Source organism: Bartonella sp. AU18XJBT (genome assembly GCF_028618595.1).
Lineage (GTDB): Bacteria > Pseudomonadota > Alphaproteobacteria > Rhizobiales > Rhizobiaceae > Bartonella.
In genome coordinates, this window is the sequence record NZ_JAQITE010000003.1 from 1 (window position 1) to 115,343 (window position 115,343).

99 protein-coding genes, 5 tRNA genes and 5 pseudogenes (1 of these 109 running past the window's edge) are annotated in these 115,343 nt (G+C 35.7%); 55 read left to right on the top strand and 54 right to left on the bottom strand.

Features of this window, described 5'->3' with window-relative positions; translation table 11 throughout:
- From PVV60_RS01510 to PVV60_RS01520, 3 genes and pseudogenes are all read left to right on the top strand, one after another.
- A partial coding sequence (locus PVV60_RS01510; RefSeq protein ID WP_273722621.1) for a phage antirepressor KilAC domain-containing protein occupies positions 1–520 on the top strand: 520 nt, incomplete at its 5' end.
- A gap of 891 nt (positions 521–1,411) precedes the next feature.
- A pseudogene (locus PVV60_RS01515) lies at positions 1,412–2,866 on the top strand (replicative DNA helicase).
- A 756-nt stretch (positions 2,867–3,622) separates the two neighbouring features.
- Positions 3,623–3,904 carry an HrgA protein gene (locus PVV60_RS01520; protein ID WP_273722623.1) on the top strand — a complete coding sequence of 94 codons (282 nt, stop codon included), beginning with the start codon at positions 3,623–3,625 and terminating at the stop codon, positions 3,902–3,904.
- Positions 3,905–4,534: 630 nt separating this feature from the next.
- Here PVV60_RS01520 and sodC read toward each other — a convergent pair.
- From sodC to PVV60_RS01540, 4 genes are all read right to left on the bottom strand, one after another.
- Positions 4,535–5,059, bottom strand: a complete 525-nt coding sequence (gene sodC, locus PVV60_RS01525; protein ID WP_273722624.1) for a superoxide dismutase [Cu-Zn] SodC — start codon at positions 5,057–5,059, stop codon at positions 4,535–4,537.
- A gap of 389 nt (positions 5,060–5,448) precedes the next feature.
- Positions 5,449–5,805 carry a hypothetical protein gene (locus PVV60_RS01530; RefSeq protein WP_273722625.1) on the bottom strand — a complete coding sequence of 119 codons (357 nt, stop codon included), beginning with the start codon at positions 5,803–5,805 and terminating at the stop codon, positions 5,449–5,451.
- Entirely contained in the window at positions 5,783–6,127 is a 345-nt protein-coding gene (locus tag PVV60_RS01535) for a hypothetical protein (protein ID WP_273722627.1), read from the bottom strand. Before PVV60_RS01535 ends, PVV60_RS01530 begins: the two co-directional genes overlap by 23 nt.
- A gap of 1,074 nt (positions 6,128–7,201) precedes the next feature.
- Positions 7,202–8,428, bottom strand: coding sequence for a UbiH/UbiF family hydroxylase (locus tag PVV60_RS01540; RefSeq protein WP_273722628.1), 1,227 nt, complete (start codon positions 8,426–8,428; stop codon positions 7,202–7,204).
- A gap of 183 nt (positions 8,429–8,611) precedes the next feature.
- On the opposite strand from PVV60_RS01540, the gene pcsA reads away from it, so the two are divergent.
- The 3 genes from pcsA to PVV60_RS01555 are packed head-to-tail and all read left to right on the top strand — an operon-like array spanning position 8,612 to position 10,906.
- Positions 8,612–9,436, top strand: a complete 825-nt coding sequence (gene pcsA / locus PVV60_RS01545; RefSeq protein ID WP_273722630.1) for a phosphatidylcholine synthase — start codon at positions 8,612–8,614, stop codon at positions 9,434–9,436.
- A gap of 13 nt (positions 9,437–9,449) precedes the next feature.
- Positions 9,450–10,496, top strand: a complete 1,047-nt coding sequence (locus PVV60_RS01550; protein WP_273722632.1) for an enoyl-CoA hydratase/isomerase family protein — start codon at positions 9,450–9,452, stop codon at positions 10,494–10,496.
- The gene (locus tag PVV60_RS01555) at positions 10,493–10,906 is read left to right on the top strand and encodes a DUF6163 family protein (RefSeq protein ID WP_273722633.1); all 414 of its coding nucleotides are present in this window, start codon (positions 10,493–10,495) and stop codon (positions 10,904–10,906) included. The genes PVV60_RS01550 and PVV60_RS01555 overlap by 4 nt, the downstream gene beginning before the upstream one ends.
- A gap of 375 nt (positions 10,907–11,281) precedes the next feature.
- Here the strand turns inward: PVV60_RS01555 and PVV60_RS01560 are convergent, their stop codons facing one another.
- The 8 genes from PVV60_RS01560 to PVV60_RS01595 form a co-directional block, all read right to left on the bottom strand.
- Positions 11,282–11,641, bottom strand: coding sequence for a hypothetical protein (locus tag PVV60_RS01560; RefSeq protein ID WP_273722635.1), 360 nt, complete (start codon positions 11,639–11,641; stop codon positions 11,282–11,284).
- 110 nt (positions 11,642–11,751) lie between these two features.
- Entirely contained in the window at positions 11,752–12,561 is an 810-nt protein-coding gene (locus PVV60_RS01565; protein WP_273722637.1) for an MBL fold metallo-hydrolase, read from the bottom strand.
- 10 nt (positions 12,562–12,571) lie between these two features.
- Entirely contained in the window at positions 12,572–13,345 is a 774-nt protein-coding gene (locus tag PVV60_RS01570; protein ID WP_273722638.1) for a TatD family hydrolase, read from the bottom strand.
- Complete coding sequence (metG, locus tag PVV60_RS01575; protein WP_273722640.1) at positions 13,335–14,894, bottom strand: methionine--tRNA ligase; 1,560 nt, start codon at positions 14,892–14,894, stop codon at positions 13,335–13,337. The genes PVV60_RS01570 and metG overlap by 11 nt, the downstream gene beginning before the upstream one ends.
- A 76-nt stretch (positions 14,895–14,970) precedes the next feature.
- Positions 14,971–16,014 carry a DNA polymerase III subunit delta' gene (locus tag PVV60_RS01580; RefSeq protein ID WP_273722641.1) on the bottom strand — a complete coding sequence of 348 codons (1,044 nt, stop codon included), beginning with the start codon at positions 16,012–16,014 and terminating at the stop codon, positions 14,971–14,973.
- Complete coding sequence (tmk, locus tag PVV60_RS01585) at positions 16,011–16,655, bottom strand: dTMP kinase (RefSeq protein WP_273722643.1); 645 nt, start codon at positions 16,653–16,655, stop codon at positions 16,011–16,013. Before tmk ends, PVV60_RS01580 begins: the two co-directional genes overlap by 4 nt.
- Positions 16,656–16,683: 28 nt before the next feature.
- Entirely contained in the window at positions 16,684–17,847 is a 1,164-nt protein-coding gene (locus PVV60_RS01590) for a D-alanyl-D-alanine carboxypeptidase family protein (protein WP_273722644.1), read from the bottom strand.
- 953 nt (positions 17,848–18,800) lie between these two features.
- Positions 18,801–19,700, bottom strand: a complete 900-nt coding sequence (locus PVV60_RS01595) for a septal ring lytic transglycosylase RlpA family protein (protein ID WP_273722646.1) — start codon at positions 19,698–19,700, stop codon at positions 18,801–18,803.
- Positions 19,701–19,981: 281 nt separating this feature from the next.
- On the opposite strand from PVV60_RS01595, the pseudogene PVV60_RS01600 reads away from it, so the two are divergent.
- A pseudogene (locus tag PVV60_RS01600) lies at positions 19,982–20,186 on the top strand (integrase); the annotation flags it as partial.
- 65 nt (positions 20,187–20,251) lie between these two features.
- Here the strand turns inward: PVV60_RS01600 and PVV60_RS01605 are convergent.
- Together PVV60_RS01605 and PVV60_RS10820 are read right to left on the bottom strand one after the other, a co-directional pair.
- Positions 20,252–20,327, bottom strand: a tRNA-Lys gene (locus tag PVV60_RS01605).
- Between the two features lie 633 nt (positions 20,328–20,960).
- Positions 20,961–21,046, bottom strand: a pseudogene (locus tag PVV60_RS10820) (DUF4102 domain-containing protein); the annotation flags it as partial.
- Between the two features lie 758 nt (positions 21,047–21,804).
- Here PVV60_RS10820 and lexA point away from each other — a divergent pair.
- On the top strand, positions 21,805–22,518 hold the full coding sequence (lexA, locus tag PVV60_RS01610) for a transcriptional repressor LexA (protein WP_273722647.1): 714 nt from the start codon (positions 21,805–21,807) through the stop codon (positions 22,516–22,518).
- Between the two features lie 459 nt (positions 22,519–22,977).
- Positions 22,978–24,291: a 30S ribosomal protein S12 methylthiotransferase RimO gene (rimO, locus tag PVV60_RS01615; protein ID WP_273722649.1), complete on the top strand. Its 1,314-nt coding sequence runs from the start codon at positions 22,978–22,980 to the stop codon at positions 24,289–24,291.
- Positions 24,292–24,825: 534 nt separating this feature from the next.
- Here rimO and ttcA read toward each other — a convergent pair.
- From ttcA to PVV60_RS01635, 4 genes and pseudogenes are all read right to left on the bottom strand, one after another.
- Positions 24,826–25,701 (bottom strand): tRNA 2-thiocytidine(32) synthetase TtcA, encoded by an 876-nt coding sequence (ttcA, locus tag PVV60_RS01620; RefSeq protein WP_273722650.1) that lies wholly within the window; start codon positions 25,699–25,701, stop codon positions 24,826–24,828.
- Between the two features lie 267 nt (positions 25,702–25,968).
- The gene (gene rpsD, locus PVV60_RS01625; RefSeq protein WP_273722651.1) at positions 25,969–26,586 is read right to left on the bottom strand and encodes a 30S ribosomal protein S4; all 618 of its coding nucleotides are present in this window, start codon (positions 26,584–26,586) and stop codon (positions 25,969–25,971) included.
- Between the two features lie 170 nt (positions 26,587–26,756).
- Positions 26,757–27,584, bottom strand: coding sequence for a glutamate racemase (gene murI, locus PVV60_RS01630; RefSeq protein WP_273722653.1), 828 nt, complete (start codon positions 27,582–27,584; stop codon positions 26,757–26,759).
- A pseudogene (locus PVV60_RS01635) lies at positions 27,577–28,414 on the bottom strand (RNA methyltransferase). Before PVV60_RS01635 ends, murI begins: the two are co-directional and overlap by 8 nt.
- Positions 28,415–28,695: 281 nt before the next feature.
- On the opposite strand from PVV60_RS01635, the gene sfsA reads away from it, so the two are divergent.
- From sfsA to radC, 3 genes are read left to right on the top strand one after another with little or no spacing between them, the layout of a single operon-like run.
- Positions 28,696–29,412, top strand: coding sequence for a DNA/RNA nuclease SfsA (sfsA, locus tag PVV60_RS01640; RefSeq protein ID WP_273722655.1), 717 nt, complete (start codon positions 28,696–28,698; stop codon positions 29,410–29,412).
- A complete protein-coding gene (gene map / locus PVV60_RS01645) occupies positions 29,405–30,235 on the top strand; it encodes a type I methionyl aminopeptidase (RefSeq protein ID WP_273722657.1) in 831 nt (276 codons plus the stop codon). The genes sfsA and map overlap by 8 nt, the downstream gene beginning before the upstream one ends.
- A gap of 17 nt (positions 30,236–30,252) precedes the next feature.
- The gene (gene radC / locus PVV60_RS01650) at positions 30,253–31,047 is read left to right on the top strand and encodes a DNA repair protein RadC (RefSeq protein WP_273722658.1); all 795 of its coding nucleotides are present in this window, start codon (positions 30,253–30,255) and stop codon (positions 31,045–31,047) included.
- Positions 31,048–31,091: 44 nt separating this feature from the next.
- Here the strand turns inward: radC and PVV60_RS01655 are convergent, their stop codons facing one another.
- The 4 genes from PVV60_RS01655 to PVV60_RS01670 all read right to left on the bottom strand — a co-directional run bounded on the left by PVV60_RS01655 (position 31,092) and on the right by PVV60_RS01670 (position 33,991).
- Positions 31,092–31,304 carry a DUF3126 family protein gene (locus PVV60_RS01655; RefSeq protein ID WP_015856411.1) on the bottom strand — a complete coding sequence of 71 codons (213 nt, stop codon included), beginning with the start codon at positions 31,302–31,304 and terminating at the stop codon, positions 31,092–31,094.
- A 578-nt stretch (positions 31,305–31,882) separates the two neighbouring features.
- A complete protein-coding gene (locus PVV60_RS01660; protein ID WP_273722660.1) occupies positions 31,883–32,656 on the bottom strand; it encodes an alpha/beta fold hydrolase in 774 nt (257 codons plus the stop codon).
- Positions 32,646–33,164: a DUF192 domain-containing protein gene (locus PVV60_RS01665; RefSeq protein WP_273722662.1), complete on the bottom strand. Its 519-nt coding sequence runs from the start codon at positions 33,162–33,164 to the stop codon at positions 32,646–32,648. The genes PVV60_RS01660 and PVV60_RS01665 overlap by 11 nt, the downstream gene beginning before the upstream one ends.
- 251 nt (positions 33,165–33,415) lie before the next feature.
- Entirely contained in the window at positions 33,416–33,991 is a 576-nt protein-coding gene (locus PVV60_RS01670) for a cold-shock protein (RefSeq protein ID WP_273722664.1), read from the bottom strand.
- A 322-nt stretch (positions 33,992–34,313) separates the two neighbouring features.
- Here PVV60_RS01670 and PVV60_RS01675 point away from each other — a divergent pair, with 322 nt between their 5' ends.
- From PVV60_RS01675 to PVV60_RS01695, 5 genes are all read left to right on the top strand, one after another.
- Complete coding sequence (locus tag PVV60_RS01675) at positions 34,314–35,447, top strand: ABC transporter substrate-binding protein (RefSeq protein ID WP_273722665.1); 1,134 nt, start codon at positions 34,314–34,316, stop codon at positions 35,445–35,447.
- 114 nt (positions 35,448–35,561) lie between these two features.
- Positions 35,562–36,638: a branched-chain amino acid ABC transporter permease gene (locus PVV60_RS01680; protein ID WP_273722666.1), complete on the top strand. Its 1,077-nt coding sequence runs from the start codon at positions 35,562–35,564 to the stop codon at positions 36,636–36,638.
- Entirely contained in the window at positions 36,638–37,696 is a 1,059-nt protein-coding gene (locus PVV60_RS01685) for a branched-chain amino acid ABC transporter permease (protein ID WP_273722667.1), read from the top strand. Before PVV60_RS01680 ends, PVV60_RS01685 begins: the two co-directional genes overlap by 1 nt.
- A complete protein-coding gene (locus PVV60_RS01690; protein ID WP_273722668.1) occupies positions 37,693–38,475 on the top strand; it encodes an ABC transporter ATP-binding protein in 783 nt (260 codons plus the stop codon). Before PVV60_RS01685 ends, PVV60_RS01690 begins: the two co-directional genes overlap by 4 nt.
- Entirely contained in the window at positions 38,462–39,172 is a 711-nt protein-coding gene (locus PVV60_RS01695) for an ABC transporter ATP-binding protein (protein ID WP_273722669.1), read from the top strand. Before PVV60_RS01690 ends, PVV60_RS01695 begins: the two co-directional genes overlap by 14 nt.
- Positions 39,173–39,264: 92 nt before the next feature.
- On the opposite strand, the gene gatA is transcribed toward PVV60_RS01695, so the two are convergent.
- Positions 39,265–40,749 carry an Asp-tRNA(Asn)/Glu-tRNA(Gln) amidotransferase subunit GatA gene (gatA, locus tag PVV60_RS01700; protein ID WP_273722671.1) on the bottom strand — a complete coding sequence of 495 codons (1,485 nt, stop codon included), beginning with the start codon at positions 40,747–40,749 and terminating at the stop codon, positions 39,265–39,267.
- Between the two features lie 31 nt (positions 40,750–40,780).
- A complete protein-coding gene (gene gatC, locus PVV60_RS01705) occupies positions 40,781–41,068 on the bottom strand; it encodes an Asp-tRNA(Asn)/Glu-tRNA(Gln) amidotransferase subunit GatC (protein ID WP_273722673.1) in 288 nt (95 codons plus the stop codon).
- Positions 41,069–41,215: 147 nt separating this feature from the next.
- Here gatC and ruvX point away from each other — a divergent pair, with 147 nt between their 5' ends.
- Entirely contained in the window at positions 41,216–41,695 is a 480-nt protein-coding gene (gene ruvX / locus PVV60_RS01710; RefSeq protein WP_273722674.1) for a Holliday junction resolvase RuvX, read from the top strand.
- On the opposite strand, the gene PVV60_RS01715 is transcribed toward ruvX, so the two are convergent.
- On the bottom strand, positions 41,680–43,299 hold the full coding sequence (locus tag PVV60_RS01715; protein ID WP_273722675.1) for an acyl-CoA dehydrogenase family protein: 1,620 nt from the start codon (positions 43,297–43,299) through the stop codon (positions 41,680–41,682). The genes ruvX and PVV60_RS01715 overlap by 16 nt on opposite strands.
- Positions 43,300–43,424: 125 nt before the next feature.
- On the opposite strand from PVV60_RS01715, the gene PVV60_RS01720 reads away from it, so the two are divergent.
- Genes PVV60_RS01720 through dprA form a run of 4 tightly spaced genes read left to right on the top strand, consistent with a single transcriptional unit; the run spans position 43,425 to position 47,521 of the window.
- Positions 43,425–44,390 carry an aspartate carbamoyltransferase catalytic subunit gene (locus tag PVV60_RS01720; RefSeq protein WP_273722676.1) on the top strand — a complete coding sequence of 322 codons (966 nt, stop codon included), beginning with the start codon at positions 43,425–43,427 and terminating at the stop codon, positions 44,388–44,390.
- The gene (locus PVV60_RS01725) at positions 44,387–45,688 is read left to right on the top strand and encodes a dihydroorotase (protein ID WP_273722677.1); all 1,302 of its coding nucleotides are present in this window, start codon (positions 44,387–44,389) and stop codon (positions 45,686–45,688) included. The genes PVV60_RS01720 and PVV60_RS01725 overlap by 4 nt, the downstream gene beginning before the upstream one ends.
- Positions 45,689–45,699: 11 nt before the next feature.
- Complete coding sequence (gene plsY, locus PVV60_RS01730) at positions 45,700–46,332, top strand: glycerol-3-phosphate 1-O-acyltransferase PlsY (protein ID WP_273722679.1); 633 nt, start codon at positions 45,700–45,702, stop codon at positions 46,330–46,332.
- Positions 46,289–47,521, top strand: coding sequence for a DNA-processing protein DprA (dprA, locus tag PVV60_RS01735; RefSeq protein ID WP_404977290.1), 1,233 nt, complete (start codon positions 46,289–46,291; stop codon positions 47,519–47,521). The genes plsY and dprA overlap by 44 nt, the downstream gene beginning before the upstream one ends.
- Here the strand turns inward: dprA and PVV60_RS01740 are convergent.
- Positions 47,451–47,657: a hypothetical protein gene (locus PVV60_RS01740; RefSeq protein WP_005773510.1), complete on the bottom strand. Its 207-nt coding sequence runs from the start codon at positions 47,655–47,657 to the stop codon at positions 47,451–47,453. The genes dprA and PVV60_RS01740 overlap by 71 nt on opposite strands.
- Before the next feature lie 264 nt (positions 47,658–47,921).
- Between PVV60_RS01740 and topA the strand changes: the two genes are divergently transcribed.
- The 8 genes from topA to PVV60_RS01780 all read left to right on the top strand — a co-directional run bounded on the left by topA (position 47,922) and on the right by PVV60_RS01780 (position 56,652).
- Positions 47,922–50,495, top strand: a complete 2,574-nt coding sequence (gene topA, locus PVV60_RS01745; RefSeq protein WP_273722683.1) for a type I DNA topoisomerase — start codon at positions 47,922–47,924, stop codon at positions 50,493–50,495.
- Positions 50,496–50,498: 3 nt separating this feature from the next.
- Positions 50,499–52,775, top strand: a complete 2,277-nt coding sequence (gene rnr, locus PVV60_RS01750) for a ribonuclease R (RefSeq protein WP_273722684.1) — start codon at positions 50,499–50,501, stop codon at positions 52,773–52,775.
- Between the two features lie 407 nt (positions 52,776–53,182).
- Entirely contained in the window at positions 53,183–53,668 is a 486-nt protein-coding gene (locus PVV60_RS01755; protein ID WP_273722685.1) for a hypothetical protein, read from the top strand.
- A gap of 348 nt (positions 53,669–54,016) precedes the next feature.
- Complete coding sequence (locus PVV60_RS01760) at positions 54,017–54,226, top strand: hypothetical protein (RefSeq protein ID WP_273722687.1); 210 nt, start codon at positions 54,017–54,019, stop codon at positions 54,224–54,226.
- A 198-nt stretch (positions 54,227–54,424) separates the two neighbouring features.
- Positions 54,425–54,592 carry a 50S ribosomal protein L33 gene (gene rpmG / locus PVV60_RS01765; protein ID WP_004864083.1) on the top strand — a complete coding sequence of 56 codons (168 nt, stop codon included), beginning with the start codon at positions 54,425–54,427 and terminating at the stop codon, positions 54,590–54,592.
- Positions 54,593–54,920: 328 nt separating this feature from the next.
- Positions 54,921–55,481, top strand: a complete 561-nt coding sequence (locus tag PVV60_RS01770) for a thermonuclease family protein (RefSeq protein WP_273722688.1) — start codon at positions 54,921–54,923, stop codon at positions 55,479–55,481.
- A 28-nt stretch (positions 55,482–55,509) separates the two neighbouring features.
- Positions 55,510–56,139, top strand: coding sequence for a uracil-DNA glycosylase family protein (locus PVV60_RS01775; protein ID WP_273722690.1), 630 nt, complete (start codon positions 55,510–55,512; stop codon positions 56,137–56,139).
- Between the two features lie 21 nt (positions 56,140–56,160).
- Positions 56,161–56,652 carry an Lrp/AsnC family transcriptional regulator gene (locus PVV60_RS01780; RefSeq protein ID WP_273722692.1) on the top strand — a complete coding sequence of 164 codons (492 nt, stop codon included), beginning with the start codon at positions 56,161–56,163 and terminating at the stop codon, positions 56,650–56,652.
- A gap of 48 nt (positions 56,653–56,700) precedes the next feature.
- Here the strand turns inward: PVV60_RS01780 and cobT are convergent, their stop codons facing one another.
- From cobT to glpD, 3 genes are all read right to left on the bottom strand, one after another.
- Positions 56,701–57,687 carry a nicotinate-nucleotide--dimethylbenzimidazole phosphoribosyltransferase gene (gene cobT, locus PVV60_RS01785; protein WP_273722693.1) on the bottom strand — a complete coding sequence of 329 codons (987 nt, stop codon included), beginning with the start codon at positions 57,685–57,687 and terminating at the stop codon, positions 56,701–56,703.
- Between the two features lie 384 nt (positions 57,688–58,071).
- Positions 58,072–59,052: a tRNA dihydrouridine(20/20a) synthase DusA gene (gene dusA / locus PVV60_RS01790; protein ID WP_273722695.1), complete on the bottom strand. Its 981-nt coding sequence runs from the start codon at positions 59,050–59,052 to the stop codon at positions 58,072–58,074.
- Between the two features lie 700 nt (positions 59,053–59,752).
- Entirely contained in the window at positions 59,753–61,285 is a 1,533-nt protein-coding gene (gene glpD, locus PVV60_RS01795; RefSeq protein WP_273722774.1) for a glycerol-3-phosphate dehydrogenase, read from the bottom strand.
- 341 nt (positions 61,286–61,626) lie between these two features.
- Here glpD and PVV60_RS01800 point away from each other — a divergent pair, with 341 nt between their 5' ends.
- The 4 genes from PVV60_RS01800 (at position 61,627) to PVV60_RS01815 (ending at position 64,895) form a co-directional block, all read left to right on the top strand.
- Complete coding sequence (locus PVV60_RS01800; RefSeq protein WP_273722696.1) at positions 61,627–62,499, top strand: DsbA family protein; 873 nt, start codon at positions 61,627–61,629, stop codon at positions 62,497–62,499.
- Positions 62,500–62,741: 242 nt separating this feature from the next.
- The gene (accB, locus tag PVV60_RS01805) at positions 62,742–63,239 is read left to right on the top strand and encodes an acetyl-CoA carboxylase biotin carboxyl carrier protein (RefSeq protein WP_273722698.1); all 498 of its coding nucleotides are present in this window, start codon (positions 62,742–62,744) and stop codon (positions 63,237–63,239) included.
- A gap of 15 nt (positions 63,240–63,254) precedes the next feature.
- Entirely contained in the window at positions 63,255–64,613 is a 1,359-nt protein-coding gene (gene accC / locus PVV60_RS01810; RefSeq protein ID WP_273722700.1) for an acetyl-CoA carboxylase biotin carboxylase subunit, read from the top strand.
- A 206-nt stretch (positions 64,614–64,819) separates the two neighbouring features.
- A tRNA-Thr gene (locus PVV60_RS01815) sits at positions 64,820–64,895 on the top strand.
- Between the two features lie 483 nt (positions 64,896–65,378).
- On the opposite strand, the gene PVV60_RS01820 is transcribed toward PVV60_RS01815, so the two are convergent.
- The 4 genes from PVV60_RS01820 to folE all read right to left on the bottom strand — a co-directional run bounded on the left by PVV60_RS01820 (position 65,379) and on the right by folE (position 68,219).
- Positions 65,379–65,885 (bottom strand): hypothetical protein, encoded by a 507-nt coding sequence (locus PVV60_RS01820; protein WP_273722702.1) that lies wholly within the window; start codon positions 65,883–65,885, stop codon positions 65,379–65,381.
- A gap of 136 nt (positions 65,886–66,021) precedes the next feature.
- Complete coding sequence (locus PVV60_RS01825; RefSeq protein ID WP_273722703.1) at positions 66,022–67,194, bottom strand: alpha/beta hydrolase; 1,173 nt, start codon at positions 67,192–67,194, stop codon at positions 66,022–66,024.
- A gap of 191 nt (positions 67,195–67,385) precedes the next feature.
- Positions 67,386–67,470 (bottom strand) — tRNA-Leu (locus PVV60_RS01830).
- A gap of 137 nt (positions 67,471–67,607) precedes the next feature.
- Positions 67,608–68,219, bottom strand: a complete 612-nt coding sequence (gene folE, locus PVV60_RS01835; RefSeq protein WP_273722704.1) for a GTP cyclohydrolase I FolE — start codon at positions 68,217–68,219, stop codon at positions 67,608–67,610.
- Between the two features lie 125 nt (positions 68,220–68,344).
- Here folE and PVV60_RS01840 point away from each other — a divergent pair, with 125 nt between their 5' ends.
- The 3 genes from PVV60_RS01840 (at position 68,345) to thrS (ending at position 71,212) form a co-directional block, all read left to right on the top strand.
- On the top strand, positions 68,345–68,773 hold the full coding sequence (locus tag PVV60_RS01840) for an iron-sulfur cluster assembly scaffold protein (protein ID WP_273722705.1): 429 nt from the start codon (positions 68,345–68,347) through the stop codon (positions 68,771–68,773).
- Complete coding sequence (gene yidD, locus PVV60_RS01845) at positions 68,774–69,124, top strand: membrane protein insertion efficiency factor YidD (RefSeq protein WP_273722706.1); 351 nt, start codon at positions 68,774–68,776, stop codon at positions 69,122–69,124.
- A gap of 111 nt (positions 69,125–69,235) precedes the next feature.
- On the top strand, positions 69,236–71,212 hold the full coding sequence (gene thrS, locus PVV60_RS01850) for a threonine--tRNA ligase (RefSeq protein ID WP_273722707.1): 1,977 nt from the start codon (positions 69,236–69,238) through the stop codon (positions 71,210–71,212).
- 1,121 nt (positions 71,213–72,333) lie between these two features.
- On the opposite strand, the gene PVV60_RS01855 is transcribed toward thrS, so the two are convergent.
- The 5 genes from PVV60_RS01855 to PVV60_RS01875 all read right to left on the bottom strand — a co-directional run bounded on the left by PVV60_RS01855 (position 72,334) and on the right by PVV60_RS01875 (position 76,226).
- Positions 72,334–72,837, bottom strand: a complete 504-nt coding sequence (locus PVV60_RS01855; protein ID WP_273722708.1) for a MerR family transcriptional regulator — start codon at positions 72,835–72,837, stop codon at positions 72,334–72,336.
- Between the two features lie 195 nt (positions 72,838–73,032).
- Positions 73,033–73,347, bottom strand: coding sequence for an integration host factor subunit alpha (locus PVV60_RS01860; RefSeq protein ID WP_273722709.1), 315 nt, complete (start codon positions 73,345–73,347; stop codon positions 73,033–73,035).
- A gap of 77 nt (positions 73,348–73,424) precedes the next feature.
- On the bottom strand, positions 73,425–74,399 hold the full coding sequence (locus PVV60_RS01865) for a beta-ketoacyl-ACP synthase III (RefSeq protein WP_273722710.1): 975 nt from the start codon (positions 74,397–74,399) through the stop codon (positions 73,425–73,427).
- Positions 74,400–74,448: 49 nt separating this feature from the next.
- Positions 74,449–75,519 carry a phosphate acyltransferase PlsX gene (gene plsX, locus PVV60_RS01870; protein WP_273722712.1) on the bottom strand — a complete coding sequence of 357 codons (1,071 nt, stop codon included), beginning with the start codon at positions 75,517–75,519 and terminating at the stop codon, positions 74,449–74,451.
- 149 nt (positions 75,520–75,668) lie between these two features.
- Positions 75,669–76,226, bottom strand: coding sequence for a DUF177 domain-containing protein (locus PVV60_RS01875; protein WP_273722713.1), 558 nt, complete (start codon positions 76,224–76,226; stop codon positions 75,669–75,671).
- A gap of 220 nt (positions 76,227–76,446) precedes the next feature.
- Between PVV60_RS01875 and PVV60_RS01880 the strand changes: the two genes are divergently transcribed.
- Entirely contained in the window at positions 76,447–76,926 is a 480-nt protein-coding gene (locus tag PVV60_RS01880) for an outer membrane protein assembly factor BamE (protein ID WP_273722776.1), read from the top strand.
- 77 nt (positions 76,927–77,003) lie between these two features.
- Here the strand turns inward: PVV60_RS01880 and nusB are convergent, their stop codons facing one another.
- The 6 genes from nusB to glyA all read right to left on the bottom strand — a co-directional run bounded on the left by nusB (position 77,004) and on the right by glyA (position 81,540).
- A complete protein-coding gene (nusB, locus tag PVV60_RS01885; RefSeq protein ID WP_273722714.1) occupies positions 77,004–77,474 on the bottom strand; it encodes a transcription antitermination factor NusB in 471 nt (156 codons plus the stop codon).
- Between the two features lie 2 nt (positions 77,475–77,476).
- A complete protein-coding gene (locus tag PVV60_RS01890) occupies positions 77,477–77,932 on the bottom strand; it encodes a 6,7-dimethyl-8-ribityllumazine synthase (RefSeq protein WP_273722715.1) in 456 nt (151 codons plus the stop codon).
- An 81-nt stretch (positions 77,933–78,013) separates the two neighbouring features.
- Positions 78,014–78,631 carry a riboflavin synthase gene (locus tag PVV60_RS01895; protein ID WP_273722716.1) on the bottom strand — a complete coding sequence of 206 codons (618 nt, stop codon included), beginning with the start codon at positions 78,629–78,631 and terminating at the stop codon, positions 78,014–78,016.
- Positions 78,613–79,740 carry a bifunctional diaminohydroxyphosphoribosylaminopyrimidine deaminase/5-amino-6-(5-phosphoribosylamino)uracil reductase RibD gene (gene ribD / locus PVV60_RS01900; RefSeq protein ID WP_273722717.1) on the bottom strand — a complete coding sequence of 376 codons (1,128 nt, stop codon included), beginning with the start codon at positions 79,738–79,740 and terminating at the stop codon, positions 78,613–78,615. Before ribD ends, PVV60_RS01895 begins: the two co-directional genes overlap by 19 nt.
- A complete protein-coding gene (gene nrdR, locus PVV60_RS01905; protein WP_273722718.1) occupies positions 79,733–80,215 on the bottom strand; it encodes a transcriptional regulator NrdR in 483 nt (160 codons plus the stop codon). Before nrdR ends, ribD begins: the two co-directional genes overlap by 8 nt.
- 11 nt (positions 80,216–80,226) lie before the next feature.
- Positions 80,227–81,540 carry a serine hydroxymethyltransferase gene (gene glyA, locus PVV60_RS01910; protein ID WP_273722720.1) on the bottom strand — a complete coding sequence of 438 codons (1,314 nt, stop codon included), beginning with the start codon at positions 81,538–81,540 and terminating at the stop codon, positions 80,227–80,229.
- 320 nt (positions 81,541–81,860) lie between these two features.
- Between glyA and argC the strand changes: the two genes are divergently transcribed.
- Positions 81,861–82,793, top strand: coding sequence for an N-acetyl-gamma-glutamyl-phosphate reductase (gene argC, locus PVV60_RS01915; RefSeq protein ID WP_273722721.1), 933 nt, complete (start codon positions 81,861–81,863; stop codon positions 82,791–82,793).
- Positions 82,794–82,813: 20 nt separating this feature from the next.
- On the opposite strand, the gene PVV60_RS01920 is transcribed toward argC, so the two are convergent.
- The 4 genes from PVV60_RS01920 to hfq all read right to left on the bottom strand — a co-directional run bounded on the left by PVV60_RS01920 (position 82,814) and on the right by hfq (position 87,645).
- On the bottom strand, positions 82,814–83,890 hold the full coding sequence (locus tag PVV60_RS01920; protein WP_273722778.1) for a COX15/CtaA family protein: 1,077 nt from the start codon (positions 83,888–83,890) through the stop codon (positions 82,814–82,816).
- 146 nt (positions 83,891–84,036) lie between these two features.
- Positions 84,037–85,863 carry a hypothetical protein gene (locus PVV60_RS01925; protein WP_273722723.1) on the bottom strand — a complete coding sequence of 609 codons (1,827 nt, stop codon included), beginning with the start codon at positions 85,861–85,863 and terminating at the stop codon, positions 84,037–84,039.
- 144 nt (positions 85,864–86,007) lie between these two features.
- Positions 86,008–87,351: a GTPase HflX gene (hflX, locus tag PVV60_RS01930; RefSeq protein WP_273722724.1), complete on the bottom strand. Its 1,344-nt coding sequence runs from the start codon at positions 87,349–87,351 to the stop codon at positions 86,008–86,010.
- A gap of 54 nt (positions 87,352–87,405) precedes the next feature.
- The gene (gene hfq, locus PVV60_RS01935) at positions 87,406–87,645 is read right to left on the bottom strand and encodes an RNA chaperone Hfq (RefSeq protein WP_005773461.1); all 240 of its coding nucleotides are present in this window, start codon (positions 87,643–87,645) and stop codon (positions 87,406–87,408) included.
- 653 nt (positions 87,646–88,298) lie between these two features.
- On the opposite strand from hfq, the gene PVV60_RS01940 reads away from it, so the two are divergent.
- The 8 genes from PVV60_RS01940 to mazG all read left to right on the top strand — a co-directional run bounded on the left by PVV60_RS01940 (position 88,299) and on the right by mazG (position 102,054).
- Positions 88,299–92,858 carry a hypothetical protein gene (locus PVV60_RS01940; RefSeq protein WP_273722726.1) on the top strand — a complete coding sequence of 1,520 codons (4,560 nt, stop codon included), beginning with the start codon at positions 88,299–88,301 and terminating at the stop codon, positions 92,856–92,858.
- A gap of 1,055 nt (positions 92,859–93,913) precedes the next feature.
- Complete coding sequence (locus PVV60_RS01945; RefSeq protein WP_273722728.1) at positions 93,914–96,232, top strand: NADP-dependent malic enzyme; 2,319 nt, start codon at positions 93,914–93,916, stop codon at positions 96,230–96,232.
- A gap of 188 nt (positions 96,233–96,420) precedes the next feature.
- Positions 96,421–96,705, top strand: a complete 285-nt coding sequence (locus PVV60_RS01950; RefSeq protein ID WP_183194441.1) for an acyl carrier protein — start codon at positions 96,421–96,423, stop codon at positions 96,703–96,705.
- A gap of 11 nt (positions 96,706–96,716) precedes the next feature.
- On the top strand, positions 96,717–97,892 hold the full coding sequence (locus tag PVV60_RS01955; protein WP_273722730.1) for a beta-ketoacyl-ACP synthase: 1,176 nt from the start codon (positions 96,717–96,719) through the stop codon (positions 97,890–97,892).
- Between the two features lie 15 nt (positions 97,893–97,907).
- Positions 97,908–99,182 (top strand): beta-ketoacyl-ACP synthase, encoded by a 1,275-nt coding sequence (locus PVV60_RS01960; protein WP_273722732.1) that lies wholly within the window; start codon positions 97,908–97,910, stop codon positions 99,180–99,182.
- Between the two features lie 58 nt (positions 99,183–99,240).
- On the top strand, positions 99,241–100,269 hold the full coding sequence (locus PVV60_RS01965) for a zinc-binding dehydrogenase (RefSeq protein WP_273722733.1): 1,029 nt from the start codon (positions 99,241–99,243) through the stop codon (positions 100,267–100,269).
- A 6-nt stretch (positions 100,270–100,275) separates the two neighbouring features.
- Positions 100,276–101,205 carry a lipid A biosynthesis lauroyl acyltransferase gene (locus tag PVV60_RS01970; protein WP_273722780.1) on the top strand — a complete coding sequence of 310 codons (930 nt, stop codon included), beginning with the start codon at positions 100,276–100,278 and terminating at the stop codon, positions 101,203–101,205.
- 33 nt (positions 101,206–101,238) lie between these two features.
- Positions 101,239–102,054 carry a nucleoside triphosphate pyrophosphohydrolase gene (mazG, locus tag PVV60_RS01975; RefSeq protein WP_273722734.1) on the top strand — a complete coding sequence of 272 codons (816 nt, stop codon included), beginning with the start codon at positions 101,239–101,241 and terminating at the stop codon, positions 102,052–102,054.
- Positions 102,055–102,122: 68 nt separating this feature from the next.
- On the opposite strand, the gene PVV60_RS01980 is transcribed toward mazG, so the two are convergent.
- Positions 102,123–102,488: an iron-sulfur cluster assembly accessory protein gene (locus PVV60_RS01980; RefSeq protein WP_273722735.1), complete on the bottom strand. Its 366-nt coding sequence runs from the start codon at positions 102,486–102,488 to the stop codon at positions 102,123–102,125.
- 620 nt (positions 102,489–103,108) lie between these two features.
- Here PVV60_RS01980 and PVV60_RS01985 point away from each other — a divergent pair.
- A tRNA-Pro gene (locus tag PVV60_RS01985) sits at positions 103,109–103,185 on the top strand.
- Positions 103,186–103,445: 260 nt separating this feature from the next.
- On the opposite strand, the gene PVV60_RS01990 is transcribed toward PVV60_RS01985, so the two are convergent.
- Entirely contained in the window at positions 103,446–103,913 is a 468-nt protein-coding gene (locus PVV60_RS01990; protein ID WP_273722736.1) for an Hsp20 family protein, read from the bottom strand.
- A 280-nt stretch (positions 103,914–104,193) separates the two neighbouring features.
- Here PVV60_RS01990 and PVV60_RS01995 point away from each other — a divergent pair, with 280 nt between their 5' ends.
- The 3 genes from PVV60_RS01995 to PVV60_RS02005 all read left to right on the top strand — a co-directional run bounded on the left by PVV60_RS01995 (position 104,194) and on the right by PVV60_RS02005 (position 106,474).
- Positions 104,194–105,111, top strand: coding sequence for a serine aminopeptidase domain-containing protein (locus PVV60_RS01995; RefSeq protein WP_273722737.1), 918 nt, complete (start codon positions 104,194–104,196; stop codon positions 105,109–105,111).
- Between the two features lie 828 nt (positions 105,112–105,939).
- Positions 105,940–106,302, top strand: coding sequence for a cell cycle two-component system response regulator CpdR (gene cpdR, locus PVV60_RS02000; protein WP_005773448.1), 363 nt, complete (start codon positions 105,940–105,942; stop codon positions 106,300–106,302).
- A gap of 97 nt (positions 106,303–106,399) precedes the next feature.
- A tRNA-Val gene (locus PVV60_RS02005) sits at positions 106,400–106,474 on the top strand.
- 100 nt (positions 106,475–106,574) lie between these two features.
- Here the strand turns inward: PVV60_RS02005 and PVV60_RS02010 are convergent.
- Positions 106,575–108,281, bottom strand: coding sequence for a YfjI family protein (locus PVV60_RS02010; protein WP_273722782.1), 1,707 nt, complete (start codon positions 108,279–108,281; stop codon positions 106,575–106,577).
- On the opposite strand from PVV60_RS02010, the pseudogene PVV60_RS02015 reads away from it, so the two are divergent.
- Positions 108,274–108,591 (top strand): annotated as a pseudogene (locus PVV60_RS02015) (tyrosine-type recombinase/integrase); the annotation flags it as partial. The gene PVV60_RS02010 and the pseudogene PVV60_RS02015 sit on opposite strands and share 8 nt — an antisense overlap.
- 207 nt (positions 108,592–108,798) lie before the next feature.
- Entirely contained in the window at positions 108,799–108,999 is a 201-nt protein-coding gene (locus tag PVV60_RS02020) for an AlpA family transcriptional regulator (RefSeq protein ID WP_273722740.1), read from the top strand.
- Positions 109,000–109,264: 265 nt separating this feature from the next.
- Here PVV60_RS02020 and ppx read toward each other — a convergent pair whose 3' ends face one another.
- Both ppx and PVV60_RS02035 read right to left on the bottom strand, forming a co-directional pair.
- On the bottom strand, positions 109,265–110,782 hold the full coding sequence (gene ppx, locus PVV60_RS02030; protein ID WP_273722742.1) for an exopolyphosphatase: 1,518 nt from the start codon (positions 110,780–110,782) through the stop codon (positions 109,265–109,267).
- Between the two features lie 6 nt (positions 110,783–110,788).
- Positions 110,789–112,969 (bottom strand): RNA degradosome polyphosphate kinase, encoded by a 2,181-nt coding sequence (locus tag PVV60_RS02035; protein WP_273722743.1) that lies wholly within the window; start codon positions 112,967–112,969, stop codon positions 110,789–110,791.
- Positions 112,970–113,294: 325 nt separating this feature from the next.
- On the opposite strand from PVV60_RS02035, the gene PVV60_RS02040 reads away from it, so the two are divergent.
- The gene (locus PVV60_RS02040; protein WP_273722745.1) at positions 113,295–113,543 is read left to right on the top strand and encodes a zinc-finger domain-containing protein; all 249 of its coding nucleotides are present in this window, start codon (positions 113,295–113,297) and stop codon (positions 113,541–113,543) included.
- A gap of 49 nt (positions 113,544–113,592) precedes the next feature.
- Positions 113,593–114,840: an FAD-binding protein gene (locus PVV60_RS02045; protein ID WP_273722747.1), complete on the top strand. Its 1,248-nt coding sequence runs from the start codon at positions 113,593–113,595 to the stop codon at positions 114,838–114,840.
- Between the two features lie 192 nt (positions 114,841–115,032).
- Here PVV60_RS02045 and dnaE read toward each other — a convergent pair whose 3' ends face one another.
- Positions 115,033–115,343: the 3' portion of a DNA polymerase III subunit alpha gene (gene dnaE, locus PVV60_RS02050; RefSeq protein ID WP_275064986.1), read on the bottom strand. 3,157 nt of this gene lie beyond the right edge of the window; the window shows 311 of its 3,468 coding nt (coding positions 3,158–3,468); its start codon lies beyond the right edge, outside the window; the stop codon is at positions 115,033–115,035.

Below are 115,343 nucleotides of genomic sequence, written 5' to 3' on the forward strand. Positions count from 1 at the left end.
CCCTTGTTACAACCTTCCCAAGCGTGAATGCTTAATTCTCGTATCTGGTTATAGCACCGCTTTGCGTGCAAAAATTATAGACCGTTGGCAAGAATTAGAAAAGAAAACAGATTTAGCAAGTGCTTTAGAAAATCCCCTTACAGTTAAAAAACTTCTCTTAGAGAGCATCAATCAATTAGAAACTTTAAAAAATGAAGTGAATACTCTTAAACCAAAAGCAATAGCTCTTGATGGTCTAAAGCGCTCGGATGGCTTGTTTGGTATTATAGAGGCAGCAAAAATATTGGAAGTAAGGCCTAAGGATTTAACAGATTATTTGCGAAGATATGGTTGGGTTTACAGAAGAATGCCAAGCAGTCCTTTATTACCATATCAAGATAAAATCCAAAAGGGATTAATGGATTGCACAGCCATTACTATTCAAAAAAATGATGGTACAGAAAAAACCGTACCGTCAACAAAGATTACATCTAAAGGATTGGCATATTTAAGAGAAGAAATCTACGGAAATATGCAATAATTAAAAAAAGCCGTGTTTTAATCAACGCGGCTTTTTGAAATGGATTTTAACAACTTTACTTTACGAAAAGAAAGAATGCCTCTTTATTACACAAAACGTGTAAAAACGCAAGCCTTAATACAAAAAAGCCGCGTCCTTTAAGACACGGCTTTTAAAATCAAAACAACTAGCGACCCAAATAAACGATTAAAATAACCAACCTAAATATAAGAGAACATCTCTTTATTGCACAAAACGTATCAAAACACAAGCTTTGATACATAAAAACCGTATCAAAATGAATTGATACGGCTTTTATATTCCACAACTAATTATAGATCAGGAGACTTAGTTATAAAAAAACCAAATAAAAAATTACATATTTTGTGTATAAATGCAAGTATATTTTTTTTCAAATTGCATCTTAAAATACATCATGCTATTCTTAACCCGCAGCGTTATTCTAGCGTTGCATTTCCGCCGTTCTTTAGGTTGAGAATACTCTTTAAAAATCGCTATAAAACAAAGCCGTGTCAGTTAATTTTGACACGGTTTTTGTATATTAATGCTTGTAACTTGATACATAATGTGCTATATCCTATGTGAAACTTGAGAAATTGTGAAAGCCTTGTTATGTATTTACGTAACGGGGCTTTCTTTTATGATAGGGGTTGGTTTTCTCTATTCCATTTGAAGGTAAATGCATTAAAGCCGTGCCAATTATCTTGACACGGCTTCTGTTTTGCAATGCATGACTGTTGTATTCTTATTCAAAAGTATACGAACGTCTCTTTATTGCACAAAACGTATCAAAACGCAAGCTGTTAAATAAAATAAAAATGGGATTCACACTGTAGATTCAGTGATTTATAATTATCATTTATCAAATCAATTTAAATCATAATGAATAAAATGAACGCTGTTAAATTACCTTCTTTTCAAACAGAAGAACAATCTTCTTTTCGTCAACCACCCCATAATATTGAAGCAGAGAAAGCTTTGCTTGGTGCTATCATTATCAATAATGATGCTCTTGATAGCGTTTCTGATTTTTTAAAAGCAGAGCATTTTTTTGAACCGTTGCATCAAAAGCTTTTTGATATCATTTCAAAAATTATCCAAAATGGAAAAGTTGCAGATCCCATTACTATTAAGCCCTTTGTTGACAATGATGAGAAAATTGCAGACATCACTGTATATAATTACGTGGTGCGTTTAGCTACAGAGGCAGTCACAATCATTAATACTAAAGATTATGGAAGCGTCATTTATGATTTGTTTATCCGCCGCTCTTTAATTAACCTTGGCACTCAAGTTGTGAATAGAGCTTATGATGCTTCTGTAGAACTTACAACATCACAACAAATTGAAACTGTTGAAAATCAGTTGTTTGAATTGGCAGAGAAAGGAAAATATGGGGGTGGGTTTGAAAACTTTAATACAGCCATTACAAAAGCACTTAACATGGCAAGCGTTGCGAAAAAGCGTTCTTCAAAGCTCTCAGGGATCGCTACCCATATCAAAACCCTTGATGAGAAAATGGGGGGATTACAAGCATCTGACTTAATTATCCTTGCGGGGCGCCCTGCTATGGGGAAAACCTCTCTGGCTACCAATATTGCTTTTAATATTGCCAATGCTTGCAAGCGTGATAACAAAACACAAGAAAATGAAGGGGGTATTGTTGGTTTCTTTTCACTTGAGATGTCATCTGAACAGCTTGCAACTCGCATTATCTCAGAGCAAATAAAGGTTTCGTCTTCTGATATGCGTCGTGGTAATATCTCAGAAGAGCAATTTGCAAAAATTATTCACGCAATGCGTTCCTTACAAACAATCCCTCTTTATATTGATCAAACGGGTGGTGTATCCCTTGCACAATTGTCCGCCCGTGCAAGGCGCCTTAAACGACAACATGGTCTAGATGTCTTGATTATCGATTATATCCAACTCATGACAAGCGGTTCAAAGCGTTCATTAGAAAATCGCGTTCAAGAAATTACAGCCATTACCACTGGATTAAAAGCACTTGCAAAAGAACTCAATATTCCCATTATCGCTCTGTCACAACTTTCACGTCAAGTTGAAAACCGAACAGATAAACGTCCACAACTCTCAGATTTACGTGAATCTGGTTCAATTGAGCAAGATGCCGACATTGTGCTGTTTGTTTATCGTGAAGAATATTATCTCAAAAATGAAGAACCCAAAGAAGGCACCGCCGAGTATAGCAAATGGCAAGATGCAATGGAGTAAGCCAAGGGTAAAGCCGAGGTTATTATAGCAAAACAACGCCATGGTCCGACAGGAATCGTCCCCCTTGCATTTCAATCCGATTTTACACGCTTTAGTGATTTAGAAAAATAGGAGCAGAAAAATGCGTTAAAGAGAGCTTTAAATACCCTTTGAAAAGCATTTGAAGACCCTTTGAGAACACCTTAAAAACTCTTTAAAAAAAATAAATTGATACAAAACATACTGGCAAAATATACAAAACCCGCTGGCAAGCTACAACCCGACAACAAAATTTACAGCTCGAGAAATTGCTCAATGGATATTTGAAAATTATCCAGATAAATGCCGTCAAAAACAAAAGCATTCAACGGCAATAATTACTCCTCTTAATAGTGATGCAGCCCTTATTCAGCAAATTGTTGCTGAAATAGGAGCAAAACGCCATCAGTTACAAAAGCGTTATTCAGAAATTAAAACCACTGAAGGACGACCACGGCAATATTATTTTACTAAACAAACAGATAGTGCTGAAATTGATGCAGTAGAGGACAATGCAAAGAGTAGAACAGAAGATGGCTCTGTTAAAGAGCATGATCTTTATCCGTTATTATCTAAATTTTTATGGTCAGAGCTTGCAGTTTACAGCAAGCGCATTAATGAGAAATGTTCTCGTAATAAACATGGTGCAGGCGGAAATAAATGGCTTTATCCAGATCTCGTAGGGATACAAGATTTAAGCAGTGAATGGAATCGTGAAATCAAAGATTGTGTTTTGCAATATTTTGATAAAAAAACGAAGCTTTGGTCTTTTGAAGTAAAAATTCTCATCAATCGTTCAAATTTACGAAAGCATTTTTTCAAACAGTTAGTAATTCTTCATGGGCTAATTTGAGTTATTTAGTTGCTAGTGAAATTGAAGGGGTTGATACATTAAAAGAGCTTCGAATGCTTTCAAGTTTGCATGGAATTGGGTTTATAAGACTCAATAAGGAAAACTCTTCCGAGAGTGAGATCTTAATTCCTGCCAAAGAACGTAGTGATATTGACTGGGATACTGCTAATAGATTAGTGGAAGAAAACAAAGATTTTCTTGATTATATTAAGCTCATTCGTCAATTTTATCAAACTGGCGAGATGCGTCCACTAGATTGGGATCATATGTATCCATGAGGGGTATTTTTAAAAAGACTCTATTGGTTAAAAGCTCTTTTTCAGAGTGATAAAAAACTACTCTAACTATTTTATTTGACTTATTATATTTATATAATATATTGATTTATAATGATAATTAGTATTTTTTTAAACTTAAATGAGGGGGCTATCCTTTCAAACGATCTTATATTGATATTTTATCAATCAAAATTGTTTGCGTGCATCTCATGATTGGGATTGAGTAGGGGAGAAAAGTAAAAGTTCTATTTTAGACCCATTCTATTTTGTGTGTGAGACATAATTCCATTAGATACTAGCTTTAATGATTATAATTTATTAAAAATTTTCTATTGTGGAGAGTGAAATTCAATTTTTTCTTTGCTTACATAAAGCATTGAAAATATTACTTCCTCATATTGAAGTCTTCTTACGGAGGATTTATACAACTATTTCTTTAATTTCCATTGCTGTTCGCTTTGGTTATTATTAAGCTTTTTATTATCCGAAGTGAACATTCAAAAAACATTAATTTTATAAAATACCCACACAGTTTACTCAATTTCTTGCAATAGATTTAAAAAAATAAATTTCTCTCACATCTTATTGTAAAGGGAGTGGGTATTGTCACTGTTTGCCATAATACTCTCTTTATTTATCAATAATACCGCACGCCAAACGCGCACCACCTCCGCCAAGCGGTAATGGTTTATCTGATTGATTATCTGCCCCTAAATGAATGACTAAAGAGCGCCCTTTAATTTCAGAGATTTTTTTTAATCGTGGAGCAAGAACGCTCATCGTGGCATATCCTTGCTTATCAACATAGAGTGCTGGCAAATCACCAAGATGACCATTGACATTATAAGGTCCTAAATGTTTTCCGGTATGTTCCGGATCATAATGTCCACCTGCACTTCCACCAATGATACCATCTTTTGTATCACATGAAGGATTTACATGCACATGAAAACCATGCATCCCTTCTGATAAAGTAGATAAATTAGGGATGAAAATCAAACCGTATGTGGTTTCTTCAATTTTAATGCTACCAATAGCCTTTTTTGAATTATTATCTTCTAGTTTATAAATATTTACTTGTGTTGATAGTGCTAATGCAGAATTTTTATGAATTAAAAATGCCATAAAAACCAATAATGATAATATTTTTTTCATAAAATACCTTTATACTTATCTTTAAATAAATTTTATCTATAAAAATATTTATAAGTTTCTTAAATTTAAGTAAAATAATTTACATAGAAATATTAGTTCTTAGAAAGAGAAAATAAATTAAATTACATTACATTACATATAAATATATGTTCTGAACATAACTCTCATTTTTTGATCTATAAAAAATATAGCTTTCATATATTGATAATTATATCTCGCTTCCATTTCTTCAAGAGATGCTTTAAAAAAGCTACTTTTTGAGGTGTAATAAAGCAATTTTAATAAGTTAGATATTATTTCATTTATAATAGATCATTATTTTATCAAAAACAGAATATATAATTTGTTGATGATTTAATTGTTTTTCATAGAAAAAATGATAAAAATTTCTATTCATTATGAAATTTATAAGAGAAAGAATTATTATGATTCATATAAATTTCCCATAAAATACAGCATATGCCAACACTTCCTCCCATTCCTGATCCTATCAGTGCTCCTATTATCATTCCAGCAGAAAGTGCTACTCCTATACCCATTGCGATAACTGGACCAAATCCTGGAAGAGCAATATAACCATAAGCTGCAAGAGTTGCTGCGATAGCTCCTGATATGCTACCATTTAAACCGCCAATAAAAGCGAATTCTTTCATAGAATGGCAGTACTTTTTTAATTTTTTTTTCTTACAGCTATGAAAAGAAACGTTGCTGTAAGTTTTAAAATCAATCATATTTTTTTCTTTCATTTTGAATGCTAACTGTTCCTGAATAGTCAACAGATACGAAAAAATGTGACTTTTTAAATTTTACTAAAGCACGCCAGATGCCTTTGTCATCTAGACGTAATCGTTTAATATTCTCAAAACCGTTTTGCATAAGACAATTTTTAACTTGTGAAGCAGTAAATGAGTTCTGACCTATTTTAGTGACATTTTGATTAGAGCTATAGGTAAAGGTTTGACAATAAGGAAGATGAAAAACTTCACTGATTGAAGTAGTGACTGTCAACGAGACACATAAAATCATTATAAAAAAAATACTTAATTTCAAAAAATTATTTATTTTCATCTTGTCACCATTTGTTAAAACAACACCTCATTAACCTCTGTGTTACTAACAAGTTCCCAAGATGATTTTATTTTTGTTATTATACTTAACGATAAAAAATTTTGAAAATCCATTGATTAAATAAAAATGTTTTTTATTATTTATTTTCTTGTTAAAATTAATGTTATAAATAACTATTTCAAAACATTATTATTTTTTATTTGCTTTATAGTGCAAAATTTAACAGATATGATTTAGCAAGATATCGTTACAATTTCATCTGTAGTCTATAATTAAGTTTTCTCTTATTTCATATCAGTATGCTAAATATATATAATAATTTTTAATAAAAAAATGATTTATATTAATATTACTTATACATTTTTTATTAAAAATAACAAAAATATTTTCCACATCAGTAATAGATATGATTCAAAATGCAATATTAAACGATAGAGCGATTATATTGCTTATTATTGCTCATTGATAACACATAGATTTATAATGGTGACTCATTGTTTTATATATTAAATAAGCATCGCAAAAATCGTATAACTTTCATTTCAAATCTGTTTTATTCTGAATCAGTTAAGATCATTCATACATCATAAAAGGAGCTGGCTTATGATAAAAGGAATAAATAATACCTCTTAGAAAGACTCCTAAATATAAGGGGTGTTAAACATTAGAGGATGATAAATATAATAATGGCGCCAGCTTATCTCTTTATAAGCATAAAAATGATAATATTTAATAGTTTTCCAGTTATACTACTAACGGGGTGTCATTGTGAAACAAGTTTAGGTTCAAGATGTTACCTTAAAAAATGAATACTCTATTATAAGTTTTTTTTACAAAAACTGTTAAAGATAATCTGAATTATATTATCTTAAAAACATTCATTTTAGTTATGCATAAGATAAAATTCTAAAACATTCTTAAATATTTATATAATAAAATGTATATTAGAATATTGTGTTTTTACTGAATAAATTTACTTTCAAAACACATCATTAAAAATAATTATTTCTTTGGTTATTGATACCTTATGAACTTATTATTATTTGTTTAGTTTACGTTATTATCCATTATTGCTCAGTAGAGCTGTTTAGATGATTTTGTTGGAAATATTTGCATAATTTCCTTGAATCCATAACCGGGATACATTCCTTCGCGCATAAATAAATTACGTAATGGTGAGAAACTATGTAACAAACCAAGCCCAACGCTTCGTATCATATGAACAGGTAACATGTGAGAAAGTAGAGCAGAGTTAAGTGTATGAACAGCTCCACTGCGGATTAATATATCTGGTTTGCGGCACTTGTTATAATGTGCAACAATCATTTCAGAGTTAGAATTGGATATTTTATTGGGTAAAATATCAATCAAAGTTTGGACATCACGGAATCCTAAATTCAATCCCTGTGCCCCAATAGGGGGGAAAACATGGGCGGCTTCACCCACTAAAATTGTTCGATTAGCAGCAAAATGATGAGAAAGAAGTCCAGAAAGCGGCCATGCTTGAATTGATGTTTCTAAACTTAGCTTTCCAAGCATTGATTGCATTTGGTTTTCGATCATTTTTGCAATTTCTTTTGGTTCTATATTCAATAATTCCTCAGCACGAGAAGGATGAACAACCCATACAAGACTAGATCTTCGGCCTGGTAGAGGAACCTGTGTAAATGGACCATGTTCTGTATGAAATTCAGTTGATGTATTTTGATGAGAAAACTCATGAGAAAAGTTTAGAACAAGTGCTTTTTGTGGATAATTCCACTGTTTGACACTTATGCCTGCTGTGGCACGTGTAAGAGAGTGACGCCCATCAGCTGCAACAACAAGTGGTGCTTGAATGACTCTACGATCAGCAAGCGTAATACATACATGGTCTTTTGTGTGATGAAACGATTTAGCTGCAGAAAAAAATCTTGTAATATTAGGTGTATGTGCAACAGCATCGACTAAAGCACTGTTCAATTTTACATTAGGTATATTATAGCCAAAAGCTTTTTCACCAATTTCAGCAGAAGAAAAATGCACCGTAGGAGCATGCACAATTCTAGAAGTTATATCTATAATTCTCATATAAGATAAAGCAGCAGCATGTTTTTGAATATTATTCCAAATATTGAGTTTTTGAAGCGTGCGTATTGCAGGCATCATAAGAGCAGTTGTCCGCAACTCATCTGTGTGAGCAGGGGGGCCAACAAGAAAAACAGAAAGCCCCTCATGTGCAAGACTCAGTGCGGCTAACATTCCGACAGGACCTGCACCAATAACAGCAATATCTTTATGTTCTTTCTTTTCAAATATCACAACAATTTGAACCTTTATCCATTGAAAAAATATTTTAATATTTCCAAATAATCACTCTCTTTTTATTATATGAACCTCTCCTATTATAGTATGTAATAAATAACGCGATATAAAAAAGTAACCTTTTTATGATTTTTTTTAAATGCTGAGTTATATCATCGGTAAGAAATGGCGTATTGATAGATGGTTGAAGACTTTAAAAACGAGGATAAGAAAACCTTGAAACGTAAACTAACAAAGAAAATCAAAACAAATGCAAACTTATTACGCCATAAAAAAGTAACAATGCCACAAGCAAAGGCTTTTTCTGTTCATTTACTAACAGCTTCGGGATCATTCTTAGCGTTTCTTTCTCTTATATCAGCCTCTCGAAAAGAATGGACAGCTATGTTCTGTTGGCTTGGGCTTGCACTTCTCGTTGATGGTATAGATGGACCAATTGCACGCAAACTTGATGTTAAATACGTTCTTCCAACATGGTCTGGAGAGCTGTTAGATAATATTATTGATTACGTGACTTATGTCTTAATTCCTGCCTTTGCACTCTATCAAAGTGGTTTTATGGGGGTAGGGTTATCATTTTCATTGAGTGCAATTATTGTTATTTCATCTGCTATTTATTATGCAGATACTCGTATGAAAACCAAAGAAAACTTTTTTAAAGGATTTCCTGTTGTTTGGAATATGATGATTTTTACGCTTTTTGTCGTAAGACCAGGAGAGTGGATTACTTTTATCATTATTGTTTTATCGGCGATTATATCTTTTTTGCCAATTTATTTTATCCATCCAGTAAGAGTACTTCGTTTACGTAGAATTAATTTTTCAATTTTTCTCTTATGGTGTTTTTTTGGTGTTTCTGCATTCTTTTATCAACTAGAGGCTCCCTATTGGGTTAAAATAGGAATTTCAGTAACAGGAATTTATATATATTGTATTGGCGCAATCATGCAAATATTTCCTCAGCTTGGGGCAAAAAATAAAAAAAACAATAAAATAGTTGTTTGAAGAAGGGTGTAAGATGCAAATTGATTTTGGAGCAGATGATGATATTTCTTTTACGAAAGAAGGGCGTGCCGGTATTATAAAGCTCACACGCCCTTCAGCATTAAACGCTCTTAATCAACGAATGGTTTCAGCTTTAAAAAAAGCTCTCATGACATGGGAAACAGATGATGATGTTTCTTGTGTCTTAATTGAAGGGGAGGGGCACGCTTTTTGTGCTGGTGGAGATGTTGTAGAAATCTATCATATGGGAAAAAGTGCCACTGCTTGTCAATATTTTAGTGATGAATATAGTTTAAATGCTTATATCAAACGTTTTTCAAAGCCCTACATTTCTTTCTTAAACGGTATTTGGATGGGAGGAGGGGTAGGTATTTCTCTCTATGGTTCGCATCGAATTGTTACAGAAAATACTGTTTTTGCTATGCCAGAAGGTGCAATTGGATTTTTTCCAGATGTAGGTGCAAGTTTTTTCTTACCATCTCTTCCTAATCATTTTGGCATCTATCTTGCATTAACGGGCGCACGCATAAAGTGGGGAGATTGCTTAAATTTAGGATTAGCAACACACGCTGTTGCTGAAATTGAATTCGATATGATTAGAAAAGCTGTTATTGAGCAAGGAGATCCTACTTTAGCTTTAAACGAGCGAGCAATTACAAAAGATTATGAAACGAGTCATGAAATACGTTGTATTATTAACACTTGTTTTAGTGCCCATACCTTAGAAGAATGTCTTGAGTTGCTACATAAAAAAGGTAATGAAGGTGTTCTATTTGCTAAAGAATGTTATGATATTTTACTATCACGTTCTCCGATAAGTTTAAAAGTTATCTGGAAACAAATGAAACAAAATTCATCTCGGACGTTGGAAGATTGTATGAAAATTGAAAACCGTATTGCACATCATATGATTAATTCACATGATTTTCATGAAGGTATACGTGCTATGTTAATCGATAAGGATAAAAAACCTCAATGGCAGCTAGATAAACTTTCAAATGTGACAGATGAAATGGTAGATTCTTACTTCCAACCTGTTGAGCAAGAGTTATTATTGTGAAAAATAATTCTCACAAACGGATTTCAAAAATCAATTTAATCTATAACTGTTATTTACGGTTTTTGGCACTTATTTGCTTAGCCCTAGGTATTTGTTATTGGATACGTCTTGTTGGTGTTTTTCCAGGTATTCTATGGCGTTTTGATCTTATGCCTTGGCAGTGGCAATTTGCATCAGCTATATTGGCTATTCTCTATCCTATTGCCTTAGTTGGACTTTGGATGCATTCACTATGGGGTATCATTGTGTGGTGTATTGCAGCATTGATTGAAGCAATAACAATATATTATTCCGATTTTATTTATCAGCCATTTGTACCATTATTTCATGGAATATTATTTTTAGTTTTTATAATACTACAAATTGTGATGATTTTTTTTAAAAGAGTAAAAAATAAAAAAACATCGTGATTGAAATTTTCGAGCCAAGATAACAGGATCAATTTTCAATCTTACTTAACTTAAAAGGTCATAAGGTCATAAAGTTTTTCAAAGTAGCTCACCACAGTTTTCCAACATACGTTCCTCAAAGCGCTAATGCTAGATATACTCTTTCCGTTTCCGTAAAGTTCCATAATATATATTATGCGATAATAGGATGCAGAAAAACAAAGCAACCCCTATTTTAAAACATAAATCATGTTTATAATCGTACATTCACTTTTAAAACTAAATTATAGAAATGGCGATAATAATTGAACAGCACACCAAAACATTTGGTCTTTGAGGAATATCCTTAAAGACCAAAATAGTTGTAATGAAATTACACCGTATAAATAATAAAAATTACTGTACTATTTTACAACGTTTAATACGTGCAAGATCACTCAAAACAGCATTACGATTATTTAACGCTGAAATTTCATTACTTTCACTGGATTTAGGATCTATAAAAAACAAAGCAGGAAAAAATACAACACTTGTTGCTGCTAAAGCCACGTTTTTATTTCTTGCTTTAGAACGCTCTGCAATTGTATCATTAATCTGACGTTTATTAGCAAAAAACTCCCGTTGAATATCGGCACAACTCATTGATCCGTCATGTATTGTTGTCGTTGAAATGTTTTTTTCTAAACGCCCTCCACATGCTGTCAAGGAAACCGCTAAAACCACAATACATAGACCCCGCTTAAAATTCTTATACATAAAAGCCTCATTTTCTACATAAAAAAGAACTAAATATGTCAAAACTGAAATAAAATAAAGGATAAATTTAAAAGTATTTTATTTAACTTAAAATATTGCGCATAATAAGCTTACGTATCTGTTTGAAAAGTAAGACCTTGATATGCAGGTTTTACATAGGATGGAACATAATTTACAACCTTGTTGTAATCCAGCGATCTGTCCATATGTGTAAGTATTGCTTGTTTTGGCTTTAAATATTCTATCCATTGTAATGCTTGATCAACAGAGAAATGACTCGGATGAGGTTTAAATTGAAGAGCTTCAATGATGAGAACATCCAAATCCATTAATTTGGATAAAGTTTTTTCAGGAAATTCACTAACATCCGTACAATAGGCAACATTCCTAATCCGAAAACCTAAGGAATGAATGTTTCCATGGTGTTGTAAATGTGTATTGACGCTTATTGCTCCGCCCTGCCCCTGAATAATAAATTGGCTATCTTCATTGATAAGATGCTCTTTTAAAATGGGAGAATAAGATGAATCTTTTGGTGTTTGAAAACAATATCCGAAAGCACTTTTGAGATGCTCTAGTGTAAATCTGTCGGCATAGATATCTATTAAACATTTTTGTGCAAGTGCATAGCTGCGTAAATCATCAATACCGTGGATATGGTCTGCATGAGAATGTGTGTAAAGAGCAGCATCAAGATGGCTTACATGCGCATCAATCATTTGTGAGCGAAAATCTGGACCTGTATCAATAACGATCGTTGTTTTGTCTCCTGAAAGTTTAATACGTTCAACTAATAAAGAACTTCTGTAGCGTTTATTTTTAGGGTTATTCGGATCACATGTTCCCCAATCACCATTGGGTCGTGGTACTCCTGGAGAAGGACCACAACCTAATATTGTAAATCGGTATTGATCACACATATCTTTTGCCTTATTTCATTTTACTAAATAAACGAAAAGCATTACGCGTTGTTATTTGAGCTGTTTCTTCAATGCTTAAGCCAATTGTTTCAGCCAAAACAGCTGCTGTATAGCATACAAAAGATGGTTCATTTGTTTTTCCCCTATGGGGAATAGGTGCTAAGAATGGAGCATCTGTTTCTACTAACAAATGCTCATGGGGCACAATTTTTGCTATTTCACGGATTTCAAGTGCATTTTTAAAAGTAAGAATACCTGAAAAAGAAATATATCCACCAAGTTCAATTCCAGCACGAGCAAGTTGCATTCCAGACGAATAACAATGAAGGATAAAAGGAAAAGCTCCTTCTTTTATCTGTTCACGTAATATTTTCTCCATATCGATATCGGCATTGCGTGAATGTATAACAAGAGGAAGCTGTGTTTCTCGAGAAGCAATGATATGTTCTTGAAAAACTTTCTTTTGCTCTTCTGGTGTAGAATAATCATAATGGTAATCAAGCCCCCCTTCCCCAAACGCAACAATTTTAGGGTGATTCGAGAGCTGTACAAGCTCTTCCGCTGTAATATTTTGTTCTTCATGCGCATGATTGGGGTGTGTTCCAACGGAACAAAAGACTTGATCATAGCTTTGTGCAATGGCTAACAGCTTATCTAACTTATGAACATGGGTTGAAATTGTTATCATACGTTTAACGTCAGCATCTAAAGCCCGTTGGATAACATTATCCAAATCTTGTGAAAAATCTTCAAAATCAAGATGACAATGTGTATCAATCAACATGAGGAGTGTCTTCTTTCTTCAAGATATAACGAGGAAAAATTGGTTCTGGTGGTGGAAGATCAAGCCCTTCTTGAATTTCTGAATGACTTATATGATACAATAACCGATCATTTTCAGCAACCGCAAGGCTATCAAGAAGTTTCGCTGCTGATTGGGGTATGAAAGGCAAAAGCATAATTCCTATTCTCCGCAAGATTTCTACAGTTACATAAAGAACTGTAGAAAATCTCTCTCGATCATTTTTACGTAAACTCCAAGGTTGTTCGTTGGCAAAATAGCGATTGGCATCTGCTACAATTGAAAAAATAGCTGAAAGTGCTAAATGCATACTATAAGAAGACATAGCTTGGTGTACAGTTTCAAGCACTTGAAGAGATTGTTCTAAAAGTTGTTTATCTTGAGCTAAAAATGAAGTTGGTCTAGGGACTTTTGCATCACAATTTTTGGCAATCATAGACAAGGAGCGCTGTGCTAAATTACCAAGATCATTAGCAAGATCAGCATTAATACGGTTTACAAGGCTTTCATGGCTATAACTACCATCTTGTCCAAATGGTACTTCACGGAGAAGAAAATAACGGACCTGATCAAGACCATAGTGATCAACCATTTCAAAAGGATCAACGACATTTCCAACAGATTTTGACATTTTTGCACCACGATTAAGTAAAAAACCATGTGCGAAAATATTTTTAGGCAATTCAATTCCAGCAGACATTAAAAATGCCGGCCAATAGACTGCATGAAAACGAATAATATCCTTACCAATAATATGCGTATTTGCAGGCCAAAAATCACGTTTTTTTGAATTTTCATTGAAAAAACCAATTGCTGATAGATAATTTGTAAGCGCATCAACCCAAACATACATCACGTGCTTTGGATTCTCTGGAACAGTAATTCCCCAATTAAAACTTGCGCGTGAAATAGAGATATCTTTTAAACCTGATTTGATAAAACTTATAATTTCATTACGCCGCTCAAATGGAGCAATAAAATTAGGATGTTTTTCATAATATTCAAGAAGAGGCTTTTCATAATGAGAAAGTCTAAAAAAATAACTTTCTTCTTCATTCCATTCAACTGGAGAGCCTAATTCCTTCTCTCGACGGATATTGTCTGGTCCAATTTCCGTATCTTTTTCTTCATAATAGGCTTCTTGGCGAACCGAATACCACCCCGTATAACGACCGAGATAAATATCGCCATTTGCTTCCATCTTTTTCCAAATTTCCTGACAAGCTTGATAATGGCGTTCTTCTGTCGTACGGATAAAATCATCGTTAGAACAATTTAATACTGCAAGCATTTTTTGAAACACAGCACTATTACGATCTGCAAGTTGCTGAGGCGTCATGCCTAATGCTGCTGCGGTTTGTTGCATCTTTAGACCATGCTCATCTGTACCAGAAAGAAAAAATACATTTTTTCCGTTTAACCGTTGAAAGCGGGCTAAAACATCGCTTGCAATTGCACTATAGGCATGTCCAATATGTGGAGCACCATTAGGATAAAAAATGGGAGTCGTTATGTAATATGTGTCACGCATGTCATACTCGTTTTAAAACGCCATCAATAAAAGATATAATGACATAACGTCTGTTCATCATATTGTCACGGAAAAACTAATCCTCATGAATAATCTTATGAACTTTAAAAAGTAAGTTAATAACAAACTGCTTTTTATCGAGATTAAACAGTTGTATTTCCTCTATTTCTTGATGAATCTCCTGCCATTTTTCTGCATATTTTTTTGAGAGAAACAAGTCTCCCTTTTCAACAAGCATGATAGCTTTTGTTTGAATTTTATTAAGAATTTCATCACAAAACTGTTGAAATTGGAATGTAGAAGAAACAGATGAAAGGGTTTGTGCAAGAGTATGTACAATCGTTGCGTTACAAATAGGTTTCTCTAGGAGAGCATCAATTGTTTTAATAATTTCAAGACCGCCATGGAAAATAAGTAAAGCAGCTTTTCGAGGACTTCCTTTAGATTTTTTAATAATCATTTCAATTGTTTTCTTATCAGGTAAATCCTGAGGAGTGAAAATGTGTGTAATAACTTTTTCCATTTCATCGTTATTCAATGGACGAAAAGAAATTTTTTGACACCGTGAATGGATTGTTGGAAGCAATTTTCCTGAAGAATGGGCGATAATAACAAATAACGTTTTTTTAGGTGGTTCTTCAAGTATTTTGAGAATTGCATTTGCTGCATTTCTATTCATATCATCTGCAGAATCAACAATAACAATACGCCATCCATTATCTTGCGATGTTCGGCTTAAAAAATGCATAATATCACGAATATCGTCAACGAGTATTCCGGTTTTAAACTTTTGCGTTTTTACATCAAATCGGCGTGAAATATACAAAAGACCAGGGTGACTTCCTTGTGTAATTTGGCGCCATGGAGTAGAATAAGGATCGGGTTTCAAGAAAGCACTTTGTTGAGAACTTAAAATGTTCCAAGCAAGATGAAAGGCTAATGTAGCTTTTCCGATCCCATATTCTCCTTCAAATAATAATGCATGATGCAAACGCTCTTCTTTAAGCATTTGTGTCAAAAAATGACGAACATCCTCATGACCAAAGACAACATCATTCTGGGATGGTGATAAAATTGTATCAATATCATCATATTGGCGTAAGATATTTACATTACTCATGAAAGCTTATCCAACAATACCTGATGACAAATATTTTTTATTTGATGTGAAACGGCTTCCACTGAGCTAGTGGCATCAATGACTCGAAATCTATGGGGTTCCTGTTTGGCCAATTGAAGAAAAGCTTGACGCCTTTGTTCTTGAATTTCCAACTGATCTTTTTCAAAATAATCAATTTCTTCTGTTCTTTTTCTTCGTAAATTTGCACGCTTCATACCACAGATTGCTGGCATATCTAATAAAAATGTTAAATGAGGCAAGACACCATTGAGCGCAATACATTCTAAAACATAAAGAAGAGAAGAGCTGACTGTATCATTGAGTCCTTGATAAACGCGTGTAGAATCAATAAAGCGGTCACATAAAACGATTTTACCTTTTTGCAAAGAAGGCACGATAACCTCGGTCACATGATCGACACGTGCGGCTGTAAATAAAACAGCTTCAATCAACGGTCCATACTGTTGCGCCTGCCCCGACAACAAAATATGTCGGATTGCTTCTGCTCCTGGCGTTCCTCCTGGCTCTCGTGTTGTGACAACATCATAACCTTGGTGAGAGAGAGACTCAGCAAGTAAAGAAATCTGCACCGTTTTTCCTACCCCATCCCCTCCTTCAAATGTAATAAAATAACCTGACACGTATGACCTTAACCTTATTAGTACGTAACTACAAATATTTCCGTAACCATCCAATTGTTATTTCATAGAATGCATTTTTTACTTTTGCAAAGAAACTTCCTTCCTGAACATTCATTTCGGCAAAGACTGGTTTTTCCAGGATAACCTTTTTATCTTCTAAAATTTGAATAACGCCAACTGATTTCCCAGACACGATGGGAGCTTTCAATGGACCATGATATTTAATTTTTGCTTTAACATTTACTTTTTTTTCATTAGAAAGCATAAAACTTATTGGTTTTTTCACAATGAGTGGAACAAAATTTTGCTTACCACCATAAACAGAAGCACGACCAACCGTTTCTTCTTTTGTGAAAATCGTTTTGAGATCAAATGCCGTCATTCCCCATTGAAGAATGCGTTCTATTTCTTTTGTATATTTTTTACCATCTTGCAAACCATTGATTGCTAAAAAAAGACGTCGATGATTTTTAGAAATGGTGGAAACCATTGAAAAACCTTCTTTTTCACTGTAGCCAAAACCAAATCCTTCTACACCAATTTCCTTAGAAACAAGAGGGTTTTTATTACGTTGAAAAATATTATTCCACGTAAAATGAGGCTCACGATAAAGTGCATAATAATCCGGATATTCCTGAACAATATGACGTGCTAATATAATCATATCACGCACGGTTACAAACTGTCCCTCTTCGGGTAGCCCTGTTGCATTAACAAAATGACTCTGAGATAATCCGATTATTTTTGCGCGCTGATTCATCAGTCTTGCAAAATGAGCCTCATCTCCTGATATTCCTTCAGCAAGAATTATAGCAGCATCATTTCCATTCACAATAATTAATCCACGTAAAAGATCAGAAACACTGACTTCTGTCTTTATCTTTGCAAACATAGTGGTTGTACCGGAAGGTGCTCCACCTTTGCGCCAAGCATTTTCACTGACCTTGAATTTCTGCGTACTCTTTAATAATCCCTCCTTTAAGTGATGAAATACGACTTCTGCTGTCATCAATTTTGCTAATGAAGCAGGAAAAAAAGGAATGTCACTTTGTTTTTCATAAAGTATTGTCCCTGTATCATCATCAAGTAACAACAATTGTGATGCAGAAATTTGAAAAGCTTCTGCTCTCCCCCACGTGTCAAATGCCAACATCCCCCATAAAGTCAATAAGATCCTTAATGTTATATACATAGCTGCTCCTCCCATCCCAAAGATCAACATAAAGAATCTTATATAGGAAAAAACTTTTTTATTTCCGCAAATTGAGGAATTATTGATAATCAAGAAAAGATTTTATTTTTATTATGATGCACTTTTTACCTTCCACCTAGGTTAAGTTTAATATTTTAAATTATGAGAGACAAAAAGATTTTTCATTTGTTGTTTTATATTGGTAGTAGATTGATTTATTATCATAAATTATAATATTCCATGTCTGATTCAAAATACTGAAGATTATTTCGTTATATTTCTTCTCATATTGAATTCAATCAAATCGCTTGCTTACGCGTGTCATAAGGAGGATTCGTATATGGATAAAATTTATTAAAAAAAGAGAGTAAAAATACTTCTTATCAACCTCTCAAGTGTTAAGAATTATCGCACAAAATATGGGAGGCTTGCAAAGCGTATGATGGTGTCGGTTTATATCTTCATGAGTGTAACGATAGTGATGTCAAAGACGTTACAGTCATACCACTCACAGGGCGCTATCGTAAATAGGCTTGTAGTGTGTTGAAGTATGTTTCTTTTAAATAAGTACGTGAATTAGCAATGTAAGTGTATTTTGTTTGAGAGGATCTGTTTTTCGTGAAGGGACTTACTCCATTAAAGAACATGATAAACAAAAGCATGAGGGCACGCATAATCTCTTCATCAGATATTACCGTGGATACTTCAGAAAGATGCAAAGACGAATCAAAAGAAAATATTTTTCTACTTGTTAAGTTTTTTATTCCTCTCAAATTGATTGTACAGTTTTTTGGGATATTACATAAAAGACCGATACAATAATCTACCCTCGCCTAGCAAAAGCTATTACAGCAGAAAAGTCGCGTTTTAAGACGAAAAACCTACACTGAATCCGTAAGTTCTTATCTTTTTTTCTAGAAAATTGTATAGATAAAAAATCAACACATTTTTTCTTAAAACAGTTGTAGCCAATTGACCTTTGTTTTTTTGTTTAGCTTATTTATAGAAGCAACTTGATCGAATGGTATCGGCTTAACAACCATGATAGGACCAATTTCTGGCAATTTAACTGCAACAGTTTTATTACGTTGTTCCTGTTCAACAGCAGTTACTTTAGCTAATTCTTCTTTGTTTCCTGTATTGCGCTGATCTTTTAACAAAACAGTTTCTCTTTTTTTCGAAATATTTTCCGACGCTAATGAATATGGGGCAGCATTTCCAGGAGTATAAGAGGCCATTAAATATGCACCATCGTAGTAGCCAACGGGTGCTTCAGCAATATATTCTACTTTAACATCGGCGACTCCCCTATCTACATACCCCAGTATTGCCGCAGCTTGCCTTGATAAATCAATGATTCTGTCTTTCATAAAAGGTCCGCGATCATTCACTCTAACAATGATTGAAGATCCATTTTTCAAATTAGTAACACGAGCATAACTGGGTAAAGGCATTGTAGGATGAGCAGCAGTCAAAAGATTCATGTCATAAATTTCACCGTTGGCAGTTAAACGTCCATGAAAATCTGAACCATACCATGATGCTTCGCCAACACGTTTATAAGTTGGATCACTTTGAGGATAATACCACTTTCCTTTTATTTGATAAGGTTTACCAACAATAGCTCGTCCACGCTTTTTTTCATCCGATTGATTCTTCTTATTGGATACTTGTTGAGGTAGTACAGAAGTGTTTACGTTAATTGGTTTATTATGATAGGAATCTTTTATTGAAAAATTCATAGTTTGGCTTGCGCAACAAGATACCAGTGACTGAGAAATAACGATCATAGAAAACAATTGAAGTGTTGGTTTAATCATAAAAGTAAAATTCTTTTTTCTATTTGAAGGCATCTATTCAGTCCACTTATTTCTGTTAAGTATTACTGTAAAAACCACGTCACGCTTTTTGTACGCGACGGAAGAATTTACGTTTTTTAATGATTCCCCTCACGCATATACCACTCTTGAATTGTCCCCTCTTATCAAGAAATTAACACATTGTTAACCATTTTGTGATTTTCGTGAGAAATAAATGTACGATACTCGATGTTGAAAAGAATAAAAATTAAATAAATCAATGTCTTATAGAAGAGTCATTTCATAATATTAAAGTGTGAATAAGTGGTGATTTGAGCAACTTGTTTTGCGAATCATGTAATGCAGTGGGTATTAAAAAATCAACCTACGGATTGAGAAAATTAGCAATCACATGTGCTGCCAATGCAGGTACAACACGTATCGTGAGCTTAAAGCTCTTTTTTGTTGGACAAGAGACAACTAGCATCGCTCTATTCCAAAAAAGCTGATAGAAAATGGCTGGCTATAGAATCAAGAAAAACAAAAAGAATCACAACAAGAAAGATTCTTAAATTTTTGTATAGTCTATTGATATTATTTAAATTTGGTGAGCGCGCAGGGATTCGAACCCTGGACCTACTGATTAAAAGTCAGTTGCTCTACCAGCTGAGCTACGCGCTCTCACACAAGTTATCTAGTTTGTAGACTATCTAATTTGCAGAAAGTGAAGGGAACATACGGTTGACTTTCCATTTGGTCAACACCTTTTGGAGAAAAATATTATTATTTTCTTCAGTTATCAATAATTTTCCGTTTTTGTCCCTTTTTTTATCATTGTATAGGTACTCTTTGTCTGCTTTTTGAAATTTCGATAAAAAAATTTCACTGTAAAATATTGCATAGACTCGAAGCATTAAAATTATAAGAAATCGCCCCCTTCCCCTCACATGGGTTTCTGAGCATAATGGATAGAGAAAAAAATACCTTTTACTATAATATTATTTTTGTATCTTTATATTTTAGTTTTCAAATATGAATACAGCTTTATAAGACAACATATTGATTTATAATAACTTATCATTTTCTTACTTGAGTGAGAAATCTCAAATACTCTAAGCTTTTCTCGTTTCAAATCTTTTTTATATTGAAACAACAAAAAGCATTTTCTTGACCAATACAAGTGAGGGAATAAAAATACCTTTTATGTCTCCTTTTAAGAACCAAAAATTATTGTAACATTAGGGGGCAGGAAAATAGTATATAGCGTTGGCACATTAGACCTGAAAATGGGACAATGAGAAACAATGGCATTTTGAGAAGCAAGCCGGCACCATCATTATATTTTCCAGCCCCCAATGTTGCGACAGCCCTTGGCACTTAAGACGATTCATAAGAGCCATTTTTAGTCCTTTCTTATACAAATTTGATCCACAGATTCATCTCGCTTTTGACGTGCAAGGAAATGATTTTGATTGATTCAAGATAAACAGACTTGAAATGAGAGAATCTTACGTTATTCGAGACACTCATTCAATATACAAAACAGTAAATTATCATTATAAATCAATATATTGTATAAGGTATGATGTTTATTTATGCATAATAAATATATAACAAAAGCTAATTTTTCCGATAGAATAAAGTAAACATGAAGCAAAAATTTAGTCTCATTGAAAATATCTCGAATGATTATAAATTATGCTCACGATTATAGCTGTAGATAATTTTACTAAGAAAAACGCAGAAATAATATGAAATGCGCAAAATGATTTTAAATATCCATAGAGTATTCTAAATATATAGAATGCCTATCCTTCCTGCTATTGATAAATTGCCTTCTAATTAACTTTTTTATATCAGAAATTACAAAATACGTAGATATATTTTAGAGGAAAAGGATAACACTGGTCATAAAATTTAGTGTTGGATAATTCAGCCAGAGCTATAAAGTATTTTTATACATTATTTAATATTAATGTATCTATATAGTATATAAATAATAATTTAAATATATCTATAAATAAACAGATTTCTTCATTAACTGATAAGATAAAAAATAAAGAAAATAAATTTGATTTGGCGAGAAAAAATTGTAAAAGTGTTATATATACATGTATTTTTATTTTAATCCTTTTTATTGTTTTGATTGGAATATTGAATGCTAACATGTAAACAATATGAGCTACTCTTGTTTATTCATAACCATATAAAAGAAACTGGTGTTCCTCCTTCTTTTGAAGAAATGAAAAATGCATTAGAACTTTCTTCAAAGTCTGGTATTCATAAGCTCATTATAGCCTTAGAACAACGAGGTTTTATACGTCGTTTGCCCAATCGCGCTCGTGCAGTGGAAGTGATTCGACTCCCTGAGAAAATAACATTTAGCCTTTCTTTAGCACGTAAAATTTCTCCTAGTATAATAGAAAGAAATAAAAGGGAAATATCAAAAAGCTTGAGTAACCTTGATAACTTGGATGAAGAAGAAAAAAAAAATATCACCATTCCTATTATGGGACGTATTTCTGCGAGCGTGCCTGCCTCTGCTATACTGCAACAAATAAACACCCTTTCTCTTCCACAAGATATGGTTAATATAGGTGAGCACTACGCATTAGAAGTTAAAGATGATTCTATGATGGAGGCTGGTATCCTTGATAAAGATACGATCATTGTGAAACGTCAAAATACAGCAATAACAGGTGAAATTATTGTTGCGTTTATTGATAAAAAAGAAGCTACATTAAAACGTTATCGACGCAAAGGAGCTTCTATTGCATTAGAAGCCGCAAATCCTCATTATGAAGTACGAACATACGAATCCGAGCGTATAGAAATACAAGGAAAACTTACCGGACTTATTCGCAAATATTAAAAAATAAACCTTATAGTACGCGATAAATATCGCAATAAGAATCTGTTGAGTATTTTTATTGTGCCACACGCAATTGACTTCCTCTCTACAGCCAAAGGATGCTCCCAATTCGGTTCATAAAAAATCCAGATCCTTATAGAGCAGGTTTCACTTTCCCTTCCCTCTCCATATCCTTTACTTACACAAAGCGTAACAAGTAAGCTTTAAAATATTCACCACGTTCTTTATAAAATAACTTGAATGCTTTGAAGGAAGCAACCTTATATCATCGTCCTCAAAGACTGAATTTTACGATATAATAAGACACAATTGTATGCATGCATATAAACACATAAAATTTTGTAGAAAAAAATCAAATAACTTTGTAACAGATTGTATGGCATAGGTATAAAAATAAAGAATATTATTTTTAAGTTAATAAAAATGTAACTCAATCTTTCATAGTAATGTAGGATCATCATGGTAGCACCTCGTATTAGTTTTGTCTCCCTCGGATGCCCAAAGGCACTCGTAGATTCTGAGCGAATTATTACAAGCCTTCGCTCTGAAGGGTATGAAATTTCACGTCAACATCAAGGAGCTGATGTCGTTATTGTAAATACCTGTGGTTTTCTTGACTCGGCAAGGAGAGAATCATTAGCCAATATTGATGAAGCTCTCAAAAAAAATGGAAAAGTTATTGTAACAGGGTGTCTTGGTGCTGATCCTGATGTCATTCGCCAAACATATCCTAATGTATTGGCTATTACAGGACCACAAGCTTATGAAAGTGTTATAGAAGCTGTTCATACAGCAATTCCTCCTGTTCATGATCCTTTTCTTGATTTAGTTCCTCCCCAAGGTATTCGTTTAACTCCTCGCCATTACGCCTACTTAAAGATTTCTGAAGGATGCTCTAACCGGTGTAGTTTTTGTATCATCCCTACTCTGCGTGGTGATCTCACTTCACGTCCCATCAGCGATGTTCTTCGTGAAGCTGAAAAACTCGTGCAAGCGGGTGTAAAAGAACTTTTGGTTATTTCACAAGATACGAGTGCTTATGGTATTGATCTTAAATATCTCGAAAATTCTTGGAAAGATCGTACAATCAAAACGAAATTCTTTGATCTTTGTCGCGAATTAGGTGATATGGGTATTTGGGTACGTATGCATTACGTTTATCCTTATCCTCATGTTGATGAAGTTATTGAACTTATGGCTGCCAAAAAAATTCTTCCTTATCTGGATATCCCTTTTCAGCATGCATCACCAGTTGTTTTGCGTCACATGATGCGTCCCGCACTTATGGAAAAAACAAACCGTAGAATTGAAAAATGGCGAAAAATATGTCCAGATCTTGCTTTGCGATCAACATTTATTGTTGGTTTTCCTGGTGAAACGAATGAAGATTTTAATATACTCCTAGAATGGCTAGAAGAAGCAAAAATTGAACGCGCTGGGTGCTTTAAATATGAAGAAGTAAAAGGAGCTGCAGCAAATGATTTGGGATTAGAAAATGTTCCTAAAGAGGTGAAAGAAAACCGCTGGCATCGTTTTATGGCAAAACAACAACAAATTTCTACACATCTTTTAAAGAAAAAAATTGGAAAAAGACTCCAAGTGCTTATCGATGAAAGTCAAGGAAAAGTTGCCAAAGGACGTAGTCAGTACGATGCTCCAGAAATAGATGGTGTTGTCCATATATCATCACGACGCCCATTGCGTGTTGGTGAATTTGTCACCGTTAAAATCGAAAAGTCGGACGCCTATGATCTTTATGGTGTAGCAGTTTGAAAATTTAACTTCTTCTCTGTCCTCAATGATGAAGATTTCTATCAGCATTGGTTTATAAAAATATCGGCTACTCACAATCGAACTTGATCCCTTATGTAACTCATTTCATGAGAATTTACGAGCAATCCTTACCCTGAATGTTTTCTATACATTCCTAAAATATCAAGCGGTTACATATTCTCTTAGTTTAATGCCTTAAATGACGGTGATGGTGGTGCAACAGAATAAAATAAAATCCACAAGGTTAACCATTTTTACTTAACAAAAGAGCAAATCGACAACCATACTATTTTCCCATTTTTCATATTGCGACAGTCATTGGTTAGTGAAAGAAAACTTTTTTCAAGAGTGTTTGATGCATACAAGGATTTCTTTTGTGATATGCAGGCAGATGTGTTTTATGGATGCAATATAAGAAAATTTGAAACAAAACAATTTTGCGGTATTTAAATTAAAAAACAATAAATTATCATTATAAATAAGTATCTTATCTTAAACTCTTTGAGTTTATTTTTAAATATTATCTAATTTTTATTAACACGTTTTAAAATCAAAGAATCTCTTATCAAGCAAATGACTTGGGCGTATATTTGTTAAAGCGCGAATCATCGTATCTTTACGTCCTGGCATTTGTCTTTCGATATTTTTCAGCATTTCTTTCATTGCATTACGTTGTAAACCATCTTGACTACCGCAAAGATTACAAGGAATAATTGGAAATTGCATTGCTTGGGAAAATTTTTCCATATCTTCCTCAGCAGCATAAACAAGAGGACGTAATACAAAAAGATCTCCTTCATCATTTTTAAGTTTTCCAGGCATGGCAGCTAATCTGCCACCGTGAAACAAGTTCATAAAAAATGTTTCTAAAACATCATCACGATGATGACCTAAAACTAATGCAGAGCATCCCTCTTCACGTGCAATACGATAGAGATTACCACGTCGTAATCGAGAACAAAGTGAACAATATGTCTGCGACTCTGCCAATTTATCTGTAACAATGGAATAAGTATCTTGATATTCAATACGATATGGAATTTTATAAGAACTTAAAAAGTCTGGAAGAATATGCTTAGGGAATCCTGGTTGCCCTTGATCAAGATTACAGGCAAGAATTTCAACGGATAAAAGACCTCGCCACTTTAAGTCTAAAAGAAGCGCTAATAAACCATAAGAGTCTTTTCCACCCGATAAAGCAACAAGCCATTTTTTTCCTGTAGAGAGCATAGAAAAATCATCCAAAGCTTGTCGCACATGACGTAAAAGTCGTTTGCGCAATTTATTAAATTCTACGCTTGAAGGAGCAACACGAAACATTGAATGACAATTATCTGCTTCGCTTATTAAAGGATCATCTCTCCCTTCGTTTTTTTCTATTGCCTGATATTCAATGGAAGCATCATTCATAATACCATATCCTGCATAAGTAACAGCGCGTCTTGCAAAGATAAAAACAAATAGTAAAGCAAGCTTACATTTATGTTTTTTGAATTTATAAATTAGATACACAAAAAAGAAATGGAACTATACAAGTTTATGACTATAAAATATAGTAATAAACTTAATATAGAACCATTCACAAAAAGCATTTATTAACTTCAAAGATTGTAAAAATAACACAATATTTTGAAGTTATAATGATAGAAAAGAGAAACAATTTCTCTTACAGAAAAATTATCGAGAATAAAATTCAACAACCAAATTAGGTTCCATTTGCACAGCATAGGGAACATCTGCAAAAGCAGGAATACGTGTAAAGGTTGCTTTCATCTGTTTATGATCTGCTTCAATATAGTCAGGGACATCACGTTCTGCCAATTGCACGGATTCTAAAACTAAAACAAGTTGTTTTGATTTTTCCCGAACCTCAATAACATCACCTGGTTTACAACGATAAGATTGAATATTTGTGCGCCGCCCATTTACATTAACATGACCGTGATTGATAAATTGGCGAGAAGCGAAAATCGTAGGTACGAATTTTGCACGATAAACAACGGCATCTAAACGGGATTCTAACAAACCGATAAGATTTTCACCAGTATCGCCCCGTCGACGAGCAGCCTCTTCATAGGTTTTATGAAATTGTTTTTCTGAGATATCTCCATAAAACCCTTTCAATTTCTGTTTAGCGCGCAACTGCACCCCATAGTCAGAAAGTTTTCCTTTACGGCGTTGTCCATGCTGACCTGGACCATAATCACGACGATTAACAGGAGATTTTGGACGACCCCAAATATTTTCCCCCATACGACGGTCAATTTTATACTTTGTTGTTTCGCGTTTACTCATCGCATTTCCTTATAAAATAAAACACGAGATCTTAAGATCCCAAGGAAACGCGCCCTCCTCTGCCTTTAAATACTAAAGACTGACAGAATACCTTAACATATCAACATGCAAAGTTATCCACGGGACACGTCAATTAATGCTATTTTCTTAAAAAAACAGCTAGATCATCATTATTGATCTCGTAATCCAAAGTCAACTCCTTTCATGAGTTTTAAGCCAAATCCTTTAAACAAATTTTCCGTTAAAGAAGTGATATTTTTCGATGTCAACAACGCAAAATCTTGATATTTCTTTATATATTGATGCTGTATTTTTCCTGATAATGGTAATAATGATCTGATATGCTTGGCGATGGCTTTCGCTGGATCAATCCACTCAACGGACCATAAAGCATGTTTACGAAAGAAGTTAATCAAAAAAGGATAATGTGTGCAGGCTAAAACAATAACATCAGTATATTGTCCATTTTTTTCCACAAAACATGGCAGGATTTCTTTTTTTAACTCTTCTGCATCGATAGATTTTCCCCGTAAAAAATCTTCAGCAAATCCAGCCAGCTTTTTACTTCCCACAAGCTGAACATGACACTGTCCAGCAAAAGAGTTAATTAATTCGTTTGTATAGGCACGTTTAACTGTTCCAGGAGTAGCTAATACGGAAATAAAACCAGATTTTGTTTGTTCAGCAGCTGATTTAATTGCAGGAACTGTTCCGACAAAAGGGACATGAGGAAAATTCTGTCGTAAATCTTCCATCATCAGTGTAGAAACGGTGTTGCAAGCAATCACACATAAGGTTGGATTGTAGCATGTTAAAAGATTTGTAAAAATCTTCAAAATGCGCTCTTTCAAAATATTTTCTTTCCAATTTCCATAAGGAAATCCTGCATCATCAGCAACATAGATAAATTGCATTTCAGGGATAAGAATACGCGCTTCCCTGAACACTGTTAAACCACCAATACCGCTATCAAAAAAAAGAACAGGTCGTTCATCCATTAGTTTTCACACTTATTTTTATTTTTTTTACGATCACGTTCTTCAGGTGCTCTACTCCCCCGTGGATATTGTGGCGAAAAATGATCCAAAGAAGATATAATGCCTCGCAATAAACGAACCTCAGGTTCACTAAAGTTAGCGCGCGTAAAAACAGAGCGCAAATTTGCAAGCATGACTTCTTTGCGCTCAAGGGGTCTAAAATACCCACGAATATTCAAAGCCTCTTCTAACTGAGATAAAAAACCATGTAATACTGTTTTATTTGCAGGTTCCATCTCTGCAGCACGAAATGCCGTATCGCTGACATTCTCTAGACCTGTTTTCATCCATTCGTAAGACATTAAAAGAACCGCTTGCGCAATATTAAGCGACGCAAAAGCAGGATTAACTGGAAAAGTAATAATTTCATCAACAAGGCTGATTTCATCATTTTCTAATCCCCATCTCTCTCTTCCAAAGACAATACCTGTCTTATGTCCAATACTTTCACGCTGACGTAATACGCTTGCTGCTTCAACAGCACTTTTTACAGTTTTAAATCCACATCTTTCACGTGCTGTTGTGGCAAAAACATAGTGTAAATCTGCAATTGAATCACGCAATGTATTAAAAATCACAGTGTTGTTAATGACATGATCAGCTTTACTTGCAGCAGCTCTAGCTTTTTCATTTGGAAATATTTCTCGAGGTTTGATTAACCGAAGCTTAGAAAGCCCAAAATTCGCCATTGCCCTTGCGACCATACCAATGTTTTCAGGAAGCTGTGGTTCAACTAAAATAATAATGGGACCATTTGTTAAATTTTCACGATTCTTATTCGTTCCAGCCATCAATCTTACCTAGTTTCACTTAAACTATCTCCATCTCCACTATTTTTACGAAACCTTCTTCACAGTATTCTAATGCTGTTTAATAATAAATTATAGATAATCTATCTTTTCTCTCAAAGATAATAAATTTTAAAAGCCATTAAAGTGAACAATGGAATTTATAACAATTTATATAAGATATCGTGGCGTTTTTTACACCAATTTTATCTTTTTAATAGGGAATAGTCCCTACAAATCGTAATCTCAGTTGAATTATGAAATCATAAATCCTAAAAAGAGATATGCACTTTATTCCCAAACTTTTTCCTGCAAAGCTTATCCGTCGTTATAAACGTTTCCTTGCGGATGTTCAACAAGATGATCAGCGTGTCCTCACCGTATCTGTACCTAACACAGGATCAATGCTTGGATTAACAGCTTTCAATTCCAATATTTGGCTTTCATATCATAACAACATCAAACGAAAATATGCCTATCAATTAGAAATTATTGAAGCCGATAATACTTTGGTTGGCATTAATACTGCCTTACCCAATAAACTTGCGTTAGAAGCAATTCAAAACGGATTACTACCAGAATTAAGTGGATATAAAACAGTTTTAAAAGAACAACGCTATGGGACACAATCACGAATTGACTTTATTTTACGTGATGACATTCTTCCTGATTGTTACCTAGAAGTCAAAAATGTTCATTTTATTCGTCAAAAAGGATTAGCAGAATTTCCTGATAGCGAAACAAAACGTGGTGCACGTCACCTTGATGAGCTCATAGGAGTTGTACAACAAGGAAAACGAGCTGCTATGCTTTATATTATTCAACGAGAAGATTGCGCAGCTTTTGCAATCTGTCATGACCTTGATCCACTCTATGGACGTAAGTTTGATTTAGCATTAAAATCAGGAGTAGAATGTTATGCTGTAAAGTGTCATGTAAGTGTAGAAGGCATTTTTCCGATTCAGAGAGTAACAATAGAAAATAGAAGAAACAATGACTGAGTATATCGAATATAATAAAATCCCTTTAAAGTTTAATGGAAAAATCCGCATTTTCGATGATTATGCTTTTGCTAAAATGCGTGAAGTTGGTCGTATTGCTGCAGAATGCCTTGATGCGCTTACGGATATTATTAAGCCGGGTGTTACTACGCAAGAAATTGATGATTTTGTATTCATTTTTGGTGCTAAGAAAGGAGCACTTCCTGCTGATCTAAATTATCATGGATACAGCCATTCATGCTGCACATCTATCAATCACGTTGTCTGTCATGGTATCCCCAATAAAAGACCTTTGCAAGAAGGCGATATTGTAAATGTTGATGTAACTTTTATCCTTGATGGTTGGCATGGAGATTCAAGCCGAATGTATCCTGTTGGAAAAATTAGACGTGCAGCAGAACGCTTGCTAAAAATAACCTATGAAAGTCTTATGAAAGGAATCGCTGCCGTTAAGCCTGGAGCAACGACAGGTGATATTGGGGCAGCCATTCAACAGTATGCAGAATCTGAGCGCTGTTCAATTGTGAGAGACTTTTGTGGACATGGTATCGGCCAGCTTTTTCATGATGCTCCCAATATCCTCCATTATGGAAACCCTGGAGAAGGAATAGAATTAAAACAAGGTATGATGTTTACAATTGAGCCTATGATTAACCTTGGTAAACCACAAGTTAAGGTTTTATCTGACGGTTGGACTGCTGTTACCCGTGACCGCTCTCTGACAGCACAATATGAACATACAATTGGTGTCACAAATGAAGGATATGAAATATTTACACAATCTCCTAAAAATATTTTTTATATTCCAAATTCGCATACCTAACGCAATGTAGAGATGTTATGGCTAAAAAACTAAATCAAAAGGAAGATACTCAACGTAATCACTTTGCATTAACATCGAGTTCTCCACTCACCCCAGTATCAGAAAGAAAAAGTGAAGAGCCTCAGAAAAACGCACAGCTTCATAAACATTATCAAGGACATCGTGAGCGTCTTCGGAAGCGCTATTTAAAGTCAAAAGGAAATGCAATCGAAGATTATGAGTATCTTGAATTATTGCTTTTTCGCACAATACCCCGTGCAAACACAAAACCCATAGCTAAAAATTTGATAGCACGCTTTGGTTCATTAGCTGATGTGTTGGGAGCGGATATTCACCGACTTCAAGAAATTCCAGGATGTGGTCCCGCCACTGCAATTGATTTAAAAATTATTTCAGATGTTGCTGGACGTCTTGCTCGTGCGCAATTGTTTAAACGCGATATTTTTTCATCATGGGATAAAGTGTTAGCTTATTGTAAAGCTGTTATGGCTCACGAAACACGTGAACAATTTCGTATTTTGTTTCTTGATAAGAAAAACGGCTTACTTGCTGATGAGGTGCAACAAACTGGAACCATTGATCATACCCCTGTTTATCCTCGTGAAGTTATTTCTCGAGCTTTAGAGTTATCTGCATCAGGACTTATCTTAGTCCACAATCACCCTTCTGGTGATTCCACTCCCTCTGATGCAGATATAACAATGACATATCGATTAAAGGATGCAGCAAATGCATTAGGTATTATTATCCATGACCACCTTATTATTGCACGAAATAACCATACGAGCTTTAAAGCGTTAAAACTTATATAAATCTTATGGGATAAAAAAGACTTCATTCAACTGTGAATAACGAATCAATTTTCTAAATCAATATCTAATATAGCCATTGAGAAATTATAGGAAAGCTCATCTTCATCTTCATCTCGATAGATAATGCCTAAAAACTCATCTCCCATATAAACCTCACAAGAATCACTCTTTTTAGGCCGCGCTCTGACTTGCAATGCTGAGTTTTGGAATATATTTTTTAAATAATTATCAAGTTTTTTTATTTCATCAGCATTCACTATGCTCTCCTGTTTTTTTGAAACGATTAAAATAATTGCGTGTCGCGCAAATAAGACATTCTTATGATTCTGTAAAGTCAGTAAAAAAGCATAATCTGAATATTTACTTAATGTTACATATATTTACAACGTTCTTTATATATTTATAAAGAACTTTTACAAAAGTAATATATCATTATTAAATATACCCGTATAGATTAAAAAATGGCAAAAAACTGTATATTTTTAATAATTTTACTTTATCTTCAATTTTAGCATCTGTATTTAGAATGCATATTCGTAAGAATAAATTGATCAATAAGTTATAATTTTATTATTTTTATAAAAAATATAAATAACAATATTTATTACAGCATTCAAAAATAATTTTTTTAATAACTTTTAAAGTATAATTATCTAACCTTAGAAGAATTACATCTCTAAAAAATATACAAAATAGGCTAATAAGAGTTTAGCTTTCTTCCCATTTTTTATAAAAATTATGTCACAACAGAAAAATTTTTAAATAAGCGTTTTTCAATTTATACGAGATAAAAATACTGAGTATTTTTGTGAATGCTAGAACCTATGAAGAATGCTTATCTTATAGGATAACGAGAAAGAAAATCTATAACGCCTTTTTTATAAACTTTATCGCCTACAGCAAGCATATGATCTCGACCAGGAATTGATAAAGCTTCACCACAAGGCAATAAAGCTGCTAATGGCTCTGCAGCACCGCCGATTTCATCTAATGAACCAACGGCAACAAGTGCAGGTTGTTCAATTTTGTAAACTTCAGATGCCGTTAACTCCTGTTTTGATGTAATAATACAAGCAGCAAGAGCACGCCTATCGCTTTTCGTTTGATCTGCAAATTTACGGAACATTAAACCGCGCGTATTAGTAATAGTAGAAATATCTTCTGCTAAAAGTGCCTCAGCGACAGGCTCCCAATTTCCCGCTCCCGTTACCATACCAATACCTAAACCACCAAAAATAACACTGTGTACATATGTTGGATGCAAAAGAGCCATGAACGCACTAATACGAGCCCCCATAGAATATCCCATAACATGGGCTTTAGATAACTCTAAATGCTGTAGTAACTTTATTGCGTCGCCAGCCATAGCTTGGGGCGTATAAAAGACAGGATCATAACTTTTAACTGAATCTCCGTGACCGCGATTATCAAGAGCAATAACACGATATCCTGCTTCAGTGAGAATACGAAACCAACCCGTTGCATACCAATTCACCTGTGCAGAAGATCCAAAACCATGGATCAACAAAATAGGTGCGCCCTGCCCTTCTTCTCGATAAGCAAATCGCAAACCATTATATTCAAAAAAACGAATATCTTCAGCGGTCATTTTTATTGCACTTTCCACAAAGTACAGGATGAATAACACGTTGCCCTTTTTGTATCTTTTTTTCAGAAACTTCACCAGCATTAATTTCAAGTGCAAAAGCTGCAGGAACTTCTGATGAAATGGCATTTGTTGAAAATGGAGAGGTGTTTTCAACAATCGATACAATAATTCCCTCAGAGTTTAAGAAAATCATATCTAAAGGTAAAGGCGTATTTGCCATCCACATAAAAATTTTCTGCTCATCTCTCGATTGAAAACTTTTTAGCTGCTTAAAGAGCATTGCACGATCGCGTGGAAAATCAGTTCGATACATCAACCCAGCCGCTGCTTGAGATGGCGTAAAAGCAATCTCTACCTTATAAAAAACCGTACCTTGCTTTGTATGTATTTCTAAAGGAATCGGATGAACAGGAATCTCTATGGGCTTTTTTGCTACAACAACACACGTTTCTAACATAAAAAGCATCACCAATAAAACAATATGCTCCTTTTTAAAAGGCTTTAACATTCCTGTCTCCACCACAGAAAAATTTTAAATTTTGTTTCTAAAACAAAAAGTACCAGAGTTTAAAAGTCAAAAAAATAAGAGAATTTCTTCTTGTTGTTTTCTAGTTTCTTTCAGCGCAATATGCGAAACTTTCTCCATTTGGTTTATGGGTTCACTAGAGCCATATTTTCTTTAAAAATCTACCTCTATAGCAATTTACGGAATAACCATCTTTAAAAACATAGAAAACATACTGATTTCATTCGTGAAATTCAATGCGTAGCAAAAGGAATGCCGATATCCGGATAAATCTCTGCTGTCATTAAACCTTTTTCTCCTTTACCAAAACGTACAAGAACAACCTGGCCAGAACGAAGCTCTGCTAAACCAAAACGGCGCAACGTTTCCATATGAATAAAAATATCTTCTGTTCCCTGCCCACGGCTAAGAAAACCGAAACCTTTGTCACGATTAAACCATTTAACAATTGCACGTTCTAGTCCACTTTCTGGAGTAACAACAACATGAGTACGCGCTGGAACTTCTGATGGATGAATTGCTGAAGAACAATCTATGGATTTCACCTGAACGCACTTTAACCCTCGTTCAGTCTTTTCCACAGCACAAATAACTTTAGCTCCCTCCAAAGCTGTTTGAAAACCATCCCTTCGCATTACCGTAACATGCAATAATATATCGGGGAAATGAGGTAAATCAGGTACAATAAATCCATACCCCTTACTACCATCAAACCACTTAATGACACCACTGATTTCGATAATCTCCCCACAAGCACCTATACTGTCTTCAGATAGGGGAAAATCTTTTAATGCATCCTTACTCGTCATAATAACGTGATCCTGTAGCTTATAAATTGTACGATATTGATTCTCTACGTTTAAGTAAACATTGCTCTTGTATCAACACGCAAGCCCCAAGATAAGATTTCCCCATATTGTCGTATCTTCTATGTTAATGTCAGAGAATATCAGCATGAATATTATAAAACTATTTGATTGTACACTTTACATACCTTACAAGGAGTGCCCTACAAAAGAGGTCATATAAAAGTTTTTTTACATAATGATATTTTGATTAATGTGTAACTTGCATGATGAAGAAGTTCAATATAAGGTGAAAAAACGACAATTCAATTAAGGAAAATGCGCAATGCAATTGAAGAAAATCCTTACGACAATCGCAGCATTTATGGCATTTACAGCAAATGTTTATGCGAGTGAACCTATTAAGATTGGTGTTTATCTTCCATTAAGTGGTCAAAATGCATTTGGAGGTCAGCTTGAAATTAGAGGTATAGAATTAGCCCACAAAAAAGTTCCAGAAATTTTAGGACGTAAAGTGGAACTTGTTATTATTGATAATAAGTCTGATAAAGTAGAAGCAGCTAATGCTGTTATGCGTTTAACAGCAAGTGAAAAAGTGAGCGGAATCATTGGTAGCTATGGTTCTTCGCTTTCGTTGGCAGGTGGTGAAATATCTGAAAAAGCAAAGACTCCAACCATTGCAACGTCCTCAACAAGCCCCCTTGTTACACAGGGTAAAAAATATTATTTCCGTGCTTGTTTTATTGATTCCTATCAAGGGGTAGGAATCGCAACTTATGTAAGCCAAACTTTACACGCAAAAAAAGCAGCTATCCTCAAAGATATTTCAAATGATTATGCTATTGGTCTTGCAAGCTATTTTATGCGTGCTTTCAAAAAATTAGGTGGTGAAGTTGTCTCAAATTTAAACTATAATTCTGGGGATCAGGATTTTTCAGCTGTTCTCACGCAAATTATCGCTCAGAAACCTGACATCTTATTCATCCCATCTTACTTTTCTGAAGGTGCTATCATCATGAAACAAGCACGAGAATTAGGAGCAAAGTTTCAAATTATGGGTGGAGATGCTATGGATAATCCAGAAACCATTACGATTGCAGGAAAAGCTTCAGAAGGTTTCTTACATACGACACTTCCCTATAGTGAGGATATGCCAAATATGTCAGTAGCTGCGCAAGAATTCACAGCAGAATGGAAAAAAGCGTATCCTGACAAAGAGCCGAATATCAATTCTGTTTTGGGATATACGAGTTATATGATGTTCATGAAGGCTATTGAAAATGCTGGTAGTGCTGATCGTGAAAAAATTACTATCGCTCTTAGCAAATTAAAAGATTTTCAAACCCCCTTCGGTGATATGTCAATGGATGAAAATCATAACCCTAAAATTCCTATTGGTATCATTAAAATACAGGATGGAAAACGTGTTTATTTAGAAGAAGTTAAACCTGCTTTTTAATTAAAAAGTTTTACTTATTAAAATACAAGAATTGGTTGAGGATCTTTTTCTCAACCAAAAACTTAAAAAATTCTTGTTATCCTATGTAAATTAACAAATGTGGAAGGATGAGAGATGAGCACTGAAATGTTCATCCAGTATTTTTTTAATGCGCTGGCATTGGGATCTCTTTATGGGCTTATCGCTATTGGTTATACCATGGTCTACGGTATATTGAGACTCATTAATTTTGCTCACGGTGATATTTTTATGCTGGGAGCATATTTTGTTTTCTTTTCCACAATCAGCTTTATGCCTGCTTGGGCAGCACTTCTTCTTTTGTTTCTCGCGACTCTTATTTATTATTCGGTCTTTATAGGGTTTAAAAAGCGTCCTTCAATTTATTGGATTGCTGTTTTTTTAATTCTTACGTTAGGTTTTGTTTATTATTTTAAAATTTCTCCACAAGATTTTACCCCGATTTGGGTTTTAGCTCTTTGTTTTTCCATTTTTATTACAAGTGCAGTGGGTATTATTGTTGATCAACTTGCCTATAAACCTCTGCGCCATGCTCCACGCATCTCAGCACTTATCGGTGCAATTGGTGTTTCTTTTTTTATTGAAAATCTTGCTACTGTACTCTTTAGTGGTGTTCCGAAAGGTGTAAAACAACCAGATTTTCTTGTAACACCATTTCTATGGCATTTAGGATCAGGAGCAGATGGTATCATTAGAATTGCTCCCATGTCTTTAATTGTTCCCATTGTGTCATTGATTCTTATTGTTTTACTGTTATGGATTATCCATAAAACAAAACCGGGTCTTGCTATGCGTGCAATCTCCCATGATATTGAAACAACACGTTTGATGGGTGTGTCTGTCAATAAAGTTATTGCATTTACATTTGGAATAGGCTCAGCTCTTGCCGCTATAGCGGGTATTATGTGGTCTTTACGTTATCCTCAAATTCAGCCTTATATGGGCGTTCTTCCTGGTCTCAAAGCATTTATCGCTGCTGTTATCGGAGGTATTGGTTCAATACCAGGAGCAATGTTGGGAGGATTGTTGTTAGGGTTTATTGAAATTATGATTATCGCATTTTTCCCCGCGCTATCTGGATATCGAGATGCCTTTGCTTTCATTTTATTGATTCTGATTTTATTGATATTGCCCACAGGATTAATGGGTAAAAAAAGTCAGGAGAAAATCTAATGACAAAGTCAGTGACAACAGTTTTATCGTGTATAAGTGTTTTAGTTCTCATAGGTTTTTTATTTTATGCTGATAGCCATTTTAATGACTATACGCTTCGTATCATAAATCTGATTGCGATTAATGCGATATTGGCAATTTCGCTTAATTTGATTTACGGTTTCACAGGTATGTTTTCTCTTGGACATGCTGGATTTATGGCTATTGGTGCTTATGTTTGCGCAATTTTACTTCTTTCCCCTGAACAAAAAGAAATGATGTGGATTCTGGAGCCTATCGCTGAACCATTGTATCATCTGCAATACCCTTTTTTTGTTGCTGTTGTTATAAGTGGTATATGTGCTGCAGTTGTAGGTTTATTGATTGCTTTGCCAATATTGCGTCTTGGTGGCGATTATCTTGGAATTGCAACATTAGGTTTTGCTGAAATTATTCGCATTGTCATTACAAACGCAACATCGCTCACAAATGGCTCGTTAGGAATCAAGGGAATCCCTCAAAATGCAACATTATGGTGGAACTATGGTTGGTTAGCATTTACAGTTTTCTTTATTGTCCTTTTACTGCAAAGTAATACTGGTAACGTATTACGTGCTATTCGTGATGATGAAATTGCTGCGAAAACTATGGGAATTAACGCTTTTTTCTACCGTAGTTTTTCTTTTACTGTTGGAGCGTTTTTTGCAGGTATAGGTGGAGCATTAATGGCTGCTCTTATTTCAACCATTGATCCAAAAATGTTTAATTTTCTTTTAACTTTTAATATTTTGATGATTGTAGTTGCTGGTGGTCTCGGTTCAATTACAGGAAGCATTATTGGCAGCATTATTATTACAGTTATGCTTGAATGGCTTCGTATTATTGAAAGTCCGTTTGACTTAGGTTTTATACATATTCCAGAAACACCAGGACTTCGCATGGTTGTTTTTTCTCTTTTATTGCTGGTAATTATCTTGTTTTGGAGAAAAGGGTTGATGGGACAACGAGAATTTTCATGGAATGGAATTTATAGCTTTTTGACACGCAAAAAGCTTTCTAATACTGAGGGAAAGCTATGAACAACACCATCCTTTCACTCAATAATATTGTAATGCGTTTTGGCGGATTAGTTGCTGTAAATAATGTTAATATGGCAATTAAACGAGGAAGTATTACTGGATTAATTGGTCCCAATGGTGCTGGAAAAACAACAGTTTTCAATATGATTTCTGGTTTTTATGCTCCTACAAGCGGCATCATTCTTTTTGATGAGCAAAAAATTTCTGGAGCGCCCCCTTATATTATCTGTAGACGCCATATTGCCAGAACATTTCAAAATATTCGTCTTTTCTCAGGGTTAACGGTTTTGCAGAATGTTATGGTAGGAGCGCATGTTCGACAAAAATATCCTTGGTTTTCTTCAGCTCTATTTTTTTCAAAAGCAATGAAAGAAAAGAAGGAGATTTATAAAAATTCCTTAGAGCTCCTTGAACAGCTACAACTTGATCACCTTGCCCATCAGTCGGCAACAGCTTTACCTTATGGTGTACAGCGACGTTTAGAAATTGCACGCGCGTTAGCCACAAAGCCAAAATTGCTTCTTCTTGATGAACCTGTTGCTGGCATGAATCCACAAGAAAGTGAAGATCTTAGAAAATTCATAGCAAAAGTGCAAAAAGACTTTGATCTTACAATTCTTCTTATTGAGCACGATATGAAAGTGGTTATGGGACTTTGCCAACATATTTTGGTTATGGAATATGGCTGTTGCATTGCCAATGGTACACCAGATGAAATTCGTAATAACCCTAAAGTTATTGAAGCTTATCTTGGCGGAGATGTTTATGGATATTCTTAAAATAAAAAATCTTAACGTTCATTATGGCGCCATTAAAGCTGTTCAAAATCTTTCTATGTCCATAAAGCGGGGCAGTATTGTCACTTTAATTGGAGCCAATGGTGCAGGAAAAAGCAGTATTGTACGTTCTATTACAGGACTTAATCGCTCTGTTTATGGAAAAATTACCTATAATGGTGAATCAATTATTAAAAAAACACCAGAAGAGATTTTGCGATTAGGAATTGCTCTAAGTCCTGAAGGACGACGTATTATGCCCCATCTCACTGTTTTAGAGAATCTTCATCTAGGCGCTTATATTCGTCACGATAAGCAGGGAATTTCCCGTGATATTGAATGGATATTTGATCTTTTTCCGCGCCTACGTGAAAGAGCAAAACAGTTGGGAGGAACAATGTCAGGTGGTGAACAACAGATGGTTGCTGTGGGCCGTGCACTCATGAGCAATCCTGATATGGTCATATTAGATGAACCCTCATTGGGGTTAGCACCACTTCTCGTTCGAGAAATTTTTTCGATTATTCGAAAAATTAATGATATGGGAAAAACTGTTCTTCTTATTGAACAAAATGCATTTGCTGCACTTTCCATAGCTGACTATGCTTATATTTTAGAGGTAGGACATATTTTATTTCACGGTGAAGGAAAAACTATGCTCTCTGATTCGCGTGTTAAAGAAGCCTATCTTGGTGGATAAGACCACGAATTAAGGAAATAGAGCCATGCCTCCACTTTTTTAAAAGCATTTCTCATTAAGAATGAGAAATGCTCTTTTGTGAAGTTTAACTATTACATCCACCATTTTTCTGCACTGAATATTCCTGCTTCTTGTTCAATAATGTGTGCTATCTTAAAAATGACTTCTTCCGAAAAAGGTTTACCAATCAATTGCAATCCTAAAGGTAAACCATTTGATGATAGACCAGCAGGAACAGAAATTCCTGGTAAACCAGCCATATTAACTGGCACAGTAAAAATATCATTAAGATACATTGCTACAGCATCATTTTTTATTTTTTCATCAGCAATACCAAAAGCAGGTGTTGGTGTTGCTGGTGTCAAAATAGCATCAATGCCTGAAGCAAAACATTGATCAAAATCACGTTTTACGAGTGTTCTTACTTTTTGAGCTCTTAAATAACAGGCATCATAATAACCAGACGAAAGGACATAAGTCCCAACCAAAATACGCCGCTTAACTTCATTACCAAAGCCAACAGAACGCGTATTTTCATACATCTCAATGATATCTTTTCCAGGCACGCGCAAACCAAAACGTACACCATCATAACGCGCTAAATTAGAAGAGGCTTCTGCAGGAGCTATAATGTAATAAGAAGGTAGAGCATATTTTGTATGGGGCAAAGAAATATCCTTAATCTCAGCACCTGCTTCTTTTAACCAATTTATTCCTTTTTGCCAAAGCTCAATAATTTCTGGAGACATTCCATCCATATGATATTCTTTTGGAATACCGATTTTCATTCCTTTGATTGATTGACCAAGATAACTTTCATAATCAGGAACTGGCAAATTCACAGAAGTAGAATCTTTTTCATCAAAAGAGGCCATTGATCTTAGTAAGATAGCGCAATCACGAACATCTCTGGCAACAGGCCCAGCTTGATCAAGGGATGAAGCAAATGCAACAATACCCCACCGTGAACAACGTCCATAGGTTGGCTTTATTCCTACAGTTCCAGTAAAAGCTGCTGGTTGACGTATTGAGCCACCTGTATCAGTTGCAGTTGCACCAGCACAAATTTGTGCAGCAACAGCGGCAGCAGACCCGCCCGAAGAACCACCGGGTACGAGTTTTTCATTCGAGCCTTTTTTTCTCCATGGATTAATAACGGGACCATAATATGATGTTTCGTTGGATGAGCCCATAGCAAACTCATCCATATTAAGTTTTCCTAACATCACAGCACCGTCTTGCCATAAATTAGTTGTAACAGTTGATTCATAGTGCGGTTTAAAACCATCAAGGATATGTGAACAGGCTTGAGTATGAACACCATGGGTTGCAAAAAGATCTTTAACCCCCAAGGGGATTCCCTCTAAAAACCCTCCCTGCCCTTTCGCTAAGCGACACTCTGATTCAGCAGCCATTTTCATTGCTTGTTCTGCTGTTATTGTTACATAAGCATTCAAAATTGGATTAGCTGATTCTATTGCTTGTAAATAAGCTTCCGTTAATTCTGTTGCTTTGAGATTTTTCTTTGTTAGAGCATCACGAGCTTGCGCAATTGTGAGAGTTGTTAAATCAGTCATATTGGTTCTCAAATTTTAAAAATATAAAAAATTACTCAACAATTTTTGAGACAAGAAAAAAATTTTCTTCTGTAACAGGGGCATTGGCTACAATATCTGCTGCTTTATCGCCATCTGTAACACTATCTTCACGCATTCGTAAAGTCATCGGCATCACAGATGTTAATGGCTCAACTCCACTGATATCAACTTCATTCAATTGCTCTACAAAACCTAAAATAGCATTAAATTTTTTTGTTACAGGTTCTATCTCATCATCGTGGATAGCAATCCGCGCTAAATGTGCGATCCGCTTGACTGTCTCTTGATCAACAGACATACTCTTTACGCCTTTCTGCTTTTTTGTTTATTTATTGATCTTTATTCTGGCTATACAAGGCTGCACTTGTAAGTGCAAGAATATTAGATAACATGAATGAAGAATATAACTATAGATCTGAAACATTAAAAAACGTATTATACCCTTATGACTGTTATTAATATAGATGAAGTTATAACACATCTTTTGCCTAGACAAACAATAGCAGGCTTAGATTTAGGGACAAAAACTATCGGAATTGCGATTTCTGATATGGGGCTGACTGTCTCAAATCCGCGTCCTGTACTACAGAGAAAAAAATTTACAGAAGATGCTTACACACTTATTAAAATTTTTGACCGTGAAAATGTAGGCGTTATTATCATTGGCTTACCCCTTAACATGAATGGAAGCAGCGGCTCTCGTGTTCAAGCAACCAGAGCTTTTGTGAGCAATATGAAAGCTTATACAAAAATTCCATTTGTTTTTTGGGACGAACGTTTATCAACAATTGCTGCAGAACGTTCTCTTCTAGAAATGAATGTATCGCGCGCTAAAAGAGCAAGCCGAATTGATTCGGCAGCCGCTGCTTTTATATTGCAAGGTGCTCTCAATAGAATTCAAAACTTTCATCATATGGAAGGATAGAGGACATTGAGCAAATGCCCTGCATTATATCGTGCAATAAGCATCCCATAAGAAGATCTCCATTGTCCCCCAAGGCGGCTTTCCATATAGGCATTTGCAACATGTTCTATGTCTGTAGAACGTAATGCTGCTGCTGCTGCTGCATAGGCTACCTGTTCAACAAAAAACCTTCCTGCACCTTCATTTGCTGATGCCATATCACCTGCTGACTTAATAATTTCAATTGCTCGTGGTCCCGCTGGTCCAATATCAAGAGCAATTTTTTCTAACAATTTCTGAAATAATCCCGGTGCTTTTTCAGCAATAAGAATGGCATCCTTTACCAATTGATTGGCAGAACTATTTCTCACAATTCGTGCAGGCCCATTATGCAACATTTGTGATAATGGATTATTCGCTATAAAACTTTCAATACCAAGTTGTGCAATAATTTCGCCAATAATAGGTACAACCAATTGACTTACATGATAAGCAATAATAGGTGTCATAATGCGGGCAAAGGCTGCTTCAGAACGGTCATTTGCGGCATTGTCAAATGCTCTCGCTAAACGCAAAACCAATGCTTGTGAAGCAGCTATATCTAATGCAATATCTGCAAAAATACGTTCTGTCAGTGGTGGTAAAGGTTGATTGGGCATTTTTTTCCGGAAAAAATCTATGCCAAATTGAAGAGCCGCTCGCAAAACACCTGCCGATATGACCGATTGATCGAAACGCATCATCGTCTCGATATCTTTAATAACTTTAAGCCCTTCTCCAGCATTTCCTAAAAGCCAACCATAACTGCCTTGGAAATCAACAACCCCCTCTGGTGTTAAAAGTTCTCCAGAACGCTGAATTAAATGACGAATTGATATAGACCCATTTAATGCGCCATTTTCTTGTATACGTGGAATAAAAAAACAACTTAAATGACCATTTAAATCTGCACTAACAAGATATCCGTCAGCGGTAGGATTAATAACATTGGTTTTTACAACATTTAAATGATATAGATCACGTTCCATACTTTCATCGAAAGAAATTTTCTTAACACTTGGAAAATTAAAAGCGTATTTTTCAATATCGTCAAATGCATAAGTTAAAGAAGCGGACTTTTTATGATGAATAGGCTTTGATGAGGAATCATATTGGCGTGATAAAAGTACATTTTGCCATTTTTTGAAGAGCTCAATATCACTAATTAAAACAGCAATAGCTGCACTCGTTATGGTAACTTCATTCAAATGTCCTGTTTCTAAACCAGCAGATAAAGCTAAACGAATCGCACGCGCTTGATAGCGGACTCCATTTTCTGAGCTCGTATTTTCCCAAAGCGAGGTAACCAAACCTGCTTGCCTAGAATATTGTTGAAGAGCTTGATAGGAAGAATGGATCTCTAATTTTTCCGTTGGCTGCCCCCATTCATCATTATAGCATAATAAAGGCTTATAATGATTCGCTAAGCAAGAAAGTTTCCATGCTTCTCGACTCGCCGCAAAATCTCCTATTTCTTCAAAACTCGCTAACAAAAACTTAGGCAAAGTAGAGGCAATGCGAAACATAAGCGTATCGCTAAGAAATGTATTTTTTCGACGGTTATTTTGCGCAGATACAGCACTCATAGGTATATTCCTACATTCAAATCATTCATATCGTAGACTATTTGTCTTTTTAGAGTTAAGAAACATTTATCATATTCAAACAAATGCTTGTTTAATCTGTTTAGAGAGAGATAAAGAAGAATGCTATGATTCAAGATAATTTTTTTCCACTTTTCCCTCATCAACATCTTTTAGCTATTAAAGATCTGAGTGTACAAGATCTTAATACATTGCTTAATCGTGCAGAAGCAAATGTTATCCTTTCTAACAAAATTGATAAAATAAAATCTACTTTGCGTGGACGGACTCAAATTAATCTCTTTTTTGAAGCCTCTACGCGAACACAATCTTCTTTTGAATTAGCGGGTAAAAGGCTAGGTGCACACGTGATGAGTCTTGCGATCGGCAACTCATCTGTAAAAAAAGGGGAAACATTACTTGATACAGCTACAACTCTCAATGCGATGAAGCCAGATATACTGGTTTTTCGCCATAACAGCGCAGGAGCGGCAGCTTTCTTAGCGCAAAAAGTTGATTGTTGTGTCATTAATGCAGGTGATGGTGCTCATGAACATCCAACCCAAGCTTTATTAGATGCTCTAACCATTAAAAGGGCAAAAGGTCGTATTGAAGGATTAACTGTTGCAATTTGTGGAGATATTTTACACTCACGTGTTGCCCGTTCCAATATCCTAAGTCTCAATGCTTTGGGTGCTCGTGTTCGTGCTGTTGCTCCCTCAACACTCTTACCCGCAGAAATCGCTCATATGAGTGTTGAGGTTTTTAACACGATGAAAGAAGGTCTTAAAAATGCTGATGTTATCATGATGTTGCGCTTACAACATGAACGGATGACAGGCTCTTTTATTCCCTCTACGCGTGAATATTTCCATTATTTTGGCCTACATAAAGAAAATTTAGCCTATGCCAAAAACGATTCCATTATTCTGCATCCTGGCCCAATAAACCGTGGTGTAGAAATTGCATCCAACGTAGCAGATGGACCACAAAGTATGATTCATACACAAGTAGAAATGGGAATTGCAGTGCGTATGGCTGTCATGGAGGCTTTATTAGATTCACGCGCAAAGATCAGTGGAGAAAAAAAATGATAAAACCAATTGTTTTTGAAAATGCTCGTATTATTGATCCTTCGCGCGCAATCGATGAAATTGGTACAGTTATTGTTGAAAATGGACAGATTATAGCCGCTGGAAAAGAAGCCTTAAATCAAGGAATCCCAGAAGAAGCAGAAGTTATTAATGCACAAAACAAAGCAATTCTCCCCGGGCTTGTTGATGCCCGCGTCTTTGTTCGAGAATTAGGCAATGAACACTGTGAAACAATCGCATCAACAAGTCAATCCGCAGCAGCAGGTGGTATTACTTCCTTTCTTATGATGCCAAACACGCATCTAGTTATTGATAATGTAGCACTTGTTGAATTTATTAGGCACACAGTACAAGAAAAGTCATCGGTCAATATTTATCCCGTTGCTTCAATCACACAAGGTTTCAACGGACAAGAAATAACGGAATTCGGCTTACTAAAAGATGCAGGAGCTGTTGCCTTTTGTGAAGGAAAAAAAACGCTTCAAAGTTCATCTGTTATGCGGCGTGCAATGACTTATGCACGCGATTTTGATGTTCTATTGATGCATGAAACGCAAGATAAAGATCTTACAGGCCAAGGTGTGATGAATGAAGGACTGCTCGCCAGTTGGCTTGGTCTTTCTGGCATTCCCCGCGAAGCAGAAGTTATCCCACTCGAAAGAGATCTGCGATTAGCAGTATTAACGCAAACACGCTATCATGCTGCTCAAATATCAACAGCACTGTCTGCTGATGCACTTCGTTTAGGTAAAAAACGCAGTGAGAAAATTTCAGCGGGTGTATCTATTAATCATTTATCTTTTAATGAAAATGACATTGGTGAATATCGCACCTCTTTTCGCTTAATTCCCCCATTGCGTACAGAAGAAGACCGTATAGCAATGATTGAGGCAATAAAGGATGGGACGATAGATGTTATTGTCTCTTCTCATGATCCTCAGAGTAACGACACAAAACATTTACCATTTAATGACGCGGCAGTTGGCGCTATTGGTATGGAGACCTTATTGAGCGCAGCCTTACGCCTTTATCATGATGAGAGCCTATCTCTTCTACGGATAACGGAACTTTTGTCAACGGCGCCTGCAAAGCTCTTTGGACTCAATGCAGGAACACTCAAAAAAGGTGCTCATGCAGATCTTATTGTAGTTGATCTTGAAGAACCATGGGTTGTTTCGACAGAGAAGCTCTATTCCCGTTCAAAAAATACCCCTTTTGAGAATGCGCGTTTTCAAGGACGCGTGCTCCAGACCTTTGTGAAAGGGAAACCCGTTTTTAAACTTGATCAACAAACTTAATGAGATTTTTAATGAATGAAGCAGAAATATTTTTTCAGTCCACTCCATGGTTTATTTTCCTCATATCTTATCTCATTGGCTCGATTCCATTTGGTTTTCTTTTTACAAGATTGTCCAAAATTGGTGATATAAGAACAATCGGTTCCGGCAATATTGGAGCAACAAATGTTTTACGAACAGGAAATAAAAAGCTTGCTGTTCTAACACTTCTTTGTGATATGTTGAAAGGAACTATTGTTGTTTTCGTTATAAAGTTTTTTAGTGATCCGCTAGGCAATAGTATCCTTGTTTCTCTAGCGGGTTTTTTTGTTTTCTTAGGACATCTTTTCCCCGTATGGCTTAAATTTAAAGGTGGTAAAGGTGTTGCTACCTATCTAGGGATCTGCTTAGGAATTTATTGGCCTGCAGCAATTATTTTTATTATTGTATGGATAACGATTTTTCGCCTCATGCGTTATTCTTCATTATCTGCGCTTGTTGCTGTTACGATCACACCAATATTTGTTTTTTATTTTTCCGCTTCTTATTTCTATTGTATGCTGATTGTGATGAGCGTATTTGTGTTTATAAAACATTCTGCCAATATCGGTAGATTATTAATTGGGGAAGAAAGTAAGATTGGTACGCAACACGGAGATAAATAAAGGAATCCTACTTACTGATCGTCAACGTCTAAGCTGGTTACGGTTATTGCGCAGTGAAAATATTGGAGCTGTTAGTTTTCGCAATCTCATTGATCATTATAAAACAGCAGAAAATGCCCTAGCCGCGCTGCCAGAGCTTAGTAGAAAAGGTGGTGGTTCTGTATCTATTAAAATAGCAAGCTTAGAAGATGCAGAAAAAGAAATACAAAAAGCTAAAAGATTAGGTGTTCGGTTGATCGGTATGGGCGAACCAGATTACCCAGCTTTTCTTAAGGTTACAGAAGCCCCTCCGCCGCTTATTGCTATCAAAGGTAATGTTTCAATTTTTCAAAAAACTTCTATTGGAATTATAGGTTCTCGAAATGCTTCAGCTGCTGGAAAAAAGCTTACGGCTCAATTTGCGCGTTTTCTCGGAGACGCAGACTTTGTAACAATTTCTGGGCTCGCTCGTGGAATTGATAGCGTTGCGCATCAAGCAAGTTTAAAAACAGGAACTGTTGCAGTCATGGCTGGGGGAATTGATCATATCTATCCTCCTGAAAATAAAAGGTTGCATGAAGATATTATCGCCAACGGTGGAGCCATCATCAGCGAAATGCCCATTTCTTGGAAGCCGCGCGCTATCGATTTTCCAAGAAGAAACCGTATTATTGCAGCTCTATCACTTGGTCTCTTGGTTGTAGAGGCAGCCTTGCGCTCAGGGTCCTTAATTACCGCACGTCAAGCAGCTGAAATGGGACGGTTAATTTTTGCCATTCCCGGTTCTCCACTTGATCCAAGATCTGTTGGTACAAACAATCTTATCAAGGACGGAGCTCTACTCACCACACATCCTTCTGACATTATAGAAACACTTACGCCATTAATTTCACCGCTTCCAAATTCCCAACTCAATTTTTTTGAGGAACCACCCTCTTTACAACTTGAAAAGGAGAATTTCAACTTAGCAGATGAAAAAAACAGCAACCCCTCTTTAGCAGGTGATGATGCAGCACGTGCAGCAGTTCTCTCCGCTCTTTCAACAACGCCAATCGATTTAGACACACTCAGTATCCACTCAGGTGTTTCGCTCCCAACTCTCTACCTCTTATTGGTAGAACTCGACCTTGCTGGAAAGCTTATTCGACACTCTGGTGGTTGTGTGTCATTGTCGAATCTTGATCTTCCCCAAGAGCCTCAGCACTATTAATAATGCTTTGCCCTTCTTTGGCAACCATATCCAAAAGCAATGCTAAAAGCGGACTATGCGCCTGACGCGCCATCTGATTCATTTGCTTAGACATATCTGTAATATATTGGATAACTTTTAAATGATTTATAAACATAATCCTCTATCCTTGAGCATTTCCCCTCCTACCTCTCAATAGACGTTATCTTAGTATTTCGCCGTATGTTTTTGTAATAACAGTGGAAAATAAATCGTGTAATTCTATATAGGGTGTATTCTAATAATAACAATTATAAGTTGTACAATATTCATGTTTTTTATATGGCTAATATTTTTTTATGTGCTCTTAAGCAATTGTCATTAGCTATTCGCGTAAAAGGCGTTTATAAAAAAATTTTTATTTCAATATTTGGGTAAAATTATGAATATCGTTATCGTTGAATCTCCAGCAAAGGCAAAAACAATTAATAAATATCTTGGGTCTCAATACAAAGTTGTCGCATCATTTGGACATGTTCGTGATTTACCTGCAAAAGATGGTTCTGTTTTACCAGATCAAGATTTTTCTATGAAATGGGATATAGATTCTGCTGCCGCTAAACGCTTAAATGAAATAGCAAAAGCCGTTAAAGAAGCCGATAGCCTTATATTAGCAACAGACCCTGATCGTGAAGGGGAAGCTATTTCTTGGCATATTCTGGATGTTCTTCGTCAAAAAAAAGTTTTAAAAGATAAACCTATCAAAAGAGTTGTCTTCAATGCCATCACCAAAGAGTCTGTGCTTGATGCTATGAACAATCCACGTGATATTGATACATCACTTGTAGATGCTTATCTTGCACGTCGCGCTCTTGATTATCTCGTTGGTTTTACACTTTCACCTGTTTTATGGCGAAAACTCCCTGGTGCACGTTCAGCTGGACGCGTTCAATCGGTTGCTTTGCGCATTATTTGTGATCGTGAATCAGAAATAGAACATTTTATCAAAGAAGATTATTGGTCCATTACAACACAGTTAAAAACCCTCCGAAATGATAGTTTCCAAGCAAGATTGACAATGTTCAATCAAAGAAAAATATGCAAGCTTGATATTCAATCTCAAGAACAAGCAGACCAAATTCGCTTTATGTTGGAGAAAGCCCAATATCATACCCTCAGTGTTGAAGCAAAACCTACAAAGAGAAATCCTTTTCCTCCATTTACAACCTCCACACTACAACAAGCAGCTTCTTCAAAATTAGGATTTTCAGCTTCTCGCACTATGCAAATTGCCCAAAAGCTTTATGAAGGCATTGAAATTAATGGTGAAACAGCAGGGCTTATTACTTATATGCGTACCGATGGTGTGCAAATAGCACCAGAGGCTATTGATTCAGCACGAAAAGTTATTCATGAAACTTTCGGTAAAGACTATATTCCTGAAAAGCCACGTTTTTATTCAACAAAGGCAAAAAATGCACAGGAAGCACACGAAGCGATCCGCCCAACAGATTTTCAACGCAATCCTAGTCAAGTCCGTAATTTTCTCGATAGCGATCAAGCAAAGCTCTATGAGCTGATATGGAAGCGTGCTATTGCCAGCCAAATGCGTTCTGCTGAAATTGAACGTACAACTGTTGAAATTGAAGCACAGCAAGGAGAAAACCGTGCAAATCTACGAGCAACAGGATCTGTTATTCGCTTTGATGGCTTTATTTCCGTCTACACCGATCAACGAGACGAAGAAAATAATGAAGAAAATGAAACAACACGTTTACCACAAATAAACACTGGTGAAGCACTTACAAAAGAAAAAGTTGAATCTGTACAACATACCACAGAGCCCCCTTCTCGCTATTCTGAAGCTTCATTAATTAAAAAGCTTGAGGAGTTAGGAATTGGTCGTCCTTCAACTTATGCCTCCACATTGGCGACATTGTGTGACCGTGGATATATTGTAATTGATAAACGAAAGCTTATTCCCAATGCTAAGGGACGTATTGTTACAGCCTTTCTTGAAAATTTTTTTAATCGCTATGTAGAATATGGTTTCACAGCAGATCTTGAAGAAAAGCTGGATCTTATCTCTGATGGAAAACTTTCTTGGAAAGATGTATTGCGAGATTTTTGGGATGGATTTAATGCATCTATTTGCAATATCCAAGAGCTCCGTATAACCAATGTCCTTGATGTTTTAAATGTAACATTAGCACCTATCGCCTTTCCTGAACGCGAAGATGGAAGTGATGTGCGTTCCTGTCCTCTTTGTAAAAGTGGTCAATTATCATTAAAACTCGGTCGTTATGGTGCTTTTGTTGGCTGTTCCAATTATCCCGAATGTAAGTACACACGCCAACTTGGTACAGATATTGGAGAAGAGAATGAAGCTGTACGCAATGATGAACCTGTTATACTTGGTATTGACCCTGAAACAGGGAAAGATATCTCTCTTCGCAGTGGCCGGTTTGGTCCCTATATTCAACTTGGTGAAAGCAAAGAAGTTAAGCGTGCAGGACTACCAAAAGAATGGCAGGCAGAAAATGTAACCCTTGATAAAGCCTTGGCTTTACTATCCCTTCCCCGTGAAATTGGCATTCATCCCGAAACTGGAAAAATAATCACGGCTACGATTGGACGATATGGTCCCTATCTTAGCCATAACGGAAAATCTGCGCGCCTTCTTCATGCAGATGAAGTTTTTGATATTGGTATCAATCGCGCTGTTACAGTATTGGCAGAACAACAAGAAAACAAAACCAAGCAAAGCAGAACAACAGCTGCAGCATTGGCAACATTAGGAGAGCATCCCGAAGGAGGAACTATTACCGTGCGCAACGGGCGTTATGGTCCTTATGTCAATTGGGGTAAAATTAATGCAACATTGCCAAAAGATAAAGAGCCCATTAATGTAACATTGCCAGAGGCATTAGAACTTATATCAGCTAAAGTATCGAGTAAAAAAACAACTTCAAAAAGAGCTTCTTCTAAAACAAAAGCAAAAATAAAAGAGACATAAATTTTGGCTAAAGGTGAAAAAAACATAAAATATCTCTCCTCATTCAAAGGGAAAAAAAATCTCAATAAGGAAGAAATCCTTTCTTTTATAAATGAGAATCCTAACCACTCAAGTAAACGAGAAATCGCCAAAGCTTTTAACTTAAAAGGCGATTCTCGTATTTGGCTTAGAGATATATTACGTGAGTTGAAGGATCAAAATCTTATATCTAAACAGCGCAAAAGAGCAATAAACAAAGGAAAATTACCTCCTGTTACTTTAGTAAAAATTATCGGACATGATAAAGATGGAAGTTTTATTGCACAACCTCTTGAATGGGACGATTCTCCAAAGCCCAAGATTGAAATACACTCTTTTCATCACATAAAAGGAAGTAGTATTGGTGTTGGAGATCATATTCTTGTAAAAGTTTTTCGAAATAAAAATTCTGAAAGCTCAAGCCCCCCTTATACGGGACGAATTATTCGTAAAATTGATGTATCTCCCAAAAGCGCATTTGCTGTTGTACGAAAATTGGAAAATAATCAATGGCGCCTTGATCCTATAGACCGCAAAACCAATGAACTCATTGTTGAAATGTCTCCAGAAATGAAGGTTGAAATTGGTGATCTCGTTGAAGTCGAAATTAAAAAAAATACTGGTTACGGATTAAAGAGCGCAAAAATAAAGAATGTTTTAGGGCACATTAAGAGTGAAAAAACACTCTCAATGATAGCGATTCTTTCGAAAGGAATTCCTTATATTTTTCCTGAAAGTGTTCTTGAGCAAGTCAAACATATCAAAGCTGCCAATATGGATAATCGTGAAGATTGGCGACAATTACCATTTATTACAATTGATCCACCAGATGCAAAAGATCATGATGATGCAGTTTATGCAACCAAGGATGAGGACCCAGAAAATAATGATGGTTGGATTATTATTGTGGCCATTGCAGATGTTTCTTACTATATCAAAGCAGGAAGCGCTTTAGATAAAGAAGCATTGAAACGCGGAAATTCTGTTTATTTTCCCGATACCGTTGTGCCAATGTTACCTGAACGCCTTTCTCATGATTTATGTTCTCTGCGTGAAGGAAAAGAAAGACCAGCTTTAGCCGTTCGTATGATTTTTGATGCAAACGGTAATAAACGAAAACATAGTTTTCATCGTATTATGATTCGTGTAAGAGCCAAACTTTCTTATCAAGAAGTACAATTGGCAAAAAAAGAACATATCAATGAAAAAACAGCCGCTCTTTTTGAGAACATTTTACAACCCTTATGGGCAGCCTATGTGTGCCTTAAAGCTGCGCGAAATCGTCGCCAACCACTAGAATTAGAAATAGCAGAAAAAAAAATTATTCTTGATCAAAATGGAAGCATAAAAGATGTTGTGAATGAAGAACATCTAGAAGCACATCGTTTAATTGAAGAGTTTATGATACAAGCCAATATTGCAGCTTCTGAAACATTAAAACAACATCATCAGCCCCTCATCTATCGTATTCATGATAAGCCCTCTCTTGCAAAACAAGAAATATTGCGGAATTTTCTTCAAAGTTTAGGGATATCACTCTCTAAAAGTGCTGAATTAACATCAGAACGTCTTAATAGAATTTTAGAAAAGGTCGCTCATACTCAACAACAAGAACTGGTCAACCAAGTTATTCTGCGCTCACAATCACAAGCAGAATATCATCCTAAAAATATCGGACACTTTGGTTTAAACCTACATAATTATACACATTTTACATCCCCCATCCGTCGTTATGCTGATCTTATTATTCATCGAGCACTCATTAAAGTTCTCAAATTAGGAAATGATCAATTAACAGATACACAAGAACAAAATCTTGCAGAAATTGCTACGCAAATTTCTTTATACGAGCGCCGTGCAATGATGGCTGAAAGGGAAACTATTGATCGGCTTGTTGCTCACTATTTAACGAATAAAATTGGCCGTATTTTTACAGGTCGCATTTCCGGAGTTACAAAAGCAGGTCTTTTTATCTCACTTGATAAACTCAATACAGATGGTTTTGTCCATATTTCTACACTTAAAAATGATTATTATCATTTTGATGAAGCACAACATGTTCTTGTAGGACAGCGTAGCCATAAAGGCTATCAGCTCAGTGATGTTGTAGAAGTAAAACTTATAACGGTACAACCTTTTGCTGGCGCTTTATGCTTTGAGCTATTAACAAAACCTCGTCCAATAAAATTTTCATCAACATCCTACCATAAAAACAAATTAAAAAAACAAAAGCATACTTTTTATGAGAGCAGAAAATATTAATTAAAAACAAAAAACATTTTTATAATTTTTATTTTCTTATTTTTTGTATTAAAGTGTAAAAAGTTTTATTAAAAATTTTAAAGTTATTGATTCACTACTAAACATAATATAAATAACAAATATAATAATATATAGTTAATTTATTCTACAAAAATATATATAATATTTAGCATTTATATTATTTTATATATACAATTTTCTTTATCATATAGGAGGACATCTTTTATTATTATATCTATAATAACCATATAAAAATCTTGCAGTTTTTTATACTCAGGAAATGAGAGAAACTGCAAAAGATAGTTGGGGCTTCCTTTCATTTCAGCTCATCTTTTTATTGTTTAAATCAACAAAAGTACCTTAACCATTCTCATGAAAAAAAAACTTTTGACTCTCAAAACAATTCTTTGCGTGTAATTATTGCAGCTATTGCAACTATTGGCACTGTTGGAACAGCATTGGCAATGGGAACACAACTTGTTTCTCTTCTTATGGCAGAGAAAGGTATTTCCAATAGTATGATCGGCTATAGTGGAACTGTTGGTGGAATTGCCACAATTGTTGCAGCTATTTTTACGTCTCGAATTGCCTTATGCTTAGGCATCGCTCAAACAATATTGCTTATGATGGCGATAGGATCTTTAAGTTTTTTAGGATTCTATTTTTTTGATCCCATATGGGTTTGGTTTATTTTAAAGTTTATATTACATTTCAGCATGACAATTATGTTTATCCTATCAGAGTTTTGGATCAACAGTTATGCTCCCCCCAAAAAAACGCGGTTTGATTCTTTCTATTTATTCTATTGTCTTAGGATTAGGGTTTGTGATAGGTCTAATGCTGTTAGCGAAAGTGGGAACACAAGGATTTATTCCTTTTGCTGTTGGCTATAGCCTTATTATACTTGCTACTATACCAATTCTTGCAGCTTGGAAATTAAGTCCGGAATTTCAAAAAAAACAATATACGTCATTTTTTCGTTATCTTTTTCACGTTCCAAGCGCAATGGTGGCCGTCTTTATTTACGGAGCCATTTAAATGGGCGTATTAACTCTTATAATACCCTTTAGTTTATCCATTGGTTATAATGAGAATGAAGCAGCAAACTTTATGGCAACCCTTGCGCTCGGGAATGTTTTCCTCTTAATTCCTATCAGCATTATAAGCGATTATGACAAAGATCGATGCTATCCGCTGATACGTTGCGCTATCTTAGGTTTTGTGGGAACTTTCATGGTACCATGGATCATTCAATATCCATGGATTCTGATGCTTTTTTCTTCCTTCTTGGTGGTGTATTAGCGAGCCTTTATACAATCGGTCTTGTACATCTAGGAGCACACCTCAAGAGACAAAAACTTGCTGCTGCTAATTCTGCTTTTATTTTTTTGCTATGGAATTGGTATACTTATCAGACCAACCTTTATCGGAAAATCCATGGATATCTTTAATCCCTTCGGTTTTTCAATAGCTATGGCTGTTTTTTTCAGTTTATATGTCATTTTTGTATTTGTCCAACTTATGAGAAAATCAATCAGCTCTTGACTTTTTTGAGAACATCCGTAGTGTCGCTGAAAAATCTGATGACTTCAGAAGTAGGTTTTGATAGCAATATAATATTTTTTCAGTATAAATAAGGTTCTTACATTATGGCTAAAGCAGCAACCATTAAGATCAAGCTTTTATCAACTGCAGATACTGGTTTTTTCTATGTAACAAAGAAAAACAGCCGTACAATGACAGATAAAATGAGCAAGCGTAAATATGATCCAGTTGTGAAAAAACACGTTGAATTTAAAGAAACGAAAATTAAGTAAATAGAATTATCATTGAATTGATAGATTTTATACTCCAAAAGCAATGTGGGGGCATTGCTTCTCAAAGTTATTTTTTAGGGGTGTTTTTTGTTTCCTTGTTTTAAAAAAATGCTTTTAAATTTGTATGTTTTGTACGAATTTGGATAAGTTGATTTATTATTTAAGTTGCTTACATATATTCTACATGAGTATTGATTATTGTGCTATCTAACGAGATTTTTTTCATTAAAACGAGACATTGTTTCGTCATATAAATGGAATTTCGGACGAATTATAAGCAATACTAAAATAGAGTGCGTTATAATAATGTTAGCAGTTTCTTTGTTTCATGAAAAAACTTTTTCCTCATTTTAATCTAAGAAGTTTAAAAAAAATTACCGGTTTCAGTATTTTTATCACTGCTACCTTTCTTATTATTATGTCAATTTATTTTAAGCAGAATCAGTCGTTGTCTCAAAAAGAAATTTTTTCTTCTCAAAACTCTGTTAAAGGAAATGCAGTAATCATTGATGGCGATTCTATCATGATTTCTTCAATTAGGATTCGACTTGCGGGAATTGATGCTCCTGAACTCCACCAATTTTGTGGAAAAAAGGAGAAACGCTACCCTTGTGGGCTTGAGGCAAAAAAATATTTAGAAAAACTAATAGAAAATCAAACTGTTACATGTCTCTGGCATAAAACGGACCAATACCGTCGTATCCTTGCAACATGTAAAACAAAACAAGTTAGCAATATCAACGCGACGCTTGTACATAATGGTTGGGCTGTAAGTTATTATGAATATCCCAAAGAAGAACAAGAAGCTAGAAGGAAAAAGAAAGGAATATGGGCATCAAGTTTTCAACGACCGCGAGAATGGCGCAAAGCAAATCCTCGCACAGAATAAGAAAAATATTTTTTAATTTCATTGACCAATGAAACGATGTAATCAAATTATTAAACTTGAAAAAAAAATCTATTCCTGTCGTGTTTGTATCCAACAACCACATTATTTTCCTCCTCTTCCTCACGAACCAAATCCCGTCGTTTATTTATCCAATACGGCTTCGATTGCAATTGCAGGACAAGCACCGGGATTGCGTGTCCATGAAACTTCTATCCCTTTTAATGATCGCTCTGGTGAAAGGCTGCGTGATTGGCTGGGAGTAACGAAAGAAGAATTTTATAACAGATCTCTTTTTGCTATTGTTCCTATGGGATTTTGTTTTCCAGGTTATGACAAAAATAAAGCTGACTTACCACCGAGACGTGAATGTCGAGAAATATGGCATGAAAAGATATTTCAAGCGATGCCTCAAATAAAGCTTGTTCTTGCTATTGGCAGTTATGCGCAAAAATGGCATATTACGGAATTAAAACATAAAACTGTTTCAGCAACCGTTAGTGATTGGAGAAATATTCTTTCCATTCCCCAACCTCAAGGCTATAATGTTATGCCTTTGCCTCATCCATCATGGCGAAATACTTTTTGGTTACAGAAAAATCCATGGTTTAACGATGAGCTTATTGTATATCTGCGCTGTTTGGTGCGTAAATTTTTATAAATTAAAATATTGAGAAAAAATATGGATCGTCTTGACAGAAAAATTTTACATCTTTTGCAAGAAAATGCAACGCTTTCTGTTGCTGATATTGCTAAAAAAGTAGGACTTTCGACCACTCCTTGCTGGCGGAGAATTCAAAAACTTGAAGAAGATGGTGTTATTCAGCGTCGTGTTGCCGTTCTTTCTCCAGAAAAAGTAAATGCGCACGTCACTGTTTTTGTGTCTATTCGCACAAACACACATAGTCATGAATGGTTTAAGCGTTTTTCAAAAATTGTGCAAGAATTCCGTGAAGTCATTGAATTTTATCGAATGAGTGGAGATATTGACTATTTATTGCGTGTTGTTGTGCCCAACATTGAAGCTTATGATCTTTTTTATAAAAAATTAATTTCTAAAATTGACATCCGTGATGTCTCATCTTCTTTCGCAATGGAACAGATTAAATATACAACGGAACTTCCACTTAATTATATTAAATTACACGACAAAACGCATGAACAAAATCCTTAAGAGTTTTTTATATCATCTCATTATCTTTTAGGCATTCAAACTTTCTTGTTAAAAAATCACCATTTGTGCATGTGTTAAAACAGCAGCTTTGACAATACCAGCTGCTATAGCTGCTCCTGTCCCTTCACCAAGACGCATCCCAAAATCCAGAAGTGGTTCTTTGCCAATTTTGTTTAAAAGTTTACGATGAGCTTTCTCAGAAGAAACATGTCCAACAAGGGTATGATCAAGAGCTTTTGGATGCATTTTATAAAGGACCGCTGCAGCTGCTGTTGCCACAAAACCATCTAAAATAACGGGTATTTTTTCTATTCTTGCTGCTAAAATAGCACCAACCATAGCTGCAATTTCACGTCCTCCTAAGCGACGCATTATTTCAAAAGGATCATTAAAATAATCCTTATGTAAAGAAATAGCTGTCTTAACCGCAGCAATTTTACGCTGAGAAAAATCACCTTCTGATTCCATACCATTTTCTGTCCATTCTTCCACTTCTCCTCCAAACAATGCTAAGCATAAAGCTGAAGCTATTGTTGTGTTTCCAATGCCCATTTCTCCAATACATAAAAGATCTGTTCCACCCGCAATGGATTCCATTCCAAATGCCATTGTAGCAGCCGCACTCCGCTCATCCATCGCGGCATCCTTCGTAATATTCATTGTTGGATATTCCAATGCTAAATCAAAAATTTTTAATCCAAGATCATAAGCAATACAAATTTGATTGATAGCAGCTCCACCCGATGCAAAATTTTGCACCATCTTTTGTGTCATAGATTGTGGAAATGGTGTAACATTTTCTTCTACTATACCATGGTTTCCAGAAAAAATAGCGACTAAAGGTCGTGTTACGATGGGTTTTTCTGTCCCCCTCCATCCCGCATACCAAACAGCAATATCCCCTAGTTTTCCCAATGTTCCTTGCTCTTTTGTTAAGTTCTTTTGCCGTTTTTTTGCCAAAATTATAGAAAACTCATCAGCAACAGGTAAATTTGTAAGCAAAGCACGAAAATCATCAAATGGACTAGCGGTCATAAGGATACCTTTTAAAATCTACAATGTTTATGAAAATCACGTCATATAGATAGGATATGAATAATTTGTTGTTTTTTTAAACAGTGCTTCAAAAATGTAAATATTATGAAAGCAATGATTTCTATTTTCTAATCAAATAACGAACATGCAAAATTTAAAATATTATCAATATGTTATTACTATTTTTACACTATGCTCTTAACCTATTTCTCTATTCAATAGGAGCAATCAGCATGTTGCTTAATACATAAATTCTAACACTCCTCCTATAACAAAAATTGTAAACTTTCAAAAACTTATAAAATTGAAAGGATCAAAATTATCGCAAAGAAATCAAAACACAAAGGATCACAACTTTAACATATGTTAATTATCAAGCTGTTATTAAATGAGAGCATAAAAAGCCTCTTTTAAAATAGATATATCTGCATTTGGTTTTGTCGCATCATTTGATAATATTTGTCTCCATCGACGTGCCCCACCCCGCCCATGAAATAAACCAATCATGTGACGCGTCACATGAGAAAGGCGCCCCCCCGATGCAATATGTTGAGCCGCATAATCACACATAACCTCAATAAGATCGCTCTCACTCAGATTATTTTGCGCCTCATCATAGAGTTCAAAATCAATATGTTTTAACAAAGCTGGATCATGATAAACTTGGCGACCAAGCATGACAGCATCACAGAACGTTAAGTGTTCTTTGATCTCATCAATTGATTTAATTCCACCATTTATCCCAATGAATTTATGGGGATATTTACGTTTTAATTTATAAACCCTTTCATAATTAAGGGGCGGAATATTGCGATTTTCTTTCGGACTCAATCCTTGTAGCCATGCCTTGCGTGCATGTATCCAAAGTGCATCACATCCAGCATTCCAAACCTGATTAGCCAAAAGATCTAACGCTAACTCTTCATCTTGTTCGTCCACTCCAATCCGACATTTGACAGTTACAGGTATAGTAACCTCTCGTTTCATCGCTTCCACGGCATTTGTTACAATGTCTGGGTGTAGCATCAAACAAGCCCCAAAAACACCTGCTTGAACACGATTTGATGGGCAACCAACATTGAGATTTATTTCGTTGTAGCCAAAATCTTCAGCAATTCGTGCAGCTTCTGCTAATTTTTTCGGATCTGCTCCCCCTAATTGTAAGGCAACTGGACGTTCTTTATCGCTAAAAGCCAACAATTGTTCGCGAACACCATGAATGACAGCATCTGCGACCATCATTTCCGTATAAAGAAGTGCTTTTTTCGTTAAAAGACGATAAAAAAACCTGCAATGTCGGTCTGTCCAGTCCAACATTGGTGCTACTGCAAATTTTATAGGCGATGGAAGGTTGTAAAATATCATGAGGGCATTACTCTCATATCCCTATAGCTCTCTCTTTACACATAGAAAAATACTTGCTTTTAGTTTACGGAAAGTTTTGCTCTCTTATACTATCATGAATATAACAACAGCCCATTATCTTCAATTGATATAAAAGTTTACTACAATCAATGATGATAAAACACAATATCGCATTTCTCATAGATTAGTGTTCAGGTATATAAACATGAAAAAAGAAGATTTTTACTATAATATAAAAAACTCATTTACAAATTCTTCTTACGCTCATCAAGCCTCTATCCTTACATGATTTAGCACAACATTTAAGATAATAAATGATAAACTAACACATTATACAATTTTTCATGATAGATTTAATTTTCTTTAGATTTTTTTTAACTTATTGTGCAAATAAACGCTACAGAAAGTAATTTTATCTTCTCCTTAAGAAAAAACAAAAATCCTTATCTCATACGAATCTGATTATAAATCATTTTTCTCAATGAGTTATTCTTGGTAATATTCCTGAATTTCACTTTATAAGATAGACAAATTTCATTCTAAATATTCTATCTAATTTTGCCATTTTATGATTCTTGCAAAAAAACTAAAATTAGGGCATAGACGACTATTGTCTTTATTAATACGTATGACTAACATTCGTATCTTTTGGAGGAAAATATTTTTCCATATTGCAGATAAAATCTGTAGAATGAAATGATCATAAACGTTGTTCAATCTCTTGTTGGCTTTGCATATAAGAAGAAAGAGCATCAACCTCTTGTTCATTAAAGAGGAGACCAAGTTTTGAACGACGCCATAATACATCTTCACATGCTTTAGCCCATTCTTTTTCCATCAACCATTTTACTTCTACTTCATAAAGCCCATGTCCAAAATATTTTCCTCTATTTGCCTTACCATGTGCAAATATCACCAATGCTTCCGTACCATAGGAGCGTGCAAGTCTGCGATGTGTAAAAGCATCTAAATCTGGCATCAAAAGAGCAATCCTATTTTCGATTATATCTAATTGATTATAGGGAAAGTCACCCCCTGGAAGTACTGTCTTAGCCGTCCATGATACTCCCTTTTTACCAAGCGCTTTTTCAACAAATTGCATCGCATCTTCAGCCAACTTACGATAAGTTGTAATCTTTCCACCATAAAGATTAAGAATCTTTGGTGTTCTTCCTGTTCCCATTTCTTTTAAAACATAATCGCGCGTAATTTCTTGTGCTTTTGAAGCTCCATCATCATAGAGTGGACGAACTCCAGAGTAAGACCAGACAATTGTTTCAGGCAACACTGGTTGTATGAAATATTCACTGGCTGCTGCACAAATGTAATCAATTTCTGTATCAGTAATATGAACGTCAGCCGGATCTCCTTGATAATTACAATCTGTTGTTCCAAGCAAGGTAAACTCTTCTTGATACGGAATAGCAAATATAATACGTCCATCACCATTTTGAAAAATATAAGCACGATCATGAGTATAAAGCTTAGGAACCAAAATATGAGAACCTCTAACAAGTCGTACTGGTGGATGTTCTTTACAGTCTAATATATTTGCCAAAACATGATCAATCCAAGGTCCTGTCATATTCGCAACATAAGAAGCTGTGACACTATATTCTTTGCTACTTAACTTGTCTTGCAGAACGATACGCCATTTATTGTCTTCTTTTTTTAAAGAGAGAACTTCTGTTCGTACTTTTATATCAGCGCCCCATTTTTCTGCATCACGAGCATTGCCAATAACTAAACGCGCATCATCTACTCTTGCATCAGAATATTCAAAACCTCTTTGATATTCTTTCTTCAGGGTAGAGCAAAATTTTTTTGAAAAATTAATTGTTTTACTGCGCCATAATTTCTGATTCCAATTCCCTAAATAATCATAAATAAAAAGTCCAAAACGCAACATCCAAGCAGGGCGCAATTCTTTATGATAAGGAAGAAGAAAACGCAAAGGACGCACAATATGTGGAGCCATACGTAAAATGATCTCGCGTTCTTTCAATGCTTCACGAACAAGTTTGAACTCATAGTGTTCAAGATAACGAAGCCCACCATGAATAAGCTTTGTTGACGCACTTGAGGTCCCAGATGCAAGATCGTTCATTTCAGCCAATCCCACTTTAAATCCGCGTCCTGCTGCATCCCTTGCCAATCCACACCCATTTATCCCTCCCCCAATGATAAACAGTTCATAATGTGTTGTGGTTTTCATAATTTCACTTTTCATTATTCTAAGTTTGTTTCTCAGTACTCAATAAAGCAATAGGAAAAAATAATACAAGTGTTCTTTATTGTATTATCAATGTACTTTTCCTAAAATAAACACGCACAAAAAGCTTTTGATAGCCTTATACATCAAAACAACATTTGACAAATTAAAGAGATTTTTTTTATCTTTTACAAAACATAATCCTTGCCAAGCTACGGTTCATCATATGAAATCTTTTTAGAGAAAAATTGATGTTTTTTCTCATTTTTAAATACACACTATAGCTAAATGCTTTATTGCACATAGATAGCGCTTTTCATATAGTTCACTCAATGACACCCTAGAAATATGAAGGTATACAGATGACTTATCACTCTCAAAACTCGAAAATAACACTTCTTTCAAAAATTTTAATCCCAGTTATGTCGAGTATTTTAATCTTTTTACCTTCTTTATCAAACGCAACATCACACTCAAAAACAGAAAATCATTTAAGCTTAGAAAAGCTTAAAACACAACTTTTGGAAGATTCTAGCTTTTTATCTAGGCTTAAAGAAAAAGTGGTACCACATACTGATTCTCATCATATTCAACAAATTGTCAGAGAGTATCTTCTTACTCATCCAGAAATTCTGATTGAAATGCAGCTTATTCTTCAAGATAAACTGGAAAAACAGAATGAATACGAAAACCAAATACAAACTTCTGTCATTCATTTATTAGAAAAAGAAATTTTTCATTCTCCTCATGACGCTGTTTTGGGAAACCCAAATGGTAAAAGAGTGCTTGTCAATTTTTTTGATTACAACTGTGGATATTGTAAAACTTCCTATTCACATATAGAAGACTTGATAAAAGAATATCCAGATTTAAAGGTTATTATCAAGGATCTACCAATTTTAAGCTCTGATTCTATAGCGGCCCATACTGTCGCCTACGCATTTCGGAAACAATTTCCAGAGAAATATCCTCAGTTTCACAAAACGCTTTTAGTGTATCAGGGTCGTGCAAATGAAGCTAAAGCTATTAAAGTAGCTGTTTCATTAGGAGCAGATGAAAAAAAACTACGTAATGCAATAAAAGATCCCACTCTGCAAAACGCTTTTAAAGAAAATATCCAAATTGCCTCTAAACTTCATATTACGGGAACACCTTCTTACATTATTGGTAATAAAATATTCATTGGCGCAGCTAGGCAAGATACTCTAAAACAAGCGATAGACAATACACGGTGAATACCTGATCAGTTTTAGACAGAATACTGTAAATGAGGTAATTTTATGCTTTCTCTTTTTTGATAACCGGCTTATAAGTGCAATTTTGCGTAAAGCAAATACGAGTTTTAAATTGCAAAGCATAATAATTTAAAGGAAATAAAAATCTTTAAAGCCTCAAAAGATGTCATCCCTAATCTAGAGATATTCTGTCATAAAATGAGATAATGACGATCTTCATTGATCAAGGAGTTAGAAATAAAATGGCAATAAAAAAAATGGATTCGGCAAAAACCGCAATTGATACAAAAATTATTCGTGATCTTGCTGAAATTTTGAATGATACAAATTTAACGAACATTGAAGTTGAACAAGGTGAGCTTCGTATTTGTGTCTCACGCCAAAATACCTCCACTTCTTCTGAACAAGCAATCTATCCTCCTGTTTCTACTCCGACTTTTTCTGTACCATCTTCTCCAGTCCCAACGGCTGAATCTCCTATACAATCTATCCAAGAAGATAAATCAAAAAACACAATAACCTCTCCTATGGTTGGAACAGCTTATCTTGCACCTTCACCAGGCGCGCAACCTTTTGTAGAAGTAGGACAAAATGTTTCTGAAGGAGAGACATTACTTATTATTGAAGCCATGAAAACAATGAATCAAATTTCATCACCACGCTCAGGCACAGTAACCACTGTTCTTGTCAAAGATGGCCAACCTGTTGAATTTGGCGAACCACTTATTATTGTTGAATAAAGCGAGGGGACAACCATGATTCGAAAAATCCTCATTGCTAATCGGGGAGAAATTGCTCTTCGCGTTTTACGTGCATGTAAAGAACTTGGCATAAAAACCGTAGCTGTTCACTCTACCGCTGATGCAGATGCAATGCATGTTCGTCTTGCTAACGAAAGTGTTTGTATTGGCCCTCCTCCTGCTCGTGATTCTTATTTGAGTATTCAGCAAATTATTGCTGCTTGTGAAATTACAGGAGCTGATGCTGTTCATCCTGGTTATGGCTTTCTTTCTGAAAATGCAAAATTTGCAGATGTTCTAGAAGCCCATGATATTACATTCATCGGTCCAACAGCTACTCATATCCGAATCATGGGCGATAAAATCGAAGCAAAGAAAACCGCCAAAAAACTTGGTATTCCTGTAGTTCCTGGTTCAGATGGAGCAGTTACTGAAGAATCAGATGCTTTACGCACTGCTCGTGAAATTGGCTATCCAGTTATTATCAAAGCTTCTGCCGGTGGTGGTGGACGCGGTATGAAAGTCGTTCATTCTGAACAAGAATTTTCTATAGCTCTCAAAACAACACGTTCAGAAGCGAAAGCTGCTTTTGGTGATGACGCTGTTTATATAGAGAAATATTTAGAAAAACCCCGTCATATTGAAATTCAAGTCATAGGTGATGGTGCGGGAAATGCTATTCATTTAGGAGAACGCGATTGTTCACTTCAACGACGGCATCAAAAAGTATGGGAAGAGGCTACGTCACCTGCACTTAATGAAACTGAACGAAAAAAAATTGGTAGTATTGTTGCAAATGCCTGTGCCCAACTTGGATATCGTGGAGCTGGTACTATTGAATTTCTTTATGAAAATGGCGAATTTTATTTTATTGAAATGAATACGCGTTTACAAGTCGAACATCCTGTAACTGAAGCTATTACAGGTATAGATTTAGTCCATGAACAAATCCATATTGCATCAGGCTGCAAGCTTTCAGTGACACAAGATGATGTCTGTTTTTCTGGTCATGCCATTGAATGCCGTATTAATGCAGAAGATCCTATTAACTTTACGCCATCACCTGGAACTATTACACATTTTCATACACCTGGAGGTTTAGGGATTCGTGTTGATTCTGGCGCTTATTCAGGTTACCGTATCCCTCCTTATTATGATAGCATGATTGGCAAGCTGATTGTTCATGGACGTACCCGTTTAGAATGTATGATGCGTTTACGGCGTGCTTTAGACGAATTTGTCGTGGATGGGATAAAAACTACACTACCTCTTTTTCGCGATCTTATTAATAATCAAGATGTTGCTGATGGTAATTATAATATTCACTGGCTAGAAAAATATCTTGCTCATCAATCAAAGTCTTCAGATTCGTAATTCGATAGCAAAATGGTGAATTCTTATAAAAGATTCTATAAGATATCAGCATAAGGATAATTCCAACCTTCTTGTAAAAATTGGTAAAAGAGGAAATAAGTTGGTTATTTTTTTATTTGTTATATAGTTTTCTTTTAATATGTACAAAATTTGATAATTTTCTGTTTTCCTTTTTTGTAAGTTTGTGCTAACTCCTACATGGTTACGCCCTTATAGCTCAGTTGGTAGAGCACCTGATTTGTAATCAGGGGGTCGGGAGTTCGAGTCTCTCTGGGGGCACCATATGCTTTTTTAATTACGTGCAGCTTATTCATTTTCCGAGCATTTTTAAATTCAGGAGAAGATAGAGATGGGCGTGAATTTAAAAAACGTGTTATTTTTATCAAATTTCTTTTTTAATGCTTTAAATTCAGCTAATTCCTACCAAGGAAAATATTAGAATTTAAGTTTCTAATGAATGCTAACAACTCCATAACATTGGCAAAATTATCCGGTGAGCCATTATTAAAAGAATCAGATAGTTTTTTTTAAGCTCTTTCCACAAACATTTTCTTCAATAAAGCCACCTAATGCATCAGTCTTAACTTTAGGAAAGATATAACCAAAGTCTTTTAAAGCTTTAATGCGATAAAGAGTGTGATTATAAAATACATGTGTTTCATTTTTTAAAGCAAATTCTTTTCTTTAAAAAGATTATAGCCTTCTATCTAACAGCATTTTCTGCTGTAAAATTCAAATTATCTATCTGCTCAACTAAAAGAACTTTTATTGTTTAGTTTTTATGCTTTTTTCAAAGAGATGTGGGCTTTCAAGAATAAGTTTTTCTCGTGCTTTCTGTAACTGTTTAATGACTTCATCAATCTTTGATGAAGAACAAAAAGATTCTTGGCTATTCAACAAATGCAGCCTCTCCTTTCCCTCATATAAACATTGCATCTGAGATTGAAGTATTCTAACTTCTTGAAAAAAAAGACGTCCTGTTTCCTTAAAACCATTGTTAAGTGCAAAAAGTTGATCGGAAATGGATAGCAGAATCTGTTTAAAAAAACGCTCATTTTCTTGGCGTTTACGATATTCTAAAATAAGAGCATGGCTTATCTCATCTAACTGTTTTTTTGTAGAATCAATTTTACGCAATAAATTTGGTTTTTCCCCCATATCACCTTTTCTCACCTTCACAAGCATAGCATGAATATCTAACAACTTAATTGCGGAATGAGATAAATAATCAACAACTGTAGGTGTATTAATATAGCGTTTCCGTGCAATCATCACAAACTCACCTAATGACTGTTTTTACATTCATCCCGCTATTTATTTTCTATTTTACAAAGCCATTCTAAAGAAAGTGCTAAAAAATATTACCTCCAATGCATTATTCGATGGAACCTCTTCTCTCTTTTCACTATCAACGTGGAATCCTTGGAGAGAGAAAACGTACAGGTGTATAAAGGATAAGATGTGTTGTTTTCTCCAACACGCTACTACCATCAGCAAGAAGGGCTTGACTAGGTGACAATTCTGTACCTTGCATAATTGTGGAAGCCAAAGAACCTTCTCGAGAAAGAGCCATCAACGTTGGCGAAGATGCAAAGACATTGTGTGCTCCCCCATCCACATGAGAGAAATCAAGAACAGCTATTCCATTTTTACGCAACATTTCAATATCTGAGCCATCGCCCACACGATGATGTCCACCGGTAAGACGTCCTGAAACCGCGAGAGCTTTATCCGCTCTGGATACTAAAATAGCTGTTGGCTGCGGAAGTTTTTTTATATCATTAAGTTGGCGCTCAAATACATCAACATCAATGTCTGGTGCCGCCATTAATAAACTTGTAATACGACGAATAGGCTTATATTTTTTCTGTAAGGCTAAAGTTCTAAATGCCTCCATTATAACAAAATTGCCCATAGAATGCGCAATAACCGAAATCTGATCAGCATTGGTTTCACTAATAAGTGTTAAAAGCTCTATCAATCCGTCACGGGCAAAATTAGCACTGTCACGATCATAAATATAAAGAGGAACAGATCCGGCAGAAGGCCAAGAATAATGCACAGCGACAACATTTAAAGAATAATCGTGTGTAAACTGTGCTGTACGAAATGTACCATCTGCAAAATTATTATTATACCCATGGATAAAAAGAAAAATTTCTCTTTTTCCTTTTGGCTTTTTTGCTAAAGCAGCATTTAATTGCTGTTTAAACTGTTCTTTATTATCGTATTTTTGCAATGCTACTGCTGCAAAATACTTATCATGCGTAGGTTTATACGCATTTATTTCAACAACTCCCTTTACATGTTGCTGAGGAATTCCTACATCAATGCGATTATAATGAACTTTATTTGATCTCTCTGCACCATAAGGTTGAGCGTAATTATTTTGCATCATACGACTTGTTGCAACATACACTGGAACGATGGCTTTTGGAGAAACTGGTTTCCCTTCAACTTCCCTTTCTACGGCAGTCATAGAAGGTGTTGCATGCACCCCATGCCAAAGTACAGCACGTGAATCACTACATGCTGACAATAAAGAAATACAAATAAGAAGTGTTAAATATCTCAAAATCATTATACTTCTCACAGCAATGTCACCCCACCTTATAAAAATATAACATTTCAAATGCATAGATAAAGTAATAAAAAACGAAACTTTCTTAGAAACACAGCAACAAATAACATATAACAAAGATTTTTCTATAATGCGTATAAATACCCTCTCTCTAAATAAATTCATGTCATTATGGAGGACTCACTGCTAACTGGTGCGGTCGAGAAGACTCGAACTTCCACGGGTTGCCCCACAGCGACCTCAACGCTGCGCGTCTACCAATTCCGCCACGACCGCACGTGGAAAGAAAAAATTTGGTTTTTAGCCTTTAACAAATCATAAAGAAAGGTACAAGCCAATTTCCTCTTTCTCATAATTTATTTTTATCCGGATGCTTTATAACCTAATAGAGATTACTAAGAATATGGGCTTTACTATGATCTTTGAATCATCATCATAAAATGTGCTTGTGCAGCTTGATCTTTTTCATAATAACCATGAAAGTTTTTTGTAATTGTTGTAGAGCCCTGTTTTTGGATTCCTCTCATAGCCATACACATGTGTTCAGCCTCAATCAATACTGCTACACCATGAGGCTTCAGATACGTTTTTAACGCGTGAGCCACTTGCGCTGTCATAGCTTCTTGAGTTTGTAAACGACGAGAAAAAATATCTACAACACGTACAATTTTTGAAAGGCCAACAATTTTTTCATTCGGAAGATATGCTATATGTGCTTTCCCAATAATTGGGATCATATGATGCTCACAGTGTGAATAAAAAGGTATATTTTTTACGATTATGGCTTCATTGTATCCTGAAACCTCTTCAAAAACTGTACCTAAGGTTTCTTTAACTGATTGACTATAACCATTAAAAAGCTCGCGATATGCCTTGGCTATACGTTTTGGAGTATCTAAAAGCCCTTCTCTATTTGGATTTTCCCCTATCCATAAGAGTAATGTACGAATCGCTTCTTCCACCTCTTCAATACTCGGACGCTTTTCTTCAGATAAATTCGCGTCTTCTTTAACAACATTACGCATTCAAAAACTCCAAGCTTACTCTATACAAAGCATTTGCTCCATACCTATTTCATTTTGTATAATCTCTATATAAGCGAATTAAAAGTTTAAACAATCACGACTCTCAAAATTTCAGGCAATAGCGTATGATTGATAATATCTATAATGATAAAATACTTAAATATGCTGCACATATAGGAAAAATTGGGCGTCTTAATAATCCTGATGCAACATCAAGAAAACATGCACATCTTTGTGGTTCAACAATCACTGTAGATTTAAAAGCGGAAAATGGTATTATTACGGATTTTGCCCATGAAATACATGCATGTGTACTAGGGCAAGCTTCGGCTTCACTTTTAGCATCTCATATCATCGGACAAACAACACAAGATCTTAAAATATTGCGTGAAGTTATATATCAAATGCTAACACAAAATGGTCCTTCTCCTCAAGCTCCATTTGAGGATTTTTCTTGCTTACAGCCCATTAAAGACTATAAAGTGCGCCATGCAGCAATACTACTACCCTTTGATGCAACAATAGACTGCATCCAAAAAATTGAAGAAAAATAAATGTTTAAATCACAATCTCGACAAAAAAAATTGACTCGAAATTACACAGGCACGTGGCAAAAAACACCCGGACGATTATTGGGTATTTTCTTAATACGTTTCTATCAGATAACTCTTTCGAGTCTTATAGGCAATCAATGTCGCCATGCCCCGACTTGTTCAGAATATACATATGAAGCGATTGCACGCCATGGGCTTTGGGCTGGTGCATGGATGGGACTCTTTCGTATCATACGTTGTGGTCCCTTTGGAACAGATGGCTTTGATCCAGTGCCTATTTCGCTTGGAAATTCTTGCTGTTTTTATAAACCTTGGCGTTACTGGAAAATTTCTGACAAACACAACAAATAATCCTTTTCTTTTTTCGTATGTATTGATAAAAAATCAGTCTATAAGCTTTTTACTCAATTTTCACGAAACCATCCGCAATCGTTAGCGGAATTGGATTAAAAGGGTGTTTTTATGTCTTGCTCTATTTCTCTTTTTTTCCCCGATGGTTCAAAACGTAATTACCCCGCCGAAATGACAGGCTTGGAATTAGCAGAATCCATTTCTAAATCACTCGCAAAAAAAGCAGTCGCCTATAGTCTTGAGGGTATTATACGAGACTTATCGGATCCATTGGAACAATCTGGTCAAGTAGAGATTATTACCCGAGAAGATTCACGCGCTCTTGAGCTCATAAGGCATGATTGCGCCCATGTCCTTGCTGAAGCAGTGCAAGAACTCTTTCCGGAAACGCAAGTAACAATAGGTCCTGTCATTGAGAATGGATTCTATTATGATTTTGCACGTCAACAACCTTTTACATTAGATGATCTCACCGTCATTGAAAAGAAAATGCGTGAAATTATCCAACGCAATAAACCTTTTAGAAAAGAAATTTGGTCTCGTGAAAAAGCGAGACAAATTTTTTCTGAGAAAAAGGAATTTTATAAAGTTGAACTTATTGATAGCATTCCTGAAAATCAAGATTTGAAAGTCTATTATCAAGGTGATTGGTTTGATCTTTGCCGCGGACCGCACATGCAATCTACAGGACAAATTGGGAATGCTTTCAAATTAATGAAGGTCGCAGGAGCTTATTGGCGTGGTGATGCTAATAATCCAATGCTCACGAGAATTTATGGAACAGCATTTGCAAATGAAAATGACTTAAAAGCCTACCTCCATATGCTAGAAGAAGCTGAAAAACGTGATCATCGCCGCTTGGGACGTGAAATGGACTTATTTCATTTTCAAGAAGAAGGGCCAGGAATGATTTTTTGGCACAAAAAAGGTTGGAAAATGTTCCAAAATTTGATCAACTATATGCGTAGACGCCTTGATGATCATCAATATGCTGAAGTTAATGCACCACAAGTTCTTGATAGGTCACTCTGGGAAATATCTGGCCATTGGGGCTGGTATAAAGAAAATATGTTCAAAGTCATTCCAGCAGCAGAAGATTCAGATCATAGGAATGTTTATGCCCTTAAGCCCATGAATTGCCCTGGTCATGTGCAAATTTTTAAACATGGTTTAAAATCTTATCGTGATTTGCCTATTAGACTTGCTGAATTTGGACTTGTTCATCGTTATGAGCCTTCAGGCTCTTTACATGGTCTTATGCGTGTGCGTGGTTTTACGCAAGATGATGCACATATTTTTTGTACTGATGAACAATTAGCCGATGAATGTCTCAGTATTAATGATCTTATTTTATCAACTTATGCTGATTTTGGTTTTAAAGAAATCAGTCTTAAACTTTCAACACGTCCAGAAAAACGAGTTGGGTCTGATGCATTATGGGATCATGCAGAAAGTATCATGGAATCTGTCCTTAAAACAATTAAAACAAAATTTGCAGGACAAATCAAAACAAGCATCCTTCCAGGTGAAGGAGCATTTTATGGTCCAAAATTTGAATACACATTAAAGGATGCTATCGGTCGTGAATGGCAATGTGGAACAACACAAATAGACTTTAATCTCCCCGAACGTTTTGGTGCATTCTATATTGATAAAGATTCAGAAAAACGTCAACCTGTTATGATCCACCGTGCTATTTTCGGATCAATGGAGCGTTTTCTTGGTATATTAATCGAAAATTTTTCTGGACATATGCCACTTTGGCTTGCTCCTGAACAAGTTGTTGTTGCAACAATTACATCTGAAGCAAATGAATATGCTCAAAAAATAACGGCAAAACTTAAAGCTATAGGGCTTTCCGCAACAATAGATCTCCGCAATGAAAAAATTAACTATAAAATACGAGAACATTCTTTACAAAAAGTCCCCGTAATTTTGGTATGTGGTAAACGTGAAGCTGAAACAAACAGCGTAAATATGCGCCGCTTAGGAAGTACAAATCAAACCCTTTTATCTGTAGAAGATATGATTAAACAACTCTTAAATGAGGCAACACCTCCGGATTTGCAACGTGTAATAAATGCATAACATCACAGAAGATGGTAATACGTTAATTTTTTTACTATAAATCTTCAATTTTTGCACAAAATGAAACGATTTGATGTTGTCGTGCATTTTGCTTTTATACACAATTACCGAACACCAGAAAGAAGCACGTGATCATTCTTTACAAGGTGGATTGGTGAAAAATTGAATGTACGCTATGAGCTGTTTAAATGTAAAAATCATAGACAATTGAATATTAATGATAACATTCATCTTTTACCTTTATAATAAAAAGATAGTGCTATTATCAAGGATAGATCATTACGATAATGATAGAAACATCAATCAAGGAGACTGAAAACAAGATTATATTTATTAATAAAAATATGTAAAATTAGCTGAACAATAATGTGTCTTATTCGTAAGATAAGCCCTTATAAAAAAGACAGTATGTTGATTTATAATGATAATATATCTTTATTCATATTAAATAAGGTTTCTAATATCATAAGATTCTCTCATTTTTAATATGTTTATGTTGAATCTATCAAAATCATTTTTTGACACGAGACAAGCGGAATAAGTGTGTGGTTAAAATTATTGAGAAAGGACTTTTAAAATGCCCACAATGAACCGCCTAAAGTGCTACGGATTGTTGCAATCATTGAGGGTAGGCTAAACTTAATGCTGATGCCGACTTGCTCCTTCATAAATGTAAAAATACCAGTACTCAATGGGTTTACCATTATATCATTCACGAGAAATCATGGTAAAATAAGCTTAAGAAGCCTTAAGAAACATTGCTTTAAAACAAGCACATGAATTGGTAAACCAATGGGCATTATACATCCCGCAATTTGCACTGATGAGATATTGACTTAACTTTTTATAAAACCAAATCAAAGAAAAATGGCAAAACTCAGCGCTTATTCTTTCCCTTCTTCATATTTTACCAAATTAAAAACCTTATAAAAAACTCGTTAAATATACACATACGATACATGACTACCGTTGGACGTATAAAACTCTGGGTACATCCATAAAACGTCTAAATATCTACAAAACACATTGCCATGCTAGACGCTAGATATTGATTTGTAAAACAATTTCAAAACACATGTTTTGCTAAAAAAGAAACACATATAAAATAAAAAAATACTATTTTATCGTGCTCTATCAAGAACACGCTTACATTCAATGAGCTCAAACAGGATTTCTTGCAACAATGCTTTATCAGTTTTATCTTTGTAAAGATTCACAGAACCGACAGATGTTTCTCCTTCATTCCTCATGAAACTCAAAAGCCCAAAAGAAGATTTCTTAGGCTTATTGCTAGCATTTTCAGAAGTTTGTCCTGCATGTTTCTTCTCTATAACCACATTCATAGCATCAAGATCACCGTTACCTAGTGCAGTCACAAAAGCAACACCATTCTCTTTCAAAAGGCGTTGCACACCTTTTATCGTATAACCCTGATCATATAATAACTGCTTAATACCATTGAGCAAATCAACATCGACTGGACGATAATAGCGCCTTCTTCCCCCACGTTTCATTGGTTTAATCTGCCTAAAACGTGTTTCCCAGAATCTTAAGACGTGCTGCGGAAGCTCCAATAACTCGGCTACTTCGCTAATTGTGCGAAAAGCATCAGAGATTTTATCCATTTTGCAACACCTTATTTAAAACAAAATAAATTACTTTATAACGAATCATTCTGTCCTAATTTCTCAACAAGATTAGTCAAAAATAAGACCATCATTTACGACTTCTCAACAGTCTTTTTCTAAAAAACAAAGAACTTCATTTTATACATTTTTTTAACAAATACCAAACATATTATGGCATTGTTTTATGAGATATCATTTCTTCTGTCTTACACGATGCGAATCTAAAATTCTCTGTTTAAGGACATTGGCAGCCTTAAACGTCACAACACGTCTCGGCGGAATAGGTGCTTCAACACCTGTTTTTGGATTGCGTCCAACACGCTCATTTTTACTACGAACCTGAAAAGTTGCAAAAGAAGATAATTTAACCGCTTCACCTCTTACAAGTGAGTTGCAAATCTCATCCAAAACCAATTCGACTAAAGCTGCTGATTCAGTATGTGACAAGCCCACTCTTTTACAAACTACGCTCGCTAAATCTGCACGCGTTACTGTCTTACTTGTCATTATAACCACCTATTAAAATATTAAAAATTACAAAATGACTTATACGTTTTCTTGAAATATGGTCAAGTAGCCATGATTTACCAACGAATAAGAATTGCACCCCATGTAAATCCACCTCCCATGGCTTCTAACATGATAAGATCTCCTTCTTTTATTTTTCCATCACAAACAGCTGCTGTTAAAGCCAACGGAACTGATGCCGCAGACGTATTACCATGTTGATCAACGGTAATCACAACTTTATCTAGTGAAATTCCCAGCTTTTTAGCAGATGCTTCAATAATGCGCTTATTAGCCTGATGAGGTACAAACCAATCTAGTTGTGAAGAATCCACACCTGCAGCTGCAAAACAATCATCAACCACATCCGTTATCATACCAACAGCATATTTAAAAACTTCTCGTCCTTCCATACGCAAATAGCCTGTCGTTTGTGTTGTTGAAGGTCCACCATCAACATATAGCTTATCTATATAAGCTCCATTAGAGCGCAGTTTCGCAGACAATATACCACGCTCAAAAGCAATCCCCCCCTCAATTTCTTGTGCTTCCAAAATAGCAGCACCCGCACCATCACCAAACAAAACACATGTCGTACGATCTTCCCAATCTAAAATTCGAGAAAATGTATCGGATCCAATAACTAAAATTCTTTTAGCACCTCCACATCGTAAATAAGAATCTCCCGTTGTTAAAGCAAAAATAAAACCAGAGCAAACAGCTTGAATATCAAAAGAAAATCCATGGCTCATTCCCAAAGCATGCTGAATTTCCACAGCAGAAGCAGGAAAAGTACGATTCGGGGTGGACGTTGCTAAAATAATACAATCAATGTCTTTTATTGTTAAACCAGCATTTGTAAGTGCTGCTTGCGCAGCCTCAACTCCTAAAGAAACAGTCGTTTCATTTTCACTGGCAATATAACGTTGGCGTATTCCTGTACGCTGAACAATCCATGAATCTGACGTTTCGACAAACTTTGCAATCTCATCATTTGATAAACTTTTTTTCGGCAAAGCACTCCCTACACCACGTATAATTGACCGAATCATTCAGCTCTTACCTTTTCTTCAAATTTTTCATTTCTATTATAAGAGCTTATCATAAGGACTCTCCATTCACCGCCGCTTCATCTTCTTGATCAAAAAGTGTTTCTTTATTCTCATGAAACCGTCGCAAATCAGCAGTTATTTTTTTCAAAAGCCCATTATTAACCATCTCATAACCAACGCGGATAGCAGAAGCAAAACCATTAGCATTAGCACTCCCATGGCTTTTGATCACAACACCATTCAACCCCAAAAGAACTCCTCCATTCACCCTATCGGGATCCATTTTATGTTTCAGTATACGAAAAGCACCCCGCGATAAAAAATAACCAAGAGATGTTAAAAAAGAACTGCGCAGTGCAGAGTTTAAAATCTCTCCTATCTGTCGCGCGGTTCCTTCTGCGGTTTTTAAAGCAATATTACCAGAAAACCCCTCTGTTACAACAACATCGACTGTTCCTTTTCCAATGTCATTGCCTTCAACAAATCCTTTATATTCCAATCCTTCTAATTGCACTTCACGCAATATCATTCCTGCTTTTTTTATTTCATAAAGCCCTTTAACCTCTTCCACCCCCACATTTAAAAGTCCAACACTTGGTCTTTCAGTGTGATATAAAGCGCGAAACATACCCGCTCCCATAACCGCCAAATCAACCAACTGACTAGCAGAGGCACCAATTGTTGCTCCAATATCTAAAACGATACTCTCACTGCGAAGTGTTGGCCAGATACCCGCAATACCAGGACGTTCTGCCTCTGCTAGCATTTTCAAACAAAAATAAGACATAGCCATGAGTGCACCTGTATTACCAGCAGAAATACAAGCATCAGCTTCACCATTTTTTACCGCTTCAATGGCGTACCACATTGATGATTTACCACGTCCATTACGAAGTGCTTGGCTTGGCTTTTCATCCATGCGTGTATAACTTTCTGTAGGGCAAAAGCGCGATACAGAATCTAAACAAGGATATTTTTTTAAAACCGGACGAACAGCCTCCTCTACTCCATAAAACAGAAAATAAATATTTGATAAATATTTTTGTACAATTGCTGCTCCTGCAATAGCTGCTTCTGGACCGTAATCACCGCCCATGACATCCACAGAAATTCTAATCACGCTTTCATATCCCACATCTTTTCATTTACATCTTTAAATACATATTATGATTTTTGGCTCCTGAACACTCGCAAAGCAAATCTTGCGAAAATCACTCCGCAGAAAATACCGTTTAGCATATAATAGATATTTTTTTTATGTTTTTACAATCACTTCCAATTTTTCAAAACAGAAAATGGAGAGATTTTTTGCTCTGTTTCTTCTAAATTTTCAACCATATTCATCTTTATCCCCTCTTTACGTGGATAATGATTAATAGACAACTCAAAAAACTCTTCCATGATTGCACCAATATCAATTTTATCATCATAAAACACTTCAGGAGTATCAAGCCCCTCCATATCTAAAAACAATTCTCCTGTATCCTCTGATATTTTGGGCTTCATCAAATTTGAATCTTCAGGAACAAAAACAACCTCAATATTTTCACAAAGGATATTTTCTAATGTTTCTAATGTAACAACACATAACTGTAGTATATGCGCTTGCAACAGACCTTTTATACGCACTCCGCGTTTTTTCCACGGGAAAATATGGAATTCTCCCTCACAAGATTTTACTTCAATTAAATTATGGTTCTGGGCTAAATGTGTACATTCTTTTTTGTTTGCACAAAGATGAACCCTTATACCTTTAGCAGGTAGAGAACGTACGGATATTGGATAAGTCAAAGCAAATGTCATTTGAGGAACATTTTGAACATTCATTGACAACTCCCAAACATAAAAACGCATAAAGCACTGTGTTTTTATTTATCTCAAGTATTTATGCATTTTTTTCTTTTCTAAAGAAATTCTATATGGCATAATTTGCTTTATAACAAAGAAACTCAGTGTAAGCTACGGTAGATTAAGTTAAAATTAGAAAAAACTTGAGGTTGCCTTCTTGTCCTACATCTCAATATAAAAGGAGATATCATTGTTTCAAATGCCTCACATAATAGCTTTAATCAAACGTAAATTATTGATTGGTCTATCAATGGCAAGCATAGGAGTGCTTGCTGGATGTAGTCTTCTTGATTCTTCAGGTTCGAGCCAAATTTATAGAGAGGGCTATGTTCTTGATAAAAATGCTCTAAGTTCTATTGCTATTGGCTCAAGTCAAGAGCAAGTTCTTTTAACTTTAGGGACTCCTTCACTAAAAACAAAATATGATAATGAAGTTTTTTATTACATCTCACAGACACGCTATCGTGGGATGCAGTTTATGAAAACAAAGATTATTGATCGCAAAGTTTTAGCCATTTACTTCAATAAAAATGATCAGGTTGCGAAAGTTGCAAATTACGGATTACAAGACGGTCAAGTGTTTGATTTTATTACACAAACAACACCAACTGTAACGAAAGAACATCCTTTCTTAATTCAAATTATAAAAGGCCCTGCCAATTTGCCACCCCATAACTAAATCATATAGTCTACATATCGTCTCAATATTATTAGGTCTGATATTATCAGACCTAATAATAAGGGGATTTTTAGCTCTTATAGGCGGATTTTTTTTGCCATACTGTCGAGAACTGCATTAACAAGTTTTGGCTCATCACCTTCAAAAAATGCCTTTGCTATGTCAACATATTCATTCATGACAACCGCAACGGGAACATCTTTACGGTTGATCAACTCCCATAAACCTGCTCGTAAAATTGCTCGCAATATAGAATCAAGACGTGAAAGAGACCACTCTGCAGAGAGCTGTTGATGAAGCAGAGGATCAAGCTGCTTTTGATCTTTTACAACACCCGTTATAATAGCCAAAAACCACTGAAAATCAGCTTCAAGATACTGATCTCCATCAATATCTTTTCCCAAACGATAAGCCTCATACTCAGCTGCCGTTTCCATCACCCCTGACCCCACGATATCCATTTGATAGAGGGCTTGAACTGCAGCAAGTCTTGCTGCTCCACGTTTATTGGCTGAACGCGGAAAATGTCTGCTTTTTATATCAGCCATATTTAACGATTATCTCCAAATCTCTTTTTTAGAGCGATCATACATAAAGCAGCTTCAGCCGCAAAACCACCTTTATTTTTGTCATCTAGTTTTGCACGCGCCCATGCTTGTTCTTCATTTTCAACAGTCAAAATACCATTTCCAATAGCCAAGTGCTGATGAACAGTTAAATCCATCAATGCACGACAAGAATCATTAGCAACAATTTCAAAGTGATATGTTTCGCCCCGAATAACACAACCAAGAGCAACATAACCATCATAAGATATGTTATTTTGTTCAGCAAAAGCTATTGCACTTGGTATTTCTAACGCTCCAGGAACCGTTACAACATCATAACTTGCTTCAGCTTTTTGCAAAGTATTCATTGCACCTCTCAAAAGCGCATCAGAAATCCCCTCATAAAAGCATGCTTCAACAATCAATACGTGAGGCTTTTTACGTATCTCTTTCATCATAATGGAATTCCACAAAAAACGAATCAAAAAAATCAAGGTTATAAAGCATAAAATTCTGAAAACGATCAATAGAGTTTTAGCTTATTCATCTTCTCTTTTTAAAGCAAAAAGTTTTGCAGCATAACGAGCAAGCTGATCAATTTCCAAATTGACCAGATCTCCAATTTTAGCTTTTCCCCACGTTGTCATTTCGAGTGTATGGCGAATAATAAGAACATCAAAAACACAATCCTCAACACCATTAACAGTCAAAGACGTCCCATTAAGTGCAATAGATCCCTTATTGACAATGAAAGGCATAAATTGTCTTGCAACTTTTAAATAAAAACGAATTGCATCCCCTTCATTTTTTTGATCAATGATTTCAGCCAAACCATCAATATGACCGGAAACCAAATGTCCTCCCATTTCATCACCTAATCGAAGCGAACGTTCCAAATTAACAAAAGTTCCTTTTGTCCATTGTGCAAGATTCGTTAAACGTAATGTTTCTTCCCATGCTTCTACTGCAAACCAACCAGCAGTCGCTTGTTGTATCCCCCGCTCTACAATTGTCAGACAAATTCCTGAACAAGCAATTGATGCGCCAATTTCCAAACTCTGTATGTCATAGCGCGTAGAAATATCTAAACGCATCCCCTGCTTTAAAGGTTGTACATCTTCAACACAACCAATATCCGTTATAATTCCTGTGAACATAATGTCTTACGTCTCCATTTATAAAAACGGTCATTTCCAAACATTCTTGTCTCAATCTCGTGAAACTGCGAGAGATAATTTCCAAAATGAGGGGCTTCAACACGACCTTCGCCTAAAATAACGGGGGCATAAAAACATATCAAATGATCCACACAACCGGCATTCAAAAACTTTTCCCCTGTCTTTACGCCCCCTTCCAATAAAACACTATTAATCCCATGTTTATAAAGCATCTGTAAAAGAGTAAAGGGTTCTACACAACCATTGTTCATCTCTACCGAATAAACAGACACACCATATTGCTCCAATGCATTTTTTTTGCTTTTCTTTGAAAGATCCACATCACAAATAACCCATGTAGGAATTTTCATGGCTGTTTGGACAACTTTTGCATCAAGGGGGATCGATAAATCTGCATCCAAAATAATACGAATTGGTGAGCGCACCTCCATCCCTGGCAAGCGGCAATTGAGTTGTGGATCATCTGCTAATATAGTACCAATACCAACGAGGATAGCATTATTTTGAGCACGTAGAACATGCGTATGGGCATGAGAAAGTGTTCCACTAATTTTTACGCTGCCCTTTTCTCTTTTTCCAACACCATTATCGGCAGAAATTGCCATTTTAAAAGTGACCGCACAGCGTTGTATCTTCCTTATGCACCAATGTGTCCATAAAGATTCAAAAGCCTCTTCAGCTAAAATTCCCTCAACCACTTCAATCCCCGCCGCTCGCAAAAGAGCAATACCATGACCGTCAACACGCTTGTCACAATCAGTCAGCGCAACAACAACTCGAGAAATCCCTGAATCAATAAGTGCATTCACACACGGCGAAGTTTTTCCATAATGCGCGCAAGGTTCTAAAGTAACATAAGCAGTCGCTCCTTGAGCCAAAGAACCAGCCATATGTAAAGCTTGCACTTCCGCATGAGGACTCCCATGAATAGCTGTTACGCCATAGCCAACAATAAATGCTCCCGCACCATTATCGTTTCGCACAATTAACGTACCAACGGAAGGATTCCCACCTGTAAGACCGACATGACGTTCTGCTAAACGAATAGCCGCAGCCATAAACCGTTCATCTTGCAATTTTTTATTCATCAAAACGAGATTCTGTATCCGCAATACCCTTTGATAATTCGTCTATAACATCGTGAAAATCGCTTGCATTACGAAAATCTCGATACACAGAAGCAAAACGAATATAAGCAATATCATCAATTCTTTTCAATGCTTCCATCACAAGATGTCCAATTTTTTCTGAAGAAATCTCTGGTTCTCCCAAACTTTCAAGCTGACGCACAATGCCAGAAATTGCTCGTTCAATATGATCAGGATCAATATTGCGCTTACGTACAGCCACATCAACTGATCGCATTAACTTATCACGATCGAATGGTTCACATCGTCCACTTTTTTTAGTAACCAAGAGCTCACGCAACTGGACACGTTCAAAAGTTGTAAAACGACCACCACAAACGGAACACACACGGCGGCGGCGAATCACTGCCCCCTCTTCTGCTGGACGTGAGTCTTTAACCTGTGTATCCTCGTATTGGCAGTAAGGACAGCGCATCTTTTGTGTCCTTAACGAGTGCTAAGATAAGAGTAAAGAGGAAATTGACTCGTTAAATCTTTTACCTTTTTCTTAACAGCCATTTCAACGGCATAATTATCTTCATCACTTTTTGCGCTCCGAAGACCATCAAGAACTTCTGAAACCAGATGACCAACTTGAATAAACTCTTTTTCTAAAAAACCGCGCGTTGTGGCAGCAGGTGATCCCAAGCGAATGCCCGATGTTATAGATGGCGTTTCAGGATCAAAAGGAATACCATTTTTATTGCAGGTAATATGAGCGCGCCCCAAAGCCAATTCAGCACGTTTACCTGTTAGATTTTTGGAACGTAAATCAACCAACAACAAATGATTATCTGTACCACCAGAAACAATATTAAAACCAGTACTCTGTAATATTTTTGCTAAAGTTTTCGCATTAGCGACCACATTGGCACTGTAACTCTTGAAAGAAGGACGCAAAGCCTCCTCAAATGCAACAGCCTTTGCGGCAATTACATGCATTAAAGGACCACCTTGAAGACCAGGAAAAATTGCAGAATTAACTTTTCTGGATAAAGACTCATCATTTGTCAATATTAAACCACCACGAGGACCTCGAAGCGACTTATGTGTTGTTGTTGTTACAATATGCGCATGTGGAACTGGTGAAGGATGCACGCCACCAGCAACAAGACCAGCAATATGAGACATATCAACGAGTAAATGAGCACCAATCTCATCTGCAATTTCACGGAATCGTTTCCAATCCCATAGCCGTGGATAAGATGAGCCACCCGCTATAATAAGTTTGGGCTTACGTTCTTTTGCAAGCTGCTCAACCTCATCCATATCAATAATCTGATCTTCTTGACGCACGCCATAGGAAACAACATCAAACCATTTTCCTGACATATTAACAGATGAACCATGCGTAAGGTGACCACCAGCATTTAAGTCTAATCCCATAAATGTGTCACCAGGCTGAAGTAAAGCTAAAAAGACAGCTTGATTCATTTGGCTACCAGAATTAGGCTGTACATTCGCAAAAGCAGCACCAAAAAGCTGTTTTGCCCTTTCAATGGCTAAATCTTCAACGACGTCAACAAATTGACACCCGCCATAGTAGCGCTTTCTTGGATAACCTTCTGCATACTTATTAGTTAAAACAGACCCCTGCGCTTCAAGGACCGCTCTTGAAACAATGTTCTCTGAAGCAATCAGCTCAATTTCATGTTGTTGACGCTCAAACTCCCCTCTAATTGCATCAAAGATTGCACCATCAACAGTTTGTAAATTATCATTAAAAAAGCGCTTTTGTGCGTCATTTTCTTGTTGAGTCATAAAACACGTTCCTAACATAAAAAAATAAAGTCACTGAACGATAACACAGCAAACCATGCAAACCAAACATTTTAAACCACTTACACTCAAAAATAATGATGTAAATATTTATCTTACTCTTTGTTATAAAAACAGCGAAAAGCTTCCCTCTCAAAAATAGTAAAAAATGAGATTACATTTCTTTTTTACACGCTTATTTGTTTACACCTTTTACAAAAGGTATCTATAATCTAAAGAAATTCAATAATTTAATGATTAAAAATAATTTATAATGTGAAAAGCTGAATATAATAGGAAAAGTTAATACAAGGCAAATAAGAATGCTAACAAAAGTTTTTATTGATGGTGAACATGGCACAACCGGACTGCAAATACAAAAACGCTTAGAGAGGCGTACAGATTTAAAACTACTCTCTCTTGCTCATAAAGATCGCCATAATGTTCATCTGCGACAAGACTATCTTAATCAAGCCGATATTGCTATTTTGTGTCTTCCAGATGATGCTGCACGTAAAACAGTTCATTGGCTTAAAAAAAATAAAAAGATTAGGATTATTGATAGCTCGACAGCCCACCGTGTTGCACCAGACTGGGTTTACGGTTTTCCTGAAATGACATCAGGACAAAGAAAGCGCATCCAAGAAGCACATTATGTAACCAATCCAGGATGCTACCCTACCGGTGCCATTAGTTTGATTCGCCCACTCCGTGAAGCAGGACTGCTAGACGCCTATTATCCCATCTCGATTAATGCAATCTCCGGCTATACCGGTGGTGGAAAACAGTTGATTTTACAAATGGAAAATCAATCCCAACAAAATATTCAGGACAATTATTTTATCTATGGTCTTAATCTTGAACACAAACATGTGCCAGAAATTAAAATCTATGGACAAGTCAATCAAACCCCAATTTTTATACCAAGTGTTGGTCGTTTTCCCCAAGGAATGATTGTAAATCTTCCACTGCATCGCCATTTATTCACAAAATCAGCAAACTGTTCTGATTTGCGCGAAATTCTCGCAAACCATTACGATGGACAAAATACCATTTTAGTTGCATCACAAGAAGAAACTGCTTCACTTCAAAGACTTAATCCAGAGTGTTTAGCCAATAACGATGATATGAAACTATTCGTATTTGGAAATGATCGTGAAGGTATTTTTAATCTCAGCGCCATATTCGATAATTTAGGAAAAGGCGCATCAGCTGCGGCTATCCAGAACCTCGATTTAATGCTTTCAAGCGACTAAACCTCCCTAAACACAAACTTTTATTCAACAACCCGATATGCTCCTTTTGTTGCTCGCCAATGCGCAACCGCAAAACATAACACTGCTAGTGCCATACTTTGATGAATGAGCCCTAAACTTATAGGAACCTCATGTAACAGTGTTAGGATACCCAAGAATGCTTGGATAATAATCATAACACAGATAAGAAATGCACGACGAGAATGGGTTGAATGTGGAATGTTTTTTTGTACATAGAAAGCATGAATAACTGAGACAATAAATAAAAAATAAGCAAAAAACCGATGAATAAATTGAACCATTAAGGAATTTTCGAATAAATTGAGCCAAACAGGACGAAGCTGCAACAATCCATCCGGAATAATCTGCCCATCCATAAGAGGCCATGTATTATAGACTTTTCCAGCATGAAGCCCTGCAACCAACGCTCCAAAATAAATCTCTATCAAGACGAGAACAACAAGCCAAGCCGCAAAATATTGCACCTTTTGATTTGCTGGCTTTTCTGAGTATTCTGCAAGTCCTCGAGATAAATAAGTAACAAAAACAATAACAAAACATGCCGTTATAAGATGAAATGCCAAACGATATTGGCTCACACTTGTTAAATTACTTTGCCCAATCCCTGAAGCAACCATCCACCAACCAATAAAGCCTTGAAAGGCGATAAGGATAGGCACGACAATAAGCGGGAATAAGATATTTTTTTCAACATGCTTAGTCACCCAAAACCAAATGAGCCCCAATAAAGCGACAAGACCAACAAGACGCCCAAGAACACGATGCGCCCATTCCCACCAAAAAATGACCTTAAAAGCACTTAAAGTCATATCAGGATTAAGCAGCTTATATTGTGCTATCTGTTGATATTTTAAAAATTCCTCTTGCCATTGATCTACACCAATCGGTGGAATAACGCCGTGTATTGGCTTCCATTCCGTTATAGATAATCCTGATCCCGTCAAACGAGTAGCACCACCTACTAAGACAATTGCTAAACAAAGCAATAAAATAGAGTAAAGCCACACCTGTATTTGTTTTCTATTTTTCTTTTGCACAGGTGTTAAAATGCTATTGTTTAATCTCTTTACTGCCATTTCTGATTGCCCCACGCTTCTCTCCAACTACAATGCATTTTAAAATTTAAACATTAACTCTTTGTGTATTTTAGTATGTACTATAACTTTAGCAAAAAACAAGCGTACCACTATAACATGCGATACATATTTCTGTTTTACGAACTTTATGATGCAACAACGCGATAAACAGTCTTTGGAAAGCTGTCTACCATCCGCATCATCCATTCTTGTTCATTAAGAACAGTATTACAAATATAATAGTCTGTTAGCTCTGCAAATTGCTCAAATCCATATTTTGGTTCGCTTGCCATCTCTAAGATGATAAAATCATATTCTTTTTTAAATTCTTGTAATATATGAGAAATGTCATTTGAAAAATCTTGTGCAGAAATAGCACTTGTTAACCCCTGAGGAAGAATATCAACCCCCGTATCATAATCACGGTAAATAACATCATGCAACTTGGCATTGCCCGTTAAAATATCACTCAGTCCGCGATGTGGACCAATGACTTTCTCTATTTGTTGACCAGAAATATCAACCAACAAAATTGTTTTGTTCTCTTTTGTGAGATGAAGTGAAAGCTTTGCTGCTGTCCGTGCAGCCTCTGGTCCAATGATTGAAATAATGGTTGAAGCACGCCATTTCAAAACATCAGATAATCCCTCTATCGTAATAAAAGCTTCAAATTTCTTCATTTCTTGAGAGACTAAAATACTCTCGTTCTTCTCAAAAGCATTTTCTTTTGATCTCAAATCCTCCTCAGAAAGTTGATCTTTTTTGCTTTTAAAGCACGGATAAAATAACAGTATTCCTAGCAAAAGAGTAAGGAAGCTGGCCAATGCACTCACAAGAATATTTTTTCCATAAAGAGCCATAAAAGAAATTGGTGCTAACGTTGTTGGCGTAACCACGTGGATATTTGTATTTTGCAAGAGAAGAGGATCATCACTCAAGCTCCGATATGAACCAATAGTTTTTTCTCTTCGTTGAGCAGATTTGCTCATCGCTTTATTTTGTGCATAGACTGCTGCTTTTATTTTATTTTCAAACTCGTTAAATATTTCATTCAAAGATTGGGATTGATCTTTTACAAAAAAGTTCATTCTTTTTTTGAGCTGTTCTTCTAATTCCGTTGCAATAACTTCATCTGAATGAACTTGATAAACGATTTGTAAAATTTTATTTTTTAATTGTTGAGAAACTGTCTCTAATTCCGCACTCATTGCTTTAATTTGAGGATGTGCCCACCCCAATTGCGCTGCCATATGTGCTCTTTGCGTTTCCAAAAGATCACGTTTAGATTCCAGAGCAACAATTGCTGAATTACCTGCAATAAATGATAAAGACAGTAAAGACTGTCCCTTTTCACGCATCATATTAATCATTGAATTCAAACTTGTTAAATGAATGCGCTTTAAAGTTGCTTGCGTTAATTGCATAGAAAGATCATGAAGCTCTGTTTGTTTTACACCATGCTGAATAAAAGAATCAATAGATGTAAGAAATCCCTGCACGATATTAACGATTGCAGTATTATCATATTGTTTGTCTTCTAATTTATCATTTAATAAGAATTGTTTCTGTTTTATGATTGCTTGTGAAAATGCGGAAAACCAAGTTTCCAACCCACGTTGAGCTGTTTCAAGTGTCTCAGCTTCAAAAGTAAGATTGATAAAATCACCATGACGCGATAAACGGATATTTTCATGATCTTTTTTCTTATAAGAAGCACTTAAAGAAAAATGCGAATCATTAAAGAACATAGGCTGTGAAAACAAAAAGGCGATAACATTGTCTTGCTTTTTAATTGGTAACGGTTTTCCTACAGAATCAGATAATGAAAATATTAAAGTTGCTTGGTAACCACGGGGTTTGACAAAATAATACAACCAAATCAAAGATATACATAGCATTTGTAATAGCAAAACAGTCAAAATGCTTCGCCATACGGTACGTACGAATAGTCTTTTATTACACTTAAGACTCATCTTTATTTTAACCAGCAAAATACTTCTTCATATTGTTTTATTAAGAGAAAGTAGTAACTATCCTCTTAACTTGCTGTCATATTATTTTCAGATAAGAAAAACATAAAATTTGAACACAAATGTTTAGCAATAGCTTAAAAAAACTTAATTCATATTTTTTTTGATGTTCTCTAATTGTTTTTTTGCTTCAGAAGTAATAACGGCTCTAATGGTCATAGACCCATCATCATGTCCTTCTTGCACTATTTCCGCAGAGTTTTCATAAAACCAATCGATAAGCGACATTTCATGAGGTTTTAAAAGATATTCAATGCTTTGCACCTCTCCAAAAATTCGCTTTTCAATATCTCTTAATAATTGATGGAGTCCATCTCCCTTAAGTGCTGATACCATGAGAGCAGGATTTAATCGTGTTTTTGCGCTTGTTTGTAAAACACTCAATGCCTGCTCATCCAACATATCAATCTTATTCCAAACTTCTATAATATGCTCCATATCATCAATATCGATATCAAGACTTGAAAGCACTTCTAAAACATCTTGGGCATGTGCACGATGATCAAGATCTGACATATCTCTTACATGAAGAATGAGATCTGCTTCAACCACTTCTTCAAGGGTTGCTCTAAAAGCTGCAATCAAATTTGTTGGCAAATTAGAAATAAACCCTACAGTATCAGACAAAAGAATAGTTTTTCCATGAGGAAGAACAACTTTGCGCAAAGTCGGATCAAGCGTTGCAAATAACATATTCTTTGCTAAAACATCTGCACCACTTAAACGATTAAAGAGAGTTGATTTTCCTGTATTCGTATATCCTACCAATGCCACAACAGGATAAGATGTTTTTTTCCTTTTTGCTCTATGAAGTGCACGTGTTTTAATAACCGTTTCCAACTCGCGGCGAATACGAATAATTTTTTCTTGTAAAAGACGTCTATCTGCTTCAATTTGCGTCTCACCAGGTCCACCTAGGAAGCCACGCCCCCCCCGTTGTCTTTCCAAGTGTGTCCAACTACGTACAAGTCGCCCTTTTTGATAGGACAAATGCGCTAACTCTACTTGCAAAACGCCTTCTTTTGTTCTTGCACGATCCCCAAAAATTTCAAGAATCAAAGCCGTTCTATCGATAACTTTGCAATTCCATAATTTTTCTAAATTACGCTGCTGTACTGGCGTTAAAAAATGATCTACAATCACAAGCTCAATAGAATATTCATCGATATAACAGATTAACGCAGCTATTTTACCTTTTCCAAAGAGAGTCGCAGAGCGAGGCGTTGCGATATTAATCGTTTCATAATTAACAACTTCTAACCTTATAGCACGCGCTAATCCCAATGCCTCTTTAACACGAGAAGATATAGAACACTCTCTCAAAGAGCTTTCACTTCTATTTTCTTGGAAAATCGGTATCAACACAAGTGCGCGCACCTGCCCTGTATTCTGCGAAAATACCCCTCCTAATCTCTCATTTTCATTTATCATAGCAATCTAAGTACTTTTAAAATGGGATAAGAGGTCTATCTTAAAATGATATGTTTACTCAGGACTTTCACCCTCAAACATCTGTACAGGCTGCCCAGGCATAATTGTAGAAATAGCATGCTTATAAACCAATTGCGCATGTCCATCTCGACGCAAAAGAACACAAAAGTTATCAAATGAAGTTACAATACCCGTGAGTTTAACGCCATTGACAAGAAAAATTGTAAGGGAAATTTTTTGCTTACGCACCGTATTTAAAAACACATCTTGCAGGTGTTGTGATCGCTCTGCCATTATTCTTACACCTTCATCTCAATTGCATAAAATATTTTGTGCATGCATATCGACTGAAAAATATGCAATTGTCAACGTAGAAGCTTCAAAATTTAGCAACAAACAACTGAAATTAGAGAAAAAACGGCTCTTTAAGGCAATAATAAAGCGCAACTTACAAAAAGCTATATTAAATTAAAAATTTTTCCACGTTTACTTTTTTATGAGCTTACAATTCAAAGACATACTTTTATACATCCTAAGCTATTACAGACTATATGTGATGATGAATCTGCTTCGTTTAGAATCAATAAAAGTAAGCTGACAACAATATTTATTAACAATCGTCGGTATTAAAGAGAGGCATTCACACCTTACTATATATAACCGCACTTAAATTGTCCTTATTTCAAAAACTACCGGCTTATAAAGTTTTTTATAAACACAAGTTGTAAACAGTATTTTTATTTTTGTTAGATTCAAATAATAAATTGTTTTTATTATATTTTATAACATTTTTAACTAGGGTATAAGGAACCGCGTTAACTTTATCTTGATAAGTTTTTAAAATTTTTTCCTAAGCATATTCCTTTCTAAATAATTAACAGCTAGTATGTAGAAGTTATGTGGAAGAGGACGTATCCCTTTTCTGTCTGTAAGAGTACGAGGCGAGTATGGCACGCAGAACCAAATTGCAAACATTTGAAGTTGAAGTTGAAGAAGCCCTCACAAAAGCTATGAACTTTGATTTCGATAACACAGGATTTGAAACGATATCATCCAATAATTCTGAAAATGTTGTTAATGTTGATGATCTGATTCAAAAAATTGCAATGGCAGAAGAAGAATTTTTTGCTGAAAACGGTACTTCAACTTTTGTTTCTAATATTCATGATGAAGCTGTTGTTGATAAATCCGTTGTTGAACAGCTTTTTGCTCCAAAACCTTCACCTGATATCTCAGGTGGAACTGTTCATAATACATTGTTGCCTACAAAACTTCTTCCTGCAAATGATGATATAACAACCCCTGTAAATTTTGGACCATTCAAGCAGCGTTCTTCCTCTCGAGTTTACTGGTATACAACAGCGCTTAGTGCTTTATGGGCAACGGGAGGAGCTTTTATTGCGCATAAACTCGCACCTACCGGACTAAGCTCCTTATCCAATATTAGCACTTTTGTTACATCCCCAACAGGACTTGCTGTAGCAGCCGGAACAGCAATTCCTATCCTTATATCTTGGGGCGTTGCTCAATTAACAAAACGTTCAAATGACTTGCATAATATTGCACTTCTTATGACAAATGCTGCACAGCGCCTTAGTGAACCACAACATTTATCTGAAAAACAAGCTATTGCTATAGGGCAAACCATTCGTGAAGAAGTAGCGGCAATGAATGAAGGTATTGAACGTACCCTCGGACGTGCTGTTGAGCTTGAAGCAATCATTCAAGGTGAAGTTCACAATCTAGAACAAGCCTATGCTGAGAATGAATCACGCATTCACACATTAATCAAAGAATTGAGTAATGAACGCATAGCCATTTTGAATCATGCAGATCGCGTACAATCAACAATTAAAGGAACCCAAGAACAACTGAGTGATGAATTTGGTTTGGTTACCTCTAACATTGTCACCAATGTTGAAAAGCTTGCACAAACCCTTTCTCAAACTTTACAAAAACAAGGTGAAGACCTTGTTGAAAAACTTTCCTATGCTGGTGATGGCGTAACAAATCAGCTTGTTGAAAAATTTAACAAAACAACAACACAAATTCAGCAGAAAAACACAGAATTTTTTCATGAATTAGGAAAAAACTTCGATGGTTTTGCAAAACGATTTGATCATAATGAAAAACAAATAGAAAAAACCTTTAATGAAACAGCTGAAAAAGCGGAAGTGCATGTTGCTAAAATTGCAACACATATACAAGCAGTAACAGATCAAACTTTGCACGCTGTCGATGAAAAGTTTAAAGCCTTGGATAAAGCTCTTATTGATCGTAATAATCAATCTCTACAGAATTTTGATGAGAAGATCTTAAAGCTCGACGACCAAGCACATAAACTCTCTTCTAAATTTGATAACGTAACCTCGCAAGCAATTGGAGCCTTTGAGAAACGTTTAACAACTGTTGATCTTTCTCTTAAAGAACATAGTGATTCCATCATTGATTCCTTTATAGAACGCAGTCAGGCTTTAGAAGATAATGCTGAAAAACTTGGTAACTTCTTAGAATCTCATGTCTTGAAAATAAATGAAAACCTCCAAGAAAAAACAGCAGACATTACCCATGCATTCACAAATGGACGTGAAGCTATTCTTTCTGCAATTGATAAAAGTAAAGAAAGTCTGAGAGAAGAAATTCAATATGTCGACAATGCCATTGTTGATATCATACAAGAACGTTCACAAGATTTTAAAATACAACTTTCTGATCAACGAGCTCTTATGGCAGACATACTTGATAACGAGAAGAATAAAATTGCGGATACATTAAGAAATCAAATTGATGTCTTGTCCCAAAATACTTCTCATATTGAAAAAGTTTTGGCTGACAATATTCAAGTCGTTGATAAACAAGCTGAAAATCATATTACAAACATCATTCAATGCACTGAAAAACTACAAGATGTCATTGTACAAAGCTGCAATACAACTCAAGATGCTTTAGAAGCACAAGCGAGAAATATTGATATCCGTGCCGATGCTCTGCGTGACTCTTTAGCAATTAATAGTTTTTCTCTCAATGAAGTTCTTGCCGATCAAGCACGCACACTTGAGCAACGCATGGAAACAATCCATAACCTCATTGCAAAAAGTGATATACGTGTCGATATTGCATTGAAACAACAAATAGATTTAGTTGAGAGTGCAATTGTCGCCAATAATAAAAACATTACTGAAACGGTTCAAGATCATATCAAAAACATTGAAAGCCATGCCGAAATTTTAAAGAATACTCTCTCTCAATCGAGTGGTGTTTTCTTTGAAACCCTTGAAACACGTATGGAATCATTCGATACAGATCTAGAAGACCGTGCACACAAAATTTTTGAACGGACAACAACGCTAAAGGAAACATTATCTGAAAAATTTAGCCAAATCTGTGAAGCCATTGATATGCAAACATCTGTTATTGAGGAACGTTCTGACACGTTAAAAACGTCTCTCATGCTTAATAATGAGCAAAGTCAGATAATTCAACAAGCGCTGGAAAACAGTGTTGACAATATGCGTGTAACCTTAGAAGACTCTGTTAATATAGTTACAGATAACCTGCATAATAAGATTATAAAAGCTTCTGATATTCTTTCTTCTACGAGTGAACAAATTCTTTCATCTGTTACAAATGTTACTGCACAAGCAGAAAATATTCTCTCAGAATCAAGCAATCGCATTGTATCAAATGTCAAAAAAACTGTTTATGATACCAGTGAAAAAGTTCTGTCCGTTCTGTCTGAACAAACAGCGCATACTGTCGAAGCTTTCGCAACAGCCAGTCATAATGCACAAGCATTATTGAATGAAACTATTCACACATCAACAACAGCAATAGAGCAAGTCCTTAATGAACGCTGTGATGTTCTTCATCACTCTATGCAAAATCTTAAAAATAATTTAGGATATCAGCTCTCTGATGTAACGAGCCGTCTGGAAAATGCAGGAAATCAAACAACAACACAAATTTCACAACATGTTGGAAAAATAACAGAGCTTACAAATCACTTAAATCAAGCAGCGCAAAATACGACAGAATCAATTGATTCTTTAACACAGCATATCGGTGAACAACTCTCTCTTTCCACACAAGATGCTGAACAAAGAATTTATGCACATAATGAATCTTTAGTCAATAGCTTAACCAAAGCTAACTCTGAAACACTTCAAACAATAACGGTTATGAAGGAAGAGCTTGTTAATAATGTCTCTTCCATCTTAACACAGTTGAATCAATCAATTTACAATTTTCACGAAAATAGTAATGTTTTATTATCAGCTGTTCAAAATATTGATGGTCAGTTTAATGAGAGTGCGAATAATTTTTTCCGCAACACGGACCAAGTAGCAGAGCGTTTATCAGTCTCAAATCAAGCGCTCAATAATAATGTTGAAATTCTACAAGGACTTTCAAAGAATACCTTTGAACAAATTAGTCATATAACAAGTAGCTTTGGTGAACATGCAAAGACACTCTCCCAAACTATTCACGTTCTTGAACAATCTGAAAATTCACTTAGTGCAACACTTGAAGAAAAACATAATACGCTTTCTGTATTAAGCGATGCTCTTGTTTCAAAGTCTCATGAAATTAATCAAATGATTGGGCATTATGAAAAAATCTTCAACTTAGCACTTGAACGCTCTGATAAGAATGCGCGTAACTCCACAAATTCATTCCAACAATCACTTAATAGGCTTGTTAGTGAAGCATCAACGCGTTTTTCAGAAGCAGCAGAAGATATACGTCGCTCCGCTGATGAAGTTCGTTTAGAGCTTTCAAAGATTAATGATGATATCAATGAAAATGTAAAAAAACTTCCAGAAAAGACAAAAGAGACAACACAAACAATTCGCACAGCTTTGAATGAACAGATTACAGCGTTACAAGATCTAGTCAGTGTTATACAAAATGATCAAAAGAGCGCAAAAAAACAGCTGATATCAGAATTTCCTGCATCATCAATGTTTAATCAAAGAAGTGACAGTTCCACTGAGTCCATTAAAAAAATCGTACCACCTAAGCCTATTTTGCAACAAGATCAAAGCAAAAAAAGACCAAATAAATGGGTGTCAAATCTCTTAGAAAGGGCTTCACGTGAAGAAACGTTTTATGATGTTCCCCCTAGTGATAATGTTTTAACATCAGTGCAAACAAAACCATCTCCTGCAAATAGCTCTCTTAATTCATTAGCCTCTGGTATAGTACAAGCTATTAATCATAATGCCATTGTTGAGCTATGGGATCATTATCAACGTGGACAAAAAAACATCGTAACAGAACGCCTTTATACCTTAAATGGACAAAAAATATTTGAAATGATTAAGAGAAAATATATGAGCGATTTTGAGTTTAAACGTTCAGTGAGTCAATATATTACAGATTTCGAAAAGCTCTTACGTGATATATTGCACAGTTCTGGTTCTTCCAACTCAGTTCGCAAATACCTGATATCAGATACCGGAAAAGTTTATACTATGCTTGCTCATGCAAGTGGTCGAATCCAATAAACAAATAAGAAAGTGGAAAAATATTTTTTCCACTTTTTCTCTCTCTCCAGTTGTTTTAGTGGTTCATCGTAGAGTCCTTTTCTTTCAACTGTAGCTTTGTACTTTAAAGGCTGGAATAATTGGCATGCGGTTTTCTTTGATATCCTAAGCAATACCCCTAAAGAAGCATATTTTCTTATCCTTCTCTTAATCCCTTTATTTTTCATAGTTTCATAAAAATACAAAACTGATAATATTATTTATTTGCTCATTCTCAATATTTTTCGTGCTTTTGTGAAATAGTTTATAAGAAATATTTCTATTTCTTTCTTAGCTTGAAATATATAAGTAAATATTTTTTATTATTATAGGTGGATTTGAAATGAATGAATTGTATTAAAATTTTTCACTCAACATACGAGAAGATCCATTATAAATTATAAAGCAACGTATTATACGGAATATATGAACTTTAGGTATAAAACATGCAATTACAGCTGTTTCGGATATACCTTTCGTTTATTAAAACACACATTTGTCAGTATATTAAAAATATACAGCTCGCATTATTAAGAGTTTAATTGAATAATAAACAAAACAACTTTCATTTTTAAAGTTCCAATTTCCTTTAAAATAGCTGAAAAAACAATTTATAAATTACAAATTGTTATTTAAAATTTCTTCTACCTCCGTATGAAACTTTAAATAAAATATATATTTTATAAAAAACGGATGAAATTAATAGGGAACGCTCTTCTGTTCTTTCCTTATTTTGTAAACATTGCAAAAAAATAATGGCTTGATAATGTAATCGTTAGAAAATATTTTATTTTTTCGTAGACTAATCAATTTTTACGCGTTTTATTAAGGATAAGAAAAAACTAATCGTGTTGCTATCAATGAAATTATTCACGCACACAAACAAAAAGAAACATCAAACTGGTTTTACGATCCTGAAAAATTTGCTCATGCTCATGCATTTTGGTATTCAGAGAAATGAGGATCTATTAGTGGACAAAACCTTATCGTAGATGGAATACCTCGTATACACATACGCTAACTTGGATATCATAAAAATGTCTAGAAAACGAAATAGTGATTTCAGTTCACCAAAAGCTGAACTTGACAGTGCCGCACTTTTTTATCACCAACATCCAAAACCTGGAAAATTGGAAATACAAGCAACAAAACCTCTTGATAATCAACGTGATTTAGCTCTTGCTTATTCTCCAGGCGTTGCAGCACCATGTCTTGCGATTCATGAAGATCCCACTCTTGCTGCCCAATATACCTCCCGTGCTAATTTAGTCGCTGTTATATCCAATGGAACTGCTGTTCTTGGTTTAGGAAACATTGGTCCACTCGCTTCAAAGCCAGTTATGGAAGGCAAAGCCGTTTTATTTAAAAAATTTGCGAATATTGATGTTTTTGATATTGAAATTGATGCATCCGATATAGAACAAATGGTGCAAACAATATCGATCTTAGAACCTACATTTGGTGGTATTAATCTTGAAGACATTAAGGCTCCTGAATGTTTTGACGTCGAAGAAAAGCTTCGTGCTAAAATGAATATTCCAGTTTTTCATGATGACCAACATGGAACTGCCATTATTGTTTCTGCGGCTGTATTAAACGCTTTAAATCTTTCAGGAAAAAAAATTGAAAATGCAAAAATAGTTACTTCAGGTGCAGGTGCTGCTGCCCTAGCTTGTCTTAATCTTTTGGTTCGTCTTGGGGCGAAAGTTGAAAATATTTGGCTTAGTGACTTAGAGGGTGTTGTTTATGAAGGTCGCAAGACCCTTATGGATCGTTGGAAAATCAATTACGCACAAAAAACGGACGCGCGTACTTTATCTGATATCATTGATGATGCGGATATTTTTCTAGGCCTATCTGCGGGTGGTGTTTTAAAGCCTGAATATCTTAAAAGAATGGCTCAAAATCCACTCATTTTAGCGCTAGCTAATCCAGTACCAGAAATTATGCCTGAAGAAGCACGCTCTATACGGCCAGATGCAATGATATGCACAGGACGCTCTGATTATCCCAATCAAGTTAATAATGTCCTTTGTTTTCCCTACATTTTCCGTGGAGCATTAGACGTAGGTGCTCGTGCGATTAATGAAGAAATGAAAATGGCAGCTGTTCATGCGATTGCTGCCCTTGCACGTGAAGAAACTTCAGATGTTGTAGCACGTGCATACTCAAAAGCACCACCCAACTTTGGACCAGACTATCTGATCCCCTCTCCTTTTGATCCGCGTTTAATACTGCGTATTGCTCCCGCTGTTGCTAAAGCAGCAATGGCAACTGGTGTCGCCATTCGTCCCATTGAAGATATGGAAGCCTACTATGATATCCTCAATCGATTTGTCTTTCTTTCTGGTTTAACAATGAAACCTGTTTTTGCTGCAGCAAAAACAGCAAAACGTAAACGCGTCATCTATTCCAATGGTGAAGATGAACGCGTCCTTCGTGCAGCACAAGTTGTCATTGAAGAACAAACAGCAACGCCTCTCCTTATCGGCCGTCCACATGTCGTGGAAGCGAGATTAAAACGCTTTGGTTTAAGAATTCGTCCTGGTATAGATTTTGAATTAACAAACCCTGAAGATGATCCACGTTTTCGTGATTATGTTAATTTATTTTTTCATTATACAGGAAGGCGTGGTGTTACGCCTGAAATGGCAAAAACAGTAGTAAGAACATCAACAACGGCTATTGCTGCCCTTGCCGTCATGCGTGAAGAAGCAGATGCAATGATTTGCGGCTTAGAAGGACGTTTTGAACGACAACTTGAATTGATTGAACAAATTATCGGTCTTGATCCTAAAGTTCACCGTTTTTCTGCTATGAGTTTGCTTATCTCTCAACAACGTACTCTTTTCCTCACAGATACTTACGTCAATGAAAATCCTTCTGCAGAAGAAATCGCTGAAATGACTGTATTGGCAGCTCAAGAAGTTGAAGCATTTGGAATAACACCAAAAGCAGCCTTATTATCACACTCAAACTTTGGTTCTAAAAATACAGAAAGTGCGCGTAAAATGCGACGTGCAACAGAAATTCTTGCCAAATTACATCCTGATTTAGAAGCAGATGGCGAAATGCATGGTGATGCTGCCCTTTCCAAAGTTTTTCGTGATCGTGTTTTTCCTGACTCTCGTCTTAAAAGTGAAGCTAATTTGCTTGTCTTTCCAACACTTGATGCAGCCAATATCACGCTCAACACTGTAAAAAGTCTCACAAATGCACTCCATGTTGGTCCTATTTTAATCGGGGCAGCACGTCCCGCCCATATCTTAACGCCTTCAGTAACTTCACGGGGAGTTGTTAATATAACAGCCCTTGCTGTCCTTGCGGCCAATAGAAAAAATAGTCTCGTAAAATAAATGCGTAATAAAATTTCAAAGTTTTTTAAATATTGAGATATAGTATTTCATGTATTGTAAACCTCTTTTCTCTATAGAAAAGACAGCTATATTCTGGATTAAGTCTTTTTTTTAAAGAGAAAAAAGGCTAGAAGGATAATATTAAATGTATTTTGAATTTACTAACTCTATAATAAGGAATCCTTACATTGCCTTCCACGTTTGATAAAGTTGCTGATATCATTGCAGAAATCAGTGAAATTGATCGCAATATAATTACACCTGAAAGTCATACAATTGACGATCTAGGAATTGACAGTCTTGATTTTCTTGATATTGTTTTCGCTATTGATAAAGCTTTCGGAATAAAAGTCCCTCTAGAACAATGGACACAAGAAGTCAACGAAGGTACCGTTACAACAGAAGAATACTTTGTTCTTAAAAACCTTTGTGCAAAAATTGATGATCTCGTTGCTTTAAAACAGGCGGAGTAGTTTTTTTTACCATGCATGATCAATCTGTATTCATCACTGGTATAGGCCTCATAAGCTCTCTGGGGGAAGGAACTGATCTACATTGGAATCTCTTAAATGATCCAATCCGTACACCAAACCTAGATTATACAACGTTTTCACCCTACACGGTTCATAAATTGCCTGAAATTGATTGGAGTTTACAAATTCCTAAAAAAAGCGATCAACGGCAAATGGGAACATGGCAGCGTCTTGGTACCTATGCGGCTGGTCTTGCTCTTGATGATGCCGGCATGAAAAATAATGAACAACTCACTTCAACAATGGATATGATCGTAGCAGCAAGTGGAGGAGAGCGTGATATTACTGTTGATACACAGATTCTTTCTAAAGCGCGCACAGTTGCCGATCATGCCTCTATGTTAAATGTTGCTCTTTCAACCGAACTTCGTCCAACTTTATTTTTGGCACAACTTTCAAACCTTTTGGCAGGAAACATTTCAATTGTTCATAAAGTTACTGGATCATCTCGTACATTTATGGGAGAAGAAGGAAGTGGGCTTTCTGCACTTCAAATTGCTGTAGCTCGTATTCAATCAGGTCAAAGTACCCATGCTCTTGTAGGAGGTTCCTATAATGCACAAAGTTATGATATGTTGTTGGCGCATGAACTTGGTGATCTTTTAACCCATAATGGATGGAGCCCAGTGTGGGATCGTGAAATCCACCCTGGCGGCGGTATCATAGCCGGTTCTGGTGGTATCTTCCTAGTTCTTGAAAGTGGAGAACATGCAAAAAAGCGCAACGCACGTGTTTATGCTGAAATTAGCCAAATTATTACAGACCAAACAGATAGAACCAAAATTCCACTTAGAGAATCAATTGCAACAATGCTAAAAACTGTGGGCGCTCAATCTGCCCTAGCCATTTCAGCGGCCTCAGGAGCTCACGAAGCAACCAAGGCAGAACAAAATGCTCTTGATAATGCTGATCTATCTTACCGTGGCATTACAACATTATTTGGTTATATGCGGGAAGCACAATTTCCTCTAGCTCTAGCTCTTGCAGCGCTTTCAATTGAAAAAAAACACAGTTTTCCAGCGTTAAGTTTTCATGAAAAACCTTTTTCTAAAGAAGTACGTGAAATATTTGTTACAACTATTGGTATAAAAAGAGCTGAAGGTATTGTGCGTCTTACAGCTGTTTGAAGGGGAATTTCTATAGTGAAATATCATGATCATTTTGGGCGTCCACTTGTAGCAATAACTGGGGCAGGCATTGTCACATCACTGGGACGAGGAAAACATGAAAATTGGCAAAAATTAACAAGCGGTGTAAGCGGTATCCACAAAATAACACGTTTTCCCGTTGAGGGATTAAATACATATATTGCTGGAACAATTGATTTTCTCAAAGAAAGTACACTTGGTGCTTCAGCTCTTTCTGAGAAGCTTGCACATCTTTCTGCTGAAGAAGCTTTGGAACAAGCTGCTATTGATAAAAAAAATTTTAATGGACCACTCTTTCTAGCTGCTCCTCCTGTTGAACTTGAATGGACCGCACGTTTTAGTCTTGATCAAGAGCAAGAGTTCAATGGTGAACCTTCTTATGCACATCTTCTTAAAGTCTGTAAGGATAAACTCCATAAAAAGCTTTTTGAAACCACACAATTTGGTGCAATTGCAGAAAAACTTCAAAAAACATTTGGCACAAAAGGACTTCCTGTTACACTTTCCACTGCTTGTGCATCTGGGGCAACAGCAATTCAACTAGGAGTTGAATCTATTAGACGAGGAGAGACAAATCGAGCTCTCATAATTGCGACAGATGGATCAGTTTCAGCAGAATCTCTCATCCGTTTTTCGTTACTATCTGCTCTTTCAACCCAAAATGATCCTGCTGAAAAAGCAGCAAAACCCTTTAGCCGTGATCGGGATGGTTTTGTTATGGCAGAAGGCTCAGGTGCTTTTGTTCTTGAGTCTCTTCAAAGCGCATTAGACCGTAATGCTACAGTTTTAGGAATTTTAGCTGGCTGTGGAGAAACCGCTGATGATTTTCACCGTACACGTTCAAAACCTGATGCATCACCAGCAATTGAATCCGTTCGCAAAGCTTTAAATGATGCAAAAATAACCATCAATGAAATTGATTATATTAATGCACATGGAACTTCAACACCTGAAAATGAGAAAATGGAATATCTTGCATTATCAACAGTATTCGGTGATCTTTTAGAGCATATTCCAGTCTCTTCTAATAAATCAATGATTGGGCATACATTAACTGCTGCTGGTGCAATAGAAGCGGTTTTTTCGCTTTTAACCATTCAATCGGGGATACTTCCACCGACAATAAATTATGATAATCCTGACCCTGCTATCCCTTTAGATGTTGTTCCGCATCATAGCCGTAAAGCCTGTGTCAATGCGGTTTTGTCAAACTCATTTGGATTTGGTGGTCAAAATATGAGTCTTGTTATCACTGCATATAAAGGATAATCCTTTAATAATAAAATTTTATAACGCTAACCTAATAACATATTTAAAGGGGATGGTAATGCGTGCACTGCAACTTTTCGATGATCGTCGGCTCGAAATCACCAATATTTCCCCGCCATCTTCACCTAGTATAGGTGAAGTAACTGTGCGGATAAAAGCCGTTGCTCTTAATCATATTGATGTATGGGGATGGCGAGGCATGGCTTTTGCGAAAAGAAAAATGCCACTCATCATTGGTGCAGAAGCCTCTGGTGAGGTTATACAAATAGGAAATGGCGTTGAACATCTCCAACTTGGACAGATTGTCTCAATTTATGGTGCACAAACTTGCGGTGTATGCCAAGCTTGTCATGAAGGGCGGGATAATCTTTGCAGTCATGTAAAGGGAGTCTACGGTTTTCACCTTGATGGATTTGCGTGTGAGCTTGTCAATTTGCCAGCACGTTTATTGGTTCCATCACCTCCTCAATGTGATGAATTGCAGGCAGCAGTTGCTCCAATTACTTTTGGTACCGTAGAACACATGCTTTTCGATAACGCAAAACTACAAGCAGGAGAAACAATCCTGATACAGGCTGGTGGTTCAGGTATTGGCTCTGCAGCCATTCAACTTGCAAAACGCATGGGCTGTACAGTTATCACAACTGTGGGTTCAGATGAAAAGATTGCAAAAGCACACTCTCTTGGAGCAGATCATGTGATTAATTATCGTAAAGACCGTTTTGAAGGTGTGGTGCGTAAATTAACCCAAAAAAAAGGTGTTGACGTTGTTTTTGAGCATGTTGGTGTAGATACATGGAACGGTTCTCTGTTATGTATGAAAAAAGGAGCACGCTTAGTGACTTGCGGTTCTACCTCTGGTGTTTCAGCACCAATAAATCTCATGCAATTATTCCAACAACAACTTAAGATATTCGGTTCATTTGGCTGCCGTATGGAAAATATGAAAAATGCCATGCAAAAAATGGCAGAAAAAGCCGTACACCCTGTCATTGATACAATTGTTGAGCTGGATGAAATTGATACAGCTTTAAAACGAATGGAGAGCCGTGATGTTTTTGGTAAAATTATCCTTAAAATCGATTAAATCATGATGAAGCTTTCTCTTAAAAAAATCATATATCATATTAAAATTATAGCTAAAAAAATATCCTACTTGTTATGGGCATATCTGCTCTTTGGTTCTTTATTTATTCTAAAATGCTTTCCTCCCAAAATGGGAATTTCTTTTTTTGCTTGGTTAGCAAAAAAAATTGGTCCCCTTGTACATCGTCATCAAATCACACTTGCAAACCTTAGGAGTGCATATCCAGAAAAAACAGAGCAAGAACTCCATGCGATTGCAATAGAAATGTGGGAAAATATAGGACGTTTCCTAGCCGAATATATTTTTCTTGATAAAATTTTTGATTTTGATCCTCATGCAAACGAGCTAGGTTTCATTGAGGTTAAGGGCATTGAAATATTTGAGCGATTAAAAAATGAAAAAAAACCACATATTTTTTTCACTGCGCATACTGGAAATTTTGAACTTTTGCCTATTTGCGCACAAAGTTTTGATCTTAATGTTACGGTATTATTTAGACCACCTAATAATCCCTATGTTGCCAAACGCGTCCTTAAAGCACGACAAACTTCTATGGGGCATCTTGTTCCCTCTAAGGCCGGTGCAGCATGGGCATTAGCAGCCAAATTAGAAGAAGGTGAAAATGTTGGTATGCTCGTTGATCAAAAATTTCGCCGCGGAATCATGGGAACATTTTTTAACAGACCTCTTAAAACAAATCCCTTAATTATAAAACTTGCTCGACAATATGATTGTGATATTTATCCAGCACGTTGTATTCGTTTGCCTAGTGGACGTCATCGTTTAGAGTTATATGAACATGTAGAACTTCCACGTGATGAAAAAAACGATATCGATATAGCTGCTTCTACGCAAAAGTTAAATGATATTGTTGAATCTTGGGTCCGTGAATATCCTGGACAATGGATGTGGTTACATAGACGTTGGGACATCTAACATAAGGCTCTATTGCTTATAAAGGAAGTGCAAATGTTAGCCTCAAAGAATATCAAAGATCTCACTGAAATTATCACTGCATTACGAAATTCTGACAGTGGTTGTACCTGGCATAAAAAACAAACTTTTGAATCCCTCATACCCTATATGCTCGAAGAAGTTTACGAAGTCATCGATGCTATTGAACGAAAAAACCGAAAAGATCTCTGTGAAGAACTTGGGGATCTTCTTTTACAAGTTATCTATCATGCTACCCTTGCACAAGAAGAAGGAAGCTTTACTTTTGAAGATGTTGTTTATGCAATCACGGCAAAAATGATTCGACGCCACCCGCACGTTTTTGGAAATGCCGAGGAAAAAAAACGCGGATTTATAGAAGAGGAATGGGAATGTATAAAAAAAAGAGAACAGGTTGAACAAAAAAATTTGAGCGAAGAAAAAAACAACAATTCCTCCACAAGCATACTCGCAAAAGTAAAACAAATCCAGCCAGCAAACCAAGAGGCACTTGCTTTACAAGAAGCAGCAGCTAGAGTAGGTTTTGATTGGAAAAAAAGTGATAAAGTTTTTGAAAAAATAGAAGAAGAACTCGAAGAGCTCAAAGAAGCCATCAAAAATAAACAAAATTCAGAGATAGAATCAGGGTTTGGAGATCTCTACTTTATACTCCTTAATCTCGCACGCCACTTAGCGATTGATTCACAAAAAGCATTAAAAAAAACGAATATAAAATTTCGAAATCGTTTCGCCTATATTGAAGAAAAGCTATCCACTCAATCTAAAACACTCACTGACGCATCCTTGAATGAAATGGAAGCACTTTGGAAACAAGCTAAAAATGAACGATAAAAAATAGTAGATTTCTTCCCTAAAAGAAAAATTTTCCCTAAAATTACTGAATTATAATTTAGCTCAGCTTAATTTGTTTTATATTGATCCTGCGTAGCAGGACGAAGTTCCACCGATTCGCCACACCCACATGCTGAAACCTGATTAGGATTTTTAAAGACAAAACCAGACCGGAGCGTTGTCACTTCATAATCCATCTGCGTCCCTAATAAAAATAATACCGCATCATGTGCTACAAAAACACGGGCACCATTCACTTCAACAACATCCGCATCTATCTCCTTTTCTTTAACAAGAGTAATTGTATACTCCATCCCTGCACAACCACCTTTTTTGATACCAACAAGAATACCCTGTGCATCTTTTGCATCCATAATCGCTTTAACACGATCCACTGCTGCTTCCGTCAAATTTATTACCGAAAAACGGCTCATCGTTTACTCTTTTCTTAGTTCAATAGACACTTTGAAAGTTTTTCCTCTATAATATTTTATCTGGTGTTTTAGAAAAAAAATAACAAAACATTAATTAAAGCATTCTGATCTTGTTTATTTGGATAAAAACGCATACCCATAAAATGAGATTTGTGATTATACAATCCAGAACTTACAATTTTTTGTCCACATAAAATGCAAAATGCCTCGTCTATAAAAACTCTAAACAAAGGAAAACGTTTCAATATCATACATTTACTCCTCTCCTTTTAAAAATCTTTATCTTTTTAGAAAAGTAACGATTAGATAAGGAAAAAATATACCTCCCGCATTCATTTGCTCCCCTCCTTCTCCAACCCATACCCCTAAAGCCACCAATCTTACCCCTTCAAAATCTGCAAAAGTAGTTAAATGCATACATCTATTAAATATAGAGCTAAAAGTTTAATGATCACAAAGAATTTTATAGATTCATTACGTATCTTGAACTGACAACAAAATATTGATGTCCCCAATTTTTACTTTCAAAAACTCTAAGTGCAAAAGCATTTTAGATTTTATTCTGTTTATTTTTTCTCTTGCCTTTAAAGAAACAGTCATTTAATCGTTTTACACAAACTCGGAGCGTAGCGCAGCTTGGTAGCGCACTTGACTGGGGGTCAAGGGGTCGTGGGTTCAAATCCCGCCGCTCCGACCATTTTTAAAATGCTATAAAATAAAAAATAAGCTTACTTAAAAAGTGAATTATTATGCATTTCAATTGCACATACATGATTTTTTTCTTCAACGTAGAATAATGTGCAATAATATTTTATCATAAATTCGAGATAAGCTGTTTTATTAAAATAAGATTCGTTCTTAGGAACACACACACACGAAACGCGAGACCTTTTGCCTCGCGTTTTTTATTCTTCAGAAAAATTTATAATTATTCGGTCTTATATTTTCTAAATTTTCCTACACGATAATTTCGCTGTTATCATTTTTTGTAATGGATGGTGACATCTGTACGGTTATCTTTTTAGGTTTTAATTCCGCTGGCATTTCCCGTTTAAGCTGAATATGAAGAAGCCCATCTCCAAGTTCTGCTCCAATAACCTTAACATGATCAGCCAAATGAAAACGCCGTTCAAAAGCACGCGAAGCAATGCCTCGATAAAGGAATTCTCGCTCTTTATCATCATTTTTAGTCTTTCTATCTCCCTTAACGATCAGCTGGTTACAATGCGTTTCAATATCAATTTCATCTTGAGAAAAACCAGCAACCGCCATAGAAATTCTATAAGAATCTTCAGTTAAACGCTCGATATTATAAGGGGGATAAGAAGAAACTTCATCTGGTTGTGTTCTAGAATCAAACCAGTTAAAAAGATGATCAAAACCTACTGTGGAACGATAAAATGGTGAAAAATCTACTTGACGCATAATATTGCCCTCCTCTAGAGCGACTATAACTTAATAATTAATTCACAAAGTTCCCAAATGGCAAACTTACTTGTGAACCTGCGGCCCCATCATGGCAACCACACCATATTATCTGGTAATCGTTTTTCTTTATTTCAACTCTTTGGGACCTAAATTGATAAAAACTATCTAAAAAGCAATATATCCCTTTTAAAATCCTTTTTCTTCATTACATAAATGTCAAAGTTCTCTCATTATCTCACGTTGCATTAAGCGGCAAATACACTGTAAAGGATTTCAATTGGAAACACCTCTTTATCCCATAGAATGGGGTTCCACTCCTCCTAATATCCATCATGGTACTCTGAAAATAGCAATAGATCATGAAATTCGTTTTGCGATAACATATCCTGAGGTGGAAAAATCTAAGGGAACAATTGTTATTCTCAAAAGCTACGCAAATACTTTAGAAAAATATTTTTTATTAATAAATGAAATTTCTAAACGCGGTTTTTATACAGCAATATTTGACTGGTTTGATCAAGAAAAAAAATTCTTCAAGATAAGAAAACAAAGCCGACATCATTATTTTGATATAAATAATGATATTAATGACTTATATAAATTTCTTAAAAATATTGTTTATTCCAATTGTCCGCCGCCTTACTCTATGCTCACCTATGGCATAGGTGGATTGATAGCACTTAGCGGATTAGATCTCATTCATCATCAGTTTAATAGATTGCTCTGTGTTTCTCCCCTTTTTGCTCCATTCGGCAATAAAACGAATGGTTTTCAACATAAATTAACACAATTTCTTTCTGATATAGGTCTTGGCTTTATACCAGCGAAAGATGGGAAAAAATTAAACAAAACAAAACAAAAAAATATACAATTGGAACACATGCATAAAGTGCCAATCCCTTCCATTAAGCCCCCAACATCGCAATGGATGGCATCGGTATTTAATGCGATTGATTCTATGAAGAGAAATGTACTTCACGGAGATTTACGAATCCCAACACTCTTTATTCTTGCCAATCAAAACAATATTGCAAACAACATTGAAGTACGGCAATTATGCCAACACACACGTCTGACAGAAAGTATTACTATTAAAGGTGCTGAACTGGATACAATTATGGTTAATGAAGATTATAAAAAGCAATTTTGGGCAGCATTTGATGCATTTATCCCCAGTAATGTATCTATAAAATAAAACTAAACCTTAATTTCCGCTCCGCCCCATCAAAAAAGTAAATTTCTACAAGCATTGGGTCTACAAACACTTTTTAATATAACGGATTTTACTTTCCAACGCCCCATATGATTCGTTTTCTAGCCTCTACAGGCAAGCCGTGACCTAAACATTCACCACGCGTTCTAATAAAAAAACTAATATACAAAGTATATCATTACATTAAACAATATTATTTTACATAATAAAAAATATTTTATATAATTAATAAAAATAATAAATACATATGTTAATATAACATGGTGCATATTTATAAGTAAATCATCAAAATACTATTTCTGATATATTTTAATTGATGATTTAATAATATATCTATAAAAACAATATTTTTTATCTATTTAAGAAAAAACTGAAAATAAAGCGCGTTTAAATAATTATTACAAATCTCTATAAAAGCAAATAACTATAAAAATTCTATTTCTTAGGAGAACTTTTTAAAAACAATAAATTAACACAATATTCTTCTAATTGCTCAATATAAGAAATCCCTACAATAACGGTTTTCATAAGTTTTTTAATGGAATTCTGATAACAATCAGCAAATTTAAAAGAAAAGATAGCAATGAATCATTTTAAAAGTTTTAGAGAACCCTTTCTTTTTCAAAATAACATATATTTCGAATTTAACCAACTCACAACGAATATGCTGTATTCTGAATAAGAATGTAAGAATTAACCATTTTGCCATTCATTTCAATTATGAGCATTTTACCATCTTTTTTATAAATACTCTATATTGTATAATTGATGCGGCAAAACTCTGACAAATGGAGCCATTGGAACATAATCATGAAACGAATCCTGCTCGCAGAAGATGATAACGATATGCGTCGCTTTCTCGTAAAAGCCCTAGAACGTGCAGGCTACGAAGTCGCCGATTTCGATAATGGTATTAGCGCATATGAACGTTTACAAGAAGAGCCATTTTCCCTTCTCCTTACTGATATTGTGATGCCAGAGATGGATGGTATCGAACTTGCACGACGTGCTACTGAGATTGACCCTGATTTACGAGTAATGTTCATTACAGGTTTTGCAGCGGTAGCACTCAATTCAAATAGCGATGCCCCTCCTGATGCAAAGGTTCTCTCTAAGCCATTTCACTTACGTGAACTCGTCAATGAGGTTGAAAAGATCCTTATCGCTGCTTAAAAAGTATTTTTTTAAGTTATTTTCATCTGTTGAAAGAGAAAATGAAATTAGGCATTGACGTTTGGCATTCTATATGGTGTATGCAACATCAATAAATGGGCGTGTAGCTCAGCGGGAGAGCACTACGTTGACATCGTAGGGGTCACAGGTTCAATCCCTGTCACGCCCACCAGATGCTTTTGCTTATTCTACAACTTGCTGTATTTATACATCTTTTTTACTTTGATGGATTCTTGAATAAAGCTGAGGAAATAACATTTTTTAACATTCCTCTACAAAAGTAGTATTTTCTCTCTTTTTGATTCGTGAATTACTTCTAATATTTGTTTGAATTTTTCTAAATTCTCTTGTGTAAAAACATCTAAAAGTCTAGAAAACACGCCAACAATTTCACAATTCAACGGGTTAGAAGGCTTGATCGTAAAACTTGTGCGACAAGCGTATGATTCTCTTCTGAGGAGGCATGCTCCACATCTTCTTTGTACCAAAGGATGCCATTCATACCGTTTATCAGGACGCCGACCTAATTCATTCCCCTCTATAGGAAATTCACGAATATAGTTACAACGACATAAAAGCTCTAAAGCTTGCTTAACGGTTTGATTGTCTGTTAAACATTTCCAATCACGTTTATAAACATCCCTTGCTGTAAAAACATCGGGTAAACAATCACAGCGTTCAACAATTAATTTTGCACGCTCTTCTGTTAATGTATCCCCCGCCGCATAAAGACGCTTTGCATGGCTTATCAAATATTTTTCCCAATACAAGGCTCTCTCAAGGGCATCTCTATTGATTTCAAAACGCCCCCCTTCACTCAATTCAAAAATCAATGCAAGGGTTGGTATGGTTTTATTCATTTTCAAAAGATGTGCTTGTAAACTTGCAGAGAAATGACCACTATTTATTTTTTTCTGAAAATTTTCCCACCATACACGAAACATTTCTTGAGCTTCAGTAGAAAAGCGTATGGTAATAGGGTGTTTTGGTGATCCTAATGGTTTATCATAAAGGGAACGAAAGACTCCTTGATAACTTTCCCATGCCTTTTGATTGGGAGGTCTATCAACCCATAAACGCTCTTTTCGTTCATCGGGAAAGACCAGCATTTGAAACCGTTGCAATAAGCCGTCATTATTTGTTCCATGGTGCATTGCTTGAATGATGGGAATAATTCGTGAAGGTTGAATGCCCCCAATAATGGAAATGGTTGCATTGGGAATAAAAATGGTTCCACGTCCTATACGGTCATAGGTGTATGATTTTTTACCATTAAAAGCTGTGAGATAAAAGGCACGGTCTGATTGATATTCCTTGCGTTCCAAATCGGATAAAAAACCAGATAATTCATCACGAACCATCAAGAGACCACGGGGGTTTTCTTTTAACAATTCCCCAAGCTTTTCGACCGTCACATCATTGACAATAAGACGTCGTTTATGAAGCGTGTCATCTTCCTCACTTTCTTTATGGGCAAGAGATTGAGAAAGAAGAGCAAGGGCTTGTTCCTCATCTTGATCTTTGAGTGCTTTATAGGCTTGTTTTTTCTTTTCTCGTTTATCTAATTCAATAAGAATATCTTTTGTTTCTTGCTGTTTTTTCTTCTTTACCCACTCTTGATGCCATTCATCTTGAAATTCATAAAGAGGTTCTAAAGCAGCTTCCATGGTATCTGTTTTCATAGTTGAAGGTTCCCCCACAATGGCACCCCAGAGATTAGGAACAATTGTCCAATTGGCATGTTGTTTTGGAGCAATCCGCACGCCATTGCCAATGAGAGCAGCCAAACCACATAAAGTAGAGATAGCCACAAAATCGATAGAAGATTGTTGAATATCAGCAACGTCATAAACATAGTTTATTAATGGTGTTGGAAGCTGTAAGAGGCTAAAAGGTTCAACGGGTAAAAGAGCACTATCAATCTGTTGTAATTCCTTCCAACCATTTTGTTGCAAGGCTTGTTCATAAGAATTAGAAATCTTAAAACAAGCCCGTTTGCTTTCTCGCAATGATTTCTTTTTTTCTGCTAGAGGTCGAGGGCCTCTTGCTGATAAATGTATGTCAAGGTATATGCAACAGGCGGAACTGAATGCCTGCCCCCATGATTTTCGCTCTAGTTTACGCGATTGGCTTGCTGAAACAACTGATGCCCCCTATGAGGTCGCTGAAACCATTTTAAGTCATACGGTCGGAGGACAAGTAGAGCGTGCCTATCGTCGCACTGATTATTTAGAACAGCGTCGTGTCTATATGGATAAATGGGCGGCTTATGTCACAGGTCAATCTTAAGATATGGGGTGCATAACCCCATTATCTGTGGATAACTTTTGCTCTCTTCTCTCTCATTCTTTCTCAATAAGATTCATAAATTATCACATTAGAAATTGTATAATAAAATATTGTTTTCTATAAATAAAACATCTTTCTAAATGAACAAAAATGTGGTTAATAAATAGTTATGATTTGTTCTCATTTTTTGATAGAAAGGATTTTAGTATGACAGAAAATGATATTCTTTTGACAGACCGTGAAAGTGCAAAATTGCTTCATATGAGTGTCTCAACATTCCGCCGTCATGTTACCAATGGCTCTTTGCCAAAACCTTTAAAATTTGTTTTTTTATCCCGTTGGTTACAATCAGATCTTTTGAATATCATCGAACAAGCAAAACAGCAACGTTATAACGACGCGGCATAAAAAAAACCTTGTCACGTAAGGACGGACAAGGCTTTTCATTTTCACACGAAGCTTATGAAATGAAAAATCCATCCTGTGACGCAAGCAACAGAATAAAAAATTATGTTTTCTTTTATGAATGCTCAAGGCATTACAAATGCCTTGCGTGGGGGATGATATGGGCGTTATGGAACAGCCCGTTGTCCAGCTCATGATGATAAGTTACCTAGTTTATCCCTTGTCAATGGCTCTATAAGACATAAAGCCCGAATAAATTAGAAAAAAATCAAAAAATTTCAAAAGCGAGAGGTTGTTTTATTATTTTTGATAACTTCTGTAATCGTCCAAGAGGACGTTCTCCTAATAACTCAGCATAATTCTTTGGGATCTGCAAGATAATATGATCTGCTTTTTTATGCCACAATAAATGAGGTAAAATTCCTGCAACAGAAGCACTAAAAAGATGAGCAATACGCATAGTTTCGCCAAGAATACGTGCTTTTTCAATTATATTTTGAGTTGCTAATTGGAAAATGGGAAGAGATTCTTTATCAACCAATAAACTCGTATTGCGAAAAAAAACAGCAAGCGCCGCATAAAGGCGCCCTTCATGAGAAATTCCTGGATAAGATCCTAAAGCTATTTGGTTTGCTGCTTCATTGCCTCGATAATCTGGATGTATACGCCAACCAATATCCGCAAGAAGACAAGCGGCTTGACGATAACGACATTCATTTTCAGTTTCTGAAATTCCAAAAACTTCAAAAGCATTCGTCGTAAAATCAATGAGCTCTTCTGCTTGTTTTGGTGAACGTGCCCGTAAAATAGCCATTTCTGTGCATGCTGCAATGAGAGGATCTGAAAGTCGAATCGCTTGCGGCAATCGTGAATAAAGAAAACCTTCACGAACGCCAGCACCAGAAAAAATTATCTTTTCAAACTCCATACACTGAATGAGTTCAATAAGAACGATTGCCCCATAAGATAAAAGTTTCCGACGATTCTGAGAAATCGCTGCAATCCCTCTCATATTATCAATATTGCCACGTGCTACAAGACGTAAAAAGTTTTTCATTTCAAAGGCTTCAACTTCATAGCCATGCATAACAGGGAGCCGATAGTGTTTCATTGCCATATGGAGTTTTGCCAAATTACGCCATGTCCCTCCTACTGCATAAAAATAACGCGCGATACCTTTACGAGTACGCACAACAGATGATTTATAAAGTTGCTCATGTACAATTTTTGTAGCTAAAGCACTATCATTATTTGACATATACTGTAACCTTAAACCACCTAATGGGAGAGTTATCCCTTCACCCACATCAGAATGATCAATATCAATCAGCTCAAGACTTCCACCACCAAGATCCCCAGAAATACCTTTTGGTTGATAAAAAGTAGACACAACTCCATACGCTGAATACATAGCTTCTTCACTTCCTGAAAGAAGATATATTTTATTTTGCAAAATATCTTCAGCATACTGAATAAATGCTACGCCATTCTTTGCATCTCGTGCTGCTGCTGTTGCTAAAGTATAAACCTCATCTGCCCCAATCTGTCGACAAAGCGTACGAAACCGTTTCAGTGTTTGCAACGCCATTTTCATCGATTTTTCTTCTAAAAATCCCGTTTTTGCTACACCATGACCGAGACCACAAAGAATTTTTTCATTAAACAAAACTGTTGGTGACCGAACAAGCCCCTCATAAATAACCAACCGAACAGAATTTGAGCCAATGTCAATAACAGCAACAGGCTTACGCCCTTTTAACCGACCTTGAGCATCTCTATATGTCATTGGATTTTAGTCTTTATGTATTTCGGCTTGTTGCCGACGCAACGCAACCAAGCGCGAAACAGAGGACTCAAAAGACTCATTTTCCCCTGCAAAACTTGTATTGGCCATAAAATACTCCTGCGCATTAAATAGACTTTCACCTATCTGCGGCGTAATACGTTTTGATGTTCCATCCTTAAGTATATCAAAGCTTTGTTGATTATCAATAATATTAGCTAACATAATCTGTAAAAGAATTTTTTCACGCACTATTTTATTAAAAACTGGAAACAATATTTCAATACGATAGTCCAGATTACGAGGCATCATATCAGCAGAGCCTAAGTAAACAAGTGCATTTTCATTAGGCAAATCTTGGCCATTCCCAAAACAAAAAATGCGACTATGTTCAAGAAAACGCCCAACAATTGATTTTACACGAATATTATCTGAAATTCCTAGAATACGAGGACGTAAACAACATATCCCCCGCACAACCAAATCAATTTGCACCCCTGCTTGACTGGCACGATATAAAGCATCAATAACTTCAGGATCAACCAATGCATTAACTTTCATCCAAATAGCAGCAAACCTTCCCTGTTGTGCATGAGCAATTTCTCCCTCAATATGCTCTAAGATACGACCACGCAATGTTAAGGGTGAAAAAGCAATTTTCATTGTTTCATTCGGACGCTCATATTGCGCAATATAATTGAACAATAACGCAACATCATGAGTAATATCATCATCCTTGGAAAAAAAAGAAAGATCGGTATAAGTTTTAGCGTTAATGGGATGATAATTTCCTGTTCCAAGATGAACATAAGAACAAAGACGTTTTCCCTCACGTCTCACAACCAATGACATCTTAGCATGAGTTTTTAATGCAATAAAACCAAAAATAACATGAACCCCAGCGCATTCAAGATCCCGTGCCCAACGAATATTTGCTTCCTCATCAAAACGTGCTTTAAGTTCTACCAAAGCAGTCACAGACTTTCCCTGTTCAGCTGCTTCAATCAAAGCGCCAACAATTGGACTATCATTTGATGTACGATAAAGTGTTTGTTTGATTTCCACAACATCAGGATCGCAAGCCGCTTGACGTAAAAATTGGACAACAACATCAAATGTCTCATAGGGGTGATGAATCACAATATCATTTTCGCGAATAGCTGCAAAACAATCCCCTTTATGTTCACGAATACATTCTGGAACACGAGAAATATAAGGAATAAATTTGAGATCATCACGAGGAGTAGAAACAATTTCTGATACCGTATTAAGCGCTAAAAATCCATCAAGAACATTAATACAATTATCAGGAACAGCAAGACTATTCGCTATAAACTGGCGTAAACTCTCTGGCATTTTTGCATCAAACTCAACACGAATAACCTGCCCACGGCGGCGCCTTTTGAGAGCAATTTCAAAAAAATGAACAAGATCCTCAGCTTCTTCTTCGACTTCAATATCACTATCTCGGATTACTCTAAATGTACCAATTCCTTTAACCTCATAGTTAGGAAATACATGTTTAATAAAAAGGCAAATAACACCTTCAGATGCAATAAAACGAAAATGATTACCCTCTTGAGGAAGAAGAATAAAACGCCTCAAAAGCATTGAAATAGACAACAACACTGTGTGTGAATTCTGATCAGTTTCTCCAGACAATTGAAGCGCAATAGAAAGCCCTAAATTAGGAATAAATGGAAAAGGATAAGTAGAATCAACAGGCAAAGGTTTTAAAACAGGCAAAATTGTCTCAAGAAAATATTTTTCAAGCCATGATTTTTCAATTTCTGAAAGATCATCAGAACAAATAATTTCAATATCATTCTTTTTTAATTCATCACGTAAAATGTTCAATTCTCGTAGTTGGTGAACCTGCAGCTTTGAAATCTCAGCTAATACAATATCAAGTTGCTCCTGCGGAGTGTGCCCATCTGCACTGCACGCTGTAACGCGAGCACGAATTTGAGCTGCTAGCCCTGCAACACGAACCATAAAAAACTCATCAAGATTTGCAGCTGAAATAGAAAGAAATTGTAGACGTTCTAATAAAGGATGTTTTGAATTAGCCGCTTCCATCAAAACACGATTATTAAATTGTAGCCATGAAAACTCTCGATTAATAAACCGTACCGGATTTTTCATTGTTATATTCGATATAGAAATTTTATCTACCACCCTCTGTTCCATATATCCTAAATAATTTTCTTTTATATTTTCTAAAATCCTTGACGAAATATCTCACATAACATTTTATAATATGTTATCATCATGATAATATATCAATGCCTAACTTTCCTCATCATATTTTCATTTAATATTAAAAAATACTTGGAATTATTTCTATGCGCAAAGTGCTAAAAACCTGACTATTATTCTAATATAGCATAAAGGAGGAGAAATTTGTCTTAAAAAGCAGCTTGCATTATTATAAGCTTTATTACAAACTCACGCCTATAAAATAGAAGAGCCAAATTATAGCTGATGAGACAATTTATTCTGGAGTTTGTACGCCATGGCTGATCATAACATTCCACATTTCCAAAATGACCTTGGATATAAAACAATCGAAATTGGTGTGAAAGAATTTATGTGTGTAGGTGCTACACAACCATTCGATCATCCTCATATCTTTATCGATATGGGAACAGCAGATGAGAAAATTTGCCCCTACTGCTCAACCCTTTATCGTTATGTTCCCTCGCTATCATACGATCAAACAAACCCAACAGGATGTTTATATCATCCAGAAAAGCTATTATAATTGCGTTTTTTAGCTTTCTTAATAACCACTCTTTTAATTCTACTTTAATATGAAATCATTTGTGAACCAATCACCTATCATTATTGGAGGAGGAATTGCAGGTTTAAGCACCGCTTTAGCACTCGCTCATAAAGGAATTACAAGCACCATTATCGAAAAGTGTAAGCAACTTGAAACAATAGGCGCTGGTATTCAACTGACACCAAATGCAACATCTATTCTTGCTCGCTGGAAACTTCTTAACAAACTCATTGAAGTCGCTACAATCCCACATTTTCTTGAGTTAAAAGATGGATTATCTCTAAAAATACATCTACGGGCTCATCTTATTAATCTAACAGAAAAATATTGGAAAGCCCCTTATATGACGATTCACCGAGCGGCTTTACAAAAAATTTTATATAATGCAGTGATGGAAAATCCTTTGATCAAATACAAAGCAGGCGAAACGATTGTATCTTCTACCCAATCTGCAACCAACATTAAAATACAAACAATAAAAACAGATACAACAACAGAACAGATTCATTCAACCCCTCTCCTGATCGGATGTGATGGCGTTTGGTCAACATTAAGGCAACAATCTCCTTTTCATGAAAAAGCAAATTTTAGTGGCTTTATTGCTTGGCGTGCAACAACAACATTTGACAATCTTCCTCAAAACTTTCGTTCTTCATTGCAAAATATGAAGACAATTACGGCTTGGATGGGACCCCAAAATCATCTTGTTGTCTACCCCATTCAATCGTCAGAAAAAATTTTTAATTTTGTCGCCATCACAAATGGAGAAAATTCAAAAGAAGGATGGGCTCATAAAGGAGATAAAGAAAAACTCAAATCTCTTTTTAAAGATTGGAATTCAAAAATCTTACAAATCTTTGATCATATTGATGAATGGAGTTATTGGCCACTCTTTCAAATGAAACAAAATCGTTTTATCGGCTTAGAGAGACAAGTATTTGTTGGCGATTGCGCACATGCTGCCTTACCTTTTGCAGCTCAAGGGGCCGCTATGGCAATCGAAGATGCTGCTACATTAGCTGAAGCACTTTCATTGAAAGATTTTTCATTAATGAAAGCACTTTCGCTTTACGAAACAACACGCACCCCCCGTATTGTAGCAGTAAAAAAACGCGGAGATTTCAACAGATTAGCCTATCACGCAACCGGTCCTATAGCAATTGCACGCAATCTCATGATGAAAATTCGGACACCAGAGAGCATTATGTCAGATCTCAATTGGCTTTATATGTATGATGCGATGAATTCCATAAAAAATAATGATAAAAACTTATAAAATTCTTCCAGTACTTTGAATATTACGAAAGAAAGAGATTTTTTTAATTTTATGACGCTAAAAAAATATCATAATTTACTCAAATAAAAGCAATATTTTTCGAAACCTACAATCCAATCTTAAAAGCTGAATTTTTAGCTCTCCTAAAGCAAAAACACCACTCAAAATCAGCTTCCAGTCTTTAATCTTTCTTTAACTCAGTTCTACATCAACAACACCCTGAATTAATTTCATAGCATTTGCGACATGTGAATTTACCTTATATCGCTTAGGAAGCGCAATTTCGACTTCTCGCAATCCATTCTCTTGAATTAAAATAAGCCCAACCTCTCCATTCCCCCCAAGATTTAAATTTTGTTCAATTTGTGGAAGCATATCAACTGTTTTTATAAAGAGACGCATCATTTTATGCTGTTGCAATGATTCCTTTTCCAAAGACTGAATTGTTTCAATTCGCAAACTAACTCCTTCAGAACGATTTTCTGCACTCACCGTAATAATAA

Coding starts and splice junctions, on each gene's coding strand:
- sodC (WP_273722624.1), bottom strand. CDS start 5,059: ATGAAAAAAATATTATCATTATTGGTTTTTATGGCATTTTTAATTCAT.
- PVV60_RS01530 (WP_273722625.1), bottom strand. CDS start 5,805: ATGAAAGAAAAAAATATGATTGATTTTAAAACTTACAGCAACGTTTCT.
- PVV60_RS01535 (WP_273722627.1), bottom strand. CDS start 6,127: ATGAAAATAAATAATTTTTTGAAATTAAGTATTTTTTTTATAATGATT.
- pcsA (WP_273722630.1), top strand. CDS start 8,612: ATGGTTGAAGACTTTAAAAACGAGGATAAGAAAACCTTGAAACGTAAA.
- PVV60_RS01550 (WP_273722632.1), top strand. CDS start 9,450: ATGCAAATTGATTTTGGAGCAGATGATGATATTTCTTTTACGAAAGAA.
- PVV60_RS01560 (WP_273722635.1), bottom strand. CDS start 11,641: ATGTATAAGAATTTTAAGCGGGGTCTATGTATTGTGGTTTTAGCGGTT.
- PVV60_RS01565 (WP_273722637.1), bottom strand. CDS start 12,561: ATGTGTGATCAATACCGATTTACAATATTAGGTTGTGGTCCTTCTCCA.
- PVV60_RS01570 (WP_273722638.1), bottom strand. CDS start 13,345: ATGTTGATTGATACACATTGTCATCTTGATTTTGAAGATTTTTCACAA.
- metG (WP_273722640.1), bottom strand. CDS start 14,894: ATGCGTGACACATATTACATAACGACTCCCATTTTTTATCCTAATGGT.
- PVV60_RS01580 (WP_273722641.1), bottom strand. CDS start 16,014: ATGAGTAATGTAAATATCTTACGCCAATATGATGATATTGATACAATT.
- PVV60_RS01590 (WP_273722644.1), bottom strand. CDS start 17,847: ATGTATATAACATTAAGGATCTTATTGACTTTATGGGGGATGTTGGCA.
- PVV60_RS01595 (WP_273722646.1), bottom strand. CDS start 19,700: ATGCCTTCAAATAGAAAAAAGAATTTTACTTTTATGATTAAACCAACA.
- lexA (WP_273722647.1), top strand. CDS start 21,805: ATGCTAACATGTAAACAATATGAGCTACTCTTGTTTATTCATAACCAT.
- rimO (WP_273722649.1), top strand. CDS start 22,978: ATGGTAGCACCTCGTATTAGTTTTGTCTCCCTCGGATGCCCAAAGGCA.
- ttcA (WP_273722650.1), bottom strand. CDS start 25,701: ATGAATGATGCTTCCATTGAATATCAGGCAATAGAAAAAAACGAAGGG.
- rpsD (WP_273722651.1), bottom strand. CDS start 26,586: ATGAGTAAACGCGAAACAACAAAGTATAAAATTGACCGTCGTATGGGG.
- murI (WP_273722653.1), bottom strand. CDS start 27,584: ATGGATGAACGACCTGTTCTTTTTTTTGATAGCGGTATTGGTGGTTTA.
- sfsA (WP_273722655.1), top strand. CDS start 28,696: ATGCACTTTATTCCCAAACTTTTTCCTGCAAAGCTTATCCGTCGTTAT.
- map (WP_273722657.1), top strand. CDS start 29,405: ATGACTGAGTATATCGAATATAATAAAATCCCTTTAAAGTTTAATGGA.
- radC (WP_273722658.1), top strand. CDS start 30,253: ATGGCTAAAAAACTAAATCAAAAGGAAGATACTCAACGTAATCACTTT.
- PVV60_RS01660 (WP_273722660.1), bottom strand. CDS start 32,656: ATGACCGCTGAAGATATTCGTTTTTTTGAATATAATGGTTTGCGATTT.
- PVV60_RS01665 (WP_273722662.1), bottom strand. CDS start 33,164: ATGTTAAAGCCTTTTAAAAAGGAGCATATTGTTTTATTGGTGATGCTT.
- PVV60_RS01670 (WP_273722664.1), bottom strand. CDS start 33,991: ATGACGAGTAAGGATGCATTAAAAGATTTTCCCCTATCTGAAGACAGT.
- PVV60_RS01675 (WP_273722665.1), top strand. CDS start 34,314: ATGCAATTGAAGAAAATCCTTACGACAATCGCAGCATTTATGGCATTT.
- PVV60_RS01680 (WP_273722666.1), top strand. CDS start 35,562: ATGAGCACTGAAATGTTCATCCAGTATTTTTTTAATGCGCTGGCATTG.
- PVV60_RS01685 (WP_273722667.1), top strand. CDS start 36,638: ATGACAAAGTCAGTGACAACAGTTTTATCGTGTATAAGTGTTTTAGTT.
- PVV60_RS01690 (WP_273722668.1), top strand. CDS start 37,693: ATGAACAACACCATCCTTTCACTCAATAATATTGTAATGCGTTTTGGC.
- PVV60_RS01695 (WP_273722669.1), top strand. CDS start 38,462: ATGGATATTCTTAAAATAAAAAATCTTAACGTTCATTATGGCGCCATT.
- gatA (WP_273722671.1), bottom strand. CDS start 40,749: ATGACTGATTTAACAACTCTCACAATTGCGCAAGCTCGTGATGCTCTA.
- gatC (WP_273722673.1), bottom strand. CDS start 41,068: ATGTCTGTTGATCAAGAGACAGTCAAGCGGATCGCACATTTAGCGCGG.
- ruvX (WP_273722674.1), top strand. CDS start 41,216: ATGACTGTTATTAATATAGATGAAGTTATAACACATCTTTTGCCTAGA.
- PVV60_RS01715 (WP_273722675.1), bottom strand. CDS start 43,299: ATGAGTGCTGTATCTGCGCAAAATAACCGTCGAAAAAATACATTTCTT.
- PVV60_RS01720 (WP_273722676.1), top strand. CDS start 43,425: ATGATTCAAGATAATTTTTTTCCACTTTTCCCTCATCAACATCTTTTA.
- PVV60_RS01725 (WP_273722677.1), top strand. CDS start 44,387: ATGATAAAACCAATTGTTTTTGAAAATGCTCGTATTATTGATCCTTCG.
- plsY (WP_273722679.1), top strand. CDS start 45,700: ATGAATGAAGCAGAAATATTTTTTCAGTCCACTCCATGGTTTATTTTC.
- PVV60_RS01740 (WP_005773510.1), bottom strand. CDS start 47,657: ATGTTTATAAATCATTTAAAAGTTATCCAATATATTACAGATATGTCT.
- topA (WP_273722683.1), top strand. CDS start 47,922: ATGAATATCGTTATCGTTGAATCTCCAGCAAAGGCAAAAACAATTAAT.
- PVV60_RS01760 (WP_273722687.1), top strand. CDS start 54,017: ATGGATCATTCAATATCCATGGATTCTGATGCTTTTTTCTTCCTTCTT.
- rpmG (WP_004864083.1), top strand. CDS start 54,425: ATGGCTAAAGCAGCAACCATTAAGATCAAGCTTTTATCAACTGCAGAT.
- PVV60_RS01770 (WP_273722688.1), top strand. CDS start 54,921: ATGAAAAAACTTTTTCCTCATTTTAATCTAAGAAGTTTAAAAAAAATT.
- PVV60_RS01775 (WP_273722690.1), top strand. CDS start 55,510: ATGAAACGATGTAATCAAATTATTAAACTTGAAAAAAAAATCTATTCC.
- PVV60_RS01780 (WP_273722692.1), top strand. CDS start 56,161: ATGGATCGTCTTGACAGAAAAATTTTACATCTTTTGCAAGAAAATGCA.
- cobT (WP_273722693.1), bottom strand. CDS start 57,687: ATGACCGCTAGTCCATTTGATGATTTTCGTGCTTTGCTTACAAATTTA.
- dusA (WP_273722695.1), bottom strand. CDS start 59,052: ATGATATTTTACAACCTTCCATCGCCTATAAAATTTGCAGTAGCACCA.
- PVV60_RS01800 (WP_273722696.1), top strand. CDS start 61,627: ATGACTTATCACTCTCAAAACTCGAAAATAACACTTCTTTCAAAAATT.
- accB (WP_273722698.1), top strand. CDS start 62,742: ATGGCAATAAAAAAAATGGATTCGGCAAAAACCGCAATTGATACAAAA.
- accC (WP_273722700.1), top strand. CDS start 63,255: ATGATTCGAAAAATCCTCATTGCTAATCGGGGAGAAATTGCTCTTCGC.
- PVV60_RS01820 (WP_273722702.1), bottom strand. CDS start 65,885: ATGATTGCACGGAAACGCTATATTAATACACCTACAGTTGTTGATTAT.
- PVV60_RS01825 (WP_273722703.1), bottom strand. CDS start 67,194: ATGATTTTGAGATATTTAACACTTCTTATTTGTATTTCTTTATTGTCA.
- folE (WP_273722704.1), bottom strand. CDS start 68,219: ATGCGTAATGTTGTTAAAGAAGACGCGAATTTATCTGAAGAAAAGCGT.
- PVV60_RS01840 (WP_273722705.1), top strand. CDS start 68,345: ATGATTGATAATATCTATAATGATAAAATACTTAAATATGCTGCACAT.
- yidD (WP_273722706.1), top strand. CDS start 68,774: ATGTTTAAATCACAATCTCGACAAAAAAAATTGACTCGAAATTACACA.
- thrS (WP_273722707.1), top strand. CDS start 69,236: ATGTCTTGCTCTATTTCTCTTTTTTTCCCCGATGGTTCAAAACGTAAT.
- PVV60_RS01855 (WP_273722708.1), bottom strand. CDS start 72,837: ATGGATAAAATCTCTGATGCTTTTCGCACAATTAGCGAAGTAGCCGAG.
- PVV60_RS01860 (WP_273722709.1), bottom strand. CDS start 73,347: ATGACAAGTAAGACAGTAACGCGTGCAGATTTAGCGAGCGTAGTTTGT.
- PVV60_RS01865 (WP_273722710.1), bottom strand. CDS start 74,399: ATGATTCGGTCAATTATACGTGGTGTAGGGAGTGCTTTGCCGAAAAAA.
- PVV60_RS01875 (WP_273722713.1), bottom strand. CDS start 76,226: ATGAATGTTCAAAATGTTCCTCAAATGACATTTGCTTTGACTTATCCA.
- PVV60_RS01880 (WP_273722776.1), top strand. CDS start 76,447: ATGCCTCACATAATAGCTTTAATCAAACGTAAATTATTGATTGGTCTA.
- nusB (WP_273722714.1), bottom strand. CDS start 77,474: ATGGCTGATATAAAAAGCAGACATTTTCCGCGTTCAGCCAATAAACGT.
- PVV60_RS01890 (WP_273722715.1), bottom strand. CDS start 77,932: ATGATGAAAGAGATACGTAAAAAGCCTCACGTATTGATTGTTGAAGCA.
- PVV60_RS01895 (WP_273722716.1), bottom strand. CDS start 78,631: ATGTTCACAGGAATTATAACGGATATTGGTTGTGTTGAAGATGTACAA.
- ribD (WP_273722717.1), bottom strand. CDS start 79,740: ATGAATAAAAAATTGCAAGATGAACGGTTTATGGCTGCGGCTATTCGT.
- nrdR (WP_273722718.1), bottom strand. CDS start 80,215: ATGCGCTGTCCTTACTGCCAATACGAGGATACACAGGTTAAAGACTCA.
- glyA (WP_273722720.1), bottom strand. CDS start 81,540: ATGACTCAACAAGAAAATGACGCACAAAAGCGCTTTTTTAATGATAAT.
- argC (WP_273722721.1), top strand. CDS start 81,861: ATGCTAACAAAAGTTTTTATTGATGGTGAACATGGCACAACCGGACTG.
- PVV60_RS01920 (WP_273722778.1), bottom strand. CDS start 83,890: ATGGCAGTAAAGAGATTAAACAATAGCATTTTAACACCTGTGCAAAAG.
- PVV60_RS01925 (WP_273722723.1), bottom strand. CDS start 85,863: ATGAGTCTTAAGTGTAATAAAAGACTATTCGTACGTACCGTATGGCGA.
- hflX (WP_273722724.1), bottom strand. CDS start 87,351: ATGATAAATGAAAATGAGAGATTAGGAGGGGTATTTTCGCAGAATACA.
- hfq (WP_005773461.1), bottom strand. CDS start 87,645: ATGGCAGAGCGATCACAACACCTGCAAGATGTGTTTTTAAATACGGTG.
- PVV60_RS01940 (WP_273722726.1), top strand. CDS start 88,299: ATGGCACGCAGAACCAAATTGCAAACATTTGAAGTTGAAGTTGAAGAA.
- PVV60_RS01945 (WP_273722728.1), top strand. CDS start 93,914: ATGTCTAGAAAACGAAATAGTGATTTCAGTTCACCAAAAGCTGAACTT.
- PVV60_RS01955 (WP_273722730.1), top strand. CDS start 96,717: ATGCATGATCAATCTGTATTCATCACTGGTATAGGCCTCATAAGCTCT.
- PVV60_RS01965 (WP_273722733.1), top strand. CDS start 99,241: ATGCGTGCACTGCAACTTTTCGATGATCGTCGGCTCGAAATCACCAAT.
- PVV60_RS01970 (WP_273722780.1), top strand. CDS start 100,276: ATGAAGCTTTCTCTTAAAAAAATCATATATCATATTAAAATTATAGCT.
- mazG (WP_273722734.1), top strand. CDS start 101,239: ATGTTAGCCTCAAAGAATATCAAAGATCTCACTGAAATTATCACTGCA.
- PVV60_RS01980 (WP_273722735.1), bottom strand. CDS start 102,488: ATGAGCCGTTTTTCGGTAATAAATTTGACGGAAGCAGCAGTGGATCGT.
- PVV60_RS01990 (WP_273722736.1), bottom strand. CDS start 103,913: ATGCGTCAAGTAGATTTTTCACCATTTTATCGTTCCACAGTAGGTTTT.
- cpdR (WP_005773448.1), top strand. CDS start 105,940: ATGAAACGAATCCTGCTCGCAGAAGATGATAACGATATGCGTCGCTTT.
- PVV60_RS02020 (WP_273722740.1), top strand. CDS start 108,799: ATGACAGAAAATGATATTCTTTTGACAGACCGTGAAAGTGCAAAATTG.
- ppx (WP_273722742.1), bottom strand. CDS start 110,782: ATGACATATAGAGATGCTCAAGGTCGGTTAAAAGGGCGTAAGCCTGTT.
- PVV60_RS02035 (WP_273722743.1), bottom strand. CDS start 112,969: ATGGAACAGAGGGTGGTAGATAAAATTTCTATATCGAATATAACAATG.
- PVV60_RS02040 (WP_273722745.1), top strand. CDS start 113,295: ATGGCTGATCATAACATTCCACATTTCCAAAATGACCTTGGATATAAA.
- PVV60_RS02045 (WP_273722747.1), top strand. CDS start 113,593: ATGAAATCATTTGTGAACCAATCACCTATCATTATTGGAGGAGGAATT.